Annotated in this window: 118 protein-coding genes (2 of these 118 only partly in view); 61 read left to right on the top strand and 57 right to left on the bottom strand. The window is 57.9% G+C overall.

Features of this window, described 5'->3' with window-relative positions; all coding sequences use genetic code 11:
* Positions 1-1,649, bottom strand: the 5' portion of a protein-coding gene (locus Q0903_RS07795) for a heparinase II/III family protein (protein WP_299414341.1). The gene continues 106 nt to the left of window position 1, outside the view; the window shows 1,649 of its 1,755 coding nt (coding positions 1-1,649); it begins with the start codon at positions 1,647-1,649; its stop codon lies off the left edge, out of view.
* Positions 1,650-1,688: 39 nt separating this feature from the next.
* Entirely contained in the window at positions 1,689-1,817 is a 129-nt protein-coding gene (locus Q0903_RS07790; RefSeq protein WP_299414338.1) for a hypothetical protein, read from the bottom strand.
* Here Q0903_RS07790 and Q0903_RS07785 point away from each other — a divergent pair.
* Positions 1,816-2,571, top strand: coding sequence for a PhnD/SsuA/transferrin family substrate-binding protein (locus Q0903_RS07785; protein WP_299414337.1), 756 nt, complete (start codon positions 1,816-1,818; stop codon positions 2,569-2,571). The genes Q0903_RS07790 and Q0903_RS07785 overlap by 2 nt on opposite strands.
* On the opposite strand, the gene Q0903_RS07780 is transcribed toward Q0903_RS07785, so the two are convergent.
* Positions 2,568-3,839, bottom strand: a complete 1,272-nt coding sequence (locus Q0903_RS07780) for an RsmB/NOP family class I SAM-dependent RNA methyltransferase (protein ID WP_299414334.1) — start codon at positions 3,837-3,839, stop codon at positions 2,568-2,570. The two genes, Q0903_RS07785 and Q0903_RS07780, sit on opposite strands and share 4 nt — an antisense overlap.
* A gap of 96 nt (positions 3,840-3,935) precedes the next feature.
* Between Q0903_RS07780 and Q0903_RS07775 the strand changes: the two genes are divergently transcribed.
* Positions 3,936-4,148 (top strand): DUF1674 domain-containing protein, encoded by a 213-nt coding sequence (locus Q0903_RS07775; protein WP_299027420.1) that lies wholly within the window; start codon positions 3,936-3,938, stop codon positions 4,146-4,148.
* An 83-nt stretch (positions 4,149-4,231) separates the two neighbouring features.
* Here Q0903_RS07775 and Q0903_RS07770 read toward each other — a convergent pair whose 3' ends face one another.
* Positions 4,232-4,588 (bottom strand): dihydrodipicolinate reductase, encoded by a 357-nt coding sequence (locus Q0903_RS07770; RefSeq protein ID WP_299414332.1) that lies wholly within the window; start codon positions 4,586-4,588, stop codon positions 4,232-4,234.
* A 90-nt stretch (positions 4,589-4,678) separates the two neighbouring features.
* Positions 4,679-5,497, bottom strand: a complete 819-nt coding sequence (gene dapB / locus Q0903_RS07765; RefSeq protein ID WP_299414331.1) for a 4-hydroxy-tetrahydrodipicolinate reductase — start codon at positions 5,495-5,497, stop codon at positions 4,679-4,681.
* A gap of 90 nt (positions 5,498-5,587) precedes the next feature.
* Between dapB and rbfA the strand changes: the two genes are divergently transcribed.
* The 6 genes from rbfA to rpsO all read left to right on the top strand — a co-directional run bounded on the left by rbfA (position 5,588) and on the right by rpsO (position 10,045).
* Positions 5,588-6,022 carry a 30S ribosome-binding factor RbfA gene (gene rbfA / locus Q0903_RS07760; RefSeq protein WP_299027413.1) on the top strand — a complete coding sequence of 145 codons (435 nt, stop codon included), beginning with the start codon at positions 5,588-5,590 and terminating at the stop codon, positions 6,020-6,022.
* Entirely contained in the window at positions 6,019-6,855 is an 837-nt protein-coding gene (locus Q0903_RS07755; RefSeq protein WP_299414329.1) for a phosphodiester glycosidase family protein, read from the top strand. The genes rbfA and Q0903_RS07755 overlap by 4 nt, the downstream gene beginning before the upstream one ends.
* Positions 6,856-6,923: 68 nt before the next feature.
* Complete coding sequence (gene truB, locus Q0903_RS07750) at positions 6,924-7,838, top strand: tRNA pseudouridine(55) synthase TruB (protein ID WP_299414327.1); 915 nt, start codon at positions 6,924-6,926, stop codon at positions 7,836-7,838.
* Between the two features lie 3 nt (positions 7,839-7,841).
* Positions 7,842-8,360: a DUF1643 domain-containing protein gene (locus Q0903_RS07745; protein WP_299414325.1), complete on the top strand. Its 519-nt coding sequence runs from the start codon at positions 7,842-7,844 to the stop codon at positions 8,358-8,360.
* A gap of 140 nt (positions 8,361-8,500) precedes the next feature.
* The gene (locus Q0903_RS07740; RefSeq protein ID WP_299414323.1) at positions 8,501-9,562 is read left to right on the top strand and encodes a calcium-binding protein; all 1,062 of its coding nucleotides are present in this window, start codon (positions 8,501-8,503) and stop codon (positions 9,560-9,562) included.
* A gap of 213 nt (positions 9,563-9,775) precedes the next feature.
* Positions 9,776-10,045: a 30S ribosomal protein S15 gene (gene rpsO / locus Q0903_RS07735; RefSeq protein WP_025058755.1), complete on the top strand. Its 270-nt coding sequence runs from the start codon at positions 9,776-9,778 to the stop codon at positions 10,043-10,045.
* 56 nt (positions 10,046-10,101) lie between these two features.
* Here the strand turns inward: rpsO and Q0903_RS07730 are convergent, their stop codons facing one another.
* Together Q0903_RS07730 and Q0903_RS07725 are read right to left on the bottom strand one after the other, a co-directional pair.
* On the bottom strand, positions 10,102-11,535 hold the full coding sequence (locus tag Q0903_RS07730; protein ID WP_299414320.1) for a radical SAM protein: 1,434 nt from the start codon (positions 11,533-11,535) through the stop codon (positions 10,102-10,104).
* Positions 11,536-11,592: 57 nt separating this feature from the next.
* A complete protein-coding gene (locus Q0903_RS07725; protein WP_299414317.1) occupies positions 11,593-12,984 on the bottom strand; it encodes an amidase family protein in 1,392 nt (463 codons plus the stop codon).
* Between the two features lie 130 nt (positions 12,985-13,114).
* Between Q0903_RS07725 and Q0903_RS07720 the strand changes: the two genes are divergently transcribed.
* Positions 13,115-14,230, top strand: a complete 1,116-nt coding sequence (locus tag Q0903_RS07720) for a serine/threonine protein kinase (RefSeq protein ID WP_299414315.1) — start codon at positions 13,115-13,117, stop codon at positions 14,228-14,230.
* 16 nt (positions 14,231-14,246) lie between these two features.
* Here the strand turns inward: Q0903_RS07720 and Q0903_RS07715 are convergent, their stop codons facing one another.
* Positions 14,247-15,524 (bottom strand): Hint domain-containing protein, encoded by a 1,278-nt coding sequence (locus Q0903_RS07715; protein ID WP_299414312.1) that lies wholly within the window; start codon positions 15,522-15,524, stop codon positions 14,247-14,249.
* A 262-nt stretch (positions 15,525-15,786) separates the two neighbouring features.
* Between Q0903_RS07715 and Q0903_RS07710 the strand changes: the two genes are divergently transcribed.
* Together Q0903_RS07710 and Q0903_RS07705 are read left to right on the top strand one after the other, a co-directional pair.
* Positions 15,787-16,200 (top strand): hypothetical protein, encoded by a 414-nt coding sequence (locus Q0903_RS07710; protein ID WP_299414309.1) that lies wholly within the window; start codon positions 15,787-15,789, stop codon positions 16,198-16,200.
* A gap of 33 nt (positions 16,201-16,233) precedes the next feature.
* Positions 16,234-16,692 carry a hypothetical protein gene (locus Q0903_RS07705; RefSeq protein ID WP_299414307.1) on the top strand — a complete coding sequence of 153 codons (459 nt, stop codon included), beginning with the start codon at positions 16,234-16,236 and terminating at the stop codon, positions 16,690-16,692.
* Between the two features lie 91 nt (positions 16,693-16,783).
* On the opposite strand, the gene Q0903_RS07700 is transcribed toward Q0903_RS07705, so the two are convergent.
* On the bottom strand, positions 16,784-18,376 hold the full coding sequence (locus Q0903_RS07700; protein ID WP_299414304.1) for a 2-isopropylmalate synthase: 1,593 nt from the start codon (positions 18,374-18,376) through the stop codon (positions 16,784-16,786).
* Positions 18,377-18,684: 308 nt separating this feature from the next.
* On the opposite strand from Q0903_RS07700, the gene Q0903_RS07695 reads away from it, so the two are divergent.
* Both Q0903_RS07695 and Q0903_RS07690 read left to right on the top strand, forming a co-directional pair.
* Complete coding sequence (locus tag Q0903_RS07695; protein WP_299414301.1) at positions 18,685-19,350, top strand: SDR family NAD(P)-dependent oxidoreductase; 666 nt, start codon at positions 18,685-18,687, stop codon at positions 19,348-19,350.
* Positions 19,347-20,873, top strand: coding sequence for a cryptochrome/photolyase family protein (locus tag Q0903_RS07690; RefSeq protein WP_299414299.1), 1,527 nt, complete (start codon positions 19,347-19,349; stop codon positions 20,871-20,873). Before Q0903_RS07695 ends, Q0903_RS07690 begins: the two co-directional genes overlap by 4 nt.
* 144 nt (positions 20,874-21,017) lie before the next feature.
* Here Q0903_RS07690 and Q0903_RS07685 read toward each other — a convergent pair whose 3' ends face one another.
* Positions 21,018-21,440 (bottom strand): thioesterase family protein, encoded by a 423-nt coding sequence (locus tag Q0903_RS07685; protein WP_299027367.1) that lies wholly within the window; start codon positions 21,438-21,440, stop codon positions 21,018-21,020.
* 241 nt (positions 21,441-21,681) lie between these two features.
* On the opposite strand from Q0903_RS07685, the gene rlmF reads away from it, so the two are divergent.
* The 3 genes from rlmF (at position 21,682) to Q0903_RS07670 (ending at position 25,962) form a co-directional block, all read left to right on the top strand.
* On the top strand, positions 21,682-22,599 hold the full coding sequence (rlmF, locus tag Q0903_RS07680) for a 23S rRNA (adenine(1618)-N(6))-methyltransferase RlmF (RefSeq protein ID WP_299414297.1): 918 nt from the start codon (positions 21,682-21,684) through the stop codon (positions 22,597-22,599).
* A 341-nt stretch (positions 22,600-22,940) separates the two neighbouring features.
* Positions 22,941-25,076 carry a polyribonucleotide nucleotidyltransferase gene (gene pnp / locus Q0903_RS07675; protein ID WP_299027362.1) on the top strand — a complete coding sequence of 712 codons (2,136 nt, stop codon included), beginning with the start codon at positions 22,941-22,943 and terminating at the stop codon, positions 25,074-25,076.
* Between the two features lie 325 nt (positions 25,077-25,401).
* Positions 25,402-25,962 (top strand): L,D-transpeptidase, encoded by a 561-nt coding sequence (locus Q0903_RS07670; RefSeq protein ID WP_299027359.1) that lies wholly within the window; start codon positions 25,402-25,404, stop codon positions 25,960-25,962.
* Positions 25,963-26,097: 135 nt separating this feature from the next.
* Here Q0903_RS07670 and Q0903_RS07665 read toward each other — a convergent pair whose 3' ends face one another.
* Complete coding sequence (locus tag Q0903_RS07665; protein WP_299027356.1) at positions 26,098-26,751, bottom strand: peroxiredoxin; 654 nt, start codon at positions 26,749-26,751, stop codon at positions 26,098-26,100.
* A gap of 129 nt (positions 26,752-26,880) precedes the next feature.
* Between Q0903_RS07665 and Q0903_RS07660 the strand changes: the two genes are divergently transcribed.
* Positions 26,881-28,308: an aldehyde dehydrogenase family protein gene (locus Q0903_RS07660; protein WP_299027353.1), complete on the top strand. Its 1,428-nt coding sequence runs from the start codon at positions 26,881-26,883 to the stop codon at positions 28,306-28,308.
* A gap of 312 nt (positions 28,309-28,620) precedes the next feature.
* Here the strand turns inward: Q0903_RS07660 and Q0903_RS07655 are convergent, their stop codons facing one another.
* Positions 28,621-29,268: a pseudouridine synthase gene (locus tag Q0903_RS07655; protein WP_299027350.1), complete on the bottom strand. Its 648-nt coding sequence runs from the start codon at positions 29,266-29,268 to the stop codon at positions 28,621-28,623.
* A 76-nt stretch (positions 29,269-29,344) separates the two neighbouring features.
* Between Q0903_RS07655 and Q0903_RS07650 the strand changes: the two genes are divergently transcribed.
* Positions 29,345-29,755, top strand: coding sequence for a nuclear transport factor 2 family protein (locus Q0903_RS07650; protein WP_299027347.1), 411 nt, complete (start codon positions 29,345-29,347; stop codon positions 29,753-29,755).
* Here Q0903_RS07650 and rarD read toward each other — a convergent pair.
* The 9 genes from rarD to Q0903_RS07605 all read right to left on the bottom strand — a co-directional run bounded on the left by rarD (position 29,741) and on the right by Q0903_RS07605 (position 40,063).
* A complete protein-coding gene (rarD, locus tag Q0903_RS07645) occupies positions 29,741-30,670 on the bottom strand; it encodes an EamA family transporter RarD (protein WP_299027344.1) in 930 nt (309 codons plus the stop codon). The two genes, Q0903_RS07650 and rarD, sit on opposite strands and share 15 nt — an antisense overlap.
* Before the next feature lie 67 nt (positions 30,671-30,737).
* Positions 30,738-33,182, bottom strand: a complete 2,445-nt coding sequence (locus Q0903_RS07640) for an FAD-dependent oxidoreductase (protein ID WP_299414293.1) — start codon at positions 33,180-33,182, stop codon at positions 30,738-30,740.
* Positions 33,183-33,194: 12 nt separating this feature from the next.
* Complete coding sequence (locus tag Q0903_RS07635; protein WP_299414290.1) at positions 33,195-34,097, bottom strand: homocysteine S-methyltransferase family protein; 903 nt, start codon at positions 34,095-34,097, stop codon at positions 33,195-33,197.
* Positions 34,098-34,198: 101 nt separating this feature from the next.
* A complete protein-coding gene (locus Q0903_RS07630; RefSeq protein WP_299414287.1) occupies positions 34,199-36,652 on the bottom strand; it encodes an FAD-dependent oxidoreductase in 2,454 nt (817 codons plus the stop codon).
* Positions 36,653-36,662: 10 nt separating this feature from the next.
* Positions 36,663-37,046 carry a GFA family protein gene (locus Q0903_RS07625; RefSeq protein ID WP_299414284.1) on the bottom strand — a complete coding sequence of 128 codons (384 nt, stop codon included), beginning with the start codon at positions 37,044-37,046 and terminating at the stop codon, positions 36,663-36,665.
* Between the two features lie 4 nt (positions 37,047-37,050).
* Entirely contained in the window at positions 37,051-37,671 is a 621-nt protein-coding gene (locus tag Q0903_RS07620) for a LysE family translocator (protein WP_299414282.1), read from the bottom strand.
* Positions 37,672-37,683: 12 nt separating this feature from the next.
* On the bottom strand, positions 37,684-38,256 hold the full coding sequence (locus tag Q0903_RS07615; RefSeq protein WP_299027327.1) for a helix-turn-helix domain-containing protein: 573 nt from the start codon (positions 38,254-38,256) through the stop codon (positions 37,684-37,686).
* Between the two features lie 98 nt (positions 38,257-38,354).
* Positions 38,355-38,813: a GAF domain-containing protein gene (locus Q0903_RS07610; protein ID WP_299414279.1), complete on the bottom strand. Its 459-nt coding sequence runs from the start codon at positions 38,811-38,813 to the stop codon at positions 38,355-38,357.
* 77 nt (positions 38,814-38,890) lie between these two features.
* Positions 38,891-40,063 (bottom strand): acetyl-CoA C-acyltransferase, encoded by a 1,173-nt coding sequence (locus Q0903_RS07605; protein ID WP_299414277.1) that lies wholly within the window; start codon positions 40,061-40,063, stop codon positions 38,891-38,893.
* Positions 40,064-40,151: 88 nt separating this feature from the next.
* On the opposite strand from Q0903_RS07605, the gene Q0903_RS07600 reads away from it, so the two are divergent.
* From Q0903_RS07600 to Q0903_RS07590, 3 genes are all read left to right on the top strand, one after another.
* The gene (locus Q0903_RS07600) at positions 40,152-40,490 is read left to right on the top strand and encodes an STAS domain-containing protein (RefSeq protein ID WP_299027319.1); all 339 of its coding nucleotides are present in this window, start codon (positions 40,152-40,154) and stop codon (positions 40,488-40,490) included.
* 24 nt (positions 40,491-40,514) lie between these two features.
* The gene (locus Q0903_RS07595; protein WP_299414274.1) at positions 40,515-40,961 is read left to right on the top strand and encodes an ATP-binding protein; all 447 of its coding nucleotides are present in this window, start codon (positions 40,515-40,517) and stop codon (positions 40,959-40,961) included.
* Positions 40,962-41,215: 254 nt separating this feature from the next.
* Positions 41,216-42,793: a gamma-glutamyltransferase family protein gene (locus tag Q0903_RS07590; RefSeq protein ID WP_299027757.1), complete on the top strand. Its 1,578-nt coding sequence runs from the start codon at positions 41,216-41,218 to the stop codon at positions 42,791-42,793.
* A 62-nt stretch (positions 42,794-42,855) separates the two neighbouring features.
* Here Q0903_RS07590 and hspQ read toward each other — a convergent pair whose 3' ends face one another.
* Positions 42,856-43,182, bottom strand: coding sequence for a heat shock protein HspQ (hspQ, locus tag Q0903_RS07585; protein WP_025064227.1), 327 nt, complete (start codon positions 43,180-43,182; stop codon positions 42,856-42,858).
* Positions 43,183-43,266: 84 nt separating this feature from the next.
* Here hspQ and Q0903_RS07580 point away from each other — a divergent pair, with 84 nt between their 5' ends.
* From Q0903_RS07580 to Q0903_RS07570, 3 genes are all read left to right on the top strand, one after another.
* On the top strand, positions 43,267-44,148 hold the full coding sequence (locus Q0903_RS07580) for an AEC family transporter (protein ID WP_299414271.1): 882 nt from the start codon (positions 43,267-43,269) through the stop codon (positions 44,146-44,148).
* A gap of 77 nt (positions 44,149-44,225) precedes the next feature.
* On the top strand, positions 44,226-44,810 hold the full coding sequence (locus tag Q0903_RS07575) for a lytic transglycosylase (RefSeq protein WP_299027311.1): 585 nt from the start codon (positions 44,226-44,228) through the stop codon (positions 44,808-44,810).
* 59 nt (positions 44,811-44,869) lie between these two features.
* Positions 44,870-45,241 carry a DUF1304 domain-containing protein gene (locus Q0903_RS07570; protein ID WP_299414267.1) on the top strand — a complete coding sequence of 124 codons (372 nt, stop codon included), beginning with the start codon at positions 44,870-44,872 and terminating at the stop codon, positions 45,239-45,241.
* Here the strand turns inward: Q0903_RS07570 and Q0903_RS07565 are convergent.
* The 4 genes from Q0903_RS07565 to Q0903_RS07550 all read right to left on the bottom strand — a co-directional run bounded on the left by Q0903_RS07565 (position 45,238) and on the right by Q0903_RS07550 (position 51,718).
* The gene (locus Q0903_RS07565; RefSeq protein ID WP_299414264.1) at positions 45,238-45,837 is read right to left on the bottom strand and encodes an outer membrane lipoprotein carrier protein LolA; all 600 of its coding nucleotides are present in this window, start codon (positions 45,835-45,837) and stop codon (positions 45,238-45,240) included. The genes Q0903_RS07570 and Q0903_RS07565 overlap by 4 nt on opposite strands.
* A gap of 193 nt (positions 45,838-46,030) precedes the next feature.
* Positions 46,031-49,072: a DNA translocase FtsK gene (locus Q0903_RS07560; RefSeq protein ID WP_299414262.1), complete on the bottom strand. Its 3,042-nt coding sequence runs from the start codon at positions 49,070-49,072 to the stop codon at positions 46,031-46,033.
* A 12-nt stretch (positions 49,073-49,084) separates the two neighbouring features.
* Complete coding sequence (locus tag Q0903_RS07555) at positions 49,085-50,272, bottom strand: aminotransferase class I/II-fold pyridoxal phosphate-dependent enzyme (RefSeq protein WP_299414259.1); 1,188 nt, start codon at positions 50,270-50,272, stop codon at positions 49,085-49,087.
* A 117-nt stretch (positions 50,273-50,389) separates the two neighbouring features.
* The gene (locus Q0903_RS07550; RefSeq protein ID WP_299414257.1) at positions 50,390-51,718 is read right to left on the bottom strand and encodes an amidase family protein; all 1,329 of its coding nucleotides are present in this window, start codon (positions 51,716-51,718) and stop codon (positions 50,390-50,392) included.
* Positions 51,719-51,806: 88 nt separating this feature from the next.
* Here Q0903_RS07550 and Q0903_RS07545 point away from each other — a divergent pair, with 88 nt between their 5' ends.
* A complete protein-coding gene (locus Q0903_RS07545) occupies positions 51,807-53,033 on the top strand; it encodes an FAD-dependent monooxygenase (RefSeq protein WP_299414254.1) in 1,227 nt (408 codons plus the stop codon).
* Here Q0903_RS07545 and Q0903_RS07540 read toward each other — a convergent pair.
* From Q0903_RS07540 to Q0903_RS07520, 5 genes are all read right to left on the bottom strand, one after another.
* Positions 53,030-53,215, bottom strand: coding sequence for a Trm112 family protein (locus Q0903_RS07540; RefSeq protein ID WP_299027291.1), 186 nt, complete (start codon positions 53,213-53,215; stop codon positions 53,030-53,032). The genes Q0903_RS07545 and Q0903_RS07540 overlap by 4 nt on opposite strands.
* Positions 53,212-53,856, bottom strand: coding sequence for an LON peptidase substrate-binding domain-containing protein (locus Q0903_RS07535; RefSeq protein ID WP_299027288.1), 645 nt, complete (start codon positions 53,854-53,856; stop codon positions 53,212-53,214). The genes Q0903_RS07540 and Q0903_RS07535 overlap by 4 nt, the downstream gene beginning before the upstream one ends.
* Before the next feature lie 26 nt (positions 53,857-53,882).
* On the bottom strand, positions 53,883-54,800 hold the full coding sequence (locus Q0903_RS07530) for a co-chaperone YbbN (protein ID WP_299414250.1): 918 nt from the start codon (positions 54,798-54,800) through the stop codon (positions 53,883-53,885).
* A gap of 79 nt (positions 54,801-54,879) precedes the next feature.
* Positions 54,880-55,668: an exodeoxyribonuclease III gene (locus tag Q0903_RS07525; protein WP_299027282.1), complete on the bottom strand. Its 789-nt coding sequence runs from the start codon at positions 55,666-55,668 to the stop codon at positions 54,880-54,882.
* A gap of 232 nt (positions 55,669-55,900) precedes the next feature.
* A complete protein-coding gene (locus Q0903_RS07520) occupies positions 55,901-56,587 on the bottom strand; it encodes a response regulator transcription factor (protein WP_299027279.1) in 687 nt (228 codons plus the stop codon).
* A 166-nt stretch (positions 56,588-56,753) separates the two neighbouring features.
* On the opposite strand from Q0903_RS07520, the gene ribA reads away from it, so the two are divergent.
* Both ribA and Q0903_RS07510 read left to right on the top strand, forming a co-directional pair.
* A complete protein-coding gene (gene ribA, locus Q0903_RS07515; protein WP_299414247.1) occupies positions 56,754-57,833 on the top strand; it encodes a GTP cyclohydrolase II in 1,080 nt (359 codons plus the stop codon).
* Positions 57,830-58,324 carry a L,D-transpeptidase family protein gene (locus Q0903_RS07510; RefSeq protein ID WP_299414244.1) on the top strand — a complete coding sequence of 165 codons (495 nt, stop codon included), beginning with the start codon at positions 57,830-57,832 and terminating at the stop codon, positions 58,322-58,324. The genes ribA and Q0903_RS07510 overlap by 4 nt, the downstream gene beginning before the upstream one ends.
* On the opposite strand, the gene Q0903_RS07505 is transcribed toward Q0903_RS07510, so the two are convergent.
* Together Q0903_RS07505 and Q0903_RS07500 are read right to left on the bottom strand one after the other, a co-directional pair.
* On the bottom strand, positions 58,321-58,974 hold the full coding sequence (locus tag Q0903_RS07505) for a YggS family pyridoxal phosphate-dependent enzyme (RefSeq protein ID WP_299414241.1): 654 nt from the start codon (positions 58,972-58,974) through the stop codon (positions 58,321-58,323). The genes Q0903_RS07510 and Q0903_RS07505 overlap by 4 nt on opposite strands.
* A 99-nt stretch (positions 58,975-59,073) precedes the next feature.
* Complete coding sequence (locus Q0903_RS07500; protein WP_299414238.1) at positions 59,074-59,967, bottom strand: porin; 894 nt, start codon at positions 59,965-59,967, stop codon at positions 59,074-59,076.
* A gap of 278 nt (positions 59,968-60,245) precedes the next feature.
* On the opposite strand from Q0903_RS07500, the gene Q0903_RS07495 reads away from it, so the two are divergent.
* From Q0903_RS07495 to Q0903_RS07475, 5 genes are all read left to right on the top strand, one after another.
* Positions 60,246-60,737, top strand: a complete 492-nt coding sequence (locus tag Q0903_RS07495) for a DUF3576 domain-containing protein (RefSeq protein WP_299027261.1) — start codon at positions 60,246-60,248, stop codon at positions 60,735-60,737.
* A gap of 87 nt (positions 60,738-60,824) precedes the next feature.
* A complete protein-coding gene (gene leuS / locus Q0903_RS07490) occupies positions 60,825-63,392 on the top strand; it encodes a leucine--tRNA ligase (RefSeq protein ID WP_299414235.1) in 2,568 nt (855 codons plus the stop codon).
* Positions 63,379-63,867 carry an LPS assembly lipoprotein LptE gene (gene lptE / locus Q0903_RS07485; protein WP_299414233.1) on the top strand — a complete coding sequence of 163 codons (489 nt, stop codon included), beginning with the start codon at positions 63,379-63,381 and terminating at the stop codon, positions 63,865-63,867. Before leuS ends, lptE begins: the two co-directional genes overlap by 14 nt.
* The gene (holA, locus tag Q0903_RS07480) at positions 63,864-64,862 is read left to right on the top strand and encodes a DNA polymerase III subunit delta (protein WP_299027252.1); all 999 of its coding nucleotides are present in this window, start codon (positions 63,864-63,866) and stop codon (positions 64,860-64,862) included. The genes lptE and holA overlap by 4 nt, the downstream gene beginning before the upstream one ends.
* A 24-nt stretch (positions 64,863-64,886) precedes the next feature.
* Entirely contained in the window at positions 64,887-65,480 is a 594-nt protein-coding gene (locus Q0903_RS07475; protein ID WP_299027216.1) for a glutathione S-transferase family protein, read from the top strand.
* Here the strand turns inward: Q0903_RS07475 and Q0903_RS07470 are convergent.
* Complete coding sequence (locus Q0903_RS07470; RefSeq protein WP_299414230.1) at positions 65,477-66,655, bottom strand: TIGR03862 family flavoprotein; 1,179 nt, start codon at positions 66,653-66,655, stop codon at positions 65,477-65,479. The genes Q0903_RS07475 and Q0903_RS07470 overlap by 4 nt on opposite strands.
* Entirely contained in the window at positions 66,652-67,983 is a 1,332-nt protein-coding gene (locus tag Q0903_RS07465; protein WP_299027211.1) for a mechanosensitive ion channel domain-containing protein, read from the bottom strand. The genes Q0903_RS07470 and Q0903_RS07465 overlap by 4 nt, the downstream gene beginning before the upstream one ends.
* A 65-nt stretch (positions 67,984-68,048) precedes the next feature.
* Between Q0903_RS07465 and Q0903_RS07460 the strand changes: the two genes are divergently transcribed.
* Entirely contained in the window at positions 68,049-68,366 is a 318-nt protein-coding gene (locus tag Q0903_RS07460) for an HNH endonuclease (protein WP_299027208.1), read from the top strand.
* A 126-nt stretch (positions 68,367-68,492) separates the two neighbouring features.
* Here Q0903_RS07460 and Q0903_RS07455 read toward each other — a convergent pair whose 3' ends face one another.
* Entirely contained in the window at positions 68,493-69,101 is a 609-nt protein-coding gene (locus tag Q0903_RS07455) for an enoyl-CoA hydratase/isomerase family protein (protein WP_299027206.1), read from the bottom strand.
* Positions 69,098-69,847, bottom strand: a complete 750-nt coding sequence (locus Q0903_RS07450) for an SDR family oxidoreductase (RefSeq protein WP_299414225.1) — start codon at positions 69,845-69,847, stop codon at positions 69,098-69,100. Before Q0903_RS07450 ends, Q0903_RS07455 begins: the two co-directional genes overlap by 4 nt.
* Before the next feature lie 165 nt (positions 69,848-70,012).
* Here Q0903_RS07450 and Q0903_RS07445 point away from each other — a divergent pair, with 165 nt between their 5' ends.
* The 6 genes from Q0903_RS07445 (at position 70,013) to lpxK (ending at position 76,327) form a co-directional block, all read left to right on the top strand.
* Positions 70,013-71,548, top strand: coding sequence for a DUF2125 domain-containing protein (locus tag Q0903_RS07445; RefSeq protein ID WP_299414222.1), 1,536 nt, complete (start codon positions 70,013-70,015; stop codon positions 71,546-71,548).
* 118 nt (positions 71,549-71,666) lie between these two features.
* Entirely contained in the window at positions 71,667-73,013 is a 1,347-nt protein-coding gene (locus Q0903_RS07440; RefSeq protein ID WP_299414221.1) for a TldD/PmbA family protein, read from the top strand.
* Entirely contained in the window at positions 73,000-73,776 is a 777-nt protein-coding gene (locus tag Q0903_RS07435) for a 3'(2'),5'-bisphosphate nucleotidase CysQ (RefSeq protein ID WP_299414218.1), read from the top strand. Before Q0903_RS07440 ends, Q0903_RS07435 begins: the two co-directional genes overlap by 14 nt.
* 75 nt (positions 73,777-73,851) lie before the next feature.
* Positions 73,852-74,094, top strand: a complete 243-nt coding sequence (locus tag Q0903_RS07430) for a DUF4170 domain-containing protein (RefSeq protein WP_299027193.1) — start codon at positions 73,852-73,854, stop codon at positions 74,092-74,094.
* 8 nt (positions 74,095-74,102) lie between these two features.
* Complete coding sequence (locus Q0903_RS07425) at positions 74,103-75,329, top strand: glycosyltransferase N-terminal domain-containing protein (protein ID WP_299027190.1); 1,227 nt, start codon at positions 74,103-74,105, stop codon at positions 75,327-75,329.
* On the top strand, positions 75,329-76,327 hold the full coding sequence (gene lpxK / locus Q0903_RS07420) for a tetraacyldisaccharide 4'-kinase (protein ID WP_299414215.1): 999 nt from the start codon (positions 75,329-75,331) through the stop codon (positions 76,325-76,327). The genes Q0903_RS07425 and lpxK overlap by 1 nt, the downstream gene beginning before the upstream one ends.
* Here the strand turns inward: lpxK and Q0903_RS07415 are convergent.
* Genes Q0903_RS07415 through Q0903_RS07405 form a run of 3 tightly spaced genes read right to left on the bottom strand, consistent with a single transcriptional unit; the run spans position 76,324 to position 78,676 of the window.
* A complete protein-coding gene (locus Q0903_RS07415; protein WP_299414213.1) occupies positions 76,324-77,436 on the bottom strand; it encodes a CaiB/BaiF CoA-transferase family protein in 1,113 nt (370 codons plus the stop codon). The genes lpxK and Q0903_RS07415 overlap by 4 nt on opposite strands.
* Entirely contained in the window at positions 77,436-78,119 is a 684-nt protein-coding gene (locus Q0903_RS07410) for a DsbA family protein (RefSeq protein ID WP_299027181.1), read from the bottom strand. The genes Q0903_RS07415 and Q0903_RS07410 overlap by 1 nt, the downstream gene beginning before the upstream one ends.
* A 50-nt stretch (positions 78,120-78,169) precedes the next feature.
* Complete coding sequence (locus Q0903_RS07405; protein ID WP_299027178.1) at positions 78,170-78,676, bottom strand: DciA family protein; 507 nt, start codon at positions 78,674-78,676, stop codon at positions 78,170-78,172.
* A gap of 139 nt (positions 78,677-78,815) precedes the next feature.
* On the opposite strand from Q0903_RS07405, the gene mutY reads away from it, so the two are divergent.
* The 3 genes from mutY to Q0903_RS07390 are packed head-to-tail and all read left to right on the top strand — an operon-like array spanning position 78,816 to position 81,558.
* Complete coding sequence (gene mutY / locus Q0903_RS07400) at positions 78,816-79,895, top strand: A/G-specific adenine glycosylase (RefSeq protein ID WP_299414208.1); 1,080 nt, start codon at positions 78,816-78,818, stop codon at positions 79,893-79,895.
* Positions 79,896-79,926: 31 nt separating this feature from the next.
* Complete coding sequence (locus Q0903_RS07395) at positions 79,927-81,078, top strand: alkane 1-monooxygenase (protein WP_299414206.1); 1,152 nt, start codon at positions 79,927-79,929, stop codon at positions 81,076-81,078.
* A 57-nt stretch (positions 81,079-81,135) separates the two neighbouring features.
* Positions 81,136-81,558 carry a response regulator gene (locus tag Q0903_RS07390; RefSeq protein ID WP_299027167.1) on the top strand — a complete coding sequence of 141 codons (423 nt, stop codon included), beginning with the start codon at positions 81,136-81,138 and terminating at the stop codon, positions 81,556-81,558.
* A gap of 424 nt (positions 81,559-81,982) precedes the next feature.
* Here Q0903_RS07390 and Q0903_RS07385 read toward each other — a convergent pair whose 3' ends face one another.
* From Q0903_RS07385 to Q0903_RS07375, 3 genes are all read right to left on the bottom strand, one after another.
* Positions 81,983-83,083, bottom strand: a complete 1,101-nt coding sequence (locus Q0903_RS07385) for a site-specific DNA-methyltransferase (RefSeq protein WP_299027159.1) — start codon at positions 83,081-83,083, stop codon at positions 81,983-81,985.
* A 107-nt stretch (positions 83,084-83,190) separates the two neighbouring features.
* Positions 83,191-83,805: a ribonuclease HII gene (locus Q0903_RS07380; protein ID WP_299414202.1), complete on the bottom strand. Its 615-nt coding sequence runs from the start codon at positions 83,803-83,805 to the stop codon at positions 83,191-83,193.
* A 148-nt stretch (positions 83,806-83,953) separates the two neighbouring features.
* Positions 83,954-84,511, bottom strand: a complete 558-nt coding sequence (locus tag Q0903_RS07375; RefSeq protein WP_299027153.1) for a hypothetical protein — start codon at positions 84,509-84,511, stop codon at positions 83,954-83,956.
* Positions 84,512-84,686: 175 nt separating this feature from the next.
* Between Q0903_RS07375 and Q0903_RS07370 the strand changes: the two genes are divergently transcribed.
* The 7 genes from Q0903_RS07370 (at position 84,687) to Q0903_RS07340 (ending at position 90,922) form a co-directional block, all read left to right on the top strand.
* The gene (locus Q0903_RS07370) at positions 84,687-84,977 is read left to right on the top strand and encodes a hypothetical protein (RefSeq protein ID WP_299414501.1); all 291 of its coding nucleotides are present in this window, start codon (positions 84,687-84,689) and stop codon (positions 84,975-84,977) included.
* A complete protein-coding gene (locus tag Q0903_RS07365; RefSeq protein WP_299414199.1) occupies positions 84,949-85,653 on the top strand; it encodes a hypothetical protein in 705 nt (234 codons plus the stop codon). Before Q0903_RS07370 ends, Q0903_RS07365 begins: the two co-directional genes overlap by 29 nt.
* A gap of 54 nt (positions 85,654-85,707) precedes the next feature.
* Entirely contained in the window at positions 85,708-86,190 is a 483-nt protein-coding gene (locus Q0903_RS07360; protein ID WP_299414196.1) for a hypothetical protein, read from the top strand.
* On the top strand, positions 86,144-86,920 hold the full coding sequence (locus tag Q0903_RS07355; protein ID WP_299027145.1) for an HpcH/HpaI aldolase/citrate lyase family protein: 777 nt from the start codon (positions 86,144-86,146) through the stop codon (positions 86,918-86,920). Before Q0903_RS07360 ends, Q0903_RS07355 begins: the two co-directional genes overlap by 47 nt.
* Positions 86,917-88,101 (top strand): MFS transporter, encoded by a 1,185-nt coding sequence (locus Q0903_RS07350; protein WP_299027140.1) that lies wholly within the window; start codon positions 86,917-86,919, stop codon positions 88,099-88,101. The genes Q0903_RS07355 and Q0903_RS07350 overlap by 4 nt, the downstream gene beginning before the upstream one ends.
* A gap of 76 nt (positions 88,102-88,177) precedes the next feature.
* Complete coding sequence (locus Q0903_RS07345; RefSeq protein ID WP_299027136.1) at positions 88,178-89,200, top strand: aspartate-semialdehyde dehydrogenase; 1,023 nt, start codon at positions 88,178-88,180, stop codon at positions 89,198-89,200.
* Positions 89,201-89,305: 105 nt separating this feature from the next.
* Positions 89,306-90,922, top strand: coding sequence for a DUF4139 domain-containing protein (locus Q0903_RS07340; RefSeq protein ID WP_299414191.1), 1,617 nt, complete (start codon positions 89,306-89,308; stop codon positions 90,920-90,922).
* Here Q0903_RS07340 and Q0903_RS07335 read toward each other — a convergent pair.
* The 4 genes from Q0903_RS07335 to Q0903_RS07320 are packed head-to-tail and all read right to left on the bottom strand — an operon-like array spanning position 90,919 to position 93,675.
* Positions 90,919-91,650, bottom strand: a complete 732-nt coding sequence (locus Q0903_RS07335; RefSeq protein WP_299414189.1) for a hypothetical protein — start codon at positions 91,648-91,650, stop codon at positions 90,919-90,921. The two genes, Q0903_RS07340 and Q0903_RS07335, sit on opposite strands and share 4 nt — an antisense overlap.
* 34 nt (positions 91,651-91,684) lie before the next feature.
* Entirely contained in the window at positions 91,685-91,996 is a 312-nt protein-coding gene (locus Q0903_RS07330) for a transcriptional regulator (RefSeq protein ID WP_299027128.1), read from the bottom strand.
* Between the two features lie 3 nt (positions 91,997-91,999).
* A complete protein-coding gene (locus Q0903_RS07325; RefSeq protein WP_299027126.1) occupies positions 92,000-92,983 on the bottom strand; it encodes a sodium-dependent bicarbonate transport family permease in 984 nt (327 codons plus the stop codon).
* A gap of 41 nt (positions 92,984-93,024) precedes the next feature.
* Positions 93,025-93,675: a carbonic anhydrase gene (locus Q0903_RS07320; RefSeq protein WP_299414186.1), complete on the bottom strand. Its 651-nt coding sequence runs from the start codon at positions 93,673-93,675 to the stop codon at positions 93,025-93,027.
* A gap of 147 nt (positions 93,676-93,822) precedes the next feature.
* Here Q0903_RS07320 and Q0903_RS07315 point away from each other — a divergent pair, with 147 nt between their 5' ends.
* The 3 genes from Q0903_RS07315 (at position 93,823) to Q0903_RS07305 (ending at position 96,445) form a co-directional block, all read left to right on the top strand.
* Positions 93,823-94,203 (top strand): hypothetical protein, encoded by a 381-nt coding sequence (locus tag Q0903_RS07315; RefSeq protein WP_299027120.1) that lies wholly within the window; start codon positions 93,823-93,825, stop codon positions 94,201-94,203.
* A 71-nt stretch (positions 94,204-94,274) separates the two neighbouring features.
* Positions 94,275-95,657, top strand: a complete 1,383-nt coding sequence (locus Q0903_RS07310; protein WP_299414183.1) for a M17 family metallopeptidase — start codon at positions 94,275-94,277, stop codon at positions 95,655-95,657.
* Entirely contained in the window at positions 95,654-96,445 is a 792-nt protein-coding gene (locus tag Q0903_RS07305) for an NlpC/P60 family protein (RefSeq protein WP_299414180.1), read from the top strand. The genes Q0903_RS07310 and Q0903_RS07305 overlap by 4 nt, the downstream gene beginning before the upstream one ends.
* Here Q0903_RS07305 and Q0903_RS07300 read toward each other — a convergent pair.
* Positions 96,435-97,415 (bottom strand): 2-oxoglutarate and iron-dependent oxygenase domain-containing protein, encoded by a 981-nt coding sequence (locus Q0903_RS07300; protein ID WP_299414177.1) that lies wholly within the window; start codon positions 97,413-97,415, stop codon positions 96,435-96,437. The two genes, Q0903_RS07305 and Q0903_RS07300, sit on opposite strands and share 11 nt — an antisense overlap.
* A 50-nt stretch (positions 97,416-97,465) precedes the next feature.
* Positions 97,466-97,825, bottom strand: coding sequence for a DUF2794 domain-containing protein (locus Q0903_RS07295; RefSeq protein WP_299414174.1), 360 nt, complete (start codon positions 97,823-97,825; stop codon positions 97,466-97,468).
* 114 nt (positions 97,826-97,939) lie between these two features.
* Here Q0903_RS07295 and paaI point away from each other — a divergent pair, with 114 nt between their 5' ends.
* Complete coding sequence (gene paaI / locus Q0903_RS07290; protein WP_299027108.1) at positions 97,940-98,380, top strand: hydroxyphenylacetyl-CoA thioesterase PaaI; 441 nt, start codon at positions 97,940-97,942, stop codon at positions 98,378-98,380.
* Positions 98,377-99,687 carry a phenylacetate--CoA ligase PaaK gene (gene paaK, locus Q0903_RS07285; protein ID WP_299414171.1) on the top strand — a complete coding sequence of 437 codons (1,311 nt, stop codon included), beginning with the start codon at positions 98,377-98,379 and terminating at the stop codon, positions 99,685-99,687. Before paaI ends, paaK begins: the two co-directional genes overlap by 4 nt.
* Here paaK and Q0903_RS07280 read toward each other — a convergent pair.
* Complete coding sequence (locus tag Q0903_RS07280) at positions 99,684-99,956, bottom strand: I78 family peptidase inhibitor (protein ID WP_299414168.1); 273 nt, start codon at positions 99,954-99,956, stop codon at positions 99,684-99,686. The two genes, paaK and Q0903_RS07280, sit on opposite strands and share 4 nt — an antisense overlap.
* The gene (locus Q0903_RS07275; RefSeq protein ID WP_299027100.1) at positions 99,953-100,585 is read right to left on the bottom strand and encodes a TetR/AcrR family transcriptional regulator; all 633 of its coding nucleotides are present in this window, start codon (positions 100,583-100,585) and stop codon (positions 99,953-99,955) included. Before Q0903_RS07275 ends, Q0903_RS07280 begins: the two co-directional genes overlap by 4 nt.
* Before the next feature lie 139 nt (positions 100,586-100,724).
* On the opposite strand from Q0903_RS07275, the gene Q0903_RS07270 reads away from it, so the two are divergent.
* The 6 genes from Q0903_RS07270 to Q0903_RS07245 all read left to right on the top strand — a co-directional run bounded on the left by Q0903_RS07270 (position 100,725) and on the right by Q0903_RS07245 (position 105,572).
* The gene (locus Q0903_RS07270; RefSeq protein ID WP_299027098.1) at positions 100,725-101,654 is read left to right on the top strand and encodes an AEC family transporter; all 930 of its coding nucleotides are present in this window, start codon (positions 100,725-100,727) and stop codon (positions 101,652-101,654) included.
* A gap of 79 nt (positions 101,655-101,733) precedes the next feature.
* Positions 101,734-102,567 carry an S-formylglutathione hydrolase gene (gene fghA, locus Q0903_RS07265; protein ID WP_299027096.1) on the top strand — a complete coding sequence of 278 codons (834 nt, stop codon included), beginning with the start codon at positions 101,734-101,736 and terminating at the stop codon, positions 102,565-102,567.
* A complete protein-coding gene (locus Q0903_RS07260) occupies positions 102,564-103,019 on the top strand; it encodes a YaiI/YqxD family protein (RefSeq protein ID WP_299414164.1) in 456 nt (151 codons plus the stop codon). The genes fghA and Q0903_RS07260 overlap by 4 nt, the downstream gene beginning before the upstream one ends.
* A 65-nt stretch (positions 103,020-103,084) precedes the next feature.
* Positions 103,085-103,705, top strand: a complete 621-nt coding sequence (locus Q0903_RS07255; protein ID WP_299027091.1) for an HAD family phosphatase — start codon at positions 103,085-103,087, stop codon at positions 103,703-103,705.
* Positions 103,702-104,622 carry an ornithine cyclodeaminase gene (locus Q0903_RS07250; RefSeq protein WP_299414161.1) on the top strand — a complete coding sequence of 307 codons (921 nt, stop codon included), beginning with the start codon at positions 103,702-103,704 and terminating at the stop codon, positions 104,620-104,622. The genes Q0903_RS07255 and Q0903_RS07250 overlap by 4 nt, the downstream gene beginning before the upstream one ends.
* Positions 104,619-105,572 (top strand): alpha/beta hydrolase, encoded by a 954-nt coding sequence (locus tag Q0903_RS07245; RefSeq protein ID WP_299414159.1) that lies wholly within the window; start codon positions 104,619-104,621, stop codon positions 105,570-105,572. Before Q0903_RS07250 ends, Q0903_RS07245 begins: the two co-directional genes overlap by 4 nt.
* Before the next feature lie 15 nt (positions 105,573-105,587).
* On the opposite strand, the gene Q0903_RS07240 is transcribed toward Q0903_RS07245, so the two are convergent.
* The gene (locus tag Q0903_RS07240) at positions 105,588-106,838 is read right to left on the bottom strand and encodes an MFS transporter (RefSeq protein ID WP_299414156.1); all 1,251 of its coding nucleotides are present in this window, start codon (positions 106,836-106,838) and stop codon (positions 105,588-105,590) included.
* Positions 106,839-106,949: 111 nt separating this feature from the next.
* On the opposite strand from Q0903_RS07240, the gene zapE reads away from it, so the two are divergent.
* A complete protein-coding gene (gene zapE / locus Q0903_RS07235; protein WP_299414153.1) occupies positions 106,950-108,011 on the top strand; it encodes a cell division protein ZapE in 1,062 nt (353 codons plus the stop codon).
* On the opposite strand, the gene Q0903_RS07230 is transcribed toward zapE, so the two are convergent.
* The 5 genes from Q0903_RS07230 to Q0903_RS07210 all read right to left on the bottom strand — a co-directional run.
* On the bottom strand, positions 108,008-108,208 hold the full coding sequence (locus Q0903_RS07230) for a hypothetical protein (RefSeq protein WP_299027076.1): 201 nt from the start codon (positions 108,206-108,208) through the stop codon (positions 108,008-108,010). The genes zapE and Q0903_RS07230 overlap by 4 nt on opposite strands.
* A gap of 121 nt (positions 108,209-108,329) precedes the next feature.
* Positions 108,330-109,601, bottom strand: a complete 1,272-nt coding sequence (locus tag Q0903_RS07225) for a folylpolyglutamate synthase/dihydrofolate synthase family protein (protein WP_299414150.1) — start codon at positions 109,599-109,601, stop codon at positions 108,330-108,332.
* A 56-nt stretch (positions 109,602-109,657) separates the two neighbouring features.
* Positions 109,658-110,059 (bottom strand): hypothetical protein, encoded by a 402-nt coding sequence (locus Q0903_RS07220; RefSeq protein WP_299414147.1) that lies wholly within the window; start codon positions 110,057-110,059, stop codon positions 109,658-109,660.
* Positions 110,056-111,012: an acetyl-CoA carboxylase, carboxyltransferase subunit beta gene (gene accD, locus Q0903_RS07215; protein WP_299414144.1), complete on the bottom strand. Its 957-nt coding sequence runs from the start codon at positions 111,010-111,012 to the stop codon at positions 110,056-110,058. Before accD ends, Q0903_RS07220 begins: the two co-directional genes overlap by 4 nt.
* A gap of 61 nt (positions 111,013-111,073) precedes the next feature.
* Positions 111,074-111,539: the 3' portion of a CPBP family intramembrane glutamic endopeptidase gene (locus Q0903_RS07210; protein ID WP_299414141.1), read on the bottom strand. It continues 431 nt past the right edge of the window; 466 of the gene's 897 nt are visible here — the last part of the coding sequence; its start codon lies off the right edge, out of view — the gene reads right to left on this strand; it ends in the stop codon at positions 111,074-111,076.

The raw sequence follows: 111,539 nt of genomic DNA, 5'->3' as shown, positions 1-111,539 counted from the left end.
GCACGTCCCGTCAAAACAATCTGGCTCGCTGCACGTGGTTTGAGACGCGTGGTTTCCAGATAGGCCCCTGCCTCCAGCGCCAATTCAGTCGTGCCATCATGGCGGAAAACCCATATTTCACCTGACTTTAGCGCCATCGACACTGCCGCCCCACCCAGATCAAGGGTCGCATCGACCTCGGGGTGTAAATGAAACCGTATCTCGAACCCGATGCCTTTCAGCTTGGTGCGGTCCAATGCGCGGTCAAAGCGGCGTTTTTGCACCTCGTCCATGGCCAGCAGCATGTCCTCACCCGCTACGGCGCGGCCATCGTGGGTCAACTCCAGTGTGCGGGCGTGGGTTAAACCGTGGGTCAGGACATATCCGTCATGGCCGCCCTGAAACTTCATTCCGTCACTAACAGGTGTGATTTCAACTGGCACATGTGTGGGCCCGTCAATGAGGGATTCAACGCCTGTACGGCGGTCTTCGTTATCCAGACGCGCACTGGAGTACCCACCGAGGCTGAGGGCGGAATGGGACGGCGTCGCCCGCCCCGCGCGGCGCCATTCTATTCCGAAAGAAGCGCCCGATCCGCAGTTCACGATCAAGGGCCGCCGCCCCGATGTAAGCTCGAACGCTAGCGTACTGGCATGCGCATTGGCGGATGCCGCCCCACCGGGTGGCGGGCTTGCGTCAATAATCACCGATGTCCGGCCCGCCGACAGTCGGGCATAGCCCATCGACAAACCCTCGGGCTGGGTACCGCGTACACCTGACGAGGCCAGCGCATGATCCAGCCAGCCTTCGGCCCCGCGCCCGCCCCCATGGAACCGCGCAAGGCTGCCGTCCGAGTGGCGCAGGGTGCGCAAGGTGGGCGCGATGCGTTCGATTGCTGCCAGATGGGGCTGCGGCGTGCCACGCCCTGCGTCTGACAAGGCCGCCGCAGCCCAGGTAAGCAGCGTAAACACGTCCAACAGCTCTTCCGGGTTGCGCGTGGGCAAGCCGCCTTGCGCGTCGATTTGTACTTCGCATTCACGTGCCAGAGCCTTGATCGCGGGATCGGCGAGGTTCTCCAGCCCCTCGAGCGACAGGCCGGCATAGATCAGACCTGTAAGCGCCTCGAACCGCGCAAGACCGGGGGCTGCGGCGTGCCAGCGTTTTGACAAAAACCGCGTCTGCTGGGTCAGCGACAGATAGAATGCCTCGCTGTCGGGCGCAGTATCGCCACTGCCGTGCAACACAAACAAGGCGTGGTTGATCCAGCGGATCAAGCGGCGTCCTGTCAGGTCGGGAGTCCAGCCTATGCCGCCCCCGCCGCCGTAAAGCTCGATCCACTGCCATAACCAACGCTGTGCGGCCGCACGCGATGTACTGTCGCCCACGGCGGCCAGATCATCCATCCAGGCAAATCCGTGCAGCGCCTGCGCAAAGGCTGTGTCAGGCGCGTCTACCTCCCAAGGGGTCTGGTCAGGCGCTGTAATCAGACTGCCCGCGAAGAGGAAATTGCCCGCTGCCAGCTGTCGGCCCCGCGCAAAAGAACCGATCGTCCTCGGTTCGGGAGAAGAGACAAACCCGCGCACCTGCCCGCGCACTCGCGCTGCCGCACGCGCATGTAACTGGTTTAACAAGCGCGTGTGATACACGCTCAGCTGGGATAATTGAATCATGTGCTCTGCCTTATACGCTCTGAAGGCGTTTGCGGCAGGTTAACGCGCAATGACGGGGGAGTCACCGCCTTTCAGCCACAAACCCGCGCAATCCGCTGCACTGGCGATTATTCGCGCGCGAAAATCGGGCTTGCGCGGGGTGCCCAACACGGCGAAGTCTAGGCGCATGATCGCTTCTCTTATGATGTACGCCCGCCCCGAACTTGCCCCTGCCCACAATCGCTTCTGGGCCAACATCCACGCTAGTCTTGCAGATCACGGAGTCGCCGCGCCGCTGCACCTGTCACAAAATGCTGGCGAATGGGAGGTTTGGGAGAGCCCGGCGCTGGTTTTCAGCCAGACTTGCGGGATGCCTTATCGCACGCGTCTGCACACATCTGTGCAACTGGCCGGGACCCCTGACTATAAGCTCGAGGATTGTCCCGCAGGCCACTACCGCAGCGCCATTGTCGTGCGTGAGGTTGATCCCCGCAGCAGCCTGTCCGAGTTTGCGCAGGCAAAATTGGCCTATAACATGGCGCATTCCCAGTCTGGTTTTGCCGCGATCTATACCCATACGCGGCCCTTGAACTTTTGGTTTGCGCAGCGCATCGCCAGTGGCGGGCATCTGTCGTCCGCGCGGATGGTCGCAACGGGCCATGCCGACGTTGCAGCGATTGACGCCCAGACGTGGCGCTTGATCCAGCGGTATGAGGATTTCGCGAAGGACCTGCGGGTGCTAGAATACACAGCACCAAGCCCCGCGTTACCCTATATCACGGGGGCGCATCAAAACGCCGACACGATATTTGAGGCGGTTCTGGAAGCCATGAACGCCTTATCTGGCGAAGATGCCCGTATTCTCGACCTGCACGGATTAATACGGATACCAAAGGCGCAATACATGGCGGTGTCTAACCCGCCTCGATCAGCATCGGGTTAGGATGCCTTGCGCAAGCAAGCGATGTAAAAGCCGTCCATGCCGCCTTGATCGGCCCAGAAATCAGGCCGCAGGCGTAGACCGCCTTCGGAGGAGATCCATTCAGGATCAATACCCGCGATGTCCAATGCGCTGCGGTCTACGGTCATGTCGCCGTGACGCTCCAGCGCTTCGTCAATCTGCACTTCGCCCTCGTCGGGCAGCAGACTACAGGTACAAAACACCATCCGCCCACCCGGTTTGAGCAGGGACCAAGCATGGTCCAACAATTCTTCTTGGAGCTGGATCAGCGCGCCAAAGTCCGAGCCGTCCTTGGCATGGGGCAAATCGGGGTGGCGTCGGATTGTGCCTGTGGCAGAACACGGAGCATCCAGCAGGATGGCATCGAACTGCCCCTGAAACTGGCGCGCATCCTTGATAAAAGTGCGCGCCGTCAGGCCAGTACGCGCAAGGTTTTCTTTTACGCGCTGCATGCGCGAATGGTTGTCATCCACTGCGCGCACTTCTGCGCCCGTAGTCGCCAACTGCATCGTTTTGCCGCCCGGTGCAGCGCAAAGATCAAGCACCACTTCGCCTGCCTGCGCATTGAGGATCATCGCAGGCAATGCGGCGGCGGCATCTTGCACCCACCAGTCCCCCTCGGCAAATCCCTCCATTGCGGAGACCTGACCGCCACCGTAGTGGCGCACAGATCCGGTCAGTAACAGGGTCGCTTCCAGCTGTTCGGCCAGTTCAGCCGGATCGCCTTTGGCTGTCAGATCAAGAGGCGCTCCTGCGAAATGGGCAGTCTCGATTGCGGCAATCGCATCCGATCCCCATGCTTCAACCAAAGGGCCACGCAGCCATTTCGGCAGGCGCGGCGCGCGGCGCGCTGTCCATGCCTCTGGCCCTTCTGCTGCGACCTTGCGCAACACAGCGTTGGTCAGGCCTTTGAGGTGGCTCAGGTGACGGTCCCCTGCAACAACGGAAACCATGGCGTTTACCACGCCATGCGCCGCGCCGCCTGTGCAAAGCTCTACCGTGCCGATGCGTAGGGCATTGCGCACAGTCAGGGGCGGGTACTTATTCAGGTGCTTTTGCAAGATGCGGTCTGCCCGCTCCATCCCGCGCAAAGTATCCTGCGCCAGTCGCTGTGCCCTTGCACGATCATCGGGTGGCAAACGATCAAGCACACCTGCGCCCAAAAGCTCTGACATCAGCTTGCCCTCGCCCAATATCTGGTCGAGCAGGAAAACAGCGGATTTACGGGCGGATACGCCGGTGTCTGACATGATGCGGGCTTTCTCTTGGCGGTCGGCTGGGTGTATCGCGGTTGTCTGGGGCAAGGCGCGATGTATATCAAGGGGGGAATGAGAAAGGAACGCCCGATGACAGATGATGCAAACACCCCCGATCAACCCGTTCCAGACACCGCGCAAGCCGATCTGCCCCCAGCCGCCCAGCGCGCGTTAGCCGAAGCGGCAGAGCGCCGGGAAGCCGCGAAAAAGCTGGACCTGCCACCAGAACTGGGTGGGCGCGAGGGACCAGAGCCTGTGCGTTACGGTGATTGGGAGAAAAAGGGAATCGCGATAGATTTCTAGCTGTTAGGCGGTGGCACCCTTACGCCGAACAAAACGGGCGCCACAGTGCTGTGACGCCCGAAACCCGTCTGCTATCCGTTACATCAGCGGAGGCTGAATTCTGCGCTGTCGCCCGTGCCTTGGTCGGAGGTAAAGCGGATTTTCTTGCCGGACGCCTGAACTTCCTGACAGTTATAACCCAGATCCTCGCCGCCCCAGTCGAGGCTGCGGCAAAAGTAGCCGTTCTTCCACGTCCACTTGCCGCTCACATCCCAAGCAGCACCTTTGCCTGTGATGGCCCCGTTGCTGTTGACGCGCAACTTTACCAAAGGGCGTGTCAATGTCTTGCCACTGACAAGGCTTTTGAACTGCGACGCACTGGTCACTTTGGAAAACTCGGCAGCGGCAGGCGTCGCGGCTGCGATGCACAGGGCTCCTAAAGCTGGTAGAATGCGCGGCATGGGGTCGCTCCTATTGAGGTCCTATGCGAAACATACGCACCAGCCGCGCATTTGGTTTCATTTTTTCAGGAGTTTTTGCGCGAGACTGTCCTAACCCTCGGATAACCCCAGCACATCAAGCATGTCGTATTCACCCGCTTCACGCCCCTGACCCCAGAGTGCGGCCTTGAGTGCGCCCTTGGCAAATAGCGCCCGATCAGAGGCGATGTGGCGCAGAACAATCCGCTCTCCTGCGCCAGCAAACATCACGTCATGTTCCCCCACAATATCGCCGCCGCGGATTGCAGAAAAGCCGATATCACCGCGTTTACGCGCCCCCGTGATACCGTCACGGCCCGCGTCACTGACATCGCGCAACGCTACGCCACGGCCCTCGGCGGCGGCCTCACCGAGCATCAGGGCAGTGCCAGAGGGCGCATCGACCTTTTGATTGTGGTGCGATTCGATGATCTCGATATCAAAATCAGCGTCCAATGCAGCGGCCACTTTGCGCGTCAGCAAAGTGAGCAGGTTCACCCCGAGGCTCATGTTGCCAGCCCGCACGATCACGGCGCGCCTGGCGGGTACAGCCAGCTGGGCGATCTCGTCCTCGCTCATCCCCGTTGTGCCGATCACATGCACGATACCATGCGTGGCGGCTTGCGCTGCAAAAGCGATGGTGGCGGCAGGGGCGGTGAAATCGATCACCGCTTGGGCCTGCGCAAATCCTGCCGCAGCGTCATCTGTCACATGGATACCCAGCGCCGTGCCGCCCATGGCCAGTCCCAGATCTTGCCCTAGCCACCCATGGCCAGACCGCTCGATTGCGCCTGCAATGTGCAGGTCTGCATGGGCCATTACCTCACGCACCAGCATTTGGCCCATTCGGCCCGATACACCTGTAATGGCGATACCTGTTGTCTGTGTCATGGGCGAAATCCTTGCTGGTTTATGCTGGCATGCGGTGTAGCGCGCCCGCATCCGCTTGGCAAAGAAGATCAGACCCCTTAGACGGAAGCCATGGCAAAGAACAAATCATCGCAGGGCGCAGGCCCGACACAAAGACAGCTGCGCGTGGGCGAGACCATCCGCCGTGCGCTGAGCGAAGTATTGGTGCGGGGCGATGTCCACGACCCCGAACTGGCGCGCATGTCCATCACCGTGGGCGAGGTGCGGACCTCGAACGATCTGAAGGTCGCCACCGCCTATGTCCTGCCGCTGGGCGGCATCGGTCAGGAAGACGTTCTAAAGATCCTTGGCCGCAACAAGCATGAATTGCGCAAGATGGTTGCCAAGAAACTCACTCTGAAATTCTCGCCCGAACTGCGGTTCCAGCTGGACCGTACCTTTGACCAGATGGATGAGACCCGCCGCATGCTGGCACAGGATGTCGTGCGACGCGACGCAGCCGCACCAGACCGCAGCGGTGAAGAAGACGGGACAGCAGACACGTGAGACTGTGCGCTGCATTGGCCGCGATTGCGCTGCTGTGCGCCTCACTCGCACCGCCTGCGCAGGCCGCCACATGCCGTGAGGAAACCTACAAGGGCGTCGAATATGCAATTTGCGATGTAGACCTGACACAGCAGGTGCTTCGCCTGTTTCTGTATGAGCCTGAAACAACCCGCCCTTACGGTTACTTCGGTACACTCAACGCCGCCCTTGTGGATCAGGGATTCTCCCTAGGTTTTGCTGCCAATGCGGGCATGTATCATGATGACCGTGCGCCTGTTGGCCTCTACATCGAGGACGGTGTGACCGTGCAGCGCGTTATTACCAACGCAGGGCCAGGCAACTTTGGTCTGTTGCCCAACGGCATCCTGTGTCTGCGCCCGCGCCGCGCCGATGTGATCGAGACGCTACGCTATGTGGCCGATGCGCCCGAGTGTATCAGTGCGACCCAGTCAGGCCCCATGTTGGTTATCGACGGTGAATTGCATCCGCGCTTTTTGCGCGATTCCACCTCGCGCTACATCCGCAACGGGGTTGGCACCAGCCCGGACGGCACGCGCGCCGTTTTTGTCATCTCCAATAGCCCCGTCACCTTCCATGCTTTCGGCAGCGTATTCCGCGACCATCTCGGGCTAAGCCAAGCACTTTATTTCGACGGCAATGTATCGCGTTTGCGCGCACCCGATCTGGGCCGCAACGATATCGGCTTTGGGGCGCTTGGCCCGATCATCGGGGTGGTTGAGGGACAAACACCGCCCCCCGCTCCGACTGAGGCAGAGGCCGGCCCTGATTCGTCCGCAGATATTCCCGCCACGGCAGAGAGCGCCGACGAATAGTCCCCGTTGCGCCCGATCGCGCAATCTGCAAAACGGCGCGGAACGCTTCTCACTTCCAAGGACAGCACATGGCACGCAAACGCAAAGGCCGCGATATTTCCGGCTGGGTTGTTATCGACAAACCCGCAGGCCCCACATCAACTACTGTTGTCAACAAGGTCCGCTGGGCATTTGACGCGCGCAAGGCTGGCCATGCAGGTACGCTGGACCCTGATGCGACGGGTGTTCTGGCCATTGCCTTGGGTGAGGCAACAAAAACGGTGCCCTACATCACTGACGCACTAAAGGCCTATGTCTTTACCGTGCGTCTGGGCGCTGCAACCAATACCGACGATGCCGAGGGCGAGGTGATTGCCACCTCTGATCTGCGCCCTGACGACGCTGCCATCAAGGAAGCGTTGCACGGATTTGTAGGCGATATCGAACAGGTGCCGCCGCAGTTTTCGGCCGTCAAAATCGATGGAGAGCGTGCGTATAAGCGCGCACGTGACGGCGAAGCGATGGAAATTGCCGCGCGCCCGTTGTTCGTTGACAGCCTGATTATGCTGGAGCGTCCCGACGCGGATCACGTGACGCTGGAGATGGTCTGTGGCAAGGGCGGCTATGTTCGCTCTATTGCGCGCGATCTGGGTGAGGTGCTGGGATGCAAGGGCCACGTGCGCGAATTGCGCCGCACATGGTCCGGCCCTTTCGAGGTGGAAAACGCGCTTACTCTGGCCCAAGTTGACGAGATGGCCAAAACCCCCGCGCTGGACGAGTACCTCGGCCCGCTTGAGTTGGGTCTGCAAGACCTGCCCCAAGTCACTGCCAGCAGCGATGGCGCCATGCGTCTGCGCAACGGCAACCCCGGCATGGTTTTTGCGAATGATGTTGAATACGGCGATGAATGCTGGGCCGCCCATGAGGGCCGCGCTGTGGCCGTTGGTACATTCAAGTCGGGTGAGTTGCATCCATCACGGGTTTTCAACACCGGTTCGTCCTAGGTTATGATTACACGCAGCCATATCAAGGGGGACGCCCCCTCCATCGCGGTCTATTCCGACTGCGAGCGGTTTCGATATAGTTTGCGACGGGTCTGGGACGCAGGCGCTCCGCGCGTGACCTTTGTCATGCTCAACCCCTCGACCGCGACCGAGGTACAGAACGACCCCACAATCGAGCGGTGCGAGCAACGCGCGCGGCGTTTGGAGTTTGGCGGGTTTTGTGCGGTGAACATCTTTGCCCTGCGCGCCACCGATCCACGCGATATGCGCGCCGCGGCCGATCCGGAAGGGCCTGACAACGCGGCTGCATTGCGCGAAGCGGCACAATGGGCCGATACCGTGATTGCCGCATGGGGCGTGCATGGCGAACACCGCAACCAAGGCCCTCAAACCGCCGCGCAGCTGCGCGCGGCAGGCTACGCATTGCATCATCTGGGGCTGACAAAAGCAGGCCATCCGCGTCACCCGCTCTACCTGCCCTATAGCGCCCAACCCGTTCTCTGGGAGCAGGCGCGGGACTAACACGGATCGTCAGAGGGCGTTAACCATTTTCCCCTTACAATTTTGACGATTCGTGCCAAATCTGTGCTTATGCAGTTGGGCATGACCCGATTATTAATGGATCGTTCAGTATGTTGTGGTTAGCGGGATTAATGGGACTAATGGCAGTTGGCGCTGTCACCTTTGTAGACCCCCAGACAAATGACGAAGACGAGGGTGATTTTGTCGCCCCTGCGCCAACGACCAGCGATTTTGGCACCGACACGGTCGAAGTTCTTTCGGATGCTGACGGCCCTCTTGATGAAATTCCCGAAGACAATTTTGAGCCTGATTATGATCCGCGTGGCGGCGATGATGCAGCACTGCTGCCGCCGCTTGACCCTGGTGAATCACATAGCGTTACGCTGAGCGATGGAACGGACGGCGACGACGATCTGACCGGCACGCAAAGTAATGACCGTATGCGCGGGCTGGACGGTGACGATATGCTGTCGGGCGGTGCAGGCAATGACGCCCTGCGCGGCGATTCGGGGAATGATACGCTGGCCGGTCAGGCAGGCAATGACACGCTGCACGGTCAGGACGGTGGTGATGCCCTGTCAGGTGGCGATCAGGACGATGACCTGTTCGGGCACAACGCGAACGACACGCTGATGGGCGATGCAGGCAATGATGCGCTGCAAGGTTCCGCAGGAAATGATCTGCTGGAAGGCGGGACCGGCAACGATACGGTGCACGGTGGGCTGGATCACGATACGCTGAGCGGCGGTGCAGGCTCTGACGCTCTGTTTGGCGGTTGGGGCAACGATGTGCTGAGCGGCCTGATGCGGGACGCAGCTGGCAACGACAATGATGATGCCGACTTCCTGAACGGTGGTGGCGGCGATGATAGTATCCTTGTGGGTGCGGGCGATATCGTGACCGCAGGGGAAGGCACGGACGAAATCGTGCTGGGCGACTGGCTTTCTTCAGGCGAAGCGGCAGAGATTCTCGATTATTCCGCAGATGATGACAGCATCGTTCTGGTTTGGGATGACAGTGGCGAGCAGGGTGAACCGCAGATTACCCTTTCTGCTGATCCAGATGACATCAACCAGACCCTTGTGATGCTCGACGGGGCCGTCGTGGCGACAGTCAACGGAACCGATCTGCTGCCGGGCGATATCGCACTTATCCCCCTCAGCACTGCGACACAATTCGGTCTTGCCTCCACCGATACATAAGCGATCTGCGGTTGTGGCCCGCCAGCCAGCAATTTTGCTGCGGATACTCTTTGGCCAAACACTGTGCTCACGCGGAATAAGGCTTTGCCAAAGCCGCCAATCCCGCCTATACGCCCTCATCGCAGACGCAGGTTTGCGATTCCTCCATGGGCCTGTGCTGGACGACATCCCGGCCTGAGCCATCCCTATAACCTTTTTGAAAAGGAGACCCCGATGTCGATTACGAAAGAAGAAAAAGCACGTGTGATGAAGGAATTCGGCGCCAAAGACGGCGATACCGGCTCCCCCGAAGTACAAGTTGCTGTTCTCAGCTCGCGCATCGCGACACTGACAGAGCACTTCAAAACCCACAAAAAAGACAACCACGGTCGCCGTGGTCTGCTGAAAATGGTCGCGACACGCCGCAAACTTCTGGACTACGTCAAGTCCAAGGACGAAGCGCGCTATCAGGACCTGATCAAGCGTCTGGGCCTGCGCCGCTAAGCGCACCCGAAACTACAAACATTCAAAGCCGCGTGCCATTTGGTACGCGGCTTTTTTTAGTGCTGGATGTTGTCTGCCCTGACGTCCCACCGAAGCGAAAAGTGCGTTCCAGGTATCCAGAACATTCCATCTATCACCAGTTGAAAATGCTCTTTGGCAGCTTCGCCATCGGATACGTTGACGGGCAAGGTAAACCGCGCCCTGCCACCGGGCGAAACACGACCTTCATGCATCCTGGCGACACGGTTCCGGCTAATCCAGCTTTTGTTATAGAGAGGCGATTCACGATCATTGGGGCGGGCTGTCCCTATGCTGGGGCGATACTCCGCATCCCAGTCGCGCGTGCCACAGTTTGTCACGTATAGCGTCAACGTACCATCATCAGCTTGATCAATCACCGGCTCTACGCGCCCTTCGAACCCTGCATGGACGTGCAGCCCCGCCGGCACTGTCGTACAAGTTGCACACAGATCGCTCAGCCGATCTGCCTGACCGAAGCTGCTGCGCAATGCTTGATAGGGCTGGCCCTGCCAGATTTCAGCAAACGACACCTTGCCCAGATCACCCAGCGCGCCTTGATCGACCGCTGCTGCCCGACAGCATGGAAAGACCTTCCCCGCGGCATCCACATGTGTCGTATCCCACGCCAACCCGCACACTCGGCTTTGTCCGTGTGCGCGACTATCATCAAAATAATTGCGGTTTGCCGCAGCTGGATCGTGCAATTCCAACTGCAACCGATCAGGGAGTTCAAAATGCACTTCGACCCCTGCTTGCGCCCCTTGGTGTTGGATTTCCCCGATCTGATCTGCCAGTTGCTCACCACTCAAATGCTGATCAAGTCCCTCGGGCGCCTGATCGAACAGTGATTGCAAAACCAGATGCTCGACCCCCAAATCAGCCAGCTTTCGCGGCGCCTCTTTCAGCGAAGGAAGGGTAGACTGCATCAGTATGCTCGAAACGCTAAGGGTGGTGCGCGGCCCCCGCGCCTTTGCATACTTCGAAATTGTGTCCAGACATTTTCCCAGCTTACCCTTGCGGATTGCCTCATAAACATCAGGGTCAAAGCTATCGATAGAGACATTCAGATGGTCGAGATAAGTCAGGTCGGGCATCGCAGCTAGAAACGCTGGCGTTGTCCTGACGCCATTTGTTGTGAGGCTGGTCAGCAAGGACCGCTCTTGTAGATCGCCTAGAAAGCGCAGGAGATGAGGATGTAACATCGGCTCCCCAAAGCCGGTGAGCAGCACGCGCGATATGTCTTGCTCCAACCCTTTTAGAAACTTCTCCCATAGCGGCAGGGTCAAGTGTGTGACAGCGCCCGAAGTAGAGCTGGTGGCGAGAGTGAGCGGGCACATTGTACACTTCAAATTGCACTTGCTGGTAATCTCGATGCTAGCGGAATTTGGCCCATCCACGCCCCACACCTCCAACACCACTTTTTGCTGGCCGGTTGACGATTGCAACTTTGCGTTCCGTGTATAATTCATGGCTAAAGGTTTACTTGCATTCGCAAAATTTTGACATAGACCCGTTTCTGCAAGGCCTTATGGTGTCACCACCTGTATTGCAGGGCCGCGCGCTTCTATCGCTTCTGCTGCATCCAGCAATATGTCCTCGCGGTAACGCCCTGCAATCAATTGGGCACCCAACGGGACGCGCCCTGCCTCACTTTGTTCAAATCCGGTAAAGACCGACATGCCGGGCAAACCCATCAACGGCAGCCCCACTTGTGTCAGTTGCGCCTCCATCACGCGGGGGAAGTCCTGTAGGTCCAGCAGGTCGGGAAAAGGCGGCTCGGCGGAGATTGGACAAATCAAAACAGGATGTTTGGCGAGGAATGACTGCCATTCGCGCAGAAAGCCGAGGCGCGACTGCATCGCGTCCAGAACCTCGTTCAGGTCAGGCACTGGCGTCAGTTTATGCATTTCGGCCAGCACATGATTGGCATCAAGATCATCCTCTTGGGCAAATGCCGCCTGTGCGCCCCGTGCCATTTCCGCCAGCCACAGCTGCGCCTGACATCGCGCGGGAGCGCGGAAGGGCGGGCTGTCGACTTCGTCTACGCGCCAACCCGCATCAATCAGGCGCGAGGCCGCATCACGCAGCGCCGCTTCGACCAGCGGATGTGTTTGCAGCCCTTCGGGGGCCACACAGAGCGCGGCGCGGCGGGGGTATTCGGCGCCAATGAGTGGTGCAGGCGTGTGCCATGGATCGCGCAGATCAGGCTGGCTCATCACGTCAAGCGCCATGCGCACATCCCGCACGGAGCGCGCATGCGGACCCGACACCGCCATCAGCTGTGCGCCGATATGACGATCCGGCGCGCTGCCGTTCCATGCCGCAACGCGCCCCAGCGTAGGCCGGATGCCCTGTAACCCGCAGGCATAGGCAGGATAGCGGATGGAGCCGCCAATATCTGTGCCATGCCCGATCGCCCCGATACCCGCCGCCGTGGCAGAGGCCGCCCCACCAGAAGACCCGCCGGGCGTGATCGCGGCGTTGTGCGGATTGCGGGTATGCCCGTGCAGCGAATTGCGGGTGAACCAGCGTAGCGAGAAAGCAGGGGTGTTTGTCCGCCCCACAATTACAGCACCTGCGCGGCGCAGGTTGGTGACCACGGGATTGTCCTGCTCGGCTATCAGGTCGCGCTGGATGCGCAGACCGTTTGTTGTGGCAAATCCTGCCTGATCCACGTTTTCCTTGATCGTAACAGGCACGCCCGCCATCGGCCCCAGCGCAGCACCACTGGCACGTGCCGCATCAACCGCATCAGCTGCGGCAAGTGCTGCTGCATCATCGCGCGCCACAACCGCGTTAATCACCGGGTTCACCGAATCCATGCGCGCAAGTGTAGCCTCGGCTACTTCACGCGCGCTTATCGCACCCTGTGCGATCTGCGCCGCGATTTCTGCACCGTCCAATTCCCAAATTGCCATAAGCCCCTCCTCTTTCCGCTTTAGCGTGACACGAACTGCGCAATCAGTGCAATCGTATCGCATCCACGTCTTGCACCCACATGCCGGACGCCCTACCCATTTGACCAAATCAATCGCAGGGGAGTGCATCATGCAAAAAACAGTCGTGAACAGCTGGAACGAGTGGGACCCGCTCAAGCACGTCATTGTCGGGCGTGCCGATGATTGCCACATCCCGCCCGAGGAACCTGCACTGGATGCCAAGGTGCCAGAGGACAGCGACATGCGCGGCCAGTGGGGCCGCCGCCCGCAAGAAACCATCGACCGTGCGAACGAGTTGTTGGATAACTTTGCTGCTATGCTGCAAAAGCGCGGCGTGCGCGTGGACCGCCCTACCAGCATCGACCACTCCGTGCCCGCCACCACACCGGATTTCCACACCGAGTCGCAGTTCGGCTGCATGCCGCCGCGCGATGTTCTGCTGACGGTAGGGTCAGAGATGCTGGAAGCAACGATGTCTTATCGCTGCCGCTGGTTCGAATACCTCAACTACCGCCCGTTGATGCAGCAGTATTTTGACGAAGACCCGAACTTCCGCCATGAAAGCGCACCAAAGCCGCGCCTGACGGACGCGGATTACCATCCCGATTACCTGAACGACAAAATCGGGAACGCACAGCGCCTGAAATGGGCAGAAGAACGCCACTTTGTCACTACCGAGGAAGAGCCGCTGTTTGACGCCGCCGACGTTCTGCGCTTTGGCCGCGATCTGGTCGTTCAGCACGGGTTTACGACGAACCTAAAGGGCATCGAATGGCTGCGCCGCCACTTCCCCGATCACCGCGTACATACGGTCAATTTCCCCGGTGATCCCTACCCCATCCACATCGACGCGACCTTCACGCCGCTGCGCCCCGGTCTGATCCTCAACAACCCGCACCGCCGCCTGCCCGAAGAGCAGCGTAAGATGTACAATGACAACGGGTGGGAGATTGTGGATGCCGCAAGCCCCGCGCATAACACACCGCCACCGCTGTGCTATTCCTCCACATGGCTCAGCATGAACGTGCTGGTGCTGGACCCCAAAACCGTTTGTGTCGAGAAATCCGAGGTCTATCAGGCCGAGCAGATGGACAAATTGGGCATGGAAGTTGTCGAGGTAGAGCTGCGCGATGCCTATGCCTTTGGCGGTGGCCTGCATTGCTGCACGGCAGATGTTTACCGTGAAGGCAAATGTGAGGACTATTTCCCGAGCCTTAGCCGCTAAACGCCGGGTTCGGCCCTTAATGCAGGTGGACCGCGCGACCTCGCTGTCGCGCGGTTTCATACACCGCTTTTTCGTTTTTAAGATGTCTCGCCACCAACTGCTTTTGTGCCTTGCCTGTGGGAATAAGGGCAGCGGGACTGCTGCAATGATCTGACGTACATAATTCGGGAAAGATGCTTTGTAGTTCGGCCCGCGCCGCAGCGGGAATGGATTTCAGCGCCTCTGGCCCAGTGAACAGGCTTTCGCTTGGGGCGCCTTCGGCATGGATCACTTCATGGGCGTCAAACAAGATGTGGAAATACGACACCTCTGTCACCTGCTCATCCACATAGATACCCGGCAATGCGGTGAGTTTTTTCGCAGAGATCAGCGCCTGTCGCGTGCCGAACATCCGTTCGGCAACGGCGGATTGCACCAACATCCTGTGTTGTCGGCTGACCAACAGATCACGGCGAGGCAGCCCGCTGCCCAGCGCGCCTGCACAAATGCGCACTGGGCGCAGCTTGGGTTGGCGGCTGAGCATCTCACGGCTTACCTTGCTGGTGCTGATCCAGCGGATGCGCCGCGTGCCACCCCGCGCCACGCGCACGGCATCGCCTATTTTCAACTGCTCGACAGGACGCTCGCCGCGCGCCGTTTCAATCAACGCCCCACGTGTGAAACACAATATCTCGGTCGTGTTTCCAAATAGCGTGAACACATCAGCAGGGGTAATATTCGCGTTGTTCGAGCCGGTATAGAAATCCAGTGGTATCGTAGAATAAAATACGTTTCCCGCACCTACAGGATAGGTAAATGCAACAATATGCGTCGGGTCTGATGTCGTGAGCAGCGGCACCGCACCAGGGGGCATTGAGGTGCTTTCGACGTAGCCGTGGTTGGAGAAATTGCCCCCATCAAACGTGCTGTCTGTAATGGTCCCGTTCGGCCCGTTCACAAAACTGGACGGTGCGCCTGCGGCGACGTTCACGTCCGCACCGCTTGCAAAATTGCGGACTGATGTGATGCCAGAGCCCCCTGGCAAGATCGTTTGGGCGTTGGTGACATAGCGGTCAAAGATAATCAGGTTCATCCCGCCGTTCACAGCAGCAGCGATATCGGGGAGGTTTGCCAAATACTCGGCGCCAAAGCTGCCGTTACTGGGATTCACAACATAAAGGCTGTCCAAAGACGACAGTTGTGCAGTGTTCGGCACAGTCACGTTCACGGCCGTATCACCATTGTTGGTGATCTCGTCTACCTGACTCGCCAGACCCTGTCCGGTAGTCATTGAGTAATAGCCAACCGTGGCCATGTGCCTGATCCTTTTCTTTCCGTTAGGTTAAGTATCGGCTGGCATTACGGTGGAAATTGGACCCAAATTAGAAACAATTATGCCAAAATCAGAAACAGTGGCCGCAGGCTTGCAATGCAAGGCGGGACCGCGAGGGCATTATCCGGGCAACAACGAAGCAGCCAAACCTATAGCGCCCCTTGCCCGCATAGCCCCCCTGCCCGTATGACGCGGTCAACAGTCGCTGCTAATGGCGCACCCTCTTACCCAAAAGGCCCATGCCATGACCGACACCCCAGACGTTGCCCAACTGCTCGCAAATGCGGATGCGGCGGCACGGAATACCGATGCAGATGTATCCGAGATCGAAACCATTGTGGTCGAGACTGTCTCGGCTTTTGAAGCGCGGCTTCAGCATCATTTCGCCCGCGGTCCGTTTTTCGTGAAGCTGCGCAACAAGCTGGTGGCCGAGGGCCATGTCGACCTCGCGGAGACGGTCTATCACTATTACCTTGCTGCAAATGTCCTCAAACACGGCGGCGGCAAAAGCCTGCGTGAGCTGGAAAAACTGAGCGATCAGCCCTTTACGCTACAAGACGTCGAGGGCAAGGCGCTGATTGATGTCACCGCAAACCGTTTTCTGGCAGGTCTGGTCGAGACTTTGGGCCAGGCCCACGACATTTTAACGACTGTGTAGCAAAGCTATTGCGCACCCAAACAGGCGGTTGAAATGAGTTCAGGCAGCACCGAAACCTACCGACCCCGTGCCACTGTTGACCGCGGGGTTTGGGATTTGGATATCGTCAAATTCAAGATTTACGAGCTGCTTGCCGAGGGCAAAACCGTAACCCGCGAAATGATAGACATCGCTGGCCATTTTTTGCGCGAGGACGTTCTTGGCGATGTGGAAGACATGGGGGACAGCAACGGTTTGGGTTTTGTGATCATTCATCCCGGTGATACGGGTCTTACGATCGCTGCGCATTGGTGGGCGCAGGGGTCGGTGCTGTGCCAGCGGATCTATCGCCACCAGTACAGCGATGCCAAACCATTAGACACCATAAACCGTCCCGCCGTAGCCTGTGTTTGGGAGTTGTACATTATCACCGCCGAACAGAACCGATGGCGCGAAACGATGATGCAGCCTGAGCCGGACGAGACCGCTTATCTTGCGCCGCCACTACCCTGACAAAGGAGACGGGTGAAACAAGTCCAGCTTATGCCAAGTGTCTTGGCATGTGCGAGAACGGGGCCGAACATATGTCCAGCCCCTCCCGTCTTTAGCTTGCGTCTTTGTAGTTGATCTCGCGCTTGTCGGTGCCGCCTTTTTCGCGGCGCACCAGCAAACGGTTAAGAGCGTGGATATAGGCACGGGCGGATGCAACGACGGTGTCGGTATCTGCCGATTGCCCTGTCACGATGCGGCCCTCTTCCTCAAGGCGCACAGACACGGTGGCCTGCGCATCCGTGCCTTCGGTCACAGCGGCCACTTGATAGAGTTGCAGGCGCGCAGAGTGATCTACCAGCGCCTTGATGCACTTGAACGATGCATCGACAGGACCATCGCCTGACTGCTCTGTGCTGTGTTCGGCGCCGTCGATGACGAGGGTCATTTTGGCCTCGTTCGGGCCATCGGTGCCACAGACCACATGCATGGACTTCAGCTTGATCCGGTCGGCTTCGGGGTCGGAGGCAATGCGCATCAGAGCGATCAGATCTTCGTCATAGATTTCCTTTTTGCGGTCGGCCAGTTCCTTGAACCGCACGAACACATCCTTGAGCTGGTTGTCGCCCAATTCATACCCGAGGTTCTCCAACTTCGAGCGCAGTGCCGCACGACCCGAGTGTTTGCCCATGACGATATTCGTCTCGGCCAGACCTACGTCCTCGGGGCGCATAATCTCGAATGTCTCGGCGTTTTTGAGCATACCGTCCTGATGGATGCCGCTCTCGTGGGCGAAGGCGTTTTTTCCGACGATGGCCTTGTTGAACTGTACGGCAAAGCCGCTGACCGTGGCGACACGGCGCGAGATGTTCATCAACTTGGTTGCATCCACGCGGGTTTGGTAAGGCATGATGTCATTGCGCACTTTCATGGCCATGACGACCTCTTCGAGTGCGGTATTGCCCGCGCGCTCGCCCAAGCCGTTGATCGTACATTCAATCTGGCGCGCACCAGCCTCAACAGCGGCGAGGGAGTTGGCCGTCGCCATGCCAAGATCGTTATGGCAGTGGGTGGCAAAGATGATCTCGTCTGCGCCCGGCACACGCTCAAGCAGCATGCGGATCAGGTCGGCGCTTTCACGTGGGGCGGTGTAGCCTACTGTGTCGGGAATGTTGATGGTTGTCGCCCCCGCTTTGATCGCGATTTCGACTGTGCGGCAGAGGTAGTCGGCCTCGGTCCGTGTTGCGTCCATCGGCGACCATTGTACGTTTTCGCACAGGTTGCGCGCGTGTGTGACCGTTTCGTGAATGCGGTCGGCCATCTGGTCCATTGTCAGGTTCGGGATGGCGCGGTGCAGGGGCGATGTGCCGATGAAGGTGTGGATGCGCGGGTTTTTGGCGTGCTTGATCGCCTCCCAACAACGGTCAATATCGCCCAGTTGCGCGCGGGCAAGGCCACAGATTTGGGCGGTCTTGGCCTGTTTGGCAATCTCGGACACAGCCGCGAAGTCACCCTCGGAGGCGATGGGAAAGCCCGCTTCGATCACGTCGACGCCCATCTCGTCGAGCAGCTGGGCAATCTCGAGTTTTTCCGCGTGGGTCATTGTCGCGCCGGGGGATTGTTCGCCATCGCGCAATGTCGTGTCAAAGATCAAAACCCGGTCTTGGATCACACCGGAGGCGGGCGCATTTGGGGTCGTATCGGTCATGTGATTGTCTTTCTTTTGTCTGCTGTTTTTGGCGCGCGGCACATCCCTCTGAGCGGGCGCGCCGTTGGGCACGCTCAGAGGCGGGCTAGCAGCAGGGCACGTAGCAGTGGCGCGGCGGGGCGCGCAGAGGAGGGGCTATGTGCGTTCATATACATGGCCTTATTTATAACGAGGGTTTTTCAGATGGGAAGGGGGATTATCGGAGTCTTTATGGGAAGATTGCCCAAGGGCAACCTTCCGTGAGTTTAAGGGAAAAATGAAGACGGGGGTGGCGTTGATGCCCGCAGGTGGTGCGCTATCTGGGGCGTATGGATAAAGTATTGATTATAGGCGCCTCGGGCGGCATTGGTGACGCGCTGGTTGCCGCGTTTGAGGCGCAAGGCGCTGAAGTTGTTGGGCTATCGCGCAGACAAGACGGTCTGGATATCACGGATGAAGCATCGGTTGAGGAGCATCTGGGTGCGCTGGAGGGACCGTTTGACAGGATCATCGTGGCCACAGGCGCGCTGGAAATCAACGGCGCCGCCCCAGAGAAGACTATCCGTGCCGTGAGCGCACAGGCGATGGCGGATCAGTTTGCTGTCAATGCAATCGGGCCTGCGTTGATTTTGCGGCATGCAGCGCGGTTGCTGCCGCGTGAGGGGCTCAGTGTGTGTGCGGTGCTGACCGCGCGTGTCGGCTCCATCGGGGATAACGGGATCGGCGGGTGGACCAGCTACCGCGCCGCAAAGGCGGCGGCGAACCAGATTGTGCATACCACCGCGATAGAGCTGAAGCGGACGCACAGCGAGGCGATTTGTGTGGCGCTGCACCCTGGCACTGTCGAGACACCGTTTACGGCGAAGTATCTGGCGCGGCATCCGTCCGTGCCCGCAGCAGAGGCAGCACAGAATTTGATAAATGTAATGAGCGGGTTGAGCGCCAACCAGTCTGGTGGCTTTTATGATTGGGCCGGTAAGGAGGTGGCGTGGTGAGCCGTCTTGTACTGGTGCTGGGCGACCAGCTGAGCGAAGGGTTGAGCGCATTGCGCGAAGGCTGCCGCGCGACGGACACGGTGGTGATGGCGGAGGTCGTCGAAGAGGCCACCTATGTAAAGCACCACCCCAAGAAAATCGCTCTTATTTTCAGTTCGATGCGCAAGTTTGCGGCATCACTGGAGAATGACGGCTGGACCGTGGCTTATGCCCAGTTGGACGATACGGACAATGCAGGATCCATCGTGGGGGAGTTGCTGCGCCGTGCCGAACAGACGGGGGCACAGGAGGTGATCTGTACCGAGCCCGGAGAATGGCGGCTTATCAACAAATTGGCCCATGCACCGATCAAGACAACGCTCCTGCAAGATGATCGTTTTCTGGCGAGCCATGCAGAGTTCGAGGAATGGGCCGAGGGGCGTAAAGCCCTGAGAATGGAATATTTTTACCGCGACATGCGCCGCAAGACAGGCCTGCTGATGGACGGCGACAAACCTGCGGGCGGGCAATGGAATTTCGACCATGACAACCGAAAACCCGCACCGGGAAGTATTGCGCCAGAAGGGCCGCTGAAGTTCGAGCCTGACAACATTACGGGAGATGTCCTGGCGCTGGTCGAGGCGAAATTCGGAAGCCATTTCGGAGAGTTACGCCCGTTCTGGTTTGCCACCACCCGCGCGCAGGCGCTGGAGGCGCTGGAACATTTCATAACCCACTCCCTACCGACCTTCGGCGATTATCAGGATGCGATGCTGCGCGGAGAGGATTTTCTGTTCCACGCCATCATCTCGCCCTATCTCAACATCGGGTTATTGGGGCCGCTGGAGGTTTGCCAAGCGGCTGAAAAGGCATATGAAAACGGCGATGCCCCGATCAACGCAGTTGAGGGGTTCATCCGCCAGATCATCGGGTGGCGGGAATATGTGCGGGGCATCTATTTCCTTGAGGGTCCTGACTATGCCAAGAGCAACGCTTTGAAACAAAAGCGCGATTTGCCTGCGATGTATTGGGGTGGCGAGACAGACATGGCCTGTATGGCCGCCGCCGTGGGCCAGACTGCGCGCGAAGCCTATGCGCACCATATCCAGCGTTTGATGGTGACGGGCAACTTTGCGCTGCTGGCGGGGATTGATCCCAGCCAAGTGTCGGACTGGTATCTTGAAGTCTATGCAGATGCGTTTGAATGGGTCGAAGCGCCCAATGTTGTGGGGATGAGCCAGTTTGCGGACGGGGGTGTTATTGCCTCGAAACCCTATGTGTCTTCAGGGGCTTACATCAATCGAATGTCGGATTACTGCAAGGGGTGCGCCTATAAGGTGAGCCAGAAGACAGGCGAAGGGGCCTGCCCTTTCAATACATTGTACTGGCATTTCCTTGATCGGCACCGCGAGCGATTTTCGAACAATGCGCGCATGGGGAACATGTACCGCACATGGGACCGCATGGACGAGGACAAGCGCGCCACTGTGCTGGCTGATGCGGAAGCGGTTTTGGCGAAATTGGACGCAGGCGAGCGGGTGTGACGCAACACCTGCAGGCTAAGCCAGCGAATCGGCTGTTAACGCCCTAAAAATATGAGGAATAGCGGGGGTGCGCTGCGTACAGAACGTGTGCACCCCTCGTACACCCCCCTGTGCACCGGTTACGGGGTAACAGACCGTGCGTTGCTAGGTCTCTTCTGGGTTGAGCCATGTCTCTAGCGTGGCGCGCACGGGATCGGGCCACGGGATCGAGGTATGTTTATCCAGATCGGAAGCCGCGAGGACCTGTGTGCTGCGCCACCGCTGTTCGCCTGCACAGCTGATGATGTGTTTGACCGTCATGGACGACCGCCCCACCTTGACCACACGCAGATCGAATGTGAGGGTCTGGCCGAACAGGGACGGCACCGAAAAATCACAGCTGAGATGCACGGTGGGTGTGCCCCAACGCTCTTTCCAGATCATCTCGTGCCACGGATAGCCGATATGCGCCCAGAATTCCTCGTTCACGCCATTGAGAATGTCGAGGTAGGCAGGGAAATAGGCGGTGCCCGAGATGTCACAATCGCCAAAGCGCAGCTCTCGGTTGGTGGTGAAGATTTTGGTCATTTGGGTGCTCTGGATTTGAATACTGTCGGGCTTGTTTAGCGGGAGCGAGGCGGTTTGCACAGGGTCACGGTTTGTTTTGCCGCTGCTGCACGCCCGCTGCAGGGCGCATGAATACGAAGTTGTAGGTTTTCCCATCTGTCGCCGCTGTGCAGCCTAACAATTTTACTACTTGCGCCCGAGGGTCTAAGAACGCTGCACGGTCTGGCACGTTGTCTCCAACCATTTTGATAAAGGCTCCTCCATGGCCAGCACACCCAAGCTGCATCCACGCAACCGCCATAAAGACGGCTATGATTTTGTGCATCTGGTGGCGCATTCACCGGAGCTTGAGGCGTTTACGACACGCAATCCTGTCGGCGTGACGACAATCAACTTTCGCGACCCAGCGGCGGTTCGTGCGCTTAACCGCGCCTTGTTGAAGGCATATTATCAAGTAGATTTCTGGGATATCCCTGCCGACTACCTCTGCCCGCCCATTCCGGGCCGTGTCGATTATATACATTATCTTGCTGACCTGCTGGCTGCTGACAACAATCAAAAAATTCCGCGCGGACGGGGTGTCAGGGCATTGGACATCGGCACGGGTGCCAGTCTGGTTTATCCCCTGCTGGGTCAAAGCGAATACGGCTGGGACTTCACGGGCGTTGATATTGACCCTGATGCGATCAAATCGGCACAGCAGATATGCGCGCGCAACAAACTGACGATTGCGCTGAGGCAGCAGAGCACACCCAAGGATATTTTCAGAGGTGTAATCAAACCCCATGATGCGTTTCACATCACGCTCTGCAATCCGCCTTTCCATGCGTCGATGGAAAAGGCCAGCAAAGGTACGCAACGCAAGTGGAGCAACCTTGGGGAAGGACGATCCAGCGATCTCAATTTCGGAGGGCAGAGTGGTGAGCTTTGGTGCGCGGGTGGCGAGATAAAGTTTATCGCGACCATGGTTGAACAGAGCAAGGAGTTTGCCGAGCAGTGCCTGTGGTTCACCTCGCTTGTGTCGAAGAAAGACAATGTTCAAACGCTGTCGAGGATATTAAAAAAGGCCAAGGTGGCGGAGTACAGGGTTGTTGAGATGGCACAGGGGCAAAAGACCAGCCGTTTCATTGCGTGGACCTACATCAGGGCGTCTCAGCGCGGCGTTTTTACGGCTGATTGAGCAATCCAGGGCTTGATCGAGACGGACCTTGGCCGGTTTGTCTGGTCATCATGCCTGCGGGGCTGTGAACCCGTCAGGCGATGCACGCGATATGCCCCCACGTGAGATCTGTTTGCGGGCAGACATGCCGCAAATCGGCGGCACAACCAAAGATTGCATGTCGATCGTTGCATTGGTCAGTTGTGACAGCAATCCTCTCTCCCTTCCCATCCTATCCATTCTCATGTACAGCCCCCCCATCGACCCGCCCGCACCCAGACCCCGATGCAGGCGAGGAAATAAAGGGGTCAGAGGGAATACGCCCTCTATGCAATGGCTAATGAGCCAACAAGGAAACGATGATGTTTAACGAAGTTAAGAAATCCATGCAGTGGGGCGAAGAGACGCTTACACTGGAAACAGGGAAAGTTGCGCGCCAAGCCGACGGTTCTGTTATCGCCACATATGGCGAGACATCCGTAATGGCGAACGTGACATTCGCACGCCAGCAAAAGCCGGGTCAGGACTTTTTCCCGCTGACAGTGCACTACAACGAGAAATACTACGCTGCGGGTAAAATCCCCGGTGGTTTCTTTAAACGCGAAGCGCGTCCAACAGAAAAAGAAACCCTGACAAGCCGTCTGATCGACCGTCCGATCCGCCCGCTGTTCGTCCCCGGCTTCAAAAACGAAGTGCTGGTGATGTGTACCGTGCTGAGCCACGATCTGGTCAACGACCCCGATATGGTCGCGATGATTGCAGCCTCTGCTGCGCTGACCATTTCCGGCGCGCCGTTCATGGGCCCGATTGCTGCTTGTCGCGTAGGGTATGAGGGTGGCGATTACATCCTGAACCCTGAAATCGACGACATGCAGGACCTGCGTCTGAACCCTGACCAGCGTCTTGATCTGGTTGTTGCCGGCACCAAAGACGCCGTGATGATGGTTGAATCCGAAGCCTACGAGCTGACCGAAGAAGAGATGCTGGGTGCCGTGAAATTCGCCCATGAGCAGATCCAGCCCGTTATCGACCTGATCATTGATCTGGCCGAAACAGCGGCAAAAGAGCCGTTTGATTTCCAGCCTGTCGATTACTCCGATCTGTCCGCTGCTGTCAAAAAAGCTGGCGAAAAAGAAATGCGCGCAGCATTCGCCATCGGTGACAAACAAGAGCGCACCGCCGCTGTTGCCGCCGCACGCGAGACAGTCAAAGCCGCTTTGACAGAAGAGCAGTTGGCCGATGCCAACCTCGGCTCCGCGATGAAGGGCCTTGAGGCCTCCATCCTGCGCGGTGACGTTGTCAAAACAGGCAAGCGTATCGACGGTCGCAAGACGGACGAAATCCGCGATATCGTCAGCCAGACAGGCATCTTGCCGCGTACACACGGCTCGGCGCTGTTTACCCGTGGCGAAACGCAAGGTCTGGTCGTGACCACGCTGGGTACCGGAGACGACGAGCAGTTCATTGACGCGCTGCACGGCAACTTCAAATCCAACTTCCTGCTGCACTATAACTTCCCGCCCTATTCGGTTGGCGAAGTGGGTCGTGTGGGCCCTCCGGGTCGCCGCGAAATCGGCCATGGTAAGCTGGCATGGCGTGCGTTGCAGGCGGTTCTGCCTGCTGCGACGGATTTCCCATACACAATCCGCGTTGTGTCCGAGATCACCGAGTCCAACGGGTCCTCCTCCATGGCGTCCGTTTGTGGTGGCTCTCTGTCGATGATGGATGCGGGCGTTCCGCTCAAATCCGCTGTTGCAGGTGTTGCTATGGGTCTGATCCTTGAGGATGACGGCGAATATGCGATCCTGTCGGATATCCTTGGTGACGAAGACCACCTCGGCGACATGGATTTCAAAGTGGCCGGTACAGAGGCGGGCATCACGTCCTTGCAGATGGATATCAAGATCGCAGGCATCACGCCCGAGATCATGGAAAAAGCATTGGCTCAGGCCAAAGCGGGCCGTCTGCACATTCTGGGCGAGATGAACAAAGCCATCTCGGGCGCGCAAGAATTCTCCGAGCACGCACCCCGTATCGAGACCATGCAGATCCCGACGGATAAAATCCGCGAAGTGATCGGTTCTGGCGGCAAAGTCATCCGCGAGATCGTCGAAGTCTCTGGCGCCAAAGTCGACATCAACGACGAAGGCATCATCAAGATTGCATCGCCCAATGGCGAAGCGATCAAGAAAGCCTACGACATGATCCACTCCATCGTAGCCGAGCCTGAAGAGGGCATGGTCTACACAGGTACGGTCGTGAAAATCGTAGACTTCGGTGCCTTCGTGAACTTCTTTGGCAAGCGGGATGGTCTGGTCCACGTCTCCCAGATTGAAAACCGCCGCCTGAACCACCCTTCAGACGTGCTGAAGGAAGGTCAGGAAGTGAAAGTAAAGCTCTTGGGCTTTGACGATCGCGGCAAAGTGCGTCTGTCCATGAAAGTGGTCGATCAGGAAACTGGCGAAGAAGTAAAAGAAGAAAAAGCAAAAGAAGAGTAACTCTTTACTGCTTTTGAATCATCAGGCCCCTGCGGAAACGCGGGGGCCTTTTGCGTTTGCCAATGCGAAACGCGGCTGTCTGATTCCCGCGATTACTGCGCCGTTCCGAAACAGTCTGCACAAGGCAATTCGGACATCTGCATCGTCATCTCGGATTAACGCCTTTAAATTTATCTTTCAAAATCAAGTTTTTAAACCTAATTCAACTGACCCCTATGCAGCATGAAGGGTCAGGGTAGGGGAATCCAGACTCACAATTTTGGAACTTTTCCCCTATTCTGGCGCTTGTTTATAAGAATCACTTAATTTTACAGGAGACACTGCCATGTCCCTATTTGACCGTCGTTCCCTATTGCTGACTGGTGCAGCCGCACTGGCCACTGGCCCCGCGTTTGCAGCCACAAGTACCTATCAGGTGCCACAGCATTTGCGCCCTCGTATTGTCGAGATCAAGGACCGCTTCCGCCCCAATGAAATCCATGTCGATCCAGGCCATTTCGCCCTGTATTGGACGCTACCTGACGGTAAGGCGATCCGCTATTCCGTCGGTATCGGCACTGCGGGCCGCTATAAATCTGGCACCTTCCGCATTCGCCGTAAGGCCGAATGGCCCAGCTGGACCCCTACCCCAGCGATGATCCGCCGCGAGCCGCATATCTACGCAAAGCACGCAGCTGGCATGAAGGGTGGCGGACTGAACCCGCTGGGTGCGCGCGCGCTCTACCTCTACAAAGGCGACCGTGACACGTATCTGCGGATCCACGGCACGCCCAAGCCGCAAACCGTCGCGGCGCGCGTCTCCAATGGCTGTGTGCGAATGATCAACGAACATGTGATCGACCTCTATAACCGCGTCCCCAACGGCACCCGCGTGGTACTCCACTAGGTAGATCAGGCACAGTCCAGGGTCTTCATTTTTCCCCTAAACTCAAACCCGTCCGCGCTCCGCGTACAACCAGCCCATAAGAAAGCGCCCCGCAGGATACACTCCCACGGGGCGCTTTCGCATCAATCGTTGCGATTACTCAGGCAGTTTTGCAGTGCGCAGATAAGGCAGTACTTTGGTGAACGTGCCGAATTTCGCGGTCGCATCCTCGTCGGACACAGTTGCAGGGATAATCACGTCATCGCCCACATTCCAGTTCGCAGGCGTGGCCACACCCTGCCCCACGCTCGTCTGCAACCCGTCCAGCGCGCGCAGCACCTCGGCAAAGTTGCGGCCCACAGTCATAGGGTATGTCATGGACAATTTCAGCTTTTTATCAGGTCCGATGATAAAGACCGAACGCACCGTAGCACTGTCCGCAGGTGTGCGCCCATCTGGCAGGTAAGCCTCGGCGGGTAGCATATCAAACGCCTTTGACAGCTCCAGCCCCGCATCCGCGATAATCGGGAAGCCCGCCTTGGCACCGGCAACAGTTTCGATATCACCTTTCCACTTCTTGTGGTCCTCGACACCATCAACAGATACGCCGATCACTTTGGTGCCGCGCTTTTCCCATTCCTCGGCCAGCTGGGCCACTGCGCCAAACTCGGTTGTGCAAACAGGCGTGAAATCTTTCGGATGCGAAAACAGGATCGCCCAACTGTCGCCGACAAATTCATGCATTGTGAATGTGCCCTGATCCGTTTCGACCTTCAGATCGGGGATCGTGTCGTTAATACGCAAGCTCATTTTACCGTTCTCCATTATTCGGGGTGTTGGACATTACTTAATCATTCGTTCTCTGACTTCCATCCCCATCTTGCAGGCAGCCAGCGGCAGTGACACAGTATGCCAAATTTCGCCAGAAGGATCACCACCATGATTGAGCATCGCAATTTCTACATTAACGGCCAGTGGACAGCACCCACCACTGCAAATGACTTCGCTGTCATCAACCCCTCCACCGAAGAGCAATGCGCTGTTATCTCCCTCGGGGGTGAGGCTGATACCAACGCTGCCGTTGCGGCTGCGCGTGCAGCCTTTGACAGCTGGTCACAAACCTCCAAAGAAGAGCGCACCGCCCTGATCCAGAAGTTGGCCGAGATCTATGACGCCCGCCAAGAGGAAATGGCACAGGCCATGTCAATGGAGATGGGCGCGCCCATCAATCTCAGCCGTGCACAACAGGTCGGTGCAGGCAGCTGGCACATCGGTGGCTTTCTGAATGCATTCAAGGATTTCTCGTTTGAGCGTGATTTCACCGCCTCCGAGAAAACCCTGCTTGAGCCTATCGGCGTCTGCGCGCTGATCACGCCATGGAACTGGCCCATGAACCAGATCATCCTCAAAGTGATCCCTGCGCTGGCCACTGGCAACACTGTCGTCCTCAAGCCGTCCGAGATTGCCCCTCTGTCAGGTGTTCTGTTTGCCGAGTTCGTGCACGAGGCGGGCTTTCCCGCAGGTGTGTTCAACCTTGTGAACGGCGACGGCCCCGGTGTCGGCAGCCAACTGTCCGCCCATCCCGAAGTCGATATGGTCAGCTTTACAGGCTCAACACGGGCAGGCATCGCGATTTCCAAAGCCGCCGCCGACACGCTAAAGCGCGTCTCGCTTGAGCTGGGTGGCAAAGGCGCAAACATCATCTTTGAAGACGCTGACCCAAAAGCAGCCAAACAAGGTGCCATCCGCTGTTTCCGGAACTCGGGACAATCGTGCAACGCGCCAACTCGTATGCTGGTGCATAAATCACGCTACGACGAAGCTGTCGCATCCGCCTCCGAAGTGGCGACCAATACCCATGTTGGCCCCGCATCGGAAGAAGGCAAGCATATCGGTCCCGTTGTTTCCGAAGCGCAGTTCAACAAAATTCAGGGTCTGATCGAAAAAGGCATGTCAGAGGCGCGCCTGACTGCAGGTGGCCTTGGCCGCCCGGATGGGCTGAACCGTGGTTACTATGTCAAACCAACCGTATTCGCGGACGTTAACAACGACATGACCATCGCACGCGAAGAAGTGTTTGGCCCTGTTCTGTCGATCATCCCCTTCGAGACCGAAGAGGAAGCGATCGCCATCGCAAATGACACACCCTACGGCCTGACGAACTATGTCCAGACCGAAGACGATGAAAAACGCCGCCGCGTGGCGCGCCGCTTGCGTTCGGGTATGGTCGAGACAAACGGCCAAGGCTTCGCACAGGGCTCGCCCTTTGGCGGCTACAAACAGTCGGGCAATGGTCGTGAAGGCGGCGTCTTTGGTCTTGAGGAGTTCCTCGAAGTCAAAGCTGTCTCTGGTTGGGCTGCAGAATAGGCTGACCGATTTACTGTATAGCTTAAGGGGCTGCCTGCGGGCGGCCCTTTTCATTTTCTGCGTCCTGCGCGCGAGGCGAGGACAGGATTGAGTTTACAGGAAAAATAAAGAAGGGACCTGTCGCGCGTTAAACTTCCCTTAACCCTGTTTAGTTAGCGTTGAGGAGCGCGGATCGCTGGAGAGCTATCCCGCGTGAAAAGTGAAGAAGCTCCGTCCTGCTTGAGAGAGTACGGACGGAGTGGACCATCTCCCCTCTTCTTTATTTTTCCTATAAACTCAATCCCGTACCATCAACCCACTCCACCAGCGGCGTTAAAATGGCGCCTTACTGCGTACTTTGGTTGTAATGCCGCCATCGGGGTGTTTGAACCGCAGCTCTTCGGAGTGTAGCATCATGCGCGGGTAATCCAGCGCGTCGCCGCTGGCGTAAAAGGGGTCGCCCAGTATGGGGTGGCCGAGGCTCAGCATATGAACGCGCAGCTGGTGGCTGCGGCCAGTGTGCGGGGTCAGGCGCAGACGCGCGGTAGAGCCTTCATCTTTTGTCACGCGCCAGTCTGTCTGGGCGGGTTTGCCTGTTTCATGGCATACCATCTGGAGGGGGCGGTTTGGCCAATCCACGATCAACGGCAGATCGACTGTGCCCTTTTTCTCCTCTGGCACACCCCAAACACGCGCGACATAGGTCTTTTTCGTCATCCGCTTTTCAAATTGCAGGCCGAGATGTCGCTGCGCGTAGGGTGTCATGGCGAATATCATCACACCGGACGTGTCACGATCCAGACGGTGCACGAGCAATGCGTCCGCAAAGGCGGCCTGCACGCGGGCCAGCAGGCAATCGGCAAGATGTTCGCCTCGTCCAGGGACAGAGAGCAGGCCTGCGGGCTTGTTGACCAGTATCACTTCGTGATCCAGGTGCAGGACCTCTAGCGGGTCCATCGGGGGAGAGTACGTTGCGTCCATGCGTGCTTCACTCCCACGGGGAGGCTGGGTTTTCAACCCGCACTGTGGCAGGCTGGGGCAAATGAAAGGGCCCGCCATGCATCCGACAATACAGAAGTTCCACGACCTCGTTCTTGCCAATGAGCACAGCGGCGTGCCCGCGTTGATGGCAGATGATGTCAAGTTTCAGCCCCCTACCTATTGGGCAACATGGAATGGCCGCGACGCGGTTGCAGCTGTGCTGGGTCATGTGAACGAGGTATTCACCGATTTCGAGTACCGCCGCGTGATGGGAACAGGCAACGACTGGGCGCTTGAATTCCAATGCAAGGTCGAGGGACTGGATTGTGTTGGGGTCGATCTGATCACGCTCAATGATGAGGGGTTGATGCAGACCTTTGAGGTTGTGATGCGCCCTTACAAAACCATTGGTGCCTTGCGCGCAGCCATGAACGAGCGTGTTGCAAAAGACCCGTCGTTCATGAAGCACAAATCAGCCTTGAGCTAGCGCCTGTTTGGCGCGCATCTGGCGCACCATTGATAGAGTGTAAATAATCAACGCAAGCCAGATCAGTGGCAGGGCGATGGCACGCGCACGGCCAAACGGCTCGCCGAAGATGAAAACCGCGTTGAGCATTATCATCGTCGGCGCAATGTATTGCAGGATGCCGATGGTCGAGAGGCGCAGCAGCTTGGCACCGTTTGCGTAACACAGCAGCGGCACTGCCGTGACAAGGCCGCAGCCCAGCAACAACCACGTGTCCACACTGTTGCCGCCCAAGAACTTTGCGCCGCCCGTGGCCCCCATATAGATGGCATACCCAAGCGCGGGGGGCAGGAGCAGCAGCACTTCCATCAAGAACCCTTGGTTCGGTCCGATTGGCAGGCTTTTTTTCGCGAGGGCATAGAACCCCCATGTGAGCATCATCCCGAAGGCGAGCCACGGCGTTTCCTCGGCATCTACTATCAGCACCAGAACCGCGACTGATACAATTGCCACCGCGACCCATTGTGCCCCAGCAAGCCGTTCACGCAGCAGCACGGCGGCCAGAAAAACACTAAACAGCGGGTTGATGTAGTAGCCGATCGCGGCGTCCAGCGCGCGGTCGGTAACAATCGCGTAGACATAAATGCCCCAGTTAAGCGAGATGAGTGCCGCAGTCACACAACCCATCGCCAGCATCCGCGGATTGCGAAACGCCTCGCGCAGGGTCGCTGTGCGGCCAAGCAGGATCAGGACAACAGCCGCTATCGGCACCGACCAGATAACGCGGTGTGCAATCACCTCGGCCACGGGGATATGGCTGAGCAGTTTCATATAGAGCGGCAGAAACCCCCAAAGCACATAGGCACCTCCGGCAAAAAACAGGCCTTGGGGCGTGTCCTGATCCGTGTTCGGCGTGGTGCTATTGGGTGTGCGCATAACGATCTCCTTGCCCGATAGCGTTAGGGCAAGGAGAGGGGCAAGGGAAAGAGTTAGATTGTACCCGTTACACCTTCACCCGCTCGGAGGCAGGATCATACATGGGCTTTAGCGAAGCCTCGGCACGGACACGTGTGCCCATCACGTCGATCTCGTAAGTGGAGGCCAGCACATCGGCGGGTTTCTCGCCTTTGCACGGCACATAGCCGAGGCCCATCGCACCGCCAAGATGATGCCCGTAAGAGCCTGAGCTGAGATAGCCGACGATCTCGCCGTCGCGCACAATCGGTTCGTTATGATAGAGCAGCGGCTCGGGGTCCGTGAGCTTGAATTGCAGCATCCGCATATCGAGACCTGCTTCTTTCTTGTCCAGCACGGCCTCGCGCCCGATAAAGTCGGGCTTGGTTGTTTTCACGGCAAAGCCCAAGCCCGCCTCAAGCACGTGATCCTCTGAGGTGATGTCATGCCCGAAGTGGCGGAAACCTTTTTCGATGCGGCAGCTGTCCATCATATGCATGCCGCACAAGCGCATTCCAAAGTCCTGCCCTGCTTCGGCAAGTGTTTCGAACACATGGCCCGCCTGATCCGCGCTTACATAGACCTCCCAGCCCAGTTCCCCCACGTAGGTGACACGGTGCACACGGGCCAGCCCCATTCCGATCTCGATTTCCTGGGCCGTGCCGAACGGATTAACTGCATTGGTGAAGTCATTGGGTGAGACGGCTTGCAACAGTTCACGCGAGCGGGGGCCCATAACGGCCAGCACGCCTTCGCCTGCTGTCACATCGGTAATGACCACATCGAAATCGCCCTGATTGCGGCGCATCCACGTTTCGTCTGCCAGACGCGTGGCGGCGGGTGTGACGACCAGATAGGCGTATTCAGACAGGCGGGTGACGGTCACATCTGCTTCGATCCCACCGCTTCGGTTGAGGAACTGTGTATAGACAATCTTACCATTCGGTACCGTATAGTCACCGCCGCCAATGTAGTTCAGAAAGGCTTCGGCATCGCGGCCTTCGACACGGATTTTGCCAAAGGACGACATATCGTAAAGACCGACATTCTGGCGCACGGCCATGTGTTCTTCGCGTATGTTCTCAAAGAAGTTCTGGCGCTGCCAGCTGTACTGGTATTCGCGCTCCTGCCCTTCGCGGGCGAACCAGTTGGCGCGCTCCCAACCTGCAAGCTCGCCCATGACGGCGCCGCGTTCCATCAAGTGATGGTGGAAGGGTGTACGGCGTATTCCACGCGCCGTGGCCTTTTGGCGGAAGGGGAAGTGATCGGCGTAGAGAAGGCCCAGCGTTTCCTTGCTGCGCTCGAACAAATAGGTTTTGTTGCCCTGAAACGGCTGCATGCGGGAAATGTCCACATCGCCCAGATCGAACGGCTTTTCGCCCGCATCCATCCACTGGCTGAGCGCCATGCCAGCACCGCCCGCCGACTGGATGCCAATGGAGTTAAAGCCCGCCGCGACCCAGACATTGTCCATCTCGGGGGCGAGGCCCAGATGGTAGGCATCATCGGGCGTAAAGGACTCAGGACCGTTGAAGAAGGTGTGTATGCCCGCCTCGGCGAGCATTGGCATCCTCTCGACGGCGGCCTCGAGGATCGGCTCGAAGTGGTCGAAATCTTCGGGAAGTTGATCGAACTCGAAATCGGCTGGGATACCGTCCATCGCCCAAGGCTTGGCGTTCGGCTCGAACGCGCCCAACAGCATCTTGCCCGCGTCCTCTTTGTAGTAGGCACATTCATCGGGCACGCGCAGCACGGGCAATTGGGTCAGGCCGGGGATAGCCTCGGTTACGATGTAGAAGTGTTCGCAGGCATGCAGTGGTACGTTTACGCCTGCCATACGGCCCAAAGCGTGACCCCACATGCCGCCGCAATTCACGATCATATCGGCGGTGATATGGCCTGTCTCATCGCCGTTTTGCCAATCGACACCAGTGACGCGGCGGCCCTGACGCGCGATGCCTGTAACGGCTGTCCGCTCGATCACTTTCGCCCCGCCCTGCCGCGCGCCTTTGGCCAGTGCGAGTGCAATATTTGCCGGATCGCCCTGCCCGTCCTTGTCAAGGTAAACACCGCCAGTTACCCCTTCGATATTCAGATGCGCATAGCGTTCCTGCACTTCCTTTGGCGAAATCTCCTCAACATCTACACCGAATGCGCGGGCCATGGCCGCTTGGCGGAAAATCTCTTCACGGCGCTCTTCGGTAAGGGCCACAGTGATGGAGCCGCAGCGTTTGAAGCCTGTGGCGACGCCTGTCTCCGCCTCCAGATTGCCATAGAGCTCTTGGGAGTATTTTGCGAGTTTGGTCATGTTCGCCGTTGCGCGAAGCTGTGCAATCAGACCAGCGGCATGCCATGTGGTACCCGAGGTAAGCTGTTTGCGCTCCAGCAGCACCACATCTTTCCAGCCCAGTTTGGTGAGATGGTAGGCCACTGAACAACCGATAACACCGCCACCGATAATGACAACGCGAGCGTGGGAGGGAACATCAGCCATGGTTAGACCTTTCTAGACGATTGTGTGACCCGCAGCGGTCAGGCGGCGGGCGATTTCAGCAATATGCGCGGGGCCGACTTCGCAGCAACCCCCGACAATAGTGGCACCGGCGCCGACCCATTCCATCACATGGTCGGCATAGCGTTCTGGTGTCAGATCGGTGCGTGCGCTCAGCGCGTCGACGGTTGGCGCGTCCTCTTTGAAGCCATCGGTAATCATGGTGAAGCCGTTGGCATAGGCACCAAACGGCACGCCGCAATCGGTCAGTGTGGGCAGACCTTGGGTGATCGCCTCGGGGCTGGAACAATTGATCAGCACAGCGGCGGGTTGGTAGTGCATCATCATCTGCATCATCACGAACAGGGGCTCGCCAGAGCGCAGTTTGGTCCCGTCATTGTCATCAACAGACATAGCGATCCAGAGCGGTTTATCACTGCCCGATGCCGCATAGCCCTGAAAAATGCCCTCTGCCTCCTGAAGCGAACAGACCGTTTCAGCGAGGATCAAATCCACGCGGTCGCCCATCAGTGTGATGTTCTCGGAAAACCGTGCCGCCGCCAGTGCAACATCGGGTTTCAGATCGGGGCGGTAGGAGGCCAGAAGCGGCCCGAGCGCGCCAGCAATACGGCCTGCACCATGGGCGTTCCGCGCGCGCACGGCCTGTTCTACAGCAGCCAAGATTAATGGAGCAAGCTGATCCTCGATCTGTTCCCGCTCCAGCCTGTTGCGGTGAACAGCGTAGGTATTGGTTGTGGCAACGGTTGCGCCTGCGGCAAAATAATCCGCATGGACAGCACCGACCAGTTCGGGCTGGTCAATCATCACACGGGTCGACCACAGCGGCGTGGGCGCACCACTGCTGCGTTTGACCAGTTCCTGCCCGATTGAGCCGTCCAAAAGTGTTATCGCCGCCATTTTATGTCTGTTCCATTTATCAGTGATCTTGGCAGCACCTGCGGCCAAGACCTTGTTTATCTGCGATTACCTGTCCCCCCGCCGCACGCGGGAGAACGTAATCAGGCGGTAATGCGCGCGTTTTGCGAATCCCACAATGGGGCATCTTCCTGAACGATTGCCTTGCACATTTTTCCAAAGATATTGATGTGCAATTCAGTGCCCGCAACGGCAAGATCGGCGCGCACAGTGCCAAGCGCGATGGATTTGTTCACGCGGTAGCCCCAGTCGCCGCTGGTTGTCTCGCCCACCACTTCGTCGCCGTGGTAGACCGTCGACATATAGGGGGCATCCTGATCGCCTGCATCCACGACCATGGTTACGAAACGCTTTTTCACCCCTTCATCGCGCTGCGCGGTCAGCGCGGCCTTGCCGATGAAATCCTGCGGCTTGTCGAATTTGACCCAGCGGTCCAGTCCTGCCTCTAGCATCGTGTAGTCAGTGGAGAGATCGCCCTTCCACGTGCGGTAGCCTTTTTCGATCCGCATGGAGTTGAGCGCGTACATGCCGAAGGGTTTTGCGCCTGCGGCGACGACCGCCTCGTAGATTGCGGGGCTGTCCTCGAATGACGTGTGGACCTCCCAGCCCAGCTCGCCCGCGAAAGAAACGCGGAACAGTTTGGCGGGCTTGCCTGCAACGGTTGCATCCTGAACAGACATCCATGTGGCGCTAAGGTCTGCGCCTTGGGTCATGCCAGCCAGAATATCACGCGATGCGGGGCCTGTGACGATATGGGTCGACCAGTCGAGCGTGATATCGGTCAGGCTAAGTGCGCTGTCCTTGGGCATCCGGCTTTTGAGTAGCTCGAAATCATGCCACAGCGCGACTGCGGCTGTCATAAGCCAGAAGTCATCCTCGCCCCAGCGGATCACTGTCATCTCGGTCAGGATACGGCCGCGGCTGTCGGTGAAATAGGCAAGGTTCATGCGACCAACCTTGGGCAAAGCACCTGCTGTCTGGCCGCGCAGCCATTCCGCAGCACCTGAACCGCTCAGCGCGTAGCGCGAGAAGCCGGGCATATCCAGAACGCCCGCATGATCGCGCACGGCCTCGACCTCCTCTTTGATCCGTACAGACCATGGGCCGTTCCGGTCCCAGGTCTGTGTACTTTCCTCGGAGGTATCATCGCCATCTTTCGCGAACCAATTGGCCCGCTCCCAACCATTGTAAGCTCCGAACTGTGCGCCTGCCGCTTGTAGCGATGCGTGGTTTGGTGACAGCTTTTTGTCACGTCCTGCGGGCCATTCATGGTGCGGGAAATGCATGGCGTATTCGTGGCCATAGGTCTCAAGTGCCTTGGCAAGGCAATGGTCATGATCGGTATAGTCTGTGTAGCGGCGCGGATCGACGGCCCACATATCAAGCTCTGTTTCGCCGTGCATGATCCATTCGGACAGCACTTTGCCAGCGCCACCGCCCTGCGCGATGCCAAAGGTGAACGAATGGCCTTCAAAGGCGTTTTTCACACCGGGCATCGGCCCGATCATCGGCAGGCCATCGGGGGCATATGGAATGGGACCGTTGATGTTTCGGCCGACGCCAGCAGTGCCCAAGGCGGGCACCCGCTCCATCGCGTCCTCGATATAGAACTCAAGGCGGTCCAGATCATCGGGATACAGCTGGAAGGAGAAATCCTCTGGCATTGGATCATCCGGTGTGACCCATGCGGCCTGACAGTTCCGTTCATACGGGCCGAGGTTCAGGCCGTTTTTGTCCTGCCGCAGGTAATAGCTGATGTCCACGTCGCGGATCATCGGCATTTTATGGCCTTTTTCTTTGGTCCATGCCTCCAGCTCTGCAATTGGCTCGGTCAGAAAATACTGGTGCGACATGACGACCATCGGCACAGTGCGCCCGCCGAAGGGTTTGAACATCTCGCCCACACGCTGCGCGTAATAGCCTGCGCAGTTGACCACGATCTCGGCGCGGATCTCGCCTTTTTCGGTTTTGACGAGCCATTCATCGCCAACGCGGTCAAGCCCGATCATCGGGCAGAACCGCTCAATCCGACCGCCTGCTTCGCGGGCGCCTTTGGCCAAGGCCTGCGTAAGCTGGGCAGGGTCAATGTCACCATCCAACGGGTCCCACAAGGCACCCGCTAAATCATGTGTTTCCATGAAGGGATTGTATTCTTTACACTCTTGCGGGGTGATCAGACCCATATCCAGACCCTGATACGCGCCCATTGACGAGACCCGCTCAAACTCCTGCATGCGCTCTTTGGTATGCGCAAGGCGCAGTGCGCCTGTGACGTGATAGTTCATGGGATAGTCCACGTCATCGCCCAGCGTGCGGTACATCTCCAGCCCGTAGCGTTGCATATTCATGACAGCCCAGCTGCTGGAGAAGTTCGGGCAGTTGCCCGCAGCATGCCATGTAGAGCCTGCTGTCAGTTCGTTCTTTTCCAGCAGAACGCAATCTTTCCAGCCCGCTTTGGCGAGATGGTACAGTGTTGAGGTGCCGACGACACCGCCCCCGATAATGACCACACGGGCCGTGGTTGGAAAATCTGACATGGCTCTCTCCCTATTGTTCATGTTGCGGAAGGCCGTCCGCAATTGTGTAGTAGTCGCCTTTGTCGGCGACAAAGATATGTTTGGCTGTGGTGATCCCGCTGGCCCCGTCGAGGGTGCCGGACATTACGGATGTGGCCCCGTTGTCATCTGCGTGACACCAGAACAGCGAAGACCCGCACGTGCTGCAAAACCCGCGCTGCGCCTTGGGCGAGGAAGCGTACCAGCGCAGTGTGGCGTCTTGGGTGATCTTTAGCTGATCCGCAGACACTTGGGTGGCTGATACGTAATGGCCCGACGTCTTGCGGCATTGCACACAGTGGCAAGCAACCGAGGGGCGCAAAGCACCCGTCAGCGTATACTGCACACCACCACACAAGCATGATCCATTTTTCATCGCGTTAACTCCTGACCGGTACGGATGCGCTGCCCAGCAAAAGCCCGTATATGACAAAACACGCGCCCATCAGGCGGCGGAACCAGACGTTGAACACTGCGCCCAGTGCCGCGCGCCCGAGGCCTGCGCCAAGAGCGGTAAAGCCCGTATAGCTGAGCGCGGTTAGCGTCAGTGCGGTTGGCACAATGACTATCATCTGGTCCCAGATCGGCACATCGGCCTGTACGAACTGCGAAAACGCGGCGAGGTATCCTGCCACGCTTTTGGGGTTGATCGTGGCGATGGCAAAGGCACGCAAATAGACGGATTTGGCGGGGCGGCTCTCCATACGGGGTGGTATGGTCGCGTTCATCCATCCACGTATGCCAAGATAGATCAAAAATGCCGCGCCCAGCCATTTGGCCGCTGTGAATGCCACCGGCGATGCTGCAATCAACGCGGTGATGCCCAATGCCGAAAGCGTGAGGAACAGCAGAGCTTGGGTCAGAATCCCCAACACGCCGACCAACGCGCGGCGCATGCCCAGCGTCATACCGTTGTTGATACAGTTTACCGCGTTTGGCCCCGGTGTGGTGACGAACACCACCCAGAACAGTGCGAATATGGTCCATGCTTCAAAGCTCATCCCCTGCCCCGCTCAATACACGGGGGGGGCGATGACCCAGATCGCCACGGCGGGGTCTGCGGTGCGGTTAGCCCAGCGAAATGGCTCGCCTCGGATGCGGAAGCTGTCGCCTGCGTTCAGCGAAAAGGCTGTGCCGCCAATCTCGACCTCCAGCGTGCCCGAGATCACATAGCCCACCTCTTGGGTGGGGCGCTGGACCGCTTCTTTGATGCAACTATGGGGCTGGAATGTAGAATGAACCATCTCGAAATCATCGGTCAGATCAGGTGAGAGCAGCTCCTCTAGCAGACCTGCCACCGATGATCCCATCGGTCTGCGCGCCCCTGAACGCACGATGAATCCGGCTTCATGGGCCGGCGCAGCCTCGTGCCGGAACAAGATCGAAACGGGGACTTCGAAATAGGCGGCAATCTGGCGCAAGTCGGTAATAGAGGGGTCGGATTTGTCACGCTCAACCTGGCTGAGCCAACCGACAGAGCGCCCCAGCGCCTGCGCCGTCTGTGCCAGCGTCAGCCCCCGCGCGCGACGCAGCGCACGCAAATCCACACCCAAAGTCTGCGAGGATTGAGGCAAGTCATGGCGCATCGGGGACCTATGCAAAAAAGGGTGGTGCGTGGCCCGCGAATCCACAGGCGCAGCATTGCTCCCAAATCTTTGTCAGAGGTCCATGAAAAAAGCTAGAATTATTTCACGTGGCTGAAAGTTGACGCGAGAATATCAGTGAGCGCATCTGCATCAGCCTGTGTGAACGCGTCGGGCTGATCACTGTCTATGTCCAGCACCGCCAGCAATTTGCCCCCCGCGCCAAAGACGGGCAAAACCAGTTCGGACCGTGTCGAACTGGCACAGGCGATATGGCCCTCGAAGGCCTCTACATCAGGCACCAGTTGCACCTGCCCTGTGCGTGCCGCCGCACCGCAGACCCCCCGCGAGAAGGGGATAACCAGACAACCGTGTCCGCCCTGATAGGGCCCGATCTTAAGCGTTTCGGGTGCGGTGACGCGGTAGAACCCCGTCCAGTCAAAGCGATCATCGCTGTGGTGCAGCTCGCATGTGACTGTGGCCATCAGCGCGACAGCATCATCCTCGCCCTGTGTAAGGGAGGCAATTGTTTTGGCCAATGTCGGGTAATCAACTTGCATGGAGCACCTTGTAGTCACTGTTGCTGTCGGCCCCGAGGGGCCGATTTGAGTTTACAGGAAAAATAAAGAAGCGGGGGTTACGCCCGTTCGATGGCGATTGCCGTTCCTTCGCCACCGCCGATGCAGATGGCGGCGATACCGCGTTTGAGTCCGCGTTTTTCGAGTGCGTTGAGCAGCGTGACCATGATCCGTGCGCCCGATGCACCAATGGGGTGGCCCAGCGCGCACGCGCCGCCGTTCACATTGACGATATCATGAGACAGGCCCATTTCATGCATGAAGGCCATGGGCACCACAGCGAAGGCTTCGTTCACCTCCCACAGGTCTACATCTTCTTTGGCCCAGCCGAGGTTTTTGAGCAGTTTTTGGGCGGCTGGTACCGGGGCTGTTGTGAACAGGCCCGGAGCCTGAGCGTGACTGGCGTGGCCCATAATGCGCGCACGTACGGTCAAACCCTGTGCCTTTGCCGCGGGCTCTGATGCAAGCACAAGAGCCGCTGCGCCATCTGAGATGGAGGACGAGTTTGCCGCTGTTACAGTGCCCCCCTCGCGGAAGGCGGGCTTGAGCTGGGGAATTTTATCGGGGCGCGCCGTGGCTGGCTGCTCATCCGCGCTAATGCGGGTGGAGCCTTTGCGCGATGCGACCTCTACTGCCGCGATTTCATGTTCGAACGCGCCGCTGTCCTGCGCCTGCAACGCGCGGCTGAGGGACGCGAGTGCATATGCGTCTTGCCGCTCACGCGTGAACTGGAACTCCTCTGCGCAATCCTCTGCAAAGGTACCCATGAGGCGGCCCTTGTCATAGGCATCCTCCAGCCCGTCGAGGAACATGTGATCGACCACTGCTGCATGGCCCAAGCGTGCCCCGCTGCGCATTTTGGGCAACACATAGGGCGCATTTGTCATGCTTTCCATGCCGCCTGCGACGACAACATCGCTTTGGCCCAGCGCGATCTGGTCGTAGGCGATCATTGCAGCCTTCATGCCCGATCCGCACATCTTGTTGAGCGTGGTGGCCGGCACCTCTTCGCCCAGACCAGCAGCAAAACCCGCCTGACGAGCAGGCGCCTGCCCCTGACCTGCGGGCAGCACGCACCCCATCAGCACTTCTTGAACCGCGGCATCACCTGCGCCGTCAAGCGCGGCACGAATGGCGGCACCCCCAAGCTGCGCGGCAGACATCCCAGAAAAAGCGCCCTGAAATCCGCCCATAGGTGTGCGCGCGGCCCCTGCGATTACGACTTTTTGCATGTGCTGTCTCCTTTTGAGTATCTGCTTACAACTTCTTAGCCATTTGGATTTAGCAAGAGGTCGCACGCAATCTTTGCAGGAATGTATCATGGAACTCACCAGCTCAAAAGAACCCGGCCTCCAGATCGTGACGGTTCAGGAACAGCGCATCGATGCGGCTGTTGCCCTGACCTTCAAGGATCGTATGCGCGAAATTACCGAGGGCGGGATCGATACGGTGCTGCTGGATCTCAATCATGTGCAGTTTATCGATTCCAGCGGATTGGGTGCGATTGTTGCAGCGATGAAAAACCTCAGCCCTGATCGCCGTCTTGTGTTGGCGGGGCTTACGCCCACGGTCGATAAGGTGTTTCGCCTGACGCGCATGGATTCCGTATTCGGCGTGTTCTCCACCGTTGATGACGCTCTGGCGGAGTTGCAGGGATGAATACCCAAATAGCGGAGCGTGCCCGTGAATGACCCGGAGGCCCGACCGCTGTTCTGTATTACTCTTACAGGCGCGGAAAGTGCTGTGCGCGAAGGATTGGCCGAGGCGATGTCGTCCCTCGCGCCCCTATCGCTGAGCGTTGATGAGGCGGGTACGGTCGAACTGGTATTGGCGGAGGCGCTCAATAACGTGGTTGAACACGCGCTGGCCGCAACAGACGGAAAGACCATGATTGAAATCAGCGGCACGCATGACCGCCGCGGTTTGCGGCTGTCGATCATCGACGAAGGTGCGCCAATGCCGAAAGGCCAGACACCGGATGCGAAAGCGCCAGATGTGGACGTGGCCGATGCTGATATGCCTGAAGGCGGTTTTGGCTGGTTTATGATTCATACGCTGGCAACCAATGTGCAGTATTCGCGGGTAGGTGACTGCAACCATCTAACGCTGAGGTTGGCGGTGGGAATCTAGAAGCTGTGGCACGGTATCGCCATGACGATACCTTAGAGATGTCCCTGCATCACCACATTTACGCCACCGTTACACAGCATACATGGTCTTGTAGCTGCATATAGCTTCCTCCGGTGGCGCGTTTAATTGCCCCCACCCAGTGCGCGCCACCGGAGCACTAACACCCCCCTCTATATACTTCGTCATTAACATTGGCACTGCGCCGCGAAGGCACTAGGCTTGCTCAAGACATCTGTATGAGTGAGGCTTTCCCGATGCGCGATTTCCATTTACCTGGCCGGTCCCAAGTGCTGGCCACTGGCGGCATGTGTGCCACCTCCCATCCTTTGGGCGCAAAAGCCGCCATTGATGTGCTGCAACAGGGCGGCAACGCGATGGATGCAGCGATAGCGGGTGCTGTGCTGCTGGGCATATGTGAGCCGCAGATGACGGGCATTGGTGGCGATTGCTTTGTACTTTGGTCGGATGCCGGCAGTAACGACATCCACGCCCTCAATGGGTCTGGGCGCGCGCCTGCCGCACTGGATGCGGCGGAGCTGCGCGCGGCGGGAGATGCGACGGTTGGACTGCGCTCTGCCCATGCTGTCACCATTCCGGGGGCGATGGACGCATTCTGTCACTTGTCTGATACTGTCGGGAAAATCGGGCTGGAGGGAATCCTTGCACCTGCGATCCATTATGCAGAGAAAGGCGTGCCAGTGGCCCCGCGCGTGGCGTTTGACTGGGCGCGAGATGCAGGCACGTTGCAAGGCGTTGCCCGCGATCACTACCTTATCAACGGCAAGGTTCCGCAGACAGGAGATATTTTCCGCGCACCAGGCCAAGCCGAGGTGCTGCGCCGTGTTGCATCACAAGGCCGCGATGCGTTCTACACGGGCGAGGTGGCCGACGATATGATTGCCGCGCTGACCGCGATGGGGGGCAAGCACACAGCGGATGATTTTGCCGCTGTAGCCTGCACGCCCACCACGCCGATCGCCAGTACGTACAAAGATATCGAAGTGGTCGAGCATCCGCCAAACGGACAAGGTGCGACTGCGCTGCTGATGCTCAATATACTGTCGCAGTTCGACGTAGCAGGGATGCACCCGATGAGCGCGCAACGTGTGCACATAGAGGCCGAGGCAACCAAGCTGGCCTATGACGCGCGCAACAGGTTCCTTGCGGATGCCGAATATGCAAGCCGCGCCGATCACATGCTGGACATGGACACCGCCAAAAAGCTGGCCGCGTTGATTGATCCCAAAAAGGCGATGGAGAGCCCGGCCGCACTGTCCGAAGCCGTGCATAAGGACACGATCTATATCACCGTCGTCGATGGGGATGGCATGGCTGTTTCGCTGATCTATTCGGTGTTCCACGGCTTTGGTTCTGGCATCGCCACAGACAAGTTCGGGCTGCTGATGCAGAACCGTGGCGCGGGCTTTACCCTTGAGGAAGGCCACCCGAACGAATTGAAGGGCGGCAAGCGCCCGATGCATACGATCATTCCCGGGATGATCCGCGAGAAGGGCCGCGTGTTGATGCCATTTGGCGTGATGGGCGGAGCATACCAGTGCTGCGGCCATGCGCGATTTGCCTCCAACCTGACTGATTTCGGGATGGACCCGCAGGCAGCGATTGATGCGCCCCGTGCGTTTTCAGACAACGGAACACTCAATGTCGAGCGCGGGTATTCGGACGCGGTGCGGGCCCAGCTGGCGGACATGGGGCATAAGGTTGCAATCCCCGATGTGGCAATTGGCGGCGCGCAGGCCATCAAAATTCACGAAAGCGGTGTTCTGGAAGGCGCATCAGACCCGCGCAAGGACGGTTGTGCATTGGGGTACTAGGCCCAGTTGCGAATCGCATAGATTGTCAGAAAGGGATCGGCCGAAGGGGGCCGGTCCCTTTTTTAATTCAACTGGAAATGAAGCGGATAGGTGCCATTTTCGAACGGACCGAAGAGGTCTGGAATATCGGGGTGGTCGACAGGCTCCCCGCTGTAATCGGCAACCAAATTCTGCTCCGAGACGTATGCCACATAGTAGCTTTGGTCATTTTCCGCGAGCAAATGATAGAACGGCTGCCCCTTGATCGGACGGCTTTCCTCGGGGATCGACTCATACCATTCTTCGGTATTTGCGAATTCGGGATCGACATCAAAAATCACCCCGCGAAAAGGGTGTTTCTTGTGGCGGACAACCTGTCCCAGATGATATTTGGCGCGTGTTCGGATCATAGCAATGCGTTCCCTACTCTTGGTTCCTATCCGAAACAAGTGCATTTTGTCCAATAAATGCCGCTGACTTAAAGGAAACAGTCTGTGAACTTGACACTTACGGTGCTCGAAATTGTAGCCCCCGTTTTCCTGTTGGCTGCCGTAGGATTTACGTGGGTAAAGCTGGGATTCGAGTATCGGATTAACTTTGTCACACAGCTGGCGACGACGCTTGCCGTGCCCTGCCTGATCTTTACTGCGCTGATGCAGACACAGATTGCACCTGCTGCGCTGACGGCGCTGTCGCTGGCCTCGGTCGTGGCGTATTTGGGTGTGACTGTTGCGGCGGCTGTGCTGGTACGTCTGACGGGGCTGAACACCCGCACCTATCTGGCGCCGCTTATCTTTGGAAATACGGGGAATCTTGGCCTGCCGCTGGCGCTTTTTGCGTTTGGAGAGGAAGGGCTTAGCTATGCTGTGGTGGTATTCGCGATCATGGCGATCTGGACGTTTACGTTTGGCATCTGGCTTGTCGCAGGCGCGGGAAGCTTTGGCAAAGTTCTGCGTGAGCCATTGGTCTGGGCCACGTTGCTGGGCGGTTTGTTTCTGTGGCAGGACTGGCAAACGCCGACGTTCCTGACCAACACGCTGGAGCTGATTGGGCAAATGGCGATCCCGCTGATGTTGATTACGCTGGGGGTCGCAGTGGCGCGGCTGAGCCCGCGGGGAATCGGACGGGCCATCGTGCTGTCGATGGTCAAGTTGGCGCTATGTGTGGGAATCGCGTGGCTGGCGGCCCTTGCGTTTGATCTGGACCGCATCGCATTCGGGGTGCTGGTGCTGCAAGTTGCCACACCCGTTGCAGTGACGTCTTATTTGCTGGCAGAGAAATACGGTGCTGATGCGCAAGCGGTGGCAGGGCTGGTTGTCGTCTCGACCCTGATCTCGGTCGGCGCTTTACCGCTTCTTTTGGCAGTGTTGTTGTAGGTTTTCGCTGTAAAACAGTGCCGTGGTTTGATATAATGCTGCAAAATATAAAAAACCAAACTTGAGGCGATAGGCAGATGAAAACACCCCTTCGCGCTATGATTATCGTGCTACTGCTGGCAAGCTGTGGCGGCTCCTCCACCTCCCCGCCGCGGGATTTGGATAATGCTTGTTCGATCCTCAAACAGCGCCCCGATTATCACAAAGCGTTCAAAAAGGCCGAGCGGAAATGGGGTGTTCCCATTCACGTGCAAATGGCGACCATCCATCAAGAGAGCAAGTTTGTTGGCGATGCGCGCACACCGTTCCGCTATGTGTTGGGCGTGATTCCCATGGGCCGACAATCCAGCGCCTTCGGCTATGGTCAGGCCCTGGATGCCACGTGGGACGAATACCTTGTGGCCGAAAACCGCCGCGGTGCGCGCCGTGACCGGATTGACGATGCAACAGACTTTATGGGTTGGTACAAGAACATCACCCGCGAGCGTAACGGCGTCGCCCTAGATGACGCACGCAACCAGTATCTGGCCTATCACGAAGGGCATACAGGCTTCCGACGCGCAAGCTATAACAGCAAGCCATGGCTTGTTGCTGTTGCTGCCAAAGTTGATGCCCGCTCGGACATGTACGAGCAGCAGATCGCGGGCTGTCGTCTGCGCTGAAAGCTCTTTGCAGGCTCTATTAAGGGGCCTGCATTCTCCAGCCTATGAAAGGCTTTGATATGTTATTGTTTGCCCGTTTGTTGATTGCTCTGATCGCTGCTCTGCATGCGTATATCGCTTACTTCGAGATGTTCGCATGGGAGACAACAGGGCCTCGCGTGTTTTCCACATTCCCGCCTGATCTGTTTGCCCAGACCACCAGTCTGGCCACAAACCAAGGCATCTATAATGCGTTTTTGGCGGCTGGTCTGGTTTGGACGCTAACGATTGGCAATGGCAGATGGCAACGCAATATCGCCACCTGCTTTTTGCTGTTTGTCATGGTTGCTGGCATCGTAGGTGCAATTACCGTGTCACCGCGTATTGCGCTGATACAGACAGTCCCCGCCCTGATTGCCGCTGTTTTGTTGTGGCGCAGCGCGCGGGCCTAGCGATTTACCGAACCCGGGCTGCCTACATCAAACAACTTGTTCGGCAGGCTTCCACCCTGTTGGAGCGCGCCCAGAATAACCGTTGTCTGGCTACCGTTGCCGTCATTGATGATCCATTGGCGCAGCTCTGGTTTGGGGCCGGTGAATTTCATCTGGATATTGCCGTATTGCGGGTTTTCCGGATCTTGAGCTGTAACGGTTGTCGCCGTTCCGTCATAGGAATGGCCCGTCACCATTTTAGCCTGATTGAGGTTCACATTACGCGCTAGAATGATCGACAAAGGCGTGCGCGACAGGGGATACGTCTCGGGCGGCTGGTTTGATTTGGTGTCGTAGATCACGACCGTATTGGAGCCAGCAACGACCAACCCCGAGTCGGGGGCGTTATACTCAAACCGCACGCGACCGGGGCGTTTGATGTAGATCGTGCCAGTTGAAATCGTCCCGTCACTGTTGATCTGGGTGAACTCGCCTTTGGCGGTGGTCATCGCGTTCAGATAGCTGCTGATGCTGCCCAGTGGCAGTTTGTCGGCCAAAGAGGCGGTTGCAACCAGAGCAAGGGCTGCGCCCAGCGCGAAGGTTTTCAGAAATCGCATGTGATTTTCCTGTAATCGTGAATACTGCGTTAGCTTCAACATAGGCGGCCTTGGCGTGATATGCGATATCAACTGCATCATTTGCGCCAGCTTTGCGCCGTTTCCCCCCTGATCGGCGGGCATATGCCACCGCATAAAAAAATGGCCCCCCTCTGAGCAGGGGAGCCATTTCCACGAGGATCCGGTTTGGGGCTTAGCCCTGTTCCGGCACAAGTATCTCACGTTTGCCGACATGGTTAGCAGGAGAAACAAGACCTTCGTCCTCCATCTGCTCGACCAGACGAGCGGCCTTGTTATACCCAATTGCCAGTTTGCGCTGGATATAGGAAGTGGAGCATTTGCGGTCTTTGGTCACAATCGCCACTGCGGTGTCATACAGCGCGTCTTCGCCATCGGTATTGCCACCCGTGTTGAGGCCCAGCACCGTGTCGATATCGCTCTCTTTATCTTCTGGCGGGCCTTCGACCACGCCCGAGACATAGTCAGGCTCGCCGAATTGCTTGAGGTGGTTGACGATTTCCTCAACCTCTTCGTCGCTGACAAACGGGCCGTGACAGCGCACGATCTTGGAGCCACCTGCCATATATAGCATATCCCCCATGCCCAGCAGTTGCTCGGCACCCATCTCACCCAGAATGGTGCGGCTGTCGATTTTGCTGGTCACCTGAAAGCTGATCCGCGTAGGGAAGTTTGCCTTGATCGTGCCGGTAATCACGTCCACCGAGGGGCGCTGGGTGGCCATAATCAGGTGGATACCCGATGCACGCGCCATCTGCGCCAGACGCTGGATACACGCTTCGATCTCTTTGCCTGCGACCATCATCAGGTCTGCCATCTCGTCAACGATCACGACGATATAGGGCAGCTTTTCCGGTGTGTTCTCTTCCGTCTCGAAGATTGGCTCGCCTGTATCATCATCAAAGCCTGTCTGCACGGTGCGGCTGAACATCTCGCCTTTTTCCAGCGCCTCGCGGACACGGCCATTGTAGCCTTCGATATTACGCACGCCCATCTTGGACATCTTGCGATAGCGGTCTTCCATCTCGCCCACGGTCCACTTCAGCGCCACCAGTGCCTTTTTGGGGTCGGTCACAACGGGCGACAGCAAATGCGGGATGCCGTCATAGACGCTGAGTTCCAGCATCTTGGGGTCGATCATGATCATGCGGCATTCTTCGGGGCTGAGTTTGTACAGCAGCGAGAGGATCATTGTGTTGATTGCAACGGATTTACCCGAGCCCGTCGTACCCGCGATCAGGAGGTGGGGCATCTTGGCAAGGTTTGCCACCACAGGCTCCCCCCCGATATCCTTGCCCAGCGCGAGCGGCAGGTTCTGGTTACCATCGCCGAAATCACGGCTGCTGAGGATTTCACGCAGGACGACTTTTTCGCGGTTCTCATTCGGCAGTTCGATACCAATGACTGAACGGCCCGGCACAGTAGAGACGCGTGCAGAAAGTGCTGCCATGGAGCGGGCGATGTCGTCGGCCAGACCAATCACGCGGCTGGCTTTGAGGCCCGGAGCAGGCTCAAGCTCATACATTGTTACAACAGGACCGGGCCGTACAGCGACGATTTCGCCCTTTACGCCATAGTCATCCAGCACGGTTTCAAGCATACGCGCGTTTTCTTCCAGCGCCTCGTCGCTCAGGTGCAGACGTGGCACATCATCGGCGGATTCCAGAAGGCTCAGCGGCGGCAGTTCAAATCCGGGATGGCTGTCTTCGAATGAGAGCACAGGCTGCGCTTCGGCCTTGGCCTGTTTGCTTTGCGGCACTGGCTTGCGCATCATGGGCATGACAACGCGCTTGGGCTCTGGCACAGGGATTTGCGGCGCTGGCGTTGCAGCAGCGGGCGCCGCTATGGGCGTCACTACGGGCTGCGGCTCTTCGATCACTTCGGGCTCAAGGAAGATATTCACGTCCTCGTCCACATATTGCTGCTCTACCGGTGCAGCATAGCTTTCGCTGGGTGCGGCATCAGCATAAACGGGCGGCGGCGCTGTGGGGATTGCGCGCGCAGTCAAAGGCGGTTCGGACGGCAAGGGTGCGGGTGCAGCGGCGGCAGTCAGCGGCGGCTCGGACCGTGTCGTATTGAGCAAGAGCGGATCAGGCCCACGGCCCCGCCCGCGTGTCAGAGGTGCTGTGGCAGGCACATGCACGGCATTGGTCGTGCGCACACGGTTTTTGATCACATCCGAGATTTTTGTTTTTATGCGGTCGGCATCTGGTGCTTGCTCAAGTGCGACATCATTCTGCGTCTCGACCAACTCGGGCTCCGGCATCACATCGGGGCGTTTGATCAGGCCGGGCATGCGCGCAAGCAGGCCTGTCTTTGTCTCGGGCTGCGGGGCTGCGACCTCGGGTTCGGGCGCATAGGTGTATTCCGGAGCAGCCTCTGGAACGGGGGCTGAACGGCTTGCGATGATAGTAGGAGTGCGCGCCGCAGCAGGGGCAACTTGTGCTTCTGCCAAAGCCTGCTCGGCGGCGAGGGATGCGGCCTCGGCGGCTTCGGTTCGGCGTTGCGCGCGTCGGTCGGCTTGTTTGACCTGAAGGCTTTGTGCGGCAGACACGGCCCCGCTGGCGCCCCGGCCCAGAATATTCATCAGTGTGGCGTAGGCCATGATCGTGCCAACCAGCAAAAAGCGGCCAAATGCCAGCAGCTCGTGCCGGGTGAAGCCCAGTACAAATGCGCCCAGTGCAAGGATGCCAACACCCATGACAACCGACATGAGTTTGACCGCGAAGGTAGAGCCGATGGGCAAAACAGTGAGGATCACGCCCATCACCGTATCACCAAACAGACCGCCCAAGCCAAAGCTGTGGGTTTGCAGCCATTCAGCGCCGGGTGTGAGCGTTGCGGCATAGATCGCACCCAGCGCCATCGCTATGGGTGCAAAGATCAGACGGCCCATCGCACGGTCTTGACCACGGTGCAGCGCAAAACGCGTACCCCACGCCAACAATACAACCGCCAAACCCCAGGCACCCCAGCCCACAATCATAAACAGCGGTGCGGCAAGCGAGGCCCCCATACGACCCAGCCAGTTTTGCGCAGGCGCATCGGTGGCCAGCATCCAGTTGGGGTCATCAGGCGTATAGCTGCCGATCATCATGGCGGCCATCACGCCAAACGCGAGCAGCACAATGCCCAGCAATTCCTTGCCACGCTTTTCAATCGCCTGTGCGGTATTACTGTCGAGCAGTGGTTCGCGTTGCCGTGTCTGATATGCCATAACTCGTCCCTCTTATACCGCATAGAGGCAGTCACGGATGGCCTGTAGCCCCCGCTCTGTCTCTTCTTTTGGGGCCACTAGGGCCGCTCTTATATACTTTTTGCCCGGGTTCTCGACACCCGGAACATCCTGCGCCAGATACCCGCCAGGCAGGATTTTTACGCCCGTCTCGCGCCACAGTTTGACGGCTGCCTCCTCGTCATCCTCAACAGGAAGCCACAGGAAAAACCCTGCTTCGGGGCTGCTGTAGCCCGCCACATTGCCGAAGATGCGATCGGCGATATCGAATTTCTCGGCATAGAGCGCACGGTTCTCGACTACGTGCGCCTCGTCCTCCCAAACAGCAGCGGCAGCAGCTTGCAGTGGCAGCGGCAAAGGCGCGCCTGCATAGTTGCGCAACTGCTTGATCTCGCGCATCGAATCTGCGCCCGATGCACAAAATCCTGAACGCAAGCCCGGCAGGTTGGAGCGTTTGCTCAGCGAGTGGAAAATCACAACGCGGTTCAGATCGGCACCTATTTGATGGGCCACTTGCAACGCACCAGCGGGAGGTATGTCGCGGTAAATCTCGGAATAGCACTCATCCGCGAAAATGATGAAATCATGTTTCTCGGCAAGGCGGATCAGGTCTTCCCAATACTGCGCACTGGCCACAGCGCCCTGCGGGTTGGCAGGAGAGCAGATGTAGACAGCCACTGTACGGTCAAGCGTTGCAGCATCGACAGCTTGGAAGTCGGGCAGATGGCCCGTGGCATCAGTGGCGTTGACCATAACCGGATCGCACCCGCCCGAAATCGCACCGATCATATAGACCTGATAAAAGGGATTGGGCATGAGGATCGCGGGCTTTTGACCATTTTTGGTCTCGGGACACAGGGCGATAACAGCGTTATAGAGCCCCTCGCGCGTACCGTTGAGCGCCATCACCTGAGTATCTGCATCCACAGGCACGCCGTAGCGGCGGTTAATCCATGCGGCGATTGCCCCGCGCAACGCAGGCGATCCGTCATTGGGTGGATAGCTGTTAAAACCAACGGCATTTTCCACGATCACGTCCGTAACCCAAGCCGGAAACTGGTGTTTCGGCTCGCCTATGGTCATCTGGATCAGCGGGCCGCCCCCCTCGTGCACATCAAGAAGTGCACGCAGACGTGGCCACGCATGAGCTGGAAGGTTCGAAAACCGCTCAGGAAAATTCATCAAAACTGCCTCGGATCGGGATCGTTATCGCCCCGTTTGTGCCAAGGTAGCTTAAACCGCTGGGCGGCGTCTAGGAAAAATCCGAGACAAGGCGGCGGCTTGTGGCATTTTCGCCCCTTATGCCAGTGCCGCCTCTGCCGCTGCCCCCAAACGCAGCAATCCCGTATCCAGATCCGGCGCACACATAAGCATCAAACCGCAACTAGGCGTGGCCGTTGGCAGGGTCAGCGCGCAGAGCCCAAGGAGGTTACCGATGCGTGTATTGCGCAGGGCCAGAAGGTTTTCGGTGACATAATAATCGTGGTCGCTGTTCAACCGCTCTAGATTTGGCGGCAGGACAGGGGCCGTTGGCGCAAGGATCGCATCATAGCCCGCTGTGGCCGCATCATAGGCGGCACGCGCGGCGTCCAACTTGGCCCAAGCAGACACATAATCAGGGCCGGAATACTCCGCGCCAAGGCGGAAGCGTCGCAGAATCTCGGCGTACATCTTTTCTGGCGCTGCCTCGATCACATCGCGCCAAAGACCGTAGGCTTCGGCGGTGATGAGCGGGCCAGAGACATCCAATGCGTCCTGCGCTGCCTGTACGGTTATCGTCTCGATGACGGCGCCCGCAGCTTCAAGTTTCGCAACCGCTTGGATAAAGGAAGATTTCGGAGCATCACGGATACCGTCCAGCATGACCGTTTCAAGGATGGCAAAGCGGCGGCCCTTCAGCGATGCGCCCCGCAAATCCGGCGCTTTGCTGCCTTCAAGAACAGCGGTAAGCAGGGCCGCATCCTCGACCGAGCGGCAGAGGGGACCGATAGTGTCGAATTTCAGTGCAAGTGGCACAACGCCTTCAAGACTAAGCCGCCCGTGGGTCGTCTTGAGGCCGACCAAATCGTTCCATGCCGAAGGAATACGCACAGAACCGCCTGTATCAGACCCTATGCTGGCGGCGGCCAGTCCAAACGCCACGGACGCGGCAGAGCCGGAAGACGACCCCCCCGGCACGGCATCTGCATCATTCACGCAGGGCGGCGTTGCGGTGGAGGGGTTGTAGCCAAGGCCGGAGAACGCGATCTCGCTCATGTGGACTTTGCCCAAACACACCAGACCTGCGGCAGTGGCGTTCTGCACGACCAAAGCGTCATGCTCTGGCACGCGGCCTGCCAGCAGTCTTGACCCCGCTTCGGTGCCGATGCCCGCAGTGTCGTACAGGTCTTTCCAACTGATCGGCACGCCATCAAGCAGCGAAAGCCGTTGGCCCGATTGCGCCCGTTTCGCTGCTGCTGCCGCCTCGCTGCGCGCGCGGGCGGCGGTAACGCGTGCATAGATGCGGTCGCGCAGAGGATGTGCCTCAATCGCGGTGAGATAGGCCTCGCAGAGGGCGACCGGATCAATCCGCCCTGCCCCGATACCGCGCCCCAGATCTGCCGCTGTCATGGTTAGCCAGTCTTGCATTCCGCTCTCCCTCAATTGCGGTGATGGGATGACGGTAGCGGCGGTTGGGCGCATGGACAATCCCCAGCAACCCGCGATAGTGGGCAGCATGAGTTTTGATACAGATATTGCCATTGTCGGTGGTGGCCTGAACGGTCCTGCGCTGGCGCTCGCGCTGGCGGGAACAGCCCTGAACATCACCATAATTGATGCCCAAGCCGCGCAAACCCGCGCCGCAGCAGATTTTGACGGGCGGTCTTATGCGCTGGCGCTCACATCGGTGCGCTTGCTGGAAGGGATCGGCCTTTGGGAGGCCGTGGCCGAACATGCCCAGCCCATGCTGGAAATCAAGGTAACAGACGGGCGTGCGGGCGAAGGGCCCTCTCCGTTCTTTATGCATTTCGACCATGCCGAGATTGAGGAAGGTCCGATGGGCCATATGGTCCAAGACCGCTATCTACGCGCTGCCTTGATGCAAGCGGTTGAGGCTGCGCCGAACATTACCGTGATGAACAAGACGGAAGTTGTGGCACAAGAGGCTGATATCACTGGAATTACCCTGACGTTGGCCAATGGCACGCAAATGCGTGCGCGTTTGTGTGTCGGGGCAGATGGCCGCGCCTCAGGAACCGCTGCGCGGGCAGGGATCAAACGGACGGGGTGGGCTTATGGCCAAACAGCGCTGGTTTGTGCTGTGGCGCATGAATTGCCCCACAACGGCATTGCGCATCAGTTTTTCATGCCGCCGGGCCCATTGGCGATTTTGCCACTGACGGGCCATCGCAGCTCGATTGTGTGGTCGGAAACCGCAGCCAATGCTGCGCGTATCCATGCCCTGCCCGATGCCCAGTATCTGGATGTGTTGCGCCCCCGTTTCGGGGATTTTCTGGGTGAGATCGAATTGGCGGGCGCGCGGTATACCTACCCGCTGAGTCTGTCGTTGGCGCACAGCATGGTGGCAGAGCGTGTGGCGCTGTTGGGCGATAGCGCGCATGGCGTACATCCCATTGCAGGTCAGGGCCTGAATGCGGGTTTCCGTGACATCGCCGCCCTATGCGAAGTAATTGTGGATGCCCAACGGCGCGGCGAGGATTTCGGCGCTGGCGTTGCATTGGCGCGGTATCAGGAATGGCGGCGGTTTGACAACGCATCACTGGCGCTGGCGACCGACAGTTTTAACAAGCTGTTCTCGAATGATAATCCGCTTATCCGAATGGCCCGTGACATCGGCATGGGAGTGATCGGCGCCCTGCCCGGCCTACGCCGCACGTTTATTCGGGAGGCCGCAGGTTTGAACGGTGATCTGCCGCGCTTGATGCGGGGCTTGCCGCTTTAGTCCAGCAGGCGCGCCTCATCTACCAGCATAACGGGGATGCCGTTGCGGATGGGATAGGCGAGCCCTGCGGATTTCGAGATCAGCTCCTGGCGCTCTGCGTCATAACGCAGGGTCTGCTGGCTGCGCGGACATATCAGCGCCTCCAGCATCCTGCGGTCAAACTCGACGACCACGTCGCTCACTGCATCAACTCACCTTCGCTGCCGCCGCGAAGTGCGTATTCGATCAACGTGACAAGCGTTTCGCGACGCGTGCTGAGCGAAGGTGCCTCCAGCAGCGCCTGCTTATCCTCGGCGTCGAAATCGAGCATCATGGACAGCGAATTGATAAGCAATTCGTCATCCGCATCTTTGAGGGTTTCCCAATCCGCAGACAGCCCCCGCACGTCGAAATACCGGCCCAGCGCATCCAGAAACGGACCGCGCTTGAAACTCGCGTCTGTTTCTTCGGATTCCATATCGAGGCCGAACCCGTCCCACGACACTTCGCAGCGGCGATAGGGCGTGAAGCCATCAATCTCGTTCACGACACGGTAGCGGGAAATCCCTGCCAGCGTCACCATATACCGGCCATCCTCGGTCTCGGAGAACTGGGTAATCCGGCCCGCACAGCCGATTGTATGCAGCCCCGGACCTTCACGGCCCGGAACGACATTTGGTTGCACCATGCCTATCAGGCGGGTGTTCGTTTTCAACGCATCGTCGATCATCTGCAAATAGCGCGGCTCGAACACGTGCAGGGGCAGGCGCGAGCGCGGCAATAGCAGTGCTCCGCCCAGCGGAAAGATCGGGATCGTATCGGGCAGGTCTGCTTTTTTTATCATGTCAGACAAGTAGCGCGCAGGACTGATCAGGCAAATATCATCGAACTCAATTTCCGTCTTCCGTTCAAGGCTACGGGATCATTGGGTTTTAATGCGTCGAAGATGGTGAAAAGCTGTGTCTTTGCTGCCGCTTCGTTCCATTCGCGATCCCGTTTGAACAGCTCAAGCAGCTGATCAACAGCCGCTTCTGCATCGCCGTTGGCATAAAGCGCCTGAGCCAGATCAAAACGGGCCTGATGATCGTCGGCGTTTGCCTCAACTGCAGCGGTCAGATCGGCCACAGGGCCTGCATCGGCCGCTTGGCGGGCAAGCTCCAATTGCGCATGTGCGGCCTCAAGCTCGGGGGCTTTGGATATCTCGATCGGGGCGGCGTTCAGCACGCCTTCGGCCTGATCGAGATCACCCAGCGCGATATGCGCCCGCACCATGCCGCCGTAGGCAGCGGCGTGCATCGGGTCTTCGCCAAGAATAGCGGCGAATGTCTGGCACGCATCCTCGGCCTGACCCTCGGCCAGCATTTCCTCGGCGGCCTCAACAGCATCGTTCAGGGTATCTGACGGCGCTTCACCGCCCGCCGCCTTGATTACACGATCAACAAAGGCAGTGATTTCGGAGGGTGGCACGGCACCTTGGAAGCCATCGACAGGCTGACCCTTCCAAAACGCATAAACTGTCGGGATCGACTGGATCTGCAACTGGCCCGCGATCATCTGGGCCTCATCGACGTTGACCTTAACCATTTTCACAGCACCTTTGGCGGCCGTCACTGCCGCTTCCAGTTGCGGGCCAAGTGTTTTGCATGGGCCGCACCACGGCGCCCAGAAATCAACAATAATCGGGGTCGTTTGCGACGCCTCGATCACATCGGCCATAAAGCTGGCTTCGGTTGTGTCTTTGATCAGGTCATCCGCCGGCGCTGCGGCAGAAAGGTTGAGATCCATCATGTCATCGGTCCTATTGTGCAAATCTTACGGGTTAGTCCTTATATGTGACCGCGCCGCCCTGTTTCAAAGAGCCTTACGCTCAAAGATCGAAAGTTGCAAAAACGGGTGCATGGTCGGAGGGTTTTTCCCAACCGCGCGCGGCGCGCAACACACGGCTGCCGTGGGCGGCGTTGGAGATGTCGGGCGTGGCCCAGACATGATCCAGACGGCGGCCTTTATCGGCTGCGTCCCAATCCTTGGCACGATAGCTCCACCAGCTGTAGAGGAGCCCGTCAGGGATATCCTGCCGCGTAACATCAACCCAGCTTCCCGCGTCTTGCGTCTGTGTCAGCGCCTCGACCTCGACGGGGGTGTGGCTGACGACTTTGAGCATCTTCTTGTGGTCCCAGACATCATCCTCGCGTGGCGCGATATTCAGATCCCCGACAAGGATTGCCTTTTCAGGCGTCTCGGCATGGAAAAAGTCGCGCATCTGGGCGAGGTAATCCATCTTCTGACCGAATTTCTCATTCACCGTACGGTCTGCGACGTCACCACCTGCTGGCACATAAAAGTTATGGACAGTCACGCCATTGGACAGTTTGGCCGCAACATGCCGTGCGTGGCCCAATTGGGCAAAATCATGCGCGCCCGCAGGCTCTAACGGCATTTTGGACAGGATCGCCACGCCGTTATACCCCTTCTGCCCTTCGGCAACCATGTGGGTATAGCCAAGCGCCGAAAACGCCTCCATCGGGATTTTATCTACGGGGCTTTTACATTCTTGCAGACACAGCACATCCGGCCCTTCCTCGGCCAGCAGTTTGCACACAATCGGCTCGCGCAGGCGGACCGAATTGATGTTCCAAGTGGCAAGGGTAAAGGACATTGGCGCGCGCTCCTGACGGGTAAAGTTGCTGCACACTAACCCGCCGGATGCGGCACAACCACCCGAAACACGCGCAAAAAAAGACCGGGCACAAAGGCCCGGCCAAGTCCAACAGGGAGGTAGAATGGCGATCGTCCCGGCCATTCTTCTTGCGGGTCAAACCGACAGGAAACTCATGAAAATCCTGTCTGCTGTAAGGGTAACATAGCAGAGGCGCAAAAAGTTCCCGCGCTTAGATCATCAGCCGATAACCGCCTGATTCCGTGACCAGAAGGCGGGCGTTGGAGGGGTCAGGCTCTATTTTCTGGCGCAAACGGTAAATATGCGTTTCCAACGTGTGGGTGGTGACGCCTGCGTTGTAGCCCCAAACTTCGTGCAGCAGCACATCGCGGGCCACGACACCCTCGGCAGAACGGTGCAGGAACTTGAGGATGTTTGTCTCTTTCTCGGTCAGGCGAACCTTCTTGTCATCTTCGGTAATGAGCATCTTCATCGAGGGCTTGAAAGTATATGGCCCAAGCTGAAAGATCGCATCCTCGGACTGTTCATGTGTGCGCAGTTGGCTGCGGATACGCGCTAGAAGAACAGGGAATTTGAAGGGCTTGGAGACATAATCATTGGCGCCTGCGTCCAGACCCAGAATCGTATCTGCATCCCCGTCATGCCCTGTGAGCATCATAATCGGGCTTTTGATCCCTTGCTTGCGCAGCAGGCGGCACAACTCACGGCCATCGGTATCCGGCAGGCCCACATCAAGGATCAACAGATCATAGATCATCTCTTTCGCGCGGGTCATGGCATCAGCACCATTGGCGGCCTCGAACACATCAAAGTCCTCGGTCATGATCAACTGTTCGCTCAGCGCTTCGCGCAGGTCGTCATCATCGTCTACCAGCAGGATTTTCTTGAGCTGTGCCATTGTGCGTCTCCAATTTCGTTGAATTAAAGATATGGAAGTATGGGCAATCAACAAGGGGCAGGCCGGTGTTCTCACGCCTGTGTGTCGCAATGCGGTCAATTGTTTCAATTCGTCCCCTCATGGCCTAGATATCTTTCAACCGAACTGATGAGTTGTAACAATTCCTATGCCATTCGCCCCTGATGTGACCGAAACACTGGCCCGTGCGCGGGCTGATCTGCGCATGGGCGTGCCTGTTGTGTTGGGCGATCAACTGGTGCTGGCCACCGAGACGCTGACACCTGCGCGGCTGGCCGAGGCGATGGCGCTGGAAGGGTCTGCCGTGCTGGCGATCACGGCGCGGCGTGCGCAAACGCTAAAAGCACGCGCCTACGACGGGGAGTTGGCGCGGATCATGCTGCCCGAAGATGCGACGCTTGGCTGGGTCCAGAGCATTGCAGACCCCGCCGATGATCTTCGCGCGCCGATGAAGGGACCACTCGCCACCGAGCGGACAGGCGATGCAACGGCGCATGGCACGGCGTTGGCGCTGGTGAAATCAGCGCGCCTGCTGCCTGCTGCCGTGATTGTCCCGCTGCAAGATGCGGATGCATTCGCGCGCGCCAATAGCCTGACGTCGCTGGACGGCGCTGCCGCGGCCACCCATCTGAAACAGCGCAGCCCGCTGCATAGTGTGGTCCATGCGCGATTGCCTATGGAAGTGTCGGAAGCGGGGCGTTTGCATGTTTTTCGCCCGGAAGACGGCGGCGAGGAGCATTACGCTATCGAGATCGGTCGGCCCGATCGCAGCGCCCCCGTGCTGTGCCGCCTGCATTCGGCCTGTTTCACGGGTGATCTGATGGGCAGCCTGAAATGTGATTGTGGCCCCCAGCTGCGCGCTGCATTGGCGCAAATGGGCAGTGAGGGACACGGGATACTACTCTACCTCAACCAAGAGGGGCGCGGGATTGGTCTTGCCAATAAAATGCGCGCCTATTCGCTGCAGGATCAGGGGTTTGATACCGTCGAGGCGAATCATCGCTTGGGTTTTGAGGATGACGAGCGGGATTTCCGGCTGGGCGCCGACATTTTGCAGACCATGGGTTTTTCCGCTGTGCGGCTGCTCACCAACAACCCACGCAAAGTGTCGATGATGGAGCAATGCGGTGTGCATGTCGCCGAGCGTGTGCCGCTGGCCGTTGGAGAGAACCGCCACAACAAGGACTATCTGGCGACCAAAGCGGCTAAATCGGGGCATCTGTTGTGACACCGGACGACATGGTGCTGACGCCCCGAGGGGTGCGTTTTCTGGGGCGGATATGGCCCTGCACAATTGGCAAAGGCGGTATTTCGGGGCGCAAGCGCGAAGGGGACGGGGCCACACCGCGCGGTGTGCATCGTATTGTTGGGATTCTCTATCGCCCCGACCGCATCGCACGGCCTGTCAGTTGGGCCAAGCCGATTGGTCCTTTGGACCTATGGTCGGATGATCCGACAGATGAAGACTACAACATGATGGTCCGTGCGCCCTACCCCCACAGCCATGAGCGGTTGCGCCGCGCAGACCCGCTCTATGATCTGGTGATTCTCACGGATTGGAACTGGCCCTACGCAGTACGCGGGCGCGGGTCAGCGATCTTTTTGCATCAATATCGCAGGCCCGGCTATCCCACCGAAGGCTGCGTGGCGTTTTCACGCTGCCATCTGCACGCCATAGCGCGGCGCATCAAATACCGCACACGGCTGATTGTCGGTTAGGTCGGAACACGGTCGCCGAAAATTGCCGATCCTACGCGGATATGCGTAGCGCCCAGTGCAATTGCCTTTTCAAAATCACTGCTCATCCCCATGGAAAGCCCTTGCAGCCCGTTGCGCGCTGCAATTTTGGCCAGCAGGGCAAAGTGAAGTGACGCTTCCTCGTCCACAGGCGGGATGCACATCAGGCCATGCACGGGCAGATCGAGTGCGCGACATTCGGAAATGAACCCATCGGCTTCCAGAGGCATAACGCCTGCCTTTTGTTCCTCTTCGCCCGTGTTCACCTGAATGAACAGATCGGGGCAGCGGCCAAGCTCTTGGGCAAGGCGTGCTAGGGTATTAGCCAGTTTCAGACGGTCTAGCGTATGGATCGAATCGGCCAGCTCCATCGCTTGGCGGGCCTTGTTTGTTTGCAACGGACCGATCAGGTGCAGTTCGATCCCGTCATATTGCGTGCGAAAGTCAGGCCACTTGCCAGCTGCTTCCTGCACCTTGTTCTCACCGAATACACGGTGGCCCTCTTCCAGCACGGCCTGCACCCGCGCATTGGGCTGCACCTTGCTGACGGCAATCAGCGAAACAGCGCCAGCATCGCGGCCTGCGTTTTTTTCGGCTTTGGCAATTTTATCGGTGATGTCGCGCAGTGTCATAGAGGCCTCCTGTTTGGAGGACTAAAGATAACAGCATGGCGCAAAAGAAAAGGGGCAGACCGAAGTCTGCCCCAAATCATTCAGGTTGTTGCGTTCAACTTAGAAGTTGAAGCGAACACCCAGGTCGAGTGCTGTCTCATCACCCAACGAACCGCCTGTGGAGATACCACCACGGAGCGACGTGCCGCCACCCATGTCGTGGTTAAAGTCGATACCGAAGGAAGTATCGGCCCACTGGTCCGCGTCAGCAATGTACGCTTCGATGTTTGTGGCTGCGCCTACGTCAACACGACCGGCCAGAACGATGTGATCGCCTGCTGTGCCGTTGTCTGCGTATGCCAGTGTCACGTCTGCGATACCGAAGGAACCACCAACAGATACGGCCAACTCGGTGTCAGCTGCGTTGTCGGAGTCCTGTGCACCCAATGCGAATGTCCAGCCGTTCCATGTGTATGCAACGTGTGCTGCGATACGGTCGTCTGTGTCGGAAGCAGAGATGTGCGCGGAGAAGTCGCCTGCGGAGTACAGAACTTCAACGCCGTTGTCGCCGCCGTTACCCAGACCACCGGAAGAGTACGCATCGCCGCGGAAGTTGTATGCGGTGTAGTCGTAGTTGTGACCGGTCAGACCAAGGTCGATTGGGTACATGCCAGGCATGAACTCAAGCGCGCCGAAGATGTTGCCAACGCCGACTTCCAGGCCGCCGGAGCGTGCGAAGTAACGTACGCCGTTGATCTGCGGACGTGCGCCGCCAGCTGCGTCGCGCTCTTCGCCTTCGAGACGAACGCGTGCACCGAATGTGACGCCTGCGTCGGATTCGGCTGTCGCGTCGATCTGCAAGCGGAAGCGGCTTGTCAGGTTTGTTTCGTCTGTGCCTGTTGCGTTAGACACGTACAGGATACCAAAGCGGCCGTAGCCGGAGAAGGTAACGTCTGCTGCTGCAACAGAAGCTGTGGCGATCAGAGCTGTTGTTGCGAAGAGAACTTTTTTCATGAGTTTTCCCTCGGTTTGAATTCATAAGGACCCGACCGGGGAATTCCGATCTAGGTATGAGCCTCTTTTGCGCCCCGCCCCGCCTTTTGGCAAGCAAAGCAGCAAGCCCGAAAGCAAAGCAGCCTGCGATGGTGCAGCTTTGCCACAGTCTGAATGGCTTACCTATGGTCAACGCGCCCGTTTCCGGCCCCGCACTATCTTACATAGACCTTGCCCAGATGCGCAGGCTTGGGTATTGCATAGAAAACAAGGCTAATAAGGTGGCAAGGATGGCACGTATGCGGGCTCGGAACATAGCGATACTGGCGGTTGCCATCGGAACTTTGACGGCCTGCGGGTCCATCGGGCGCATCGGCTCTCCTGCGACGGACCGTCCTGCGCAGTACACGAATCCCAACAATCCCGCGAACGTGGAGACCGATCCAAACAACACGATCTGGTCGATCTTCAATAAAAAGAACACCGAAAGCACCGTCTTGGTGAATCGGTATTTGTGGAGTGCGACGCTGGAAGTGCTTAACTTTTTGCCGATCCAGTCTGTTGATCCGTTCACAGGTGTTATCGTTACTGGCTACGGCACGCCGCCCGGTGGTGGCCGCTCGTACCGCGCCACTGTTCTGATTGATGATCCAGCGCTTGATGCACGATCCTTGAACGTCGCCTTGCAGAACCGCGGCGGCTCTGCAGTGAGCAAAGCCACAAGCCGTGCCGTTGAAGATGCGATTCTATCGCGCGCACGCGAACTTCGGATCGCAGACAACAAACTCTGATCGCCCCCATTCGTTATCCAAATAGTGCAGCGCCGGGCTTTGTGACAAATCACACGTCCGGCGTTGCTGCGTAAAAAGGCCCCGCACATGACCCGCTATTCCCCCTCCGAGATCGAAGCCCGCTGGCAAGCCGCGTGGGACAAAAACGAAATATTCAAGGCAGTCCGCTCGGCCGACAAACCCAAGTACTATGTATTGGAGATGTTCCCCTATCCATCGGGCCGCATCCACATGGGCCATGTGCGCAACTATACCCTTGGTGATGTCATCGCACGCTACAAGCTGGCAAAAGGGTTCAACGTGCTGCACCCGATGGGATGGGACTCGTTTGGTCTGGCTGCTGAAAACGCAGCAATGCAAAAAGGCATCCATCCTGGTGAGTGGACCTATCAGAACATCGAGGACATGAAGAACCAGATGAAGCCGCTTGGCTTCTCGCTGGATTGGTCGCGCGAAATTGCGACCTGTCACCCCGACTACTATCAACACCAGCAAGCCATGTTCATCGATATGATCGATGCGGGCCTGATCTACCGCAAAAACGCCATCGTGAACTGGGACCCTGTCGATATGACTGTTCTGGCGAACGAACAGGTCGAGCAGGGGCGCGGCTGGCGTTCCGGTGCGCTGGTTGAACGGCGCGAGCTGACGCAGTGGTTCTTCAAGATATCGGATTATTCCGATGAATTGCTGGGCGCGCTGGATAATCTTGAGAACTGGCCCGCCAAGGTGCGCCTGATGCAGGAAAACTGGATTGGCAAGTCGCGCGGCCTGCAATTTGCCTTCTCCACCGTCAATGCACCTGACGGCCATGACCAGATCGAAGTCTACACGACCCGCCCCGATACGCTGCTGGGCGCCAGCTTTGTCGGCATCTCGCCCGATCATCCGATTGCCAAGCTGCTGGAGCGCGACAATGCGGACGTCGCGGCCTTTGTCGCGGAGTGTCGCAAGGGCGGCACCACGGAAGAAGCTATCGAGACAGGTGAAAAGCTGGGCATGGATACTGGTATCCGCGTCCGCCATCCGTTCGACACGGCCCAAGAACTGCCTGTCTATATCGCGAACTTTATCCTTATGGACTACGGTACAGGGGCGATTTTTGGTTGTCCTGCCCATGACCAGCGGGATCTGGAGTTTGCCCGCAAATACGATTTGCCCGTGACATCGACATATGTGCCGTATGAAACATCATACCATGCACCCGAGGACGGGGGCGAAGCGTTCGTGCCGCAAAAAACCGAACGGGTTTTGTATACACGCGGCTTTGCGGGCGAAGAGGTGCAGACAGGCCTAGAGGCCATCGATGCAGCGATCGAGTTCTGCGAATCCCAAGGGGTGGGCATGGGCGTGACCAAGTTTCGCCTGCGCGACTGGGGGCTGTCACGCCAGCGCTACTGGGGTTGCCCGATTCCCGTTGTGCATTGCGAAGATTGCGGTGTTGTTCCGGAGAAGAAAGAGAACCTGCCCGTAAAACTGCCCGACGATGTCACCTTTGACATTCCGGGCAATCCCCTGGACCGTCATATGGAATGGCGCACCACGCCCTGCCCCACCTGCGGCAAAGATGCGCTGCGCGAGACGGACACGATGGACACCTTTGTCGATTCGTCATGGTACTATGCCCGCTTTACCGCGCCCCATGCCGATACGCCCACGGTGATAGAGGACGCGGAATACTGGATGAACGTCGATCAGTATATCGGCGGAGTAGAGCATGCGATCCTCCACTTGCTCTATGCGCGCTTCTTTGCCCGCGCGATGCAGATCACAGGGCATTTGCCCGAATCTGCGATTGAGCCGTTCGATGCCCTGTTCACCCAAGGCATGGTGACACATGCGATTTACAAATCCATCGGCGCAGATGACCGCCCCGTGTTCCATTATCCAGAAGAAGTGGACCTGAAAGGCGATCAGGCGTTCCTCAAAGAAGGCGGTGCAGAGGTTGAGATCATCCCTTCGGCCAAAATGTCGAAGTCCAAAAACAACGTGGTCGATCCGCTGAATATCATTTCATCCTTCGGAGCCGATACCGCGCGCTGGTTTGTCCTGAGCGATTCGCCCCCCGAGCGGGATGTGGAATGGACGGCGTCAGGTGCCGAGGCGGCCTATAAGCATCTTGGCCGCGTCTGGAATATCTCTGATCGCATTGCCGGAATGGATGGTGCTGGCGGCGAAGGGGATGATGACCTGCTGCGCGCCATGCACAAAACCATCCATGATGTGACCATGGCGATTGAAAGCTTTGGCTTTAACGCTGCATTGGCCAAGCTATACGGCTTCACCGCCACGCTGCAAAAATCCAAAGCGTCCCGCGCCGCCCAGCGCGAAGCGATAATGACGCTGGCGCAGCTGATGTCACCCATGACGCCGCATCTGGCCGAGGATATCTGGGCCAGACAGGGCGGCGAGGGCCTGATCGCCACCGCCCCTTGGCCTGTCGCGGACGAGGCGATGCTGAAGGACGATACCGTTACGTTGCCGATTCAGGTCAACGGCAAGCGGCGCGGCGAGATTGAAGTGCCCGCCGACTTGCCGAAAGAAGAGGTCGAAAAGCTGGCCCTTGCCCATGAGGCCGTGATCCGTATCCTTGACGGCGGAACACCCAAGAAGGTGATCGTTGTCCCGGGGCGGATTGTGAATGTCGTTGTATAGCCGCCGCAGCCTGATTGCACTGCCGCTTGTCGCGCTGGCCGCATGCGGGTTTACGCCCGTATACGGCACAGATGGAACAGGCGCGCAGCTGCGTGGTCAGGTACTGGTGCAAGAGCCGTCATCGCAAGCGGGCTATCTGCTGACGCGGCAGTTGGAAACGCGTCTGGGACGCAGTGGCACGGCTGCGCGCTATGCGCTGGATCTGACCATTGATCTGGAAGAAGACGGGCTTGCCATCAACGCAACGGGCGACATTACGCGGTTCAACCTGATTGGACGCGTACAATATGCCCTGCGGGATACGTCAACAGGTGCAATCATCACCTCGGACACAGTCGAAAACTTTACCGCCTATTCCGCAACCGGCACCACCGTTGCCACGCTCGCCTCCGAGCGGGACGCGGTAGAGCGGTTGATGGTGATATTGGGTGACCAGATCACGGCGCGCCTCTATGCGGCGGCGCTGCCGGCATGAAGCTGGGCCGCCGCGACGGGGCGGGCATCATTGCAAAACCACCCAAAGACAAGGTGGGGCTGCTGCTCTATGGAGGTGACCAGATGCGGGTCGCCCTCAAACGTCAGGAATACCTCAAGGCTTTGCTTGGCCCTGCTGCGGATGAGGAAATGCGACTGACGCGTATTCCTGCCGCTGATTTGCGCCGCGAGCCTGCGTTGCTGATGGATGCGATAAAGGCTGTCGGGTTCTTTCCCGGTCCGCGCGCGGCCTTTGTTGAAGGCGCAACAGAGCTGGTCGCGCAGATCATCATACAGACCATCCAAGACTGGCAACCGGGTGATGCGCAGATTGTCGTGACCGCTGGCGATCTCAAGAAAACATCCAAGCTGCTCAAAACATTCGAAAGCCACCGCGATGCATATGCTTGGGGCATCTACGATGATCCCCCCGACCGTGCCGAGATCGAGCGGCTGTTGGACGAGGCCGATCTGCGCGCCGAAGGCCCAGCCATGGCCGCACTCGAAGATCTAGCCCGCAGTCTGGACCCTGGTGACTTTCGCCAGACGCTGGAAAAACTGTCACTGTATAAATTAAGTGCGCAAGGCACCCCTGTCGAGTTGGACGATATCGCGGCCTGTGCACCTGCCTCGGTCGAGGCAGCGGTGGATGATATCCTGAACATCGTCGCGGAAAAGCAATCAACACAGATTGGCCCGATGATGCGGCGATTGCAGAGCCAAGGGGTAAATGCGGTGACGCTGAGCATTATGGCCATGCGCCATTTCCGCACGTTGCACCGCACTGCCTGCAACCCCGGTGCGCCAATCTGGGGCGTGCGCGACCGTGACCGTGTGATGCGCCAGTCACGCGACTGGGGCACTGCCAAGCTGGAAACCGCGCTGGGGATTCTAACAGATACCGACCTACAGCTCCGCTCGGCGGGTCAAACGGCCCCCGCTATGGCGATCATCGAGCGGACGTTCATCCGGCTGGCCATGTTCGGGGCCAGCTGAGCAAGAAAACAAGGGAGAGATCAAATGTACAAAGTTGTTGGTGGCGTAAAATCACGCGCGTTTCGGGTGATGTGGCTGCTGGAAGAGCTGGGCCAGCCTTACGAGATCATTGATGCGGCCCCCCGCTCGGACGAGGCGCGGAAGTACAATCCTTCGGGCAAAGTACCTGCATTGGTGGACGGTGACGACGTGCTGACGGATTCCTCTGCGATCATGCTCTATCTTGCAGACAAGCATGGCGCGTTAACTGCGCCTGCTGGCACGCCAGCACGTGCGCGGCAGGATGCCATGCTGTTCTGGTTGATCGACGAATTCGATGCGATCCTTTGGGCGGCTGCCAAACACAGCTTTGTTTTTCCCAAGGATCAACGTGTGCCTGTGATTAAGGACAGCCTGAAGGCCGAGTTCGCGCGTTCAGCCGCCCTGCTGGCCGAGCGGCTGGAGGGCCCCTTCCTGATGGGCGAAGAAATGAGCGTGCCTGATATTTTGGCTGTGCATTGCATCAACTGGTCTATCGGTGCGGGATTTCCGGCAGTAGATGAACGCTTGGGCGCATGGGCGGCTGGCCTGCGCAAGCGCGACGCATTCAAGGCCGTGCGCGCCCGCGAAGCGGCCTAGGATTTCAGGCGGGCCGCCGCGTGCTGGCCCGCCCATGCCCCTGTGGCAAGGCAAGCGTTGATCAGATAGCCGCCTGTGGGTGCTTCCCAATCCAGCATTTCCCCTGCTGCATAGGTGTTTGGCAGGGCCTTGATCTGCAATCCTTCGTCCAGTCCGCTGTGCGCAATCCCGCCCGCAGTCGAGATCGCCTCATCCATCGGGCGCAGGCCTGCATGTTCGAGAGGCAGCGCCTTGATGATGCCCGCGAGGGCAGCAGGGTCTTTGGGCAAGGGCATAGCCATTTCCTGCAACAGCGCAATCTTGGCCGCATCCAGCCGGAGCGTTTTGCGGATATGTTCCTTCAGTGTGGTTTTACCTTGAGGTTTGGACAGCTTTTGAACAACTGCTGCCATGTCCATATCAGGCGCCATATCCATCAACAGCGGATGCCCTTCGCGCACGCCGCGCGAGACGGTATAGATGCCGCCACCTTCCAGACCTGCGCGTGAGATCACGGCCTCTCCACGTGAGATATAATCACCCGATGACAGGGCGATCCCTTTAATCGCTGTACCAAGATGCTTGTCCATATACGCAGACCACGCGACAGCAACGCCTGCATTGGCAGGGGCGAAGGGCGCTAATGGCACATCTTTTGCCACCAGCAAATCGGCCCACGCCCCGTCCGAGCCGAGACGCCGCCAGCTGGCCCCGCCCAGCGCAAGGATTGTCGCATCCGCAACCAGCGTTTGCGCACCCTCGGGCGTGTCAAAGGTCAGCGCGTCATGCCCCCAGCCGGTCCAACGCCAACGGGTGTGGAACGTCACACCCAGATCGGTCAACCGCCCCATCCATGCGCGCAGCAACGGCGAGGCCTTCATCGCATCGGGAAACACACGTCCGGTGGAGCCTGTAAAAACGCTCTGGCCTAGGTCCTGCGCCCAGTCTTGAACCGCCTGCGCATCAAAGCCCTGCATGATGGGCGTCAACCACGGCGCCGCATTGCTGTAGGCTGCGTGAAAACGCGCAGTGTCTTCCGATTTGGTAAGGTTCAGGCCAGACTTGCCTGCCATAAGGAATTTACGCCCGACGGAGGGTTTCGCCTCACAAACCGTGACGGCCACACCATTCTGGGCCATCACCTGCGCAGCCATCAGGCCTGCGGGGCCAGAACCGATAACAACGGCATGCTTCATTGCTGCGGCTCGGACGGCGCGTTGCCCTTTATTTCGATCACGCGCCGCGGATATGGAATTTCGATGCCATTGTCGCGCAGGGCATTCCAGATCAGGAACAACACGTCGGAGGTGTATTTATTGGGGCCGTCATCAATACCGTTGACCCAGAATTCGACTGCAAAATCGATGCCGCTATCGCCAAACCCGCGCAATTCGCAATCGGGGGGATAAGGCAGATCCTGTACATCGGGATGCGTGGCCACTGCCGCTTCGATGATTGCGGGAACCAGATTGATATCCGTGTCATAACTGACCGAGAACGGCGCTTCATATCTATTGGCCGAGCCGGAATCGGAATAGTTTACCACGCGGGTTGTGATGAAGTCCTCGTTGGGGACCACAATCCAGCGGCCATCGAAGGTTTCCAAAATTGCTGCTCGGGCGGTCATTTTGACAATCTGGCCTGACTCGCCGCCGTCCAGCTCAACATAATCGCCGACAGTGGCCTGCCCCTCGACCAGCAGGATCACCCCCGAGATAAAGTTGGAGGCGATCTTTTGCAGACCGAAACCCAGACCAACACCGATTGCACCACCCAAGACCGCCAGCGCGCCCAGATTGATACCCATCACATTCATCAGAAGCAGGAAGGCGACAGCAAAGATAATAAACTCAACCGTCTTGATCAGCAGTTGCCGGATCGACGGTCGCATCTCTTGCTTTTCAATCAAGGCAGAGGTTTGCGTGTTGGACCACTGGCCCAGCCAGAACAGCAGCGACCCCGCGATCAGACCGCGCACAATCGAGATGAGCGAGAACTGGATGTTGCCAACACCGACGATCGTCTCGCTCAGCGTGAGAGTGACCAGATCAAGCAGCCCGAAGGTGTAGAGCGCCGCAATCGGAAGCAGGACAAAGCGGCCCAGCACCTTGAGGAAAGGATCACGCAGAATGTCGCGCACGAATATCCGTGCAGCGAGAAAAATGAACAGGCGTTTACCAAAGGCGATCACCGCCCCGCTGTCAAAGATCGAGCGGACAATCTGTTCGCCTATTCCGGTCAGGGCGTAGGCCAGCAGCGGCAGGATTAAAGGCAGGAATTGCAGTACCAGCAAACGCGCCGAGGTGAACATGTTCTGCGTTTCGCCAGGGTCGACCAGACGTTGCAGCGCCGGGCGTAACCGCCGCGAAATCACCACTGCCAAAAGATAGGCCGCCACCAGTATGGCAAACTGTGACCACGCCGCAGGGCTGAGCAACCAACCCAGTGCCAGTTCATAGGCTTGTACGCCGTAGCCCGCAATCTGCTGCACGATTGGCGGATATCCCGAGAGGTCAAAATTCATGTTAGTACCCTTGCCTGACTGGTTATCCGTACCACCCTCTTGGCGCAGGGACAAAGGAGGATCAAGTGGCCCGTACACTGGACAAAGAAAAGCGCGACCCGATTTGCCCGCTATGCCTGCGGCCGATCCCCGAAGGCGTCCCGCAGAGCCAGCATCACCTGATCCCCAAGCTTAAGGGGGGAAAGGGCGGTCCGATGATCCTGATGCACCACATCTGCCACCGCGAAATTCACGCCACATTGACCGAGGCGGAGCTTGCCCGCAGCTATCACACGCCCGAAGCGCTGCGCGCGCACCCGCGACTGGCCAAATTTGCGGCGTGGGTGGCCAAGCGCCCGCCGTCATTCCGCTCAAAAATACCGGGGGGTATGCGCAAGCGGTAGGTTTGTGATATGCCCCGAAAAAACCGCCTGAACAGGCAATAACTGGAGCAGTCCTATGCGTATCGCGATTATCCTCACATCCCTTTTGATGCTTGCCGCCTGTGACGTGCCGTTCGTCCCACTGATCTAATGACACATGGCCTTGATCCCGTGGGCGATATGCTCGGGCGCGGCCAAGGTATCAACGCAGAGCAGACGCGCAGTTGCTGCCAGATCGTCCGGTTCTACGATCCGGTCTATCAGGCCAAAGGCAAGCGCCTCGTCTGTCAGTACCTTCTGGCCGCCCATCAGGATCATCTTGGTGCGTGCAGGGCCGATCAGAGCTGCCATGCGCGCAGGATCGCTGGGTTGCGGTAGAAAGCCGAGCTTCATCACCGGATAGAAAAACTTGGCCCCAGGTACGGCAATGCGAATATCGCAGGCCAGCGCCATGCCCATGGCACCGCCCGCCAGTGTACCGTTTAGTGCCGCAATGGTGAGGCCAGGCAGCCGCGCTATTGCGCCTGACAAACGCTCCCACAGGTCCGAAACGGCCAGACCTGCGCGCGCAGCGTCCAGATCGGCGCCCGCGCTGAAAATCTTGCCACGCCCTGTTAGGATAACAGCACGGGCCTCGCCCGCACGCTCCATTATCTCACACAGCTCGCGCAGCATGTCTTCGGTCAGCGCGTTGGCCTTGTCGGGGCGATTGAGCGTGATGGTCCAGACGCCCGCCTCTTGCGACAGCTCGATCATATCAGGCCCACCGCGCGGCGGATGCCTTCCTCGCGCAGCGATATTTCCTCGCCACAGTAGCTGTCTGAATCTGCGCTGCACATCCACAGCAGGCATCTGGCCGGCCAGTCGGCAGGGATATGCACCTCCCAATCCAGCTGGCTGACGGGGTTGATGCCCGACGCTTTGATTTTACGCTGCATTTCGGTGGCAACTGTACCGGGAGACAGGCCAATCGCACGGATACCGTTTACAGACTCTTCGAGGTGCAGCGAACGGTTGAGCATGTTAACCGCCGCTTTGGATGCGCAATAAGCGCTCCATCCCTCAATCGCGTTATGCGCAGCCCCTGAGCTGATGGTGAGAACAGAGCCGCCGCCACCTGATTTGAGCGCAGGCAGCGCGGCATGGACGCCGTTGAACACCCCTTTGACATTGATATCAATCAGCTGGCCCCAATCATCGGGATCTGCCGCGCCCAGAAGGCTGATCGGGTCCACAACGCCTGCGTTGTTAATCAGCACATCCAGCCCACCAAAGACTTGCACGGCTGTTGCCACTGCCGAGGACATCTCGCTGTAGCGCGCCACATTACACGGAATAGCAATCGCCCGTTCGCCAATCTCTCCTGCGAGGGCGGCGATATCATCCTGTGAGCGCGCCAGCAGCACAACATTTGCGCCCGCATTGGCGAAAACCCGCGCAGCCTCCGCCCCGATGCCGCGACTGGCGCCTGTGATCATCACTGTCTTTGCCGTCATATCCATCTAGATTCTCCAAGATCTTGCAGGTTTTTGTATCATATTGACCATTTAGGTAGCGCGACCGCGCCTTGCAGGCCACCCCATGTATACAGCAGCGCACCGCCCCTTGACCCGCTGTGCTGTTTGCCTGACGTTTGTACCAACATTTGAATGACAAGGATTTCACCAATGTCTATTGCCCGCGCCTATCTGACCTCTACCGCGATCAGCCTGTCACTGTTTGCGACCGCTGCAAGCGCCGATCTGACCGCCACCAATGTCTGGGAAGACTGGCGCGGGTATATGGAAGGCATGGGCTATGTTGTCACAGCAACCGAGGATGTATCGGGCGACAAGTTGTCGGTGAGCGATATCGCTGTGCAGATCGAAGGTGGTCCTGACATCTCTTCCATGACCATGCGTATGGGGATGCTCGAATTTGTGGAGCTGGGTGATGGGACAGTAGAGGTCGTGATGCCCGCGGTGATGCCGATGACAATTGATATCGTCCCGAAAAGCACACCACGCCCTGCGCGCATCTCGCTTGACTATACTCAAGATGGCCAGCGGATGATCGCAAGCGGCGATGCGGCTGCCATGCAGTATGACTACACGGCGGACAGCTTCGGCATTGCCCTGTCGGGCCTGTCGGTAGACGGGACAGAGTTTGACGAGACCACCGCACGATTTGTTTTAACGGGGACGGGCGTTGAATCCAAAACCAATGTCAGCGTGGGCGAGACACGGCGATACACGCAGTCGCTAAAAATCGGGCAAGCCGCGCATGATTTGTTCTTCAAATCACCCGACGGGGTTGAGGCGATGACCCTCAACAACACAATGCAAAATCTCTCTCTTGAGAGCATCAGTGCTTTGCCTGTTTCCGAGATTCCCCAGACGCAGGATATCATGCCCCTGATCGCGGCAGGTTTTGCCGTCGACGGCACCTTTAAAGCGACGGGAAGCGAAACAAAGATCGAAGTAGTCTCGGAAGAAGGTACATCAAAGATCAAGACAGGCTCGGCCAGCTCGACCTTAGGGATCGCGATGGGCGCGGACGGAATCATCTATGACGTCGCGGCCACTGAGGTACAGTTGGGTGCGCAGCTGGCGGGTTTGCCCTTTCCCCTGTTTGCAGAAATGGCGCAGTCGGGGTTCGAGATGCGGGCACCTGTGATGAAGTCCGAGACCCCGCAGGACTTTTCGCTGGCGTTTGATATGACGGATTTCACCATGTCGGATATCATCTGGGCGCTGTTTGATCCGTCAGGTCAGCTGCCCCGCGACCCAGCCACGATCGCCTTGGGCCTGAGGGGTAAGGCAAAGGTTCTGTTCGATACCCTCGATCCCGAACAGATGGGTAAGCTGGCTGGCAGCGGCGCCGTCCCGGGTGAACTGAATGCCCTCACGATTGACCGCCTCACAGTAGACGCGGTTGGTGCAAGGGTGGATGCCACGGGTGACTTCACTTTTGACAATACCGACACGACCACTTTGCCGGGATTTCCCAAACCTGTCGGTGACATCAACATCGACGTTGCGGGTGCCAATGCTTTGATGGACAAGCTGGTTGCGATGGGCCTGCTGCCAGCCGATCAGGTAATGGGTGCGCGCATGATGCTGGGCCTGTTCGCCGTTCCAGGTGACGCAGATGACACGCTGAAATCCAAGATAGAGTTTAACGAGGCAGGGCAGATATTGGCCAATGGTCAACGGATCAAATAACGCCATTTATCTTTGATAGTTGAAAAGCGGTCCAATCGCGGGCCGCTTTTCTTTTAGCGCACGCCCTTGCGGGGGGTCTATCCCACCGCTACCTCTACCCCCTGATCAGGAGTGTACGATGACCCAATCCCTTGAGGCGCTGACAGCGCATATGCTGGAGGCGGCAAAGACCGCAGGCGCAGATAACGCAGATGCTATGGCTGTGCGCGGTACATCACTTTCAGTGACTGTCCGCTCGGGCGCGATGGAAGAAGCCCAGCGCGAGGAAGGGACCGATGTCGGGTTACGGGTATTCGTCGGCCAGCGCACGGCGATTGTCTCCGCCTCTGACACTTCTGCGCGAACCCTGTCTGACATGGCGGAACGGGCGGTGGCCATGGCGCGTGAAGCACCTGAAAACCCTTATGCCGGCCTAGCGGATGCGGATCAGCTGAGCACCGTTAGCGACGCCACGTCGCTGGAGCTGTTCGACCCGTCACAAGAACCGGCCCCAGAAGCATTGCAACAAGATGCCATGATCGCCGAGGCGGCTGCACTGGATGTAGCAGGCATCGAGCAAGTAGATGCAGCAAGCGCAGGATATGGTGCGCGCGAGATACATCTGGCCGCCAGCAACGGCTTTGCGGGCGGAACCCACCGCACCGATCGTGGCCTGAGCTGTATTGCCATTGCTGGCACCGGCACGGGAATGGAGCGCGACTATGACGGTGACAGCCGCATCTTCCAGCGCGACCTACGCAGCGCAGAAGAGATCGGACGCACCGCAGCAGAGCGCACCTTGCTGCGTATGAACCCGCGCAAACCGCCCACAGGCAGCTATCCTGTCTTGTTTGATGAACGCATCGCAAGCTCGCTGATCGGGCATCTGCTGAGTGCGATTAATGGCAGCGCCATCACGCGCGGCGCGTCCTTTTTGCGCGATGCGATGGGAACACAGGTGCTTCCAGAAGGTCTATCGCTGATCGAAGATCCGCACCGCCCCCGCATCACAGGCAGCCGCCTTTTTGATGCTGAAGGTCTGCCCACTGCAAAGCGGGCGGTGGTGGAGAACGGTATACTGCAAAGTTGGACGCTTGATCTGGCAACGGGTCGACAACTGGGTCTGCCCTCTACTGCGAATGCCGCGCGCGGTACGGGGTCCGGCCCTTCGCCCAGCCCATGGAACATGGCACTGACCCAAGGGACAGCCAGCCGCGATGATCTGATCCGCGATATGGGTACCGGCCTGCTGGTCACTTCGATGATCGGATCGACCATCAACCCCAACACGGGCGACTATTCGCGCGGGGCAGCGGGACTGTGGGTGGAGAACGGCGAGATCACCCATGCGGTGAACGAATGCACGATTGCGGGTAATCTGCGCGACATGCTGCTGGCAATCGTACCTGCCAATGATGCACGCACACACCTCAGCCGCGTTGTGCCGTCACTACTAGTATCGGGTATGACCATTGCCGGCGACTGATCTTCCCCTGTTGATTGATGCTGTCCGCATGGCAGGCCGCGTTGCGACCAGCTATGTCGGCGCGTCAGCAAAACGCTGGGACAAGCCAGGCGGTGCAGGCCCCGTGACAGAGGCTGATCTGGCCGTGAATGACCTGCTGCAATCGGTATTGCTATTGGCGCGTCCCGACTATGGCTGGCTATCGGAAGAAACCGAAGACGGCACGATCAGGCTGGGTCATGATCGTGTGTTTATCGTCGATCCCATAGACGGCACCCGCAGCTTCACCGAAGGCGCCAACACTTGGGCGCATGCAATAGCTGTAGCTGAACATGGCAAGATTACTGCAGCGGTAGTCTATCTGCCGCTTCGCAATCTGCTGTACACGGCTGCTCTGGGTTCGGGCGCATTTCTGAACGGCTTCCCCATTGGTGCCTCGCAAATCGACAGCTTTGCACAGGCCACCATCCTTGCTGCAAAACCCGCAATGGCCAGTACTGTTTGGCGCAGTGGCGCATGCCCGCCGTTCAAACCTGCCTATCGCCCCTCGCTGGCTTACCGTCTGGGGCTGGTGGCGCAAGCGCGGTTTGACGCCATGCTAACCCTGCGGCCCAGTTGGGAGTGGGACATCGCCGCAGGTGCGTTGATTGTTGCCGAGGCGGGCGGCACCATTACCGATCAGCGCGGACAAGCCTTGCGGTTCAATAACCCCGATCCGCGTCTCGACGGAGTTGTTGCGGGAGGTGCTGCTATTCACACTGCCGTAATGGGTGCGCTGGCATAAGGTCATGTGTTTGCTTGACGGCACCACCTCGCGCCGTGCAAACACGCAATGACCAACCTCAAAGGACCCATGAATATGACCCAACGCCTGCACCTAGTCTTTGGTGGCGAGCTGGTAAAACCCAGCGAAAACACCTTCAAGAACGTGGACGACATTCATGTTGTTGGCATCTTTCCAACGTATGAAGCCGCCTATAACGCGTGGAAAAACGAAGCGCAGCGCACCGTGGACAATGCCCATATGCGCTATTTCATCGCCCATCTGCACCGTTTGCGCGATGAAGCAACAGCAGCTTCTCCCACAGAAGAACTGGGTTAAGGCGGCCCGTGGCCCGCTCTTTGGGCCTGACGGCGTACCGTGCGATTGCGGGGCGCGGCGAGGGGCGGATGCCGCCCCTCAATATCCCGCGCCCCGAAGGCGAGCTTTTGTGGATACATTGTGGCGAGCCTGACGGTTATCTCGCTGTACAGGATCTGGCGATGCGCCAGATCGCCAGCAGGCCCGGACTGAATGTGCTGATTACAATGGCCGACCTTCCGCGCAGCATGACAGACTCCACGCCGCCAGCGCATATCATTCTGACGGAGGTCTGCGACGAGCATCCCGCCAGCGTCGAGACATTTCTGGATCACTGGGCGCCAGATTGCTGCGTCTGGACATGGGGCAGACTGCGACCAAATCTGCTACTGTCGGCATCAGCACGGAACTGTCCGATGTTTTTGATCAATGCGGATGCAGCAGGGTTTGATGGCCGCAGGGACCGCTGGCTCCCCGATGTGGCGCGCAATCTACTGCCTTTGTTCAGCGCCGTCATGGCCCGCAACCCCGCAGCAGCGCGGCGGCTGTCCCAACTGGGGCTGGGCCACGGGGAAACGGAAATCACTGCGCCGTTGCAAGCAGGGGGACAGGCATTGGCCTGTAACGAAACCGATCTGGCTGATCTGGCAGCCACGTGTATCGGGCGTGCGATATGGTTTGCCAACGGTGTACAACCAGAAGAATTGCAAACTGTGCTCGCCGCCCACCGACAGGCCCTGCGCCTGTCCCACCGCTTGTTGCTGGTGTTGCGGCCCGCTGGTGCGCTGGACCCACAAGATGCATATGCCCAAATCCGCGCGCAGGAATTTCGCGTGCTTCAGTGGGATGAAGGTCAGTATCCTGATGAAACAACTCAAGTTCTGATCAGCGAAGACCCTCATGATATCGGACTGTTCTATCGCATGGCGCCTGTCTCGTTTTTGGGTGGCTCACTGGTTGCGGGGCGCGGCGGCGTTGACCCGCTAGAGGCAGCGGCCCTCGGCTCTGCCGTTCTGTACGGCCCGCGCGTCGGGCGGTATCTGCAAAGCTATTCGCGCCTTGCCTCGGCGGGTGCTGCGCGGATCATCAACGACAGTGCCGCCTTGGGCATGGCCGTCTCGCGGCTGGTTGCACCCGATCAGGCCGCCATCATGGCTCATGCGGGTTGGGAAGTGGTTAGCGAAGGCGCAGTGCTGATGGACCGGATTACTGATCTGGTGCAGGATATGCTCGACACCCAGCAAGGAGTTGAATGATGCGCGCGCCTGCCTTCTGGCACACCACGCGGCCTGGCTTGCGCGCAAGACTATTACAGCCGCTTGGCGCGGTTTATGCCCGTGCGACAGCGCGCAGGCTGGCACAAGGCACACGGCAAAAGATGAATGTGCCGGTGATTTGCGTGGGCAATATTAACGCAGGTGGCACCGGCAAAACGCCCACGGTGATTGCAGTGGTCGAGAGGCTTCGCGACATGTACCTTGAGCCGCATATCGTGTCGCGCGGCTATGGCGGCACGTTGGAAGGCCCCGTGCGCGTAGACCCTGCGCGCCACACTGCGGCACAAGTCGGCGACGAGCCATTGCTGTTGGCCGCCTTTGCAGAAGTCTGGGTTGCACGTGACCGCGCCGCAGGCGCGATGGCCGCGCAAGAAGCAGGCGCAAAGGTGATCGTGCTGGATGACGGTTTCCAGAACCCCGCACTGCACTATGATCTGAGCATCGTCGTTGTAGATGCACAAAAAGGGTTTGGTAATGGTTTATGCCTACCCGCAGGACCGCTGCGCGAACCCGCAAATATAGGGTTGGCACGGGCTGATCTGCTACTGTCTATCGGTGACGCCTCTGCGCAAGAGCAGTTTAAATCGGGGATTTCAGCCAACACGCCCTCCCATGTTCAAGCGGCACTGACTCCGCTGCAAACTGGTATGGACTGGACAGACACGCCTCTGCTTGCCTTTGCGGGCATTGGTCACCCTGAAAAGTTTTTCGCTACACTGCGCGGTCTAGGTGCCACGCTGGTTCATGCAGAACCGCTGGAGGATCATCAGCCGCTGACCTCTGCGCTGTTGGGACGGTTGGAGGCGGACGCCCGCGCGCAAGGTGCGCAACTGGTGACAACGGAAAAAGATGCTGTTCGCCTCCCGGCAGCGTTCCGCAGCAAGGTCATCACATTGCCTGTCAGGCTCAGGCTATCCGATCAGAACGCGCTATGGGACGCGCTGGACAGGATTGCCACGGAGGCCGCTAAGCCCTAGTCATCCTCGCCCAGTTTTGGCGCAGGTCGTTTGAGCGACAGCTCCGCTCCGGAAAACTTGAAGGGTGAGTTGATACCCGGCACACCATCAATTTCGATCTGCATGCCACGCGCAATCACCTGAGGGTCGTTGAACGTGTCTTCCATCGTGTTGATCGGCCCTGCGGGAACATTGTGGTCTTCGCACAATTGCAAAAGGGCATCGCGGGTATGAAGGCGGGTGGCCCCCTCCAGCCGTGCGTTCATCGCGGAGCGGTTGGCAACGCGGTCTGCATTGCTGGCATAGTCGGCATCATGCGCCATGTCATCCAGCGCCAGCAGGGTGCAGAGGCGCTGGAACTGCCCGTCGTTGCCTGTGGCGATGATCAAATGACCATCAGAGGTCTCGAACACTTCATATGGCGTAAGGTTGGGATGGGCGTTGCCCAGACGTGTGGGCGCATTGCCCGTTGTCAGGTAATTCATCGCCTGATTACCTGTGATCGCAACCGCACAATCCAACAATGCCATATCAATATGCTGGCCTACACCTGTTGTATTGCGCTGGTAAACCGCGGCGAGGATCGCTGTGGTGGAATAAATGCCTGTAAAGATATCCGTAATTGCCATGCCGTGTTTTTGCGGCTGGCGGTCAGGCTCTCCGGTGATGGACATCAGGCCCGAAATACCCTGAATAATAAAATCATACCCAGCGCGGTGCGCATATGGACCTGTCTGGCCAAAACCGGTGATCGAGCAATAGATCAGTCCGGGGAAGCGCGCCTTGAGCGTTTCATAGTCCATCCCGTATTTGGCAAGCCCACCCGTTTTGAAATTCTCGATCAGGATATCGGCATCTTCCAACAGGGCGTGCATCTTTTGCTGCCCTTCGGGTGTGCGTAGATCGACGATCACAGATGCTTTGCCGCGATTGGCCGAGTGGAAGTAAGAGGCCGATTTGTCATCATCCCGCTGCACAAAAGGTGGACCCCACTGGCGCGTATCATCGCCAGCGGGGCTTTCGACCTTGATTACTTCAGCGCCCAGATCAGACAGGGTCTGGCCAGCCCAAGGACCCGCCAGAACGCGGGCCAATTCGATTACTTTCAATCCGGTAAGAGGCGCTGCCATCAGCCTGCCAATGCGTCTTCGATGATTTCCTTCATCTCGGCATAGCTCATGTTGGAGTATTTTTTACCGTTGATGACAAAGCTGGGCGTGCTGTCGATGCCGTCGGCTTCGGCGTTTTCCTTGTACCACGCCACCAGTGCCTGCTGGTTGTCGCTGTCTTGCAGGCAGGCTTCGATTGTCTCGTTGTCCAGTCCTGCCAAACGGCCAATTTTACGCAGTTCTTCCACGATGGCGGCGGGGTCACCTGCGCGGGTCCATTGAGCTTGGTTGGCATAGATCAGGTCGGCCATGCCAAAGAATTTGTCCTTCCCGCCACAGCGCGCCACCTGAGAAGCCCAAAGGCCGAAGCGGTCAAAGTAGACTTCGCGGTAGACGAATTTGACCTTCCCCGTGTCAATGTAATCGGTTTTCAGTTGCTTGTACGGGCCTTGGTGGAAGGTCGCGCAATGCGGGCAGGTGAAAGAGGCGTATTCGATAATCTCTACGGTGGCGTCCGCATTGCCCGCGATCATGTCAGGGATTGCGGAGGTGTCTACATCACCGCTTGTGCCTTGCGCATTGGCGGCACCCGGCAGGGCTGCGTCGGGGAAGGCAACTGTTGTCGCGCTGCGGTTGCTGGTCATGTACCAGCTGCCAAGGCCAAGGGCGGCAAAGGCGCCAAGGAGGATATTTCTGCGGTTCATCGTCTGTGTCCTTCGATCAGTGAATCTTGTTTAGCATACAACGCGCATGCCTAGCTATTTTGCTTTTTCAATATGTTCTCGCCGAGTCGTGCCAGCGCATCGCGCAGACCGTCATCGCCGATCTGCGCCGCCTTTTCCGCTGCTTTCGCTTGCAGGGCAGGATCTGGGGCAGCAGTGGTTTTCTTGGGCGCATGTTCAAACGCCACGCGCCCTTCGGCAAATCCGGTCGCTGCTGTTTGCGTCACCCGCACCCGCGCGATGGCATTATAGCCGTAGACGGCATTGACCCGCGCACGCAGCTGTTCTTTTTGCATCTCAAGCACGGGTGCATTGGCCCCTGTCGTCAGCAAGGTCAAAGTTGCTCCCATGCCACCGCGTCCGTAGGAAACCTCAACCGGCCGTGATATAGCTGCGGCATCATCACCCACCACTTCAGCCCAGTTGGTCAGCAGACGGGACTGCGCAAAACCACGGCTTTCGGACGCCTTGCGAATCTTGCCGGTGAGCAAGCTGGCCGTTCGGGCAAATCCTTTGGTTGTGGTGCGGCGGGGCGGCATAACGGCTTTCTGTGTCAGGGCGGTGGCACCCGAAAGGTGCCCGCGCTATGTGGAGTACATGGCATCATAGCGCAACCATGCGCCCCTGCCACTATGACAAATAGGGATTGGTTCATAAACAGTGCGTGACAATGATAACATGTCTGTAACCTTGCTGGATTGGTACGATGCAAACGCCCGCGAGATGCCGTGGCGTGTATCGCCGCGTGACCGCGCCGCGGGGGTGATGCCCGACCCTTACGCCATCTGGATGAGCGAGATCATGTTGCAACAGACGACTGTCGCGACGGTGAAAGACTATTTCAGGCGATTCATCACACGTTGGCCGACTGTTGCTGCGCTGGCGGCGGCGGAAGATGCTGATGTCATGGCCGAATGGGCGGGTCTTGGATATTACGCGCGCGCCCGCAACCTGCTGAAATGCGCCCGCGCTGTTGTAGCCGATCACGCAGGCACCTTTCCCGCAAATCACGATACCCTGCTCAAGCTGCCGGGGATCGGGCCATATACGGCGGCGGCTGTCTCTTCGATCGCGTTTGATCTGCCACATGCTGTTCTGGACGGAAACGTCGAGCGTGTGATGGCCCGTTTGCACAATATCCACACACCGCTACCAGAGGCGAAACCAGAATTGATAGCAGAGGCAAAGGCGCTGACCCCGCAAAAACGCCCCGGCGATTATGCCCAAGCCGTGATGGATCTGGGCGCCACGATTTGCACGCCGAAATCGCCTGCTTGCGGCATCTGTCCATGGCGTGATCCCTGTGCTGCACGCGCAGCTGGCACCGCAGCGGACCTGCCTAAAAAGACACCGAAAAAGGCCAAGCCCATCCGCCATGGCACCGTCTATCTGGGGCGGCGTGAGGATGGTGCGTGGCTGCTGGAGACCCGCCCTGAAAAAGGACTGTTGGGCGGTATGCTCGGCTGGCCTGGATCGGATTGGGTTGATACTGCCCTTCCGCACCCCGACAGCACCCCCCCCATCCAAGGCGACTGGCGCGCTTTGGAAGGCGAGGTGCGCCATACTTTCACACATTTCCATCTCATTCTGCGGGTGATGGTGGCCCGACTTCCACAGAACGCGCAGCCCGATCAGGGTGAATTCAAACCGCTAGCTGCATTCAGCCCGTCCGATTTGCCAACTGTCATGCGCAAGGCCTATGATTTGAACGCGCAGGACGTAACGCCACGTATGACACAAGGCGGGTCTCTGCTATAATATCTGCACAGCGACAAACAGGTTCCAACCCATGACAGATACCGCCCAACCCATTCCGCCCTCCGAGCTGTCCAAGCTCAGCCGCGCCTTGCCTTTCTGGCTATCACTGGCGCTGGTGCCGCTGATATGGATCTCGGCGTTTTATGGCGGCTGGACGTTGGTGATTGTACCTGCCGCGACGTGGTATCTGTTCTCGGCGCTGGACGCCGCAATCGGGCTTAACACGGAAAATGCCGATTTGTCTGCCACAGACGATGATATGTACTGGTACAAGATGATCACGATCATTTGGGCGCCCGTGCAGGGCGCGATGCTGCTGGGTCTGTTATGGTACGTCCCGCAAGCCGACCATCTAAGCACGTTTGAGCGGATTGCCGTGTTCTTTGGCGCCGGGGTGATTACAGGCACAGTGGGCATCAACTATTCCCATGAACTGATGCATCAAAAGGACAAGGTCGAACGTTGGATGGCCGATATCTTGCTGGCAATGGTTCTTTATTCCCATTTCCGGTCCGAGCATCTGCTGGTGCATCACCGCTATGTCGCTACACCGCGCGACCCCGTGACCGCGCGCTATAACGAAGGATTCCACCGCTACTACCCTCGGGTTCTGCGGCAAAGTCTGGTCAGTGCCTTTGGCGCTGAAAAGGCGATGCTGGCCCGCAAAAACCTGCCGTGGAGCGACCGCAGCAATCCCTTCTGGCGCTATTGGGCGCTGCAGCTCAGCTGCTTTGTGCTGGCGTTTTTACTGGGCGGTTGGGCCGGTGTCGGGCTGTTTCTGGTGCAGGCAGGTGTTGCGATCTGGCAGCTGGAGCTGGTCAACTACATCGAACACTACGGCCTGACACGCAAACATCTGGGCGACGGAAAATACGAACATGTTCGCCCGCACCACAGCTGGAATGCCGCGCATAAGGCATCGAATTGGCTGCTGATTAATTTGCAGCGCCATTCCGATCACCATTACAAACCCGATCGCCGTTTTGCCGTGTTGCAGAACTATGGCCCAGACGAAGCACCGCAACTGCCATTCGGTTATCCGCTGATGACAATGCTGGCGATGATGCCGCCGCTGTGGCGCCGTGTGATGAACCCGCGCGTGCGCAAATGGCGCAGCATGTATTACCCCGAGGTGTCCGACTGGCAGGCCTATAACCGCGCCGAGACACCGCAGCCGCGCTAAGCGGTTCTTAATCCCTTGCTGCGATGGTTTGACGATAGCGTTGAACAGGGGATTCTTATGCAGCAGACCGTGACAGCCCAGCCATCGCATGATGCGACCTGCCTCATCATCGAAGATAGCCAGTTTGACCAACAGATGATGACACGGGTTGTGGCCCGTTCACGGGAGCGGCTGCAGGTAAAGGTGGTCGGCACACTGCAATCCGCCCGCGAGTGCCTTGCAACAGGCGATGTCTCCCTGATCCTTCTGGATAACCGATTGCCAGACGGCATCGGTGCAAATTTTGCGCTTGAACTGGCGTCAGACCCCAGACATGCCTCCACACCCGTTATCATGGTCAGCGATTGGCCCACCCCGTTTATGTGGGAAAAAGCCGCCTCTGCAGGGGTTCTATATGTGGTTAACAAGGCCGAGTTCGGTGTCCGGTACGTAAAGCAAGCCCTGCGAAAAAGTCAGCCAAACCACGCGCGCGCGAGCTAGAGCAGGACTGCTGCGCGTGGTGGATATTTGGCGCAGCACAATTGTAGCGCGCGCAATGTCAGCGTACTTGCAGATACATGGATTACCTTGTTTCGCTTTTGCCGTTAGCACAGCCTCTCGCTCTTGTTTCACTCACTATTGCAGTCTTCGCAGGGCTGATGGGCCAAGCGCTCTCTGGCGGGGTCAGGTTTGGCAACCGTAGACCAGAACCACCCCCGAAAACCAAAACTGGCAAAGCCCTCCGCGTGGTTGAGCGGATTGGGACGGGTGTTTTCTTTGTCTGTTTGACTGTCATTTTGGGTGCATCACTCAGCGGCGCATAAAAAAAGCCCCGCCATAAAGGCGGGGCCAAGGTGAGTGTCATCGTTGCGATCCCTCGGATAGAGGGCGCAGTGACACTGGCGGTGTTCGAATTTCTGGATAATCAGGCTTGCATTTCAGCCCTGATTTGCTGGCGCAATACGTCGATTGAGACGTGTTTTCCTTCTTTTTTATAGCACCAGTATGTCCATCCGTTGCAGCTAGGCGCGCCTTCAAGAGCGGCACCGACTTGGTGGATGGATCCTTTGACGTCATCACCGATGAGCGTGCCATCGGCGCGCACTTTGGCTTTATGACGGTTGTTCATGGAATAGAGGTTCTCGCCCGGGCGCAGCATACCACGCTCGACCAGCTGGCCGAAGGGTACGCGGGGTTCCGCCCGTTTCGACGTGGTGGTTTGCAGCGCTTCCATGTCAAACTTGCGCACGTTTGCGATGCGTTTGGTTGCGACCTTGCGGTATTCTTCCTCCCGCTCGATCCCGATAAAATCGCGGCCCAACATTTTGGCAACCGCACCTGTGGTGCCTGTGCCAAAGAACGGATCAAGGATCACATCGCCCGGATTAGTTGAGCCAACCAGTACGCGGTGCAGCAGGCTTTCGGGTTTTTGAGTGGGGTGCGCTTTGTCACCGTCATCGTTTTTCAAACGCTCATGACCGTTACAGATGGGCAAGACCCAATCGCTGCGCATCTGAATGCCTTCATTCAGCGCTTTGAGCGCTTCGTAGTTGAAGGTGTATTTGCTGGCCTCGTCTTTGCCAGCCCAGATCATCGTTTCATGCGCATTGGTGAAACGCTTGCCGCGAAAATTCGGCATCGGGTTTGACTTGCGCCACACCACATCATTGAGAATCCAATAGCCTTGGTCCTGCAAAGCGGCACCAACGCGGAAGATGTTGTGGTAGCTGCCAATGACCCAGATCGCACCATTCGGCTTGAGCAGACGGCGCGCCGCCTTGAGCCAGGCCTTGGTGAACTTGTCATAGATCGCAAAGCTGTCGAACTGGTCCCAATCGTTATCGACTGCGTCGACTTTCGAGTTGTCGGGACGATGCAAATCACCGCGCAATTGTAGGTTGTAAGGCGGGTCTGCGAAGATGAGATCAACGCTTGCTTCAGGTAATGAATTCATCACCTCGATACAGTCGCCGCTCAGGATCGTATTAAGGGGAAGCGCCTGCGCTCCCTTTGTCTTTACTGTCATAACTCTGCCTCTGTCCCCGGTGCATTTTTTGCACTCGTTGGTTGATGACAAGGATGACTGCAGACCGATTCGTGGTCAATTTGTTTTTTGAATCAAAGTTTTAAGAATTATTCTTGCCACAAGATGTTGTGTACGGGTTTGAACAGACGTCTATGGTGTGGGGTTACGCCCAGTTTTTGCAATGCGGATATGTGGCTTTTTGATCCATAACCCATGTTCGTCTCCCAGCCATAACCGGGGTGCTGTTGCGCCAAGGACAACATGACATAATCCCGACATATTTTGGCCATAATTGAGGCCGCCGAAATGGAAACAGAACGGGCGTCGCCCTTGATGATTGTTTCCGCGCGAAGGGTCATTCCGCGCGGGATCATGTTTCCGTCGATCAGGCAATAGTCAGGCGGCACCTTCAGCCCCTCGACCGCGCGCACCATTGCAATGTGACTGGCGCGCAGGATGTTATGCTCTTCAATCTCTTCAACGCTCGCATGGGCGATAGAAACATCCGCCACCTCCATAATCTGCGAATAGAGCGCCTCACGCTTCTTGTGGCTCAGCTTCTTGCTGTCGTTCAGGCCTTCGGGGATGCGCTCAGGGTCCAGCACCACGGCGGCGGCTGTCACAGGCCCCGCCAAAGGGCCACGCCCGACCTCATCAATCCCTGCAATACGGGAATATCCTTGGGCGCGGGCGCGGGTCTCAAATGAGTAATCAGGTTGCATGGTGTTTCAGAAACCCAAACGCGCTCTCCGACGCAAGCGAAAAGGGAGAGATGCCCGAACATCTCCCCCTTCCCTTATGCCGTGCGGGGGACGTACCGCACGGGCGTCCGGCGCTGGTGTGGTGATACTCCTTGCGCCGAATTCTGTATCAGCGGCGGGCCAAGCGGTAGCCGTTCTGGCGCAAGCAACGCGCACCATAGCCAGAACGCTTGCCTTCGTTTGTCCGAACCCGAACAAAGCAGTTTTGCGGCAAACGGTTCACGAACTGGTAATTCCGTTCCAGACAGCGATTCCCGAACATCCGCACCTGACCGCGGCGGGTATCAAAGCTGCGGAAACATCTTTGTGGTAAAAGCTTGCGGTTTACGCGCTGCGGCAACGGCTTGGGCTGCACCCGCTGCCGCTGCTGGGTATGTGTGTGGCGGTGTGCGTTACGGCCATTCGCATGGCTATGCTGCTGGGCGCCGTGGCGGTGCACAAGGCTGTGTTGCTTCCGCACGGGTTTAGCGTGGGTCTGGCGGGCCCTCTTCTTGTCCTTATTGTTTTCGTGAATGATTGCACCAACGGCGGCCAGCCCCAGAATGGTGGCAATCGTGCGGGCCGTGCGATCATTATCAGCAAAGGCTGGCGCAGCGGTGAAGGCCGTCATAGCGAGGGCAGCAGCCGTAACAGTACCAATAAAGCGTGTGGGAAGTTGGAAACGCATGAGAGTGATCCTTTGAGTGAGGGGAGCAGCACATCGGAGACATGCGGCGGGTATAGGACCAAACTGGATGCAGCACCTTCAGACAGGCAATAACAGCCGCCTGTTATCGGATAACGCCTTTCGTTGGCGCTATGGGATATTGAATATCAACGCTGAAACCCGCATCGTTGGTGTCATGAAACACATCCGCATTACACTTGTTGCAGTCATGCTGCTCGCGCTCAGCGGGCCAGCCTTTGCTGCCGACTGTTACGCCGACTACAAGGCAAAACAGGATAACCCGCTCAGGCTACATTACGGTGTGGCCGAGATTTCAGGCCGATGCACAAAATCTGCTGCCCGCGCGCAGCTAGCCCAGCGTTTGGGCGCACAGGGCTGGACGCTTTTGAACGTTGTTTCGGTTTTCGGGCCGGAGGGACTAGCACAAAGGAAAGATAGTGCCGGATCAAACTTCCTCCGCTTCTGATATGCGCCGCAGCGGAGGCCGCCTGATTGTGGCGGGCATCTGCGCGGTGGCAGCTTTATTAGCGATTGGCGCAGTGGTGATGTTCTGGGCCTTGCCTGATGCGAACGCATTCAATGCGCGCGTTGAACGTATATTCGTTGAAAATGATAATCTGACCTCGGCCTCCGAAATCAAGCTGCTGGAGATTCTGGCGCAGTCGGGTACCGCGTTTTCAGACACATTGACAAACTACCGCGTGTTGATTGGTGTTTTGCTGATCTTTGCCGCCGCGATGCTGGTGGCAGCGGTCGTGTTTTTGATGCTGCTGATTACCTTCAACCGCCGCATGGCCCAGATTGAGCGGACGGGAATTCAGGTGTCATCCCTTCTTATCAGCCGCGAAGAAAACAAGGTCTATCTCAACAACCTCGGCTTCAAACTGACCGATGCGGCGATGGAAACCCTCGCCGTTCTGGCAGAAGCGCGCATGGATGATGACATCATGTCGGGTTCCGAGATTGAAGGTGTGATATCGGGCCGTTCGGCGGCTGATTGTGACGAAGCGGCGGGTGCCACGCGGATCAAACGGTTGCGCGACACACTAGGCAACCAGATCGTGAGCGAGCTGCTGGTGAAAAATATCGCGCGACGTGGCTATATGCTGGCGATTGATAAGGATGTGATCAAGGTTCTGTAGTCTTGCTTTTGCGAATGACTCGCAATTAGGGCAAGGCGTTGCTATACATGCAATATGAACAGAAGACAGTTTACCGCCTCACTCGGCGCGCTTGCGGGCGCCGCTGCCCTGCCATTTCCCGCATTGCGGGCGGCCACCGCCGCCGCACCTGCGGTACCACCAACGGCCTACGCATGGGCGCATCTGATCGTGCGCGCACAGGCCAAGGCAAGCCCCGCGATGCTGGCGCGCCAATTGGGACTTTCGCCCGAAGTTGCACAAAGCCTTTTCGACACGCTGATCCGTGATGGTGTGCTGCGCGCACCCGGTGCGGCAGGCATTGCACAGGCCGCACATCCGCTACATAGCACAGGGCATACAGCCACTGCCCCCCAAGCCTTACGCAAACGCATGCAAAACCTGATGGAGCGGGCAAAATCATCGCGACCACTGGTCAAGGACGATACTCTGGACGTAGGGTGCAGCAAAACCGTCCAAGAGAAAGATCACGATGCCAGCACCCCTGAATACATTCAAGAAAGCCCTGTCAGAGGGTAAACTGCAATTCGGCTGCTGGGTCGGTCTGGCCAACAGCTTTTCTGCTGAAATGATGGGGCAGGCTGGTTTTGACTGGCTGGTGCTTGACGCAGAACATGGCCCGAATGATCTGCGTACAATCCTGTCGCAGCTTCAGGTACTGGAAAGCACAGATGCCCACGCGGTCGTCCGCGTGCCTGTGGGCGAAACCTATATGCTCAAACAGGTCCTCGATGCTGGCGCGCAAACGGTGCTGGTGCCCATGGTGGAAAGCGCCGATCAGGCGCGACAGCTGGTGCGTGATGTTACCTACCCGCCCCACGGGGATCGCGGCGTGGGGTATGCCCTGACGCGGGCTTCAAAATTCAGCACCATCGCGGATTACGGTACGACGGCAGACGCGCAGATTTGCCTACTGGTGCAGGTAGAAAACATGCGCGGTATGGCGGCGCTAGACGATATTCTGAAAATTGAAGGCGTAGACGGTGTGTTTATCGGCCCTGCTGATCTGGCCGCTGACATGGGACACATGGGCAACGCAGGACATCCAGACGTACAAAACGCCATCATGGATGCACTGGCCCGTATCCGCGCAGCTGGCAAAGCGCCCGGCATCCTGTCGACCCGCGATAGTATGACAAACGATGCCATCGCGGCTGGCGCGCAGTTTGTAGCCGTTGGTGCAGATATCTCTTTGCTGGGTCACGCCGCACGCCAGTTGGCGGAAAAATGGCAGGCCACCAAAGGATGAACACAGGTATTGCTCTGCTGGCATTTGCGTATGTGCTCAGCCAGTTTTTTCGCGCATTCTTGGCAGTGCTCAGCCCCTTTTTAGCCACTGATATTGCGGCAACCCCCGAAGATCTGGCCTTTGCGTCCGGCCTTTGGTTTATTACCTTTGCCGCAATGCAACCGCCCATCGGGTGGGCGCTGGACACAATCGGCCCGCGCCGTACCGCGGCCACGCTGCTGCTGCTGGGTGGCGGCGGCGGTGCCGCGGTATTTGCGTTGGCCACAGCGCCCGTTCATGTCTCAATCGCAATGGCACTGATCGGAATTGGCTGCGCGCCAGTGCTTATGGCGTCCTATTACATCTTTGCGCTGGACCACCCGCCTGCGCGGTTTGCCTTTCTAGCCGCGTTGATGGTCGGGGTGGGAACACTTGGCAATATCGTCGCCTCCTATCCCACCACTTTCGCAGCCGAGACGATGGGCTGGCGTGCTGCACTCTGGGGTTTGTCCGCATTGTCTGCGGCAACGGCGGCGGGCATCTGGATCGCAGTCCGCGATCCGGTGAAAGAAGCAGAAGCCCAAAAGGGCAGCTTTTTGGAGGTGCTGCGCATCCGCGCGCTCTGGTTCATCTTTCCTCTGATGCTGGTCAGCTACGCCGAGGTCGGCGCATTGCGCGGCCTCTGGATCGGGCCTTATCTTACAGAAGTCTTTTCGGCGGAGCCGCGCCTGATCGGGCAGGCAACCCTTGCTATGGGCATCGCCATGGTGATCGGCCCCATGGCCTATAGCCCGCTGGACCGTCTGTTCGGCACCCGTAAGTGGGTGATCGCTGTGGGCAGTCTGGGCATGTTGCTGGCTACCATTGGCATGATTCTGATCGCTGATAACAATGTACTTTGGGTAATCGTTCTGATGTGCGCGATCGGCTTTTTTGGCTCGACTTATCCGGCAATCATGGCACATGGACGCAGCCTGCTGCCGCGCCATCTGGTGGGGCGTGGCGTGACGATGCTCAACCTGTGCAGCATCGGCGGGGTTGGTATCGCACAGTTTGCAACGGGCCGAATCTATGATGCGACAACGCCCGCTGAATGGGTAGCCGAGCCTTTTGTAGCCATCCTTACCCTTTTCGCTGTCGCATTGGTCGTTGGTTTGGGGATCTATTTGTTCGCCAAAGACACCAAACCCGACAGCACATAGCCCCTGCCCCTTTCCCCCATGGCCAAAGCGGTATAACACGCGCGCACCATCAAACACATATTTTGGAGTAAACGAGATGGGTTATCGCGTCGTGATCGTGGGGGCCACAGGCAATGTGGGCCGCGAAATGCTGAATATTCTGGCCGAGCGTCAGTTTCCTGTGGACGAACTGGCCGTTCTGGCCAGCCGCCGCTCGCTGGGGACGGACGTCAGCTTTGGCGATAAGACGCTCAAGACGAAAGACCTTGATACGTTTGACTTCACGGGCTGGGACATGGCCTTGTTCGCCGTCGGCTCCGAAGCGACTAAGAAATACGCGCCCGTCGCGGCCAAGCAGGGCTGTGTGGTAATCGATAACTCGTCGCTTTACCGCTACGATGCCGATATTCCGCTGATCGTGCCCGAGGTGAACCCCGAGGCGATCCACGGCTACAAGAACAAGAACATCATCGCGAACCCCAACTGCTCGACCGCGCAGATGGTTGTGGCGCTCAAGCCGCTGCACGACCGCGCCACAATCAAGCGCGTTGTTGTCAGCACGTACCAGTCGGTATCAGGCGCGGGCAAAGAAGGCGCAGATGAACTGTGGGACCAGACCAAGAGCATCTACAATCCTGTGACGGATGTGCCGCCGAACAAGTTCCAAAAGCAGATCGCGTTTAATGTGATACCGCAGATCGACGTGTTCATGGACAGCGGAGACACCAAGGAAGAGTGGAAGATGATGGTGGAGACGAAAAAGATCGTCGACCCCAAGATCAAAGTCACAGCGACTTGCGTGCGCGTGCCGGTATTTGTCGGCCACTCCGAATCTATCAACATCGAGTTTGAAGATCACCTAGACGAGAACGAGGCACGCGACATCCTGCGCGAGGCGCCGGGCATCATGGTCATCGATAAACGTGAAGACGGGGGCTATGTTTCGCCCATCGAATGTGTGGGGGATTTTGCGACTTTCATCAGTCGCATCCGTCAGGACAGCACAATCGACAACGGGCTGAACCTGTGGTGCGTCTCTGACAACCTGCGCAAAGGGGCCGCCCTGAACGCTGTCCAGATCGCAGAGTTGCTGGGCCGTGAGTGTCTGAAAAAAGGCTGATTTCCGCCGAGGCGGTGCATGGTCGAGGGGTGTCCTGACGGGCACCCCTTTTTCTTTGACCCTTCGCGTTGCATGCTGAAAACATCTCGAAAGGATTTTTTGCACATGCGCATTTTTACCCTCGCCCTTGCTGCCCTGCCACTGCCTGCCTTGGCCGACACCTTTACCGTGGCCTCTGCCCCTACGGCCGTCACAGTATACGGTGGTTTTGCTATGGTTACGCGTCAGGTGACAGTGGATGTCAGCGCAGGCACGCATGAGATTGTTTTGCCAGACCTGCCGCAATGGGTTGATGCAGGCAGTTTGCGCGCAAGCACATCAGGCGCGCAGATCACGAGCACGCGGTTGCGCACTGATGCCCTGCCTCCCCGGCCTGACGGGGATAACGAAGCAGTTCTTGAAGCCAAAGCGCGGATTAAAACGGCCGAGCGGGCCTTGAGAGATCTCGACGATGCGGTGCAAGACGCCAAGCTTGTGGTGAAAGCGGCGGATGCGCGATTGAACTTCCTGATCGGCCTGGCCTCCAGCGATACGCTTCCGTCCGAGGTGGCTGCGTTGACCGAGATTGCGCAGATGATCCAATCTGAAACTCTGGCTGCGACTCAAACCAGAATTGGTGCAGAGCGTGACGCGCGGCGTATAGATGAAGAACGCCCCGTTCTCGTGAAGGATCTGGAAGATGCCCGCGCGGCCCTTGCTGCCCTGACACCACCAGCAGAGCGAAAGGCGCTGTTGGCTCTTTCCATCGCTGCGCAGGAAGCCGGCGAAATTATCGCCACGATAAGCTACCCCGCGCAGGCGTCTTGGCAGCCTACTTATGATGTTGTACTCAGCCGTGGCGATAGCGACAGTATGACCCTGCGCCGCGCCGCGTTGATTTATCAGAATAGCGGTGAGAACTGGGAAAACGTACAGCTTACCCTCTCCACTCTCACGCCCAGCGGGCAGGTTGTCCCGTCAGAGCTGTTCCCCCGTCTGCTTCGCTTCGAGGACCCGCAGTTACGTGCCAAGACCCAGCGCAACCTGAGCAGTCTCAGCGCCGATATGGCGGGTACACCTGCGCCGGTTATGGAGATGGCTCGCCGTCCCCAGCCCAATTTCGATGGACCAGGCGTTACCTATACCCTTCCCGCGCCGCTGAGCATTGCACAAAACGCAGAAGGGTCGCGGGTCGAGTTGGATGCGCTCACGTTTGATGCGCGCGTGTTTGCCCGCGCTGTACCCGCGCACGATACGACCGCTTTCCTAATGGCCGAAGCAGAGAACACCAGCGCCGAACCTTTGTTGGCCGCTGATACCACGCAAATATATGTAGATGGATCGCTGGTCGGGCGGAGCAATTTTACCGCCGTTCCCGCTGGAGGTGATATCACACAGGCCTTTGGCCCGATTGACTCGCTTCGCCTCACCCATGTGGTGCTAGACCGCAGCGAAGGCGACCGTGGGTTGATCAGCCGCAGCAACGCGCAAACCCAAGAGGTCCGCGTTACCGTCGAGAACCTTGGTCAAGAGCGGTGGAACTTGGAGCTTTTGGAAGCAATCCCTTATAGCGAGCAAGACGATCTGGTGATCCAGTGGAGTGCGCAGCCACGCGCGGATGAGACAGATGTGGATGACAGGCGCGGCCTGATGCAATGGAACCTTGATATGCCGCCGCAAACAACCAACACTGTGATGATAGAACAGTCTATCCGCTGGCCAGATGGCAAGGTGCTGCGCTAGTCGCGCTCGATCAGCTCAATCCCAGTCTCAGGCAGCGCGGAATTGAGGTGGTTTGACATGTCATGAGGGTGGCCCGGCATCGCAGCGCCATAGCGTTTGACCAGAGTCTTGTAGCGCGCACCGACTGTGGCCGAATTGCACAAGTGCCGCCCTGTCGTAGTAATATAAATCCCGAGGCCCGCGCCCATTGGCCGAAGCTCCATCCCTTCGACAGCGAGGCGGTTGATCAGATCTGGCCAACTGCGTGCCGCAGCAATATGGCCGCTCAACATCGCGTGGCGAGTGGGGTCAATGCGGCCGGCAGGCATGGTACCAACAGACGCAGAAGTATGCGGATGGTCCGGCATGGGTACGCCGAAACGTGCCACCAGAGTGGCATAACTGAACCCAAGCTCAGAGCCTTTGCACACACGGGTGCCGCAGCTGGTCTTGTACAAGACCAAACCGCCACCTTGCCGGCGTAAAACATAACCATGAGGTTTCAAACGCTCTTGCAGATTCTCCCAACTGCTCGCCTCGGCCATATCGCGGGCGAGGAGCGCCTGAAGGGCAGCGAGGAGCCTTGCGTCGGTGTCGCCTTCTCTTCCACCCGCAAGCTGTCGATCAACCTCCCGCTTGAGTAGTTGCCGCACCAGATGCCCTACAGTGACATCCCGCGCCGTAGCGACCCTTTGTGCGCCCGACAGCAGATCACGCGGCAACTTGAGAGAGACTGATTCCAATTCCATACCCAAGACTGACCCGGATATGGTTAACGGTCTGTTAAAACCGCTCGGCGCGCAGCACGTCACAATCCACAACACTCACCACACCGATGTGCCGCTCGACCACAGCGAATGCTGCATCCAACAGCTCGTCCAGACGGTCGGGGCGGATGATGCAGACAACCTGCACCATGCCTTGCGCACGGCTGACCTGCCCTGCGCGATCCCATGCGCCAGAACGGCCAGAGCCACCCAGCACAGGCAGTACGGAATATCCGGTCACGCCCGCTTTTTGCAGCGCGTCGGTCAGGCGCGATTGCATGACGTTCTCTATCGTAATCTCAACACGTTTGGCTTTGTGTGTTTGCATGTCTCAGCCTCCGGTCACGGCCATCGCAATACCCACATAAAGGGGGATGCCAATGGTCAGGTTAAAGGGGAATGTGACACCAAGCGACAGTGTCAGATAAAGGGACGGATTCGCCTCTGGCACGGCAACACGCATGGCCGCGGGTACCGCGATGTACGAAGCCGACGCCGACAGCACCATCATGAGCGCCACACCACCAGAGCTAAGTCCCAGCAACATGCCCGCACCAAGGCCGAACATCGACCCGACGAGCGGCATCAGAACGCCAAAGGCCAGTACACCACGGGTCAGTATACCTCCGCCACCACGCAGACCACGGCCGGCCACCAGCCCCATGTCCAGAAGGAACAGGCACAAAACACCTTTAAACGGATTGACGATAAAGCTCTCGATTTCCTTCAGTCCCTGCTCGCCTGTGGCCCATCCGATAGCAAATGCACCGACCAGCAATACAATTGACCCATTCAACATGATCTCGCGCATCAACGCACTGTCCATGCCTTTGGCACCATCGCCGCCGCCACGCGAAATCAGCCATAGTGCCGAGAGAATCGCAGGGGCTTCCATCGCTGCTGCCACGGCAACCATATAGCCCTCGGACGAGATCCCTCGCCCTTCCAGAACAGAAGTCGCAGCCACAAATGTCACGATGGAGATCGAGCCATAGTGCGCCGCGACAGCCGCTGCATCCAGACGGCTCATCCCCGTCATAACCTTAAGCAACCAGAAAGCGACCAGCGGCAGAAGCGCCGACAGGATCACCCCCGCCAGCAACGAAAATCCAAGCCGCGCATCAAGACCGTAGGAGGCCACGCTCGCGCCACCCTTGAACCCGATGGCAAACAACAGATAGATTGACATGCCCTTGGCCACCGCCTCGGGAATGTTAAGGTCCGAACGCGCGAGGGCTGCGAACAGCCCCAAAGCAAAACTCAGAATGATCGGCGATAGCAGGTTTTGACCTGCAAGGCTCAGTATCTCAGACATCCGCACTCCTGTTTTGCATAAGCTGCACTATGCGATCACTCTTACAATGGTAGAAATGCCGAGGCCGAGGGGTTGTAATATTCCAATCCGCCTTCACCAATGTCCGTCCACATACCGTGCAACGTCAGTTCGCCCGAGGTGACTTTTTCTGCCAGCCAAGGGAATGTCATCAGATTTTCGAGCGAGATCATGACCGCCTGCTTTTCCAGCGCACGCAGCTTTTCAGACGGATCTTCAATATCTTTGACAACCTCATAGCGGGGTCGCAGGATATCCATCCAGCGCCCGACAAAGCTGTCTGTCGCTTCCAGTTCTGGCGCATCACCGTTACACATGCTCAGGCAGCCCTGTACACCGCCACAATTCGAATGCCCCAATACGATCAAATGTGCGACCTTTAGCACTTCTACCGCATATTCAACCGCTGCTGATGTGCCATGCTCCAACCCGTCGGGCTTATAGGCTGGCACAAGATTGGCGACATTACGGTGAATAAAGAACTCGCCCTGATCCGCGCCAAAGATGGAAATTACGTTTACGCGACTGTCACAGCACGAAATCACCATAGCGCGCGGGTGCTGACCATCGGTCGCCAGCTTACGATACCATGAACGGTTTTCAGCGTAACTTGTCGCCTTCCATCCATGATAGCGTTGGACCAGATAATTCGGTAACGGCTTGGCCTCTTGCATAACGAACGGGTCTCCTAAAACGTAGTTGACCCCAGATAGACTGAATTCTCACTGAATTCGAGAGAAAACACCCCTCGGCAGCAACCATTTGAAAACACCTGCGCTGCATAAGCATCCCAGCCGTGGGGGCATACATAGGGGTGAGAGATGAGTGAGATAATACCAATCCGCATGTCGGAGCAAATCCAGCTGGATCAGGTGCGGCTCGGAGCGCTCTATGCGCAGTTGGGCGAAACCGGTGCGGAAAGTGTGGTTTGCCGCGCAATGGAGGAGTTGGCCGCACGAATGGCGCAATGCGATACGTTGTGGCGTGCGCGCAATCGGACGCAATTGCGCAAGAACGCAAGATCACTGATCGCTATTGCCGACCAGATTGGCATGCACAGGCTGGCGCAGGTCGCCGCTGATGTCACAACCAGCATTGATGCAGAAGACGAAGTTGCCGTTGCAGCCACACTATCGCGGATGCTGCGGATCGGAGAACGGTCATTGTCTGCAATCTGGTCGATGGAAGATCTCAGTATCTGAGTTTGGTTGCAGTGCGGGCGGTATGGGCTAATCTGCGCTCAGGTATATCCTGTTTGAAAGGTCTGCAGCCCATGCCCCTCCGATTTGCCACCAATACATCTGACGCCGTTGATCTACATATCGTGTCGGAAGATAATGCCGAAGCGTGGCTCTCTGAGCTGCCGGACGCCACGGAAGACTGGGCGCGCGCAAGCGGGTTCAAAGGGGGTGTCGGTCAGGCAATCACCTTACCTGCATCAGGAGAATTTCCTGCCTTGGCGGCAGTAGGCTACGGCAGCGACGCCACACGCAAGCGGGGACGGTTCGTTTTGGCTGCCGCCGCCGAAAAGCTACCCAAGGGCACTTACAAGATCACCAGTGGTCTGCCCGAAGCAGACGCTGAGGTAGAAGCACTGGGTTGGCTGCTGGCTGGATATCGATTTGACCGCTACAAAAAGATGTCACCGCTGGCTGCCGGATTAATCGCACCATCAGGTGTCGATGCTGCGCGCATCGAAGCAATCGCCACTGGAGAAGCGCTGACACGCAACCTGATCAACACTCCTGCCTCTGACATGGGTCCGCCTGATCTGGAACAAGCCGCGCGTGATCTGGCAGCGGAGCACGGCGCAGACATTACCGTGACCACGGGTGATGACCTGCTGGAAGCAAATCTGCCCATGATCCACACTGTAGGTCGCGCCGCTGATCGCGCGCCACGGCTGATCGATATACGTTGGGGCAGCAGCGGCCGAACCCTGACACTGGTCGGCAAAGGCGTTTGCTTTGACACTGGTGGTCTCAATATCAAGCCTGCTTCCTCCATGGGTCTGATGAAGAAAGACATGGGCGGTGCTGCGGCGGTACTTGGGCTGGCCCATATGATCATGGCGACAGGTGCGCAGGTGCAACTGCGTGTGCTGATTCCCGCTGTGGAAAACTCCATTTCCGGCAATGCCTACCGCCCGCAAGATATTCTGACTTCGCGCAAGGGCCTCACTGTCGAGATCAACAACACCGATGCCGAAGGCCGGCTGGTGCTGGCCGACGCGCTGGCCCTCGCGGATGAGGAACAGCCCGACCAGATCATCTCGATGGCGACACTAACGGGCGCTGCGCGTGTGGCCGTCGGCCCAGACCTCGCCCCGTATTTCAGCGATGATCCGGAATTCGTTGCGGCCCTTGAAGCCTCTGCCGCCAAAGTGGCCGATCCGGTCTGGCGCCTGCCCTTTCACACGCCCTATGAGACAATGATCGAGCCCGATGTCGCCGATCTGGACAACGCGCCCAAGGGCGGCTTTGCAGGATGTATCACAGCAGCTCTTTTTCTGCGCCGCTTTGTAACCGGTAGTAACTATGCACACTTCGACATATACGGCTGGCAACCCGGCGCTGCACCTGCACGCCCAAAGGGCGGCGTGGGCCAAGGCACCCGTGCGCTGCTGGATGCACTCGACAGGATACTTGCGCAATGACCCACCCCCGACTGACCCCCGACCCCGAGCGTATGCCGCTGAACGAAACCGCTCAGATCGGGCGGAGCGTGGTCAACCTGTTGCGCAAACCAAACGGTGCCCGCGACCGCCAGCTGCTGGTGGGCGCAGAAGTAACAGTAATGTCACGCGAAGATGGCTGGGCCTATGTCCAGTCAAAGGCTGACGGATATTGTGGCTATGTCGGCGTCGCATCACTGACCAAGCCACAAGTGATGACGCACAAGGTCACCGCGCCCTCTACCCATGCTTATCAAAACGCGAATATGAAATCGATCGATCGCGCCGCCTTTAGCCATGGCAGCCGCCTTGCGATGCAGGAAGACGTCGACGGTTTTATCCGCACCAGCCATGGGTTTATCCCGAAACAGCACATCGCACCATTGGACAGTCTATTGAACGATCCTGCTGCCGCTGCCGAAATCTATCTGGGGACGCCCTACCTTTGGGGTGGTAACAGCCGTTGGGGCATTGATTGTTCGGGATTGGTGCAGGCAGCCTGTACTGCGTGCGGCATGGACTGTGGTGGCGACAGCGATATGCAAGAGGACGCGCTGGGCGAGCTTTTGCCAGACGGATCGTTCCCGCAACGCAACGATCTACTTTTCTGGAAAGGCCATGTAGCGATTGTCTGGGACGCAGAGACCCTTATTCATGCGAATGCCCACGCCATGGCCACAGTGTTCGAGCCTATCGAAGACGCCATTGAGCGGATTGGCAAAACCGATGGCGCGATCACGGCGCACCGCCGTCTCACGCTTACGTCTTAAACTGGGCAAAACTCTTTCTGTTGCGGCCAGCAATATGTTCGCCCGCCCGCACCGCAGGATAGAGACAGTCTGCCTGTGCAACGCCTAAATCACGTGGATCAATGATAGTATCCGTGTGCGGATCGAAAAACACAGGAATGGAATACCGCGCGCGGCCAGACCTGTTGATGACGCGGTGCAAGGTTGAGGCGAACCGGTCATTGCTCCACCGTGCAAGCAGATCACCGATGTTGCACACTATTGTTCCTTCGATGGGGAGCGCTTCAACCCATTCGCCGGATTTGAGCCTGACCTGTAAGCCACCGTTCATATCCTGCAACAGAAACGTAAGCACGCCAAAATCTGTATGCGGAGCAACGCCAAACCGCTGCACTGCATCATCCGCGGTGGTCGAAGGCGGATAATAGACCAGCTGCCCGCGCGCCAACGGCTTTTCATAGGCTGGCGCAAAGAAATCTAACGGCAAGTCAAGGCTGCGCGCCAAGGCACCAATCACCCGCCCCGCAACCACACAGACCGCGTCGTAATACGGCGTCAGATCAGCTCGTAACCGTGGATAGGATCCGTCAGGCCATTGGTTCACTGCGACCAGCGGCTTGCTTGCAAGCACATCAGGATCGTCCGCTGCTGTTTCCGCCCCCCAGAAGAACACTTCCTTCAAGTCGTGGGTCGCAGCGCCTTGCAAGGTCGACATGCCTGTCGCCATCCAGCCCCGCTGATCACGGTTCACAGCAACCGATTCTTTCACCGCGACAGGTTGGTCAAAAAAGTCGCGCGCGACGTCAAAGGCTGCCCTCATCATAGCTGGAGGAATACCGTGGCCGGAAATATAGAAAAATCCCGATGTCGTCGCAGCATCGTAAATTTGCGCTGCCACCGCCTCCACATCCGTTCCATCAATAGCAGGTCCAACATCGATAATAGGCAGTGCATCCGGACCAACGCTCAGGGCTGCTGCATAATCAGTCAAATCGACCGCTCCTATTTTTTCTGGCTAAAAATACTCTAGTGCAGCGCCCCCTACTCAACCACACGGATCAGTTTACGCTCTAACACCCGCAAAACTAATTTCAGATCATGCCCCCGTTTCAGCACCTGACCGTCTGGCCCCACAACAGCATATAGCCCTTGCTTGAGCCGCAGTTTGGGGCGTTTTTCGATCCGGTATAGAGGCATTTCAGCAGTACGGCGGAATACCGAAAATACAGCAACCTCACGCAAACAGGATATCCCATAATCCCGCCATTCGCCCGCAGCGACCATACGCCCGTATAGCGACAAGATCACCGACAGTTCGGTTCTGTGAAATGCAATCTGCTCAACAGAGCGGCTATGGCCACCACCTTTAGCGGCGTTTGTCGGAAGCGTCGGAATGTTCATGTCACCAGAGTTGCCCCCTGTGCTGCGCAAATCAAGCCCAAACGCATAAATTTGCTTGAGTACGTTACGAATACAGATAGTGTTTGCGAAATATGAAACGTATTGGACTATCCTATGACCCCGCAAGACCGCGCAACAAAAGTCGGCAAGATGATGCTGGCCAACGATGCTGCCACCCGTAGCCTTGGCATGGAAATTACAGCCATTGCACCTGGCGCGGCGACTTTGACCATGCAAGTGCAGACCCATATGCTGAATGGTCACCGCATTTGTCACGGTGGCTATATTTTCACATTGGCCGACAGCGCCTTTGCTTTTGCATGCAACAGCTACAACCGTCTGACATTGGCCCAGCAGAACCAGATCACCTATATTGACCCTGGCAAAGACGGTGAGCTGCTGACCGCTGCCGCTACTGAAACCGCGTTGGCGGGCCGCTCTGGCGTCTATGACGTGACCGTAACAGGTGAAGACGGCCGCATCGTCGCCACCATGCGCGGTCTGTCCCGCACAATAAAGGGTCATATATTCCCCGAAGATGGAGATACCGAATGAAGGATCTAACACCGCCCCGAAGCAGTCTGGACAGCATCGAGATTGCCAGCCGCGACGAGATATCAGCACTTCAGCTTGAGCGACTGAAATGGTCATTGCGCCACGCCTATGAAAACGTCGCCTTTTACCGCAGCAGCTTTGACGCGGCCGGGGTGCATCCCGAGGACCTGCACACATTGTCGGATCTGGCGAAATTCCCGTTCACAGTTAAGACCGATCTGCGCGACAACTACCCTTTCGGTATGTTTGCCGTGCCCCGCGATCAGGTCAAACGCATCCACGCATCCTCTGGCACGACAGGCCAACCGACCGTCGTGGGCTATACCCAGACCGATCTGGACAACTGGGGTCAGCTCGTCGCACGCTCGCTTCGCGCGGCGGGGATGACGCAGGGTGATATGCTGCACAATGCGTATGGCTACGGGCTGTTTACGGGTGGATTGGGCATTCATCTGGGCGCGGATGCGTTAGGCCTGTCTACCATTCCTATCTCGGGCGGGATGACACAGCGTCAGGTCAGACTGATTGAGGATTTCAAACCAAAAGGTATCACAGTCACGCCCTCTTACGCGCTGTCCATTCTTGACGAGTTCGCCATTCAGGGTCTGGACCCGCGCGATTGCTCGCTTGAGGTCGGGATATTCGGGGCAGAGCCATGGACCAACGCCATGCGCCATCAGATCGAGCAGTCCTTCAACATGCACGCCGTCGATATCTATGGCCTGTCCGAGATAATGGGTCCTGGTGTTTCGATGGAATGTGTCGAAAGCAAAGATGGGCTGCACATTTGGGAAGATCACTTTTATCCCGAAATCATCAATCCGCAAACGGGTGAGGTAGTGGCCGAAGGCGAACAAGGCGAGCTTGTCTTTACCTCGCTCACCAAAGAAGCGTTTCCGATCATCCGGTACAGAACGCGGGATCTGACACGCCTTCTCGCTGGGACCGCGCGCACGATGCGGCGGATGGAAAAAGTGACAGGTCGCAGCGACGACATGATCATCCTGCGTGGTGTCAATGTCTTCCCAACCCAGATCGAAGAGCAGCTGATGAAGATACCAGCGCTTGCGCCCCATTTCCAAATCGAGTTGAGCCGCCCTGATCGCATGGATCAAATGCGCATCGTAACCGAGGCTGCCGATCCTTCTGTAAGCGAAGAGGACCGTGCGAATGCGGCCAAACAGCTGTCAGCCGCAATCAAGCAGACAATCGGCATATCGGCAAAAGTAGATACCGGCGCAGTGGGTGCCGTTCCCAGATCAGAGGGAAAGGCAGTTCGCATCCTCGACAAACGGCCAAAAACCTAGCCGCAGGTCACCGCGATGATAGTATCGGTCTCGTCCAGTTGAACATTCAATCGGGCGGCATTGAAGTCGGATGTAACCGCGTCATTGGGGCCATACAGCCGCTTAGGTTCAGGCAGGGCGAGCGATGATGCCGCGTCTTGGCCGATCAATCCCTGATATGCCGCCGCATTGCATGTATCTGGTGCATTGGCAGGCGCGCTGCCCGTTGTGGGCGCCAGCGATGCACCGCAACCAGCTAGCAATAGCGCTGTAAAAATTGAATATCTCATGTGCCGTACCTCGCTAAAAATGTCTCGACTGCGTTGTCGACAACGCGGTCTATATCTTGGGGTGTCACCTCCTTGATAACGCCAAACATCAGGCGCATCCACAGGTCTGCCTTGCACAGCTCGCCGAATTGATCCGCTGCCATGACGTAGTCATCGATCACCAGTTCACCGCGCGCGCAAGCCTGCGCAAAATACGCTGCCATTTCCGCGCGCATTACAGCTGGTCCGGATTCGTAAAAACTGCGCCCTAATTCAGGAAAACGATCAGATTCGGCCAAGCAGATGCGGAATATCTGCTGGCCGAACCGGCTCGTGATAAATCCCAAGAAATGCCGCCCCGTCTGGCCCAGCACATCGCGCGGCGGCGCACACAAATCAATCTTGTCCAGCGCCGATCCAGCCTGCCGCTGGCATTCCAGCGTTGCGACCTGCGTGAACAGTTCCCGTTTGTCGGCGAAATATTTGTATAGCGTCGCCTTTGAGACTTCGGCCACACGCGCAATTTCGTCCACACTTGCCACTTCGAAACCATCCGCCATGAACACAGTGCGCGCGCCCTCAAGAACTTGGTCGTATTTACGGCCACGCGGCGCGACAGGATCCTGCGATGGTGTCTGGGTGAGGGTCATTACGGCTCCTGTTTGCGAGTGATCATCTTATGAACTGATCAGTTCACTTCCAAGGGTTAATCGTGCCCATCCAAAGCATTGACCCATCGTCATCTATTTTGACTAGCGCCACATCCGCCGCCAAGCTATCTGTGCAGCCATGTTGGCGATCTTTCTCAAAACACTACCCTTTTTTGCACTGATCGGTCTGGGCTACTGGGCGGGACGTACGCGGTTTTTCACCGCCGAGGCGACGGCCTATCTGACGAAGTTCGTGTTCTACTTTGCTTTGTCCGCAATGCTGTTCAATTTCTCTGCCAATCTGTCGCTGGCCGAGGTCTGGAACGCCCGACTGGTTGGTGCGTATTTGTGGGGCACCGCCTTTGTCTACGGCATTGCAACACTGGTATGCTATTTCCGCAATCTCAACATCGAGACAGCGGCCATCGAAGCACAGTGCGCCGTGATCGGGAATGTCGGGTTTCTGGGTGTCCCGATGCTGGTGCTTTTGCTGGGACCGCAAGCAATCGGGCCTGTTATGCTGGCCCTCGCGGTTGACCTGATCGTGTTTTCCTCACTAATCGTCATTCTGATAACAGGCTCACGCGATGGCAGGATGAGCGTGACAATCCTGCGTACAGTGGGTCTGGGCCTGATAAAGAATCCGATGATTGTTGCCATCTCTTTGGGGCTTTTATGGTCAGGTCTCAAGCTACCTATACCAGCTCCGATGAACGAATTCCTTTCACTGCTGGGGGCCGCCGCCACCCCTGGTGCATTGTTTGCGATCGGTGCGTCTCTCGCCTCAAAATCAGCCGAGCGATTGTCGATTGCGGGGTGGCTGAGCTTTTGTAAATTGGTGCTGCATCCAGTCTTTGTCGCATTTGGTTGCTTCGTCCTGTTCAAGGTTGAGCCCTATCAGGCCACGGTCATCATTTCTGCTGCAGCCCTGCCAGTTGCCGGAAATGTCTATATTCTTGCGCAGCACTATAACGTGTCACCACAACGCGTGTCCGCCGCAATCCTTGTGTCAACCGCGCTTAGTATCGTGACGGTTAGCCTCTGGATTGCATGGTTGACCGGTGGCTGAGCGCAAAATCATTTAGACGGCACTTGCCCCGCGTGCCCCTGCTGGATAGCCATGAGGTAACACGCATTAAGGAGCTTTCATGGAAACGCTATCATCCAACGCCTGTTTCGGCGGCACACAACATGTCATCAAACACCCTTCGCAAAGCTGTGGTTGTGATATGACATTCGCACTGTTTCTGCCCGCAGAGGCAGCAGACGGACCGGTTCCTGTCTTGTGGTTTTTGTCAGGTCTGACCTGCACCCATGAAAACGCTATGGTCAAAGCAGGCGCCCAAAGCTGGGCCGCCGAGCAAGGGATCGCACTGGTGTTTCCAGATACATCTCCGCGCGGAGAAGACGTCGCGAATGACGAGGCATATGACCTAGGGCAAGGTGCCGGGTTTTACGTCAACGCAACACAAGATCCGTGGAAACCCCATTTTCAGATGTGGTCCTACGTCGCGGACGAGTTGCCCGCGCTGCTGGCTGCGCATTTTCCACTGGATATGGCGCGCCAGTCCATCACGGGTCACTCAATGGGCGGTCACGGTGCTTTGACGCTCGCCATGTCCCTACCCGGCCGATTTGCTTCCGTGTCGGCCTTCGCGCCTATTGCCCACCCCACCGCCAGCGACTGGGGCCGCAAGCAGCTGACAGCGTATCTTGGTACTGACGAGACGGCTTGGACTGCACACGATTCGACTCTTCTCATGCAAGAGAACGGCTTTGACGGTCCGGTGCTGATAGACCAAGGCACCGACGACCAGTTTCTTGATCTGTTACAGCCCGAAGCATTGAGTGCAGCAATGGCGAAACGCCGCCAAAACGGCACATTCCGCATGCAGCCCGGCTATGATCACAGCTACTTCTTCATCGCAACATTCATGGAAGATCACGTGACCTTCCACGCTGATGCGCTGTGGTCTGCATGACCCACCTTTATATCGACGCCGATGCCTGCCCCGTCAAAGAAGAGGCGGAGCGGGTTACCACACGACATAAAATCAAAATGTTCGTCGTCTCTAACGGCGGATTGCGTCCTTCGCAAAACCCCTATGTAGAGACTGTTATTGTCCCTGACGGACCTGATGTAGCCGATATGTGGATCGCTGATCGTGCAGGGCGTGGCGATGTCGTGGTGACGGGTGACATACCTCTGGCTGCGAGATGTGTAGAGGCGGGCGCACGCGTTATCAAACATAACGGGGAGGCCCTGACGCAAGCCAATATCGGCAATGTACTGGCAACCCGCGATCTTATGACAGACCTGCGCGCCGCCGATCCCTTTCGCATCGGTAGCGGGAAAGGGTTTACAAAAGCGGACAGGTCACGCTTTCTGGAAGCACTCGAGCGCGAAATCAGAGCGGCTCTAAAGATGCAATAATCGTTTTCTTTGAAAGAAAGCGGCCGGAAATTCGCAAAATTCCGATCCTTGTTAAGAGGTTTGACATGACGCCCAAAGCTGTGGTTTTCGACATCGGAAATGTTCTTATCGAATGGCAACCAGAACGGTTTTTTGACGCCGAAATAGGCGAGGCCCGCCGCCTTGCCATGTTTGCCGCAATTGACCTGCACGCAATGAATGACCGCGTCGACAGCGGCGAAACCTTTCATGAGGTAATTCACGAAACGGCCCGTGCCTATCCCGAATTCAAGTCCGAAGTTATGATCTGGCATGACCGCTGGATCGAAATGGCCGCCCCAGTGATCGACCATTCACTACGCCTGATGAAAGCCTTGCAGACAAAGAAAATACCTGTGTTTTCACTAACCAATTTTGGCATCCAGACCATGGTGATCGCACGCAAGGAATACGCTTTTCTCAGCCAGTTTGACCGTGATTTTATCTCGGGTCACATGGGCGTCATAAAACCTGATCCGCGCATCTACGAAATGCTGGAGCAAGGCAGTGGGCTGTCAGGCACTGACTTGCTCTTTACCGATGATCGCCCGGACAACATCGCCGCTGCAAAAGCGCGTGGCTGGCAGACGCATCTTTTTGAGTACCCCCAAGGCTGGGCTGACAGGCTGGTCGACGCGGGCCTTTTGACACAAGCGGAGGCCGCATGACCGCCATTCCCTTTATCTCATTCGCGCAGGGCGAAGCCTTGATGGACTGGATCGGCCTTACCGATGCTTTAGCAGCCGGACACACCCTACCAAAAGCCGAGATCGCGGACAGCTTTCTTTACCGTGGCGGCGATACTTTGCTGAACCGTGCGGCATGGATCGATGGGATGGGAATGGCGGTCAAGACAGCTACTGTCTTTCCCGAAAATGTCGCGCGGGGAACGCCTAACATTAATGGCGGAGTAAACCTCTATTCCGATGCGGATGGGACACTGGAAGCGATGATTGATTTTCACCTCGTAACCAAATGGAAAACCGCTGGTGACAGTTTGCTGGCCGCGCGGCGACTGGCGCGGCCTGATGCCCGCCGTATTCTGCTAGTTGGGTCGGGGGCTGTGGCCCATGCGCTTCATTCGGCCTATCAGGCGGCCTTTGCGGATGCTTCATTTACGGTCTGGAGCCGTACAACTGCCAGCGCGACAGCCTTTGCCAGCACGCATGCGAACACCACCGCGACTGATGATCTGCAAGTCGCCGTCGAGCATGCCGAGATCATCGCATGTGCGACCATCTCAACCAAGCCGCTGGTCAAGGGCGAATGGCTACAACCCGGCCAGCATTTGGACCTGATCGGCGCGTACCGCCCCGACATGCGTGAGGTCGATGATCTGGCTTTGCAGCGCGCGCGCCTGTTTGTTGACAATTTCGACACCACCATCGGTCACATTGGCGAAATCAAAATCCCGCTTGAAACAGGGGCCATCGCACGTGCAGATATCATCGCCGATTACTACGATCTGGACGCGCTCTATCGCCAATCCGAGGACGAGATCACAATCTGCAAGAACGGTGGCGGTGCGCATCTGGACCTGATGACCAGCCGCTATATCCTTGAGCAATGGCGCGACGCAGGGTGATCTGGTTCCTGCTTTTCCTTGCTGTTGCTTTGGGTGCTACAGCGCCATTTATCGCAGAACGCTATCGCGTGGCCATGAGTGACGGGCGACGCGGTTCTGCACCTGGTCAATTCGCCGAATTGAGCCAAGGTGTAACCCACTATCACCTGATGGGTCCTATCGACGGACCTCTGGTTATTTGCATCCATGGCCTGACGACGCCCAGTTTTGTCTGGGATGACATTGGAAAAGCACTTGCCGACAGCGGATTTCGGGTACTGGTCTACGACCTGTATGGACGGGGCTATTCAGACAGACCTATGGGCTTACAAAACAAGCAATTCTTTAATCAGCAGCTGGATGATCTGCTGACCCATCTCGGAATTGAAGGTCCGGCCCATGTGATCGGCTATTCCATGGGTGGCGCAATTGCGGCAGGTTTTGCGGCCGCCTATCCTGCGCGGGTGCGGCGGCTGATCCTGCTGGCAAGTGCGGGCATGACCCTGAACCAGACACCGCTGCTGCGGATCATCCGCGAACGCGGCATCATCGGCCAATGGCTGATGCTGGCCGCCTACCCTGCGCAGTTCCGAAGAGGGATCAAGGCCGAACGGGAAGCCGCAACCGCCCCGAAGACTATCACCGAAGGGCAGGAGAACCAGCTGATGTATCAGGGGTTCATTCCATCAGTCTTATCCAGTCTGCGCGGCATTCTTTCCAGACCATTGGAGGGTGAGCATCTGAGTTTACGGCAATTGGGCCTGCCAATCATGGCAATCTGGGGCAGTGACGATGATGTGATCCGTGCCAGTGCCATGGGCCAATTGGCTGCATGGAACCGCGACGTGATCCATGAGGTGGTTGAGGATGCGGGCCATGGCTTGCCTTATACGCACCCTGATCAAGTGATAGATCACATTGCAGGCTTTCTTCCCCCTCCCGCAGGCGACGATTGGGGCCATGACACGTAACTGTGCGGGTAACGCCTATGCAACAGCCAGCTGCGCAGGACGTTCACGGATTGGCAGATGTACAATCGCGCTAAACGCACCGACAGCAACGCCAATCCACCACACGGTCGTATAAGTGCCATAAGCATCATACATCCGCCCGCCCAGCCAGACGCCTACAAAGCTGCCCAGCTGATGGCTGAAAAAGATGATGCCATAGAGCGTGCCCATGTACCGCAGCCCGTAAATATGCGCGATCAACCCCGAGGTGAGCGGCACAGTCGCCAGCCAGAGCGAGCCCATCGCAATTGAGAATACAATCACGCTTGTGGGCGTTATCGGCAGCATAATGAAAAGCGCTGCAATAACTGTGCGGCCCGTATATATCCCCGCCAATAGATATTTTTTTGAATACCGTTTGCCTGCCCAACCCGCCAGCAGTGTACCACCAACATTTGCTGCACCAATCAGCGATATCGCAACAGCCCCCAATGCCGAAGTGGTGGTAATGCCCATGATATGCAGCACCCCACCAGCAAGGATCGGGCCACACATCTCGGTCACGAAAGCGGGGAAATGGGCAGTAATAAAGGCCAACTGATAGCCGCAGGAAAAGAAGCCCAGAAAAATCAGCGCGTAACTGGGGTCTTTGAACGCGCGCAACAAAATCGTGCCCATCGCCTCCTCCAGTTCGGCGCGGTTCGCCTGAACAGGGGCGCGCATGAAAGGCAAAGCCAACAGCACTGACAAGATCACAGCAGCAAAGATCACAAACACCATTTGCCAGCCCATCATGCCCAGCATCCATTCGGCAACAGGTGCGCCAAAAATCTGCCCCATACTGCCCGCCGCAGTCACCACGGCCAGCGCCATCGAGCGGTTCTCATCCGATGCCGCGCGCCCGACCACGGCCAGTATCACGCCAAAGCCCGTTCCCGCGATCCCGAAGCCCACCAGCCACGCATATGTTTGATGCGCGATTGGCGTCTCTGCTCCTGCTGACAGGATTAGACCTGCCGCATAGATGACTGCCCCAAAAATGATCGCCTTGCGGTCCCCGATTTTCTCCGCCATCGCGCCAAAAATCGGCTGTCCGATGCCCCACGCAAGGTTCTGTATCGCAATCGCCAGCGAGAATTCGGCGCGCAGCCAACCGAACTCTTCGGCTATGGGGATCTGGAACACACCAAAAGACGCGCGGATGGCAAAACTAACCATGATAATAACGCACCCAACAACCAAGACAGGCGTGAAGAGAGATGTCTTGAGACGGGGGGCATCTTGCATAGGGGGCTCCGGTACAGCCCCGGCAAGATGCGCCCGCGATGTCCTCTCGTCAATTGCCAGATTGCATCCACACACTTTCCAACCGCCTCTGCGCATATTAGGAACCAGAGGATGACCAGTTTTACTGCCCTTTATGACCAGATGATTGCCGATGGCACCCTACGCGCAGATGCTGCCCAACAGGCCGCCCTGCCGGAGTTTGATCGCATCCGATCTGCCTTGTTAGAGCCTGTAAAAAAGGGGTTCTTTCGCAAAGCGCCAGAACCGCCCAAGGGCTTGTATCTATGGGGCGGGGTCGGGCGTGGTAAATCCATGCTGATGGATATGTTCGTGGGGACGCTAGGGGATGTCCCTGCACGACGGGTGCATTTCCATGCTTTCATGCAAGAAATTCACGCCGCCATGCATGAAGCCCGCAAAACGGGCGTTGATGATGCAATTGCACCTGTCGCCGCAGCGGTCAGCAAATCGGTGAGGCTCTTGGCTTTTGACGAGATGCAGATCACCGATATCACGGATGCGATGATCGTGGGCCGTTTGTTTCAGGCGCTATTTGCAGACGGTGTTGTGGTGATAACCACTTCAAACCGTATCCCCGATGATCTTTATAAACACGGGCTAAACCGCGATTTGTTTGTGCCGTTCATCGAACTGATCAAAGAAAAGATGACCATCCATGAATTGGTCAGCCCCACCGATTACCGTCAGGACCGCCTTGCGGGAAGCCCTGTATATTTCACCCCCCACAATGCCGAAAGCCGTGAAGCCATGGATGCTGTCTGGCATGATCTGACGGGAGGCGAAGCGGCGCCATTGACGCTGCGTGTCAAAGGTCGAGACGTGATTTTGCCACTCTTCCGCAACAGTATTGCGCGAACCAAATTTCATGCCCTTTGCGGCCAACCCCTTGGTCCTGCGGATTTCCTGGCAGTGGCTGAAGCCGTAAAAGTCTTGATGATCGACGATATACCCAGCCTCGGTCGTAGCAATTTCAACGAGGCAAAGCGATTTGTAACTCTGATTGACGCCCTTTACGAGGCGCGCGTCAGGCTGATCTGTTCGGCAGCCGCACAGCCCGAGATGTTGTATCTGGAGGGCGAAGGCACGTTCGAGTTCGAGCGCACAGCCTCGCGTTTGCGCGAAATGCAAAGTGAAGATTGGGGTAAATCCTAGTCCGCAATACGAATTAGATCGCTACCTTCTGTCCGGCTGACTTCTTCTTCAAAAATCTCGGGATGGTAAGGCGCTTGCTGGCCCATCAGGCTCCATGCGCCGAGCCCCATAATACACAGGGCAGCCATGCTTACGATCAGCTGTCGCACAATCACGGATTTCGGGGTGGCAGCCCCGTCAGGCATTTTTTGTGTCATTGTATCGCTCGGACCTCGGGTTTTAACGTTTTGACGCGCAGACTTACGCTACTTGTTTTTCCAAACCCTTATTACGTCACTTGACCAAGCGTCAACGCGAAGCGCTGCATTTTGTGTTGCCCTATCCGTTGTTCCGCAAGATGTTGCCCGCAAGATACAATGATCCACAGATCAGCACGCGTGCCTGAGGGTCTTGCGATACGATGTGTTCCAGCGCCGTTGCGACGTCAGCAGACACAACCGATTTGATCCCTGCATCCCGTGCCGCTTGGGCCGTAGTGTCGGCGGGTAGTGTGGCCGCCTCACCCGGAATGGAGACGGCGTGCAAGGCCGTAACGTGTGGTGCAAGCGGGCGCAGATAGCCTGATATGTCTTTTGTGTTGAGCATGCCGCAGATCAGGTAGGTCGGCACCGTCGGCAACTCGGCCAGAACTGCGCCCAGCGCGTGACCCGCCGCAGGATTATGCCCCCCATCAAGCCAAAGCTCTGCACCACCAGCCGCCTCGACCAGCGGGCCGTGGCGAAGGCGCTGCATCCGTGCAGGCCACTGCGCCTGCGTCACGGCACCCTCACACGCCGCCGTGTCAAACCCCAGCATCCGCAGTGTTGCAATCGCCCCACCTGCGTTTTGAACCTGATGCAATCCGGGTAAATTCGGCAGTGGCAGATCAAGCAACCCTTGCTCGTCTTGATAGATCATGCGCCCCGCCTCGCGGCTCACCTGCCAGTGCTGGCCATAGACCGCTAAGGGGGCAAGGTTCTTTGCAGCGACTGCCTCGATCACTTCCAGCCCTGCCTCTTGCTGTGGCCCGACGATACAAGGCACGCGGCGCTTGATAATACCTGCTTTCTCTCCTGCAATCTGGGGCAATGTGTCACCCAAAAATTGCTGGTGGTCGAGGTCGACCGGCGTGATCACAGTTGCCACAGGCGCGTCGATCACGTTGGTCGCGTCCAACCGCCCACCGAGACCCACTTCCAACAGTGTATAGTCAGCGGGTGCCCGCGAAAAAGCCAGCAAGGCAGCACATGTCGTGATCTCAAAATAGGTGATGTTCTCGCCGCCATTGGCAGCGTAACACTCATCCAGAACCCCTGTCAGAGCCTCCTCCGAGATCAACTCCCCCGCCAGCCTGATCCGTTCATGAAATCGGGCAAGGTGCGGCGAGGTATAAGCGTGCACGGTCTTGCCCGCCGCTTCAAGTCCCGCGCGGATCATCGCCTGGGTCGAGCCCTTTCCATTGGTGCCAGCAATGTGGATCACAGGCGGCAGACTATCCTGCGGGTTGCCAAGTGCATCCAGCAGACGCAGCATCCGGTCCAGTGTCAGGTCAATAATCTTGGGGTGCAGGGCCATCATCCGATCAAGGATAACGTCAGAGGTGTTTGCCATGGTGTTCCTGTAATTTGTGGCCGAGACGGACGTATCTATGCCAAGATAAAAGAGTGTCAGGCAGGTATTCTGCGGGTTCGTATAAGCACAAGTAAGAGCACCCCCGCAACAATGTCCAACGTGCCGCAAAAAGCAGGCCACCATGTTGGGCCGGGATGCCCTGCAAAATAGACGAGCGCATCAAAAACGCCATGAGCGATGATGCCAACCGCAAGGAGCGCGGCGCTATGCCGAAACCCGTAGGCAGCCGTTGCAGCAAAAGCCAATAAGACAAAGCTATGAAAGGCTATTACCAGCGGGGCGGCATTGGCCTGCAGCGCAAAAACAGGCCAGAAAAATGCGATCGCGCCGAGAAGAACAGCAATGCCGCTCCGCTCTTGCAAAGCGCCGATACGATAGAGCGACCAGATCAGGATCGCACCCGATGCGCCCCCGATCATAAAGGGCCACAAGATCATTCGGGTTTTGCATCGCTTGTATGGGGTGCGGCGTCAGCAGCAGGCGCTACTTTTTCCGCGGTTTCGTCCAGTGTCGGCGGCGGTAGATCACCGCGCACAGCGGGCGGCAGGCCCATCAGCATGCGGGTGATCGTAATCAGCTCATCGCGCATCTGGGGGCGCGGGGTCACACGGTCAAGCATACCATGCTCCAGCAGATACTCTGCCCGCTGGAACCCTTCGGGCAGCTTTTCACGAATTGTCTGTTCGATCACTCGTGGCCCTGCAAAACAGATCAACGCGTTCGGCTCGGCGATATGCACATCGCCCAGCATCGCATAGCTGGCTGTCACACCGCCCGTGGTGGGATGGGTCAGGACAACGATATAGGGCAGGTTCGCTTCTTTGAGCATTTGCACAGCCACCGTGGTGCGCGGCATCTGCATCAGGCTCAGTATGCCCTCCTGCATCCGCGCGCCACCAGCGGCAGAGAAAAGGATAAGCGGGCGCTTGAGTTTGATTGCTTCTTCTGCGGCGGCGATAATCGCGTTACCCACATACATACCCATAGAGCCTGCCATAAAGCTGAAGTCCTGAGCACAGGCAACGATAGGCGTGCGTCCGATCTCACCCGACGCGACAAGCATCGCTTCGCTTTCTTCAGTCGCTTTCTGAGCCGCACGCAGACGGTCCGGATATTTCTTCTGATCGCGAAATTGCAGGGGGTCCACTGTGGGCGCAGGGACCTTAACCTCATTGAAAATGCCACCGTCGAACAAGGCACCAAACCGCGCGCGTGGGCTGATGTGCATGTGGTGGTTGCAGTTGGTGCAGACGTTCAGGTTATCGCTGACCTCGCGATGGAACAGCATCGTGCCGCATTCGTCGCATTTCGTCCAAAGATTTTCGGGCGTCTCGCGGCGCGAAAAGATCGAATTGATCCGGGGTCGGACGTAGTTGTTGATCCAGTTCATGTCGCCGCCTCGTTACGTTACGTTTCCCCCATCAAATAAGGCGCTGTCGCAGGAATTGCAATCAGCGCCGCAGTGCCAGCCGTGCAGCCAGCCAACTGACGATCATCATTGCAAAATCAACTGGCATCCACGCGCGCAATTGCGCCTCGTCCGCCATGCCAAAAGGCGTATGCCACAACGCCAGCCCTCCAAGGCTGTCTGGCAGTGCGACGATGACCAAGGCTGTGACGTTATTCACAAAATGAACAGCAATAGCAGGTCCGATGCTGCCAGCCCTTGCCGTAAGATCAGCCATGAGGATGCCAAACAGTCCGGCCCAGACAACGATAAGCATCGCATTTCCCCCGGCCTCTTCGGGTTGGTAGTGGCCAAAGGCAAAAACGGCAGAGGGCAAAACCATCCATACCAGAGGCGAGCGAAAGCGCGCGGCCAATTGCTGCTGGAGGTATCCACGGAAAAAAATCTCTTCGGCGCTGATCTGAACGAAAACGGCCAGCAGCGACAAAGGCAACAACACCGCCCACAAA

The sequence above is a fragment of the uncultured Sulfitobacter sp. genome (assembly GCF_947502895.1).
Lineage (GTDB): Bacteria > Pseudomonadota > Alphaproteobacteria > Rhodobacterales > Rhodobacteraceae > Sulfitobacter.
The sequence above is the reverse complement of the archived record's forward strand: the minus strand, read 5'-3'. Positions and strand labels throughout refer to the sequence as shown.

Bases quoted from the DNA above. Each gene is read 5' to 3' on its own strand.
- Q0903_RS07535 (WP_299027288.1), bottom strand. From the start codon at position 53,856: ATGATAAAAAAAGCAGACCTGCCCGATACGATCCCGATCTTTCCGCTG.
- Q0903_RS07430 (WP_299027193.1), top strand. From the start codon at position 73,852: ATGACCCAACGCCTGCACCTAGTCTTTGGTGGCGAGCTGGTAAAACCC.
- Q0903_RS07620 (WP_299414282.1), bottom strand. From the start codon at position 37,671: ATGAGCTTTGAAGCATGGACCATATTCGCACTGTTCTGGGTGGTGTTC.
- Q0903_RS07340 (WP_299414191.1), top strand. From the start codon at position 89,306: ATGCGCATTTTTACCCTCGCCCTTGCTGCCCTGCCACTGCCTGCCTTG.
- Q0903_RS07350 (WP_299027140.1), top strand. From the start codon at position 86,917: ATGAACACAGGTATTGCTCTGCTGGCATTTGCGTATGTGCTCAGCCAG.
- Q0903_RS07330 (WP_299027128.1), bottom strand. From the start codon at position 91,996: ATGCAAACACACAAAGCCAAACGTGTTGAGATTACGATAGAGAACGTC.
- Q0903_RS07775 (WP_299027420.1), top strand. From the start codon at position 3,936: ATGACAGATGATGCAAACACCCCCGATCAACCCGTTCCAGACACCGCG.
- Q0903_RS07335 (WP_299414189.1), bottom strand. From the start codon at position 91,650: ATGGAATTGGAATCAGTCTCTCTCAAGTTGCCGCGTGATCTGCTGTCG.
- Q0903_RS07745 (WP_299414325.1), top strand. From the start codon at position 7,842: ATGATTACACGCAGCCATATCAAGGGGGACGCCCCCTCCATCGCGGTC.
- rpsO (WP_025058755.1), top strand. From the start codon at position 9,776: ATGTCGATTACGAAAGAAGAAAAAGCACGTGTGATGAAGGAATTCGGC.
- Q0903_RS07375 (WP_299027153.1), bottom strand. From the start codon at position 84,511: ATGCGTTTCCAACTTCCCACACGCTTTATTGGTACTGTTACGGCTGCT.
- dapB (WP_299414331.1), bottom strand. From the start codon at position 5,497: ATGACACAGACAACAGGTATCGCCATTACAGGTGTATCGGGCCGAATG.
- Q0903_RS07610 (WP_299414279.1), bottom strand. From the start codon at position 38,813: ATGCAAGTTGATTACCCGACATTGGCCAAAACAATTGCCTCCCTTACA.
- Q0903_RS07720 (WP_299414315.1), top strand. From the start codon at position 13,115: ATGCAAAAAACAGTCGTGAACAGCTGGAACGAGTGGGACCCGCTCAAG.
- Q0903_RS07700 (WP_299414304.1), bottom strand. From the start codon at position 18,376: ATGACCGATACGACCCCAAATGCGCCCGCCTCCGGTGTGATCCAAGAC.
- Q0903_RS07565 (WP_299414264.1), bottom strand. From the start codon at position 45,837: ATGCGATTTCTGAAAACCTTCGCGCTGGGCGCAGCCCTTGCTCTGGTT.
- Q0903_RS07525 (WP_299027282.1), bottom strand. From the start codon at position 55,668: ATGTCCTTTACCCTTGCCACTTGGAACATCAATTCGGTCCGCCTGCGC.
- Q0903_RS07470 (WP_299414230.1), bottom strand. From the start codon at position 66,655: ATGAAGCATGCCGTTGTTATCGGTTCTGGCCCCGCAGGCCTGATGGCT.
- Q0903_RS07790 (WP_299414338.1), bottom strand. From the start codon at position 1,817: ATGCGCCTAGACTTCGCCGTGTTGGGCACCCCGCGCAAGCCCGATTTT.
- Q0903_RS07625 (WP_299414284.1), bottom strand. From the start codon at position 37,046: ATGAAAAATGGATCATGCTTGTGTGGTGGTGTGCAGTATACGCTGACG.
- Q0903_RS07310 (WP_299414183.1), top strand. From the start codon at position 94,275: ATGCCCCTCCGATTTGCCACCAATACATCTGACGCCGTTGATCTACAT.
- holA (WP_299027252.1), top strand. From the start codon at position 63,864: ATGAAGCTGGGCCGCCGCGACGGGGCGGGCATCATTGCAAAACCACCC.
- Q0903_RS07780 (WP_299414334.1), bottom strand. From the start codon at position 3,839: ATGTCAGACACCGGCGTATCCGCCCGTAAATCCGCTGTTTTCCTGCTC.
- Q0903_RS07555 (WP_299414259.1), bottom strand. From the start codon at position 50,272: ATGAATTTTCCTGAGCGGTTTTCGAACCTTCCAGCTCATGCGTGGCCA.
- Q0903_RS07730 (WP_299414320.1), bottom strand. From the start codon at position 11,535: ATGAATTATACACGGAACGCAAAGTTGCAATCGTCAACCGGCCAGCAA.
- Q0903_RS07715 (WP_299414312.1), bottom strand. From the start codon at position 15,524: ATGGCCACGGTTGGCTATTACTCAATGACTACCGGACAGGGTCTGGCG.
- Q0903_RS07355 (WP_299027145.1), top strand. From the start codon at position 86,144: ATGCCAGCACCCCTGAATACATTCAAGAAAGCCCTGTCAGAGGGTAAA.
- lptE (WP_299414233.1), top strand. From the start codon at position 63,379: ATGTCGTTGTATAGCCGCCGCAGCCTGATTGCACTGCCGCTTGTCGCG.
- Q0903_RS07305 (WP_299414180.1), top strand. From the start codon at position 95,654: ATGACCCACCCCCGACTGACCCCCGACCCCGAGCGTATGCCGCTGAAC.
- Q0903_RS07315 (WP_299027120.1), top strand. From the start codon at position 93,823: ATGAGTGAGATAATACCAATCCGCATGTCGGAGCAAATCCAGCTGGAT.
- hspQ (WP_025064227.1), bottom strand. From the start codon at position 43,182: ATGATCCGAACACGCGCCAAATATCATCTGGGACAGGTTGTCCGCCAC.
- Q0903_RS07710 (WP_299414309.1), top strand. From the start codon at position 15,787: ATGACCGACACCCCAGACGTTGCCCAACTGCTCGCAAATGCGGATGCG.
- Q0903_RS07270 (WP_299027098.1), top strand. From the start codon at position 100,725: ATGTTGGCGATCTTTCTCAAAACACTACCCTTTTTTGCACTGATCGGT.
- Q0903_RS07360 (WP_299414196.1), top strand. From the start codon at position 85,708: ATGAACAGAAGACAGTTTACCGCCTCACTCGGCGCGCTTGCGGGCGCC.
- Q0903_RS07655 (WP_299027350.1), bottom strand. From the start codon at position 29,268: ATGGACGCAACGTACTCTCCCCCGATGGACCCGCTAGAGGTCCTGCAC.
- Q0903_RS07785 (WP_299414337.1), top strand. From the start codon at position 1,816: ATGATCGCTTCTCTTATGATGTACGCCCGCCCCGAACTTGCCCCTGCC.
- mutY (WP_299414208.1), top strand. From the start codon at position 78,816: ATGTCTGTAACCTTGCTGGATTGGTACGATGCAAACGCCCGCGAGATG.
- Q0903_RS07640 (WP_299414293.1), bottom strand. From the start codon at position 33,182: ATGGCTGATGTTCCCTCCCACGCTCGCGTTGTCATTATCGGTGGCGGT.
- Q0903_RS07450 (WP_299414225.1), bottom strand. From the start codon at position 69,847: ATGGATATGACGGCAAAGACAGTGATGATCACAGGCGCCAGTCGCGGC.
- Q0903_RS07320 (WP_299414186.1), bottom strand. From the start codon at position 93,675: ATGCAAGAGGCCAAGCCGTTACCGAATTATCTGGTCCAACGCTATCAT.
- Q0903_RS07250 (WP_299414161.1), top strand. From the start codon at position 103,702: ATGACCGCCATTCCCTTTATCTCATTCGCGCAGGGCGAAGCCTTGATG.
- Q0903_RS07600 (WP_299027319.1), top strand. From the start codon at position 40,152: ATGGAACTCACCAGCTCAAAAGAACCCGGCCTCCAGATCGTGACGGTT.
- Q0903_RS07705 (WP_299414307.1), top strand. From the start codon at position 16,234: ATGAGTTCAGGCAGCACCGAAACCTACCGACCCCGTGCCACTGTTGAC.
- Q0903_RS07410 (WP_299027181.1), bottom strand. From the start codon at position 78,119: ATGAACCGCAGAAATATCCTCCTTGGCGCCTTTGCCGCCCTTGGCCTT.
- truB (WP_299414327.1), top strand. From the start codon at position 6,924: ATGGCACGCAAACGCAAAGGCCGCGATATTTCCGGCTGGGTTGTTATC.
- Q0903_RS07630 (WP_299414287.1), bottom strand. From the start codon at position 36,652: ATGTCAGATTTTCCAACCACGGCCCGTGTGGTCATTATCGGGGGCGGT.
- Q0903_RS07725 (WP_299414317.1), bottom strand. From the start codon at position 12,984: ATGGCAATTTGGGAATTGGACGGTGCAGAAATCGCGGCGCAGATCGCA.
- Q0903_RS07575 (WP_299027311.1), top strand. From the start codon at position 44,226: ATGAAAACACCCCTTCGCGCTATGATTATCGTGCTACTGCTGGCAAGC.
- rarD (WP_299027344.1), bottom strand. From the start codon at position 30,670: ATGCGCACACCCAATAGCACCACGCCGAACACGGATCAGGACACGCCC.
- Q0903_RS07695 (WP_299414301.1), top strand. From the start codon at position 18,685: ATGGATAAAGTATTGATTATAGGCGCCTCGGGCGGCATTGGTGACGCG.
- pnp (WP_299027362.1), top strand. From the start codon at position 22,941: ATGTTTAACGAAGTTAAGAAATCCATGCAGTGGGGCGAAGAGACGCTT.
- Q0903_RS07295 (WP_299414174.1), bottom strand. From the start codon at position 97,825: ATGAACATTCCGACGCTTCCGACAAACGCCGCTAAAGGTGGTGGCCAT.
- Q0903_RS07260 (WP_299414164.1), top strand. From the start codon at position 102,564: ATGACCCACCTTTATATCGACGCCGATGCCTGCCCCGTCAAAGAAGAG.
- Q0903_RS07570 (WP_299414267.1), top strand. From the start codon at position 44,870: ATGTTATTGTTTGCCCGTTTGTTGATTGCTCTGATCGCTGCTCTGCAT.
- Q0903_RS07560 (WP_299414262.1), bottom strand. From the start codon at position 49,072: ATGGCATATCAGACACGGCAACGCGAACCACTGCTCGACAGTAATACC.
- Q0903_RS07660 (WP_299027353.1), top strand. From the start codon at position 26,881: ATGATTGAGCATCGCAATTTCTACATTAACGGCCAGTGGACAGCACCC.
- Q0903_RS07405 (WP_299027178.1), bottom strand. From the start codon at position 78,676: ATGCCGCCCCGCCGCACCACAACCAAAGGATTTGCCCGAACGGCCAGC.
- Q0903_RS07445 (WP_299414222.1), top strand. From the start codon at position 70,013: ATGTCTATTGCCCGCGCCTATCTGACCTCTACCGCGATCAGCCTGTCA.
- Q0903_RS07665 (WP_299027356.1), bottom strand. From the start codon at position 26,751: ATGAGCTTGCGTATTAACGACACGATCCCCGATCTGAAGGTCGAAACG.
- Q0903_RS07395 (WP_299414206.1), top strand. From the start codon at position 79,927: ATGACAGATACCGCCCAACCCATTCCGCCCTCCGAGCTGTCCAAGCTC.
- Q0903_RS07590 (WP_299027757.1), top strand. From the start codon at position 41,216: ATGCGCGATTTCCATTTACCTGGCCGGTCCCAAGTGCTGGCCACTGGC.
- Q0903_RS07550 (WP_299414257.1), bottom strand. From the start codon at position 51,718: ATGCAAGACTGGCTAACCATGACAGCGGCAGATCTGGGGCGCGGTATC.
- Q0903_RS07390 (WP_299027167.1), top strand. From the start codon at position 81,136: ATGCAGCAGACCGTGACAGCCCAGCCATCGCATGATGCGACCTGCCTC.
- rbfA (WP_299027413.1), top strand. From the start codon at position 5,588: ATGGCAAAGAACAAATCATCGCAGGGCGCAGGCCCGACACAAAGACAG.
- fghA (WP_299027096.1), top strand. From the start codon at position 101,734: ATGGAAACGCTATCATCCAACGCCTGTTTCGGCGGCACACAACATGTC.
- Q0903_RS07475 (WP_299027216.1), top strand. From the start codon at position 64,887: ATGTACAAAGTTGTTGGTGGCGTAAAATCACGCGCGTTTCGGGTGATG.
- rlmF (WP_299414297.1), top strand. From the start codon at position 21,682: ATGGCCAGCACACCCAAGCTGCATCCACGCAACCGCCATAAAGACGGC.
- Q0903_RS07520 (WP_299027279.1), bottom strand. From the start codon at position 56,587: ATGGCACAGCTCAAGAAAATCCTGCTGGTAGACGATGATGACGACCTG.
- accD (WP_299414144.1), bottom strand. From the start codon at position 111,012: ATGAACTGGATCAACAACTACGTCCGACCCCGGATCAATTCGATCTTT.
- Q0903_RS07530 (WP_299414250.1), bottom strand. From the start codon at position 54,800: ATGATGGATCTCAACCTTTCTGCCGCAGCGCCGGCGGATGACCTGATC.
- Q0903_RS07220 (WP_299414147.1), bottom strand. From the start codon at position 110,059: ATGATCTTGTGGCCCTTTATGATCGGGGGCGCATCGGGTGCGATCCTG.
- Q0903_RS07380 (WP_299414202.1), bottom strand. From the start codon at position 83,805: ATGCAACCTGATTACTCATTTGAGACCCGCGCCCGCGCCCAAGGATAT.
- Q0903_RS07495 (WP_299027261.1), top strand. From the start codon at position 60,246: ATGCGGGCTCGGAACATAGCGATACTGGCGGTTGCCATCGGAACTTTG.
- Q0903_RS07770 (WP_299414332.1), bottom strand. From the start codon at position 4,588: ATGCCGCGCATTCTACCAGCTTTAGGAGCCCTGTGCATCGCAGCCGCG.
- Q0903_RS07615 (WP_299027327.1), bottom strand. From the start codon at position 38,256: ATGCGCCATGACTTGCCTCAATCCTCGCAGACTTTGGGTGTGGATTTG.
- Q0903_RS07385 (WP_299027159.1), bottom strand. From the start codon at position 83,083: ATGACAGTAAAGACAAAGGGAGCGCAGGCGCTTCCCCTTAATACGATC.
- Q0903_RS07240 (WP_299414156.1), bottom strand. From the start codon at position 106,838: ATGCAAGATGCCCCCCGTCTCAAGACATCTCTCTTCACGCCTGTCTTG.
- Q0903_RS07440 (WP_299414221.1), top strand. From the start codon at position 71,667: ATGACCCAATCCCTTGAGGCGCTGACAGCGCATATGCTGGAGGCGGCA.
- Q0903_RS07605 (WP_299414277.1), bottom strand. From the start codon at position 40,063: ATGCAAAAAGTCGTAATCGCAGGGGCCGCGCGCACACCTATGGGCGGA.
- Q0903_RS07635 (WP_299414290.1), bottom strand. From the start codon at position 34,097: ATGGCGGCGATAACACTTTTGGACGGCTCAATCGGGCAGGAACTGGTC.
- Q0903_RS07500 (WP_299414238.1), bottom strand. From the start codon at position 59,967: ATGAAAAAAGTTCTCTTCGCAACAACAGCTCTGATCGCCACAGCTTCT.
- leuS (WP_299414235.1), top strand. From the start codon at position 60,825: ATGACCCGCTATTCCCCCTCCGAGATCGAAGCCCGCTGGCAAGCCGCG.
- Q0903_RS07505 (WP_299414241.1), bottom strand. From the start codon at position 58,974: ATGACACTGCGCGACATCACCGATAAAATTGCCAAAGCCGAAAAAAAC.
- Q0903_RS07670 (WP_299027359.1), top strand. From the start codon at position 25,402: ATGTCCCTATTTGACCGTCGTTCCCTATTGCTGACTGGTGCAGCCGCA.
- lpxK (WP_299414215.1), top strand. From the start codon at position 75,329: ATGCGCGCGCCTGCCTTCTGGCACACCACGCGGCCTGGCTTGCGCGCA.
- Q0903_RS07345 (WP_299027136.1), top strand. From the start codon at position 88,178: ATGGGTTATCGCGTCGTGATCGTGGGGGCCACAGGCAATGTGGGCCGC.
- Q0903_RS07325 (WP_299027126.1), bottom strand. From the start codon at position 92,983: ATGTCTGAGATACTGAGCCTTGCAGGTCAAAACCTGCTATCGCCGATC.
- Q0903_RS07370 (WP_299414501.1), top strand. From the start codon at position 84,687: ATGAAACACATCCGCATTACACTTGTTGCAGTCATGCTGCTCGCGCTC.
- Q0903_RS07465 (WP_299027211.1), bottom strand. From the start codon at position 67,983: ATGAATTTTGACCTCTCGGGATATCCGCCAATCGTGCAGCAGATTGCG.
- Q0903_RS07280 (WP_299414168.1), bottom strand. From the start codon at position 99,956: ATGAGATATTCAATTTTTACAGCGCTATTGCTAGCTGGTTGCGGTGCA.
- ribA (WP_299414247.1), top strand. From the start codon at position 56,754: ATGCCATTCGCCCCTGATGTGACCGAAACACTGGCCCGTGCGCGGGCT.
- Q0903_RS07545 (WP_299414254.1), top strand. From the start codon at position 51,807: ATGAGTTTTGATACAGATATTGCCATTGTCGGTGGTGGCCTGAACGGT.
- Q0903_RS07685 (WP_299027367.1), bottom strand. From the start codon at position 21,440: ATGACCAAAATCTTCACCACCAACCGAGAGCTGCGCTTTGGCGATTGT.
- Q0903_RS07740 (WP_299414323.1), top strand. From the start codon at position 8,501: ATGGCAGTTGGCGCTGTCACCTTTGTAGACCCCCAGACAAATGACGAA.
- Q0903_RS07230 (WP_299027076.1), bottom strand. From the start codon at position 108,208: ATGACACAAAAAATGCCTGACGGGGCTGCCACCCCGAAATCCGTGATT.
- Q0903_RS07455 (WP_299027206.1), bottom strand. From the start codon at position 69,101: ATGATCGAGCTGTCGCAAGAGGCGGGCGTCTGGACCATCACGCTCAAT.
- Q0903_RS07255 (WP_299027091.1), top strand. From the start codon at position 103,085: ATGACGCCCAAAGCTGTGGTTTTCGACATCGGAAATGTTCTTATCGAA.
- zapE (WP_299414153.1), top strand. From the start codon at position 106,950: ATGACCAGTTTTACTGCCCTTTATGACCAGATGATTGCCGATGGCACC.
- Q0903_RS07650 (WP_299027347.1), top strand. From the start codon at position 29,345: ATGCATCCGACAATACAGAAGTTCCACGACCTCGTTCTTGCCAATGAG.
- paaK (WP_299414171.1), top strand. From the start codon at position 98,377: ATGAAGGATCTAACACCGCCCCGAAGCAGTCTGGACAGCATCGAGATT.
- Q0903_RS07415 (WP_299414213.1), bottom strand. From the start codon at position 77,436: ATGGCAGCGCCTCTTACCGGATTGAAAGTAATCGAATTGGCCCGCGTT.
- Q0903_RS07225 (WP_299414150.1), bottom strand. From the start codon at position 109,601: ATGGCAAACACCTCTGACGTTATCCTTGATCGGATGATGGCCCTGCAC.
- Q0903_RS07275 (WP_299027100.1), bottom strand. From the start codon at position 100,585: ATGACCCTCACCCAGACACCATCGCAGGATCCTGTCGCGCCGCGTGGC.
- paaI (WP_299027108.1), top strand. From the start codon at position 97,940: ATGACCCCGCAAGACCGCGCAACAAAAGTCGGCAAGATGATGCTGGCC.